The sequence below is a fragment of the Achromobacter sp. GbtcB20 genome (assembly GCF_019091095.1).
GTDB lineage: Bacteria > Pseudomonadota > Gammaproteobacteria > Burkholderiales > Burkholderiaceae_B > Achromobacter > Achromobacter mucicolens.
The window spans coordinates 1-112,808 of the sequence record NZ_JAGXJZ010000010.1 but is presented as its reverse complement, the minus strand read 5'-3'; the positions used below and the strand labels follow the sequence as shown (position 1 = coordinate 112,808).

The window sequence follows — 112,808 nt, the reverse complement described above, 5'->3', positions numbered from 1 at the left end:
GGCGGCGTCTGGTTCAGCCCCAGCGCCGCTTCCCAACTGCGCAGCGGCACGCAGGTCTGCAGGCGCACGATGGCGCGCTGGATCAGGGCGGGATGCAGTTCGTGGCCGACGTGGGTGGCGATGTCGATGGTGGAATCGCCGTGCAGTTCGGCCAGGCGGGCCTGGGCTGCCTGGGCCTGCGACACGCTCATGACCGGATCGTCGGCGCCGTGCAGCAGATGGATGGTGGTGTACTGCGGGGCGCTTTTGGGCAGTTGCGCGTAGCGGCCCGAAAACGCGATCACGCGTCCGGCCATGCCGTCGTGGGCCTGCACCAGCTCCAGCGCCATGATGGCGCCCTGCGAAAAGCCGGCCAGCGCGGTGTCGGACTGCAGCAGGCCGAAACGGGCCTGCGCATCGTGCACGTAGGCTTCCAGGCGCGGCAGGGCCTGGGCCACGCGGTCGACGCGGTTGTCGTCGGTAACGCCGCGCACCGAGAACCACTGCCGGCCGGCGCCGCCGCCATCGAAGGGCTCGAAGCCTTCGGGGATCAGCACCGCCGCGCTCGGAAAGGCCGCGCGTACCGCCTGGGCCAGGGGCTCCAGGTTGGCGGGCGATCCGCCCACGCCGTGCAGCAGGATGAAGAGCTGGCGCACGTCGACGCCCGGATCGGGAAGGAATTCGATAGAACTGGAAGACGCCATGAAACTGCTCCGTGCTGGGCTGGGACCGTGGAATGCGCCCCGATTGCGGGATTGTAAAATGCGCCGCGCCTGGCCGTCCCGGGCCACTTTTCGATACGTCCTGCTGGCGCAAAGCCCGGTACAATACTGTATATTTATCCAGGTATTGAACACCGGGCGCTTTTGCCATGCAGTCCCCCGAACGTATCCATCCCGCGTTGTGGCGCGCCACGCAGTTGGCCAAAGGCGCCGCACGCACCCTGCCAACCGGGCATGCGGCGCTATCGGCCGAACTGCCGGATAACGGCTGGCCGCTGGGATCGCTCGTCGAACTGCTGACGCCCCATCCCGGCATCGGAGAAATCCGCCTGCTGCGTCCCGCGCTGGCCCAACTGGAAACCCGTCGGCCCATTGCCCTGGTGCAGCCTCCCCATGTTCCGCACATCGCCAGCTGGATGAGCTGGCGGCTGGATCCCCGGCAACTGCTGTGGGTGGCGCCGGAAAAACCGGTGGATGCGCTGTGGGCCAGCGAACAGATCCTGAAGAACGCCAGTTGCGGCGCGCTGATCTGCTGGCTGCCCCACGTGCGCCCGGAATCCCTGCGCCGCCTGCACCTGGCGGCCCAGGCCAGCGACCTGCTGTTCATCGCCGTGCGCCCGTCCCGCGCCGCCCAAAGCGCCACGCCCGCCGCCTTGCGGCTAGCGCTGGCGCCCGCGCCGGGCGGCCTGTCCGTACACATACTGAAGCGCCGGGGGCCTGTCTGCGACACCCCGCTGTACGTGGGCCTGGAGCCCGGCGCCCTTACCCCCTCTTCTCCCCGCCATGCGCCTCTGGATCGCCGCATACCTGCGCTGCCTGCCGCTGGACGCCATACGCCCGCACTGGCCGCATGAACAGCAGGCGTTCGCCGTTCTGGACCAGGAACGTGTGGCCGCCCTGACGCCCGCCGCCCGCCAGGCCGGCGTGACGCCCGGCATGCGCCGCGCGGGCGCGGCGGCCATCGCGCCTGGCGTGGAACTGCTGCCCCGCCAGCCGCAGGCTGAAGCCGACGCCTTGCAGGGCGCGGCGCTGGCCCTCTTGCAGTACACCCCCGAAATCGCGCTGGCCGACGGCGACACCGTGCTGCTGAATGTGGGCGCCAGCCTGATGTTCTTTCGCGGACCGCGGGCGCTGAGCCGGCGGGTGGCCGCCACGCTGCGCGCGCTGGATCTGCGGGTGTCGCTGGGCATGGCGCCCACGGCCACGGGCGCCTGGCTGCTGGCGCGGCGCGCCGGCCGGGGCGTGCCCCGCCGCACGCTCAAGCTGCCCACCCTGGCGCGGCGGCTCGATGCCCTGCCCCTGTCGCTGCTGCCCCAGGCGCAAGGCCGCCGCAACTGGCTGGACGACATCGGCTGCCACACGCTGGCGCACCTGCGCGCCCTGCCCCGCGCGGGCCTGCAGCGGCGCAGCGCGCCCGATCTGCTGCAAGCGCTGGACGCCGCCTACGGCCAGACGCCCGAACTCTACCGCTGGCTCGAACCGCCCAACCAGTTTTCGCGGCGGATCGAGCTCATGGACTATGTGGAACACACCGACGCCGTGCTGGCGGTGGCGGGACGCCTGGCCGAGCAGCTGGGCGGCTGGCTGACCGCCCGGCAACTGGCCGTGCGGCGCGTGGTGCTCAGCATGGATCACGAACGCGGCCGCCACGCCCGCCCGCCGACCGAACTGGAGGTCGCGCTGGCCCAGCCCATCTGGCAGGCCTCGCAGCTTCTGCATCTGCTGCGCGAAAAACTGAACCACTTCACGCTGGAAGCCCCCGTCATCGCGGTGGCGCTGCACGCGCCCGACACCGTCGAGCAACCCGCCGCCAGCACCACCCTGTTCCCCGAGCCGGGCGGCACCGCCGCCGACCACGCGCGGCTCCTGGACCTGCTGGTGGCGCGGCTGGGCCGCGACCGGGTGCGTCATGCCCGGCCCACCCCCGACCACCGTCCCGAGGCCGCCAACGCATGGACCGACGCGCTGGCCGCGCCAGAACGTCCCGCCCCCCTGCCGCCGCTGCTCGACCGGCCGTTCTGGCTGCTGGAAACCCCGCAGCCCCTGAAGCTGTCCGGCCATCGCCCCCACTACGGCGGCCAGGCGCTGCGGCTGATGCGCGGCCCCGAGCGCATCGAAAGCGGGTGGTGGGACCCGGCCCTGACCGTGCGCGATTACTTCGTCGCCGAAGACGCGGCCGGCGCGCGCTACTGGATCTACCGCGAACGCGACGCCGAGGACGCGCGCTGGTTCCTGCACGGACTGTACGCCTGACATGCGCATGGACGACGACGCCCCCGATCCGCTGGGCCCGGCTGAGACCCTGGCCCAGTTGCCCGGCTATGCCGAGCTGCAATGCCAGTCCAATTTTTCCTTCCTGCAAGGCGCCTCGCACCCCGAGGAACTGACCGCCCGCGCGGCCGAACTGGGCTACGCCGCGCTCGCCCTGACCGACGAATGCTCGCTGGCCGGCGTGGTGCGCGCCCATACCGAGGCCAAGACCCTCAAGCTGCCGCTCATCATCGGCGCCACGTTCCAGCTGCGCGCCGCGCCCGACGCCGCGCCGCTGGGCCTGACCCTGCTGGCGCAGACCCGCGAGGGCTACGGCAACCTGTCCGAATTCATCACGCTGGGCCGCACCCGGGCGCCCAAGGGCGAATACCGGCTGGCGCCGCAAGACATTGCCGATCCGCCCGCCGGGTACGCGCACCTGCGCAACCTGCCGGAATGCCTGGCCATCCTGACGCCCGCCTACGGCACCGACGCCGACCGCATGGCCGACCAGGCGCGCTGGCTGGCGCGCGTCTTTCCGGGGCGGGCGTGGGTGGGGCTGACCTTGCTGCACCAGTCGCGCGACGACCTGCACCGCGCCGCCGTCGAGCACGCGGCCCAGGCCTCGCAACTGCCGATCGTGGCGGTCGGCCAGGTGCAGATGCATGTCCGTTCGCGCAAGCCGCTGCACGACACGCTGACCGGCATCCGCACCCGCCAGCAGGTGTCGCAATGCGGCTACGCGCTGTCCGGCAATGCCGAACAACACCTGCGCAGCCGCATGCGCCTGGCCAGTCTGTACCCGCCCGACGCGCTGGCGCAGACCCTGGCCGTGGCCCGCCGCTGCACGTTTTCACTGGACGAACTGCATTACGAATACCCCGACGAGATCGTGCCGCCCGGCCACACGCCGGCCAGCTACCTGCGCCAGGAAGCGCTGGCCGGCGCCGCCCGGCGTTTTCCGCGGGGCGTTCCCGACGGCATCATGGCGCAGATCGACAAGGAACTGGAACTCATCTCGGACCTCAACTACGAGGCCTATTTCCTGACCGTCTACGACATCGTGCAGTTCGCCCGCAACGCCGGCATCCTGTGCCAGGGCCGGGGCTCGGCTGCCAACTCCGCCGTGTGCTATTGCCTGGGCATCACCGCCGTGGACCCGCAGCGCGGCAACAACCTGTTCGAACGCTTCATCAGCAAGGAACGCAACGAACCGCCCGACATCGACGTCGACTTCGAACACCAGCGCCGCGAAGAAGTCATCCAGTACATCTACGACAAATACGGCCGCGAACGGGCGGCCCTGACCGCGGTGGTCATCTCGTACCGGCCGCGCAGCGTGCTGCGCGACACGGGGCGTGCGCTGGGCGTGGACCCGGGCGTCATCGACGCCGTGGCCCGCGCCCACCAGTGGTGGGACGGCAAGAAGGAAATGCTGCGCACGCTGGGCGCGTGCGGCCTGGACCCCGAATCCCAGGTGGCCCGCCAGTGGGCGTCGCTGGCGCAGACCATGATGGGCTTTCCGCGCCATCTGTCGCAGCATCCGGGCGGTTTTGTCATTTCACGCGGCAAGCTCTCGCGCCTGGTGCCCATTGAAAACGCCGCCATGCAAGACCGCAGCGTCGTGCAATGGGACAAGGACGACCTGGATGCCCTGAAGCTGCTGAAGGTGGACGTGCTGGCGCTGGGCATGCTGTCGGCATTGCGCCGCACACTCGAACTGGCCAGCCAGCGCCGCGGCCAGCCGCTGGCCTTGCAGGACATCCCGGAAGGCGACGTGCCCACCTACGACATGATCTGCGATGCCGACACCATCGGCGTCTTCCAGATCGAATCGCGCGCGCAGATGACCATGCTGCCGCGCCTGCGGCCGCGCGAATACTACGACCTGGTGGTGCAGGTGGCCATCGTGCGCCCGGGCCCGATCCAGGGCGGCATGGTCCATCCCTACCTGCGGCGCCGCCAGGGCAAGGAAGACGAAACCTACCCCAGCGAAAAAGTGCGCGGCGTGCTCAGCCGCACCATGGGCGTGCCCATCTTCCAGGAACAGGTCATGCAGATCGCCGTGGTGGCCGCCGGTTTCTCGCCGGGCGAAGCCGACCAGCTGCGCCGGTCGATGGCGGCCTGGCGGCGCAAGGGCGGCGTGGACAAGTTCCGCGTCAAGCTGGTGGGCGGGCTGCTGGCGCACGGCTACACGCTGGACTTCGCCGAAGCCTTGTTCCGTCAGGTGGAAGGGTTTGGCGAATATGGTTTCCCGGAAAGCCATGCGGCCAGTTTCGCGCTGCTGGCATATGCCAGTTCCTGGCTCAAGCGCCACGAACCCGAGGCCTTCCTGGCCGCCCTGCTCAATTCCCAGCCCATGGGGTTCTATGCACCCGCGCAGCTGGTGCAGGACGCGCGCCGCCACGGCGTGTGCGTGCTGCCCGCAGATGTCACCGTGAGCGGCTGGGATTCCGTGCTGGAAACACTGCCCGGCGGCCATCCCGGCGCCCGGCGGCGCGCGCATCACCACGCGCCGCCCGCCGCCGAGCCCCGTCCCGCCGTGCGGCTGGGCCTCAGCCTGCTGCAGGGCATGCGCGAGGACACTGCCCGCCGCATCGAAGCGGCGCGGGCCGAGGCCCCCTTTGCCAACACCGCCGACTTGGCCCGCCGCGCCGGGCTCAACCGCCACGACCTGAATGCGCTGGCCGCGGGCGACGCGCTGCGCACCCTGGCCGGCCACCGGCGCCAGGCCAGCTGGGAGGCCGCCGCCAGCGTGCAAAGCCGCGACCTGCTGCGCGACGCCGAGATCGTGGACGCCCAGGCCCCGCAACTGTCCGCCCCATCCGAAAGCCAGACCGTGGCCGCCGACTACCGCAGCGTGGGCCTGACGCTGCACAGCCATCCCGTGTCGCTGCTGCGCCCGCAACTGGCCGCCCGCAATTTCCAGCCCGCCTCGGTGCTGAACGGCTATCCCAACAAACGCGTCGCCCGGGCCTGCGGCATCGTCACCGTGCGCCAGCGCCCCCAGACCTCCAAGGGCGTCATCTTCGTGACCCTCGAAGACGAGACCGGCCCGGTCAACGTGGTGGTCCGCCCCGACCTCATCGAACGCCAGCGCCGCGAACTGCTGGGCGCCACCCTGCTGGGGGTCTTTGGCGCCTGGCAAAGCGTGGACGGCGTGCGCCACCTGATCGCGCAGCGGCTGGTGGATATGTCCGACCTGCTTGGCGGACTGGCGGCGCAAAGCCGCGATTTCCACTAAAGCTGCGCGGCCAGCCGCCTGCCGCTGTTGCCCGGTTGCACAGGGGCCGCCGCGCCTTGACCACAGCACATCGCCGCTGGTCTATCATGGGTTTTTGTCCGCTCGTTGTAAGGAGTCCTACATGATCCGCAAGCTGATCCCCTTCCTGCTGGTTGCCAGCCTGGCTGCGTGCGCCAATACTGGCGGTTCGCGCACATCCAGCGCGCCGGCATCCAGCTCCTCGAGCGCGTCCTCTTCCTCGAGCACCGGCGCTGGCGCTTCCTACGGTTCATCCTCGTCCATGCCCGGCAGCACCAGCGGCAAGAGCTGCGACGCGGGCGCGCTGCAATCGCTGATCGGCCAGAAAGCCACGCCCTCCGTCATGGAAGACATGCGCACGCGCAGCGGCAGCGCCACCGCGCGCATGCTGCGCCCGGGCCAGGTGGTCACCATGGAATACAACAACACCCGCCTGAACCTCATCGTGGACGACAAGGACGTGATGACGGCAATCCGCTGCGGTTGACGGCGCCAGCCGGCCCGCGTCCGGCCGCCTCAGCGGCAGGACCGGGCGCCGCACCAAGACAAGCGCAAGGCCAGCGGCCGCACCGGTCGCTGGCCTTGCCAATCAATCCCCGGCCAGGTCCCGATCGGCCAACCCGCCCTTTCCACTCGCGCTTTTCACTCGCCCTTTTCACCCACCCCGAGCGGCCGCGCCGCCGGCGGCACATGCGGCAGGAACGCCCCCGCCACCTCGAAGGCGCATTCCTCGCGCGCAATGTCGATCACCCGGGACACGACCGGGTTGACGATGTTCTTTTTGTGCACCGCGTAGTAGTTGATGGTCGGCAGGTCCGGCTGCACATTCAGCTGGCACAGCGCCCCGCGCGCCACCAGCGGCGCAAAGTAGGCGCCCGGCAGATAGCTGATCCCCAATCCCAGCATCGTCAGCTGGGCCATCATGCCCAGACTGTTGCACGTCAGCACCCGCTTGACGGGCATTCCCTGCTCGGCGAACCACGCGTCATACAGATGCGATAACGCCGAATTGGTGGGCTGCGAAATGACGGGGTACGGCGCCAGGTCCTGCGGCGTCAGCGCGGCGGCGACATCGATGTCCAGCGCCGGGCTGGCCATCCACACATTGGTGACCGCGCCCAGATGCGTGCAATCGTACTGGTAACCCCAGAACGGACCCGGCATGATCGCCAGGTCCAGTTCGTCCTGCTCCAGCCGCTCATACAGGGTGATGCCGCCGTCGATCTCGGGCATCAGCTGCACGCGCGGGTAGCGCTGGCTGATCTGCTTGATCAGCCCGGCCAGCCAGGTCATGCCGACCAGTTCCGTCACGCCCAGCCGCACCACGCCTTCAAAGCTGGCCGGATCGGCCATGTTCTGGACGATCCGGCTGTTCAGCTCCAGCATCTGGCTTGCCAGCTCAAAGAGCTTGCGGCCCTGCGGGGTCATCAGGAGTTTCTTGGCCCGCCGCTCGAACAGGGGCGCGCCCGCAAAGGCCTCGAGTTCGCCCACCCGCTTGGCCACGGCCGATTGGGTGGTGTGCAGCTTGCGCGACGACGCGCTGAAGCTGCCCAGTTCGGAACTCCAATAAAAGGCCTCCAGCTGTTTGAGGGTGTACATCGCCGCGGTCGAAGAAAAGCGCATGGAAACCCCCAACATTACCACCGAGGCCGCTCGGCCCGGATCATCCCCGCGGATGCAGGATGTCCGCCAGGAAGCGCTGCGCGCGCGGATGCGCAGGCGCGCTGAAAAAGCGCTCGGGCGTGTCCATCTCCAGGATCTCGCCCGCGTCCATGAACACCACGCGGTCGCAGACGTCGCGCGCAAAGCCCATTTCGTGCGTCACGCACACCATCGTCATGCCGTCCTTGGCCAGCCCCTTCATCACCTGCAGCACCTCGCCCACCATCTCCGGGTCGAGCGCGCTGGTCGGCTCATCGAACAGCATGACCGGCGGCTGCAGGGCCAGCGCGCGCGCAATCGCCACCCGCTGCTGCTGACCACCCGACAGCGATCCGGGATAGGCGTCGATCTTGTGCGCCAGCCCCACGCGATCGAGCAGGCTGCGCGCCAGCTCCACGGCCTGCTTGCGAGGCTGCTTGCGGATGTTCACCGGCGCGAAGATCACGTTCTCCAGCACGCTCATGTGCGGAAACAGGTTGAACTGCTGAAACACGAAGCCGATCTTCTGGCGCAGGGCGTTCAGGTTCGCGCCCTTCTGGTAGATGTCCTGGCCATCGATCAGGATGCGGCCCTTCTCGATGGGCTCCAGCCGGTTGATCGTGCGGATCATGGTCGACTTGCCCGACCCCGACGGGCCGCAGACCACCAGCACTTCGCCGCGCGCCACCGACAGGTCCACGTCCTTGAGCACATGATGCTCGCCGTACCACTTGTTCACTTTTTCGAGATTGATCATGTTTTGTTCCTTTAAGCCATGGCCCGCGAACGGCGGATGCGCAGGTCCAGCCAGCTCAAGCCGCGGCTCAGGCTGAAGCACACCAAGAAGTAGATGATGGCCAGAATGCCGAACACCTGCAGCGGCTGCGTCAGCACGAGGTTGTTGACCTGGTTGGCGGCAAAAGTCAGTTCATTGACGCTGATGACATAGCCCAGCGACGTTTCCTTGATGGTGGACACGAACTGGCTGGTCATGCTGGGCAGCACGTTGAACAGCGCCTGCGGCAGCACCACCTTGCGCATCGTCGTCCAGTAGCCCACGCCCAGCGAGCGCGAGGCTTCGATCTGCCCGCGCGGCACCGCCTCGATGCCGGACCGGATCACCTCGGACAGGTAGGCGCTTTCATAGACCACCAGCGCAAAGATCAGCGTCCAGAAGCCGCTGACCACCTGCCCGGTGATCTTGGGCACGACGAAGTAAGCCCAGAAGATCAGCATGAGCAGCGGCATGCCGCGCACCACATTGACCAGGGCCTTGCTGGCCGTGCGCAGCCAGCCATAGGGACTGACACGCGCCAGCGCGATCAACAGCGCCAGCGGCAAGGACATCGCCAGGCCGAGCGCGGCCAGGATCAGGGTGAGCGCCAGTCCGCCCAGCGGACCGTTGGGGTATTGGCCCACGAGCAGCGTGGGCCAGTATTGCATCAGCAGATCAAGCACCGTGGCCTCCGCGGTTCAGACGATAACGGGCGTAGATGCGCGATCCGAAAGCCATGATCAGGAACGATCCCAGCAGGTACATGATCGTCGCCGCGCCGAAGGTGGCGAAGGTGCGGTAGGTCTCGTTTTCGATTTCCCGCGCCTGGTAGGTCAGCTCCATCACGCCGATCGCCATGGCCACGCTGGTGTTCTTGAACAGCAGCAGCGCGCGCCCGACCAGCGGCGGAATGGAGATGCGCAGCGCCTGCGGCACGATCACGAAGCGCATGCATTGCAGATAGCTGGCGCCCAGCGCGCGGGCGGCCTCGAACTGCGTGCCCGGAATGGCGCGCAGGCCGCTGCGGATGTCTTCGGCGATATAGGCGGCCGACCCCAGCGCCAGCGCGATCGCCGCCAGCGACATTTCGGCGTTGTGCGCGTACAGCCACATGCGGAACCCTTCGGGCAGCAATTCGGGCATGCCGAAATACCAGAACAGCACCTGCACCAGCAGGGGCACGTTGCGGTGGTATTCCACATAGGCGTCGACCAGCCAGCGGCACGGCGCCAGATTGGTGGCGCGCACCACCACCAGCGTCACCGCGATGGTGAACGCCATGACCCATGCAACCAGAAACAGCTGCACGGTGACCGCCATGCCGCTGAGCAGCAGCTGGTATTGGGAAGCGTCTAGAAAGCTCATAAACCTGTCAATCTCCTGCGATCGGGCGCGCGGCGCCAAGCATCACGGCTTCGCGCGCGCCGCCTTGCGGGACGCGCCGAAGCCGTGACGGGAGTGGCGAAGGAAACGCCCGGGTCCGTGCCTCAGCCGGCAATCGGGCCGATCTTGAAGCTGCGTTCCAGCTTGTACGGCGTCTCGGGGCCAAACCACTTGTCGAACAGCTTGGCCGCCGCGCCGGAGGCTTCGGCCTCGTCCAGCGCCTGGTTCACCGTTTCCAGGAAACGCGGTTCGGACTTGCGCACGCCCAGGCCCCAGGGCTCATCGAACACCGCCTTCGGGATGACGCTGACCGGCGCGGTCGGCGGGCTTTGCAGCACCAGGCGCACCAGCACCAGCTCGGAGGCAAACTGCGCGTCGACCTTCTTCTGTTGCAGGGCGAGGTACGTGGCCGAGCTGTCGCCGTAGCCAATCACCTGCGACTTGTCCAGAATGCGCTTGATTTCGCGCTCGGAGCTGGACCCCTTGGTCGCGCCGATGCGGCGGCCGTTCAGGGCCTCGATCGAATCCAGGCCCGAATCCTTGCGCACCATCAGCTTTTGCGGGCTGACGTAGTACGAGTGGCTGAAGGCGATCTGCTGGGCGCGGTCGGGCGAATAGCCCAGGTTGGCCGCCAGGATGTCCACGCGCCCTTCGTTCAGCTCGGGCACGCGCGCCGCCACCGACAGCAGCTTGTAGTTGACCTTGACGCCCAGCTTGTCGGCGACCAGCTTGCAAACGTCCACGTCATAGCCCACCAGTTGGCGTGTCGCGGCGTCCTGGAAGCTGAAGGGTTGCGACGTGCCCAACGTGCCGCAGACCAGCTCGCCGCGCGCCTTGATGTCGTCAAGCTGGTCGGCGTGGGCGATTCCGCCCGCGGCCAGCGTAGCCAGGCCCAGGCAGGCGGCAAAGAAAGTGTGACGCTTCATGGTTCATTCCCCTTGATTGGTTGTTTGGTGAACAGACTGAATAGGACGTTGAATCGATGGCGTGGAGTCGATGGCGTTGAATCGATCACGCCGGACCGCCGAGGTCCGGCGGGTATCGGGCATCAGGCCAGCTTGGCGCACGCCTCGCGGATCGCCGAGCAACCCTGCCGGATATCGTCCAGCGAGGCCGCGAACGACAGCCGGAACGTGCCCGGCGCGCCGTAGGCGTGACCGTCGATGACCGCCACGCCCGCTTCGCGCAGCAGGTAATGTGTCAGGTCGGTATCGCTGGCGATCACGTCGCCGGCCGGCGTCTTCTTGCCCAAGAGGCCCGAGCAGTCCGGAAAGACATAGAACGCGCCCTGCGGCACCACGATGTCCAGGCCCGGCGTGCCCGACAATTCGGCGATCGCCAGGTCGCGGCGTTCGCGAAACACCTTGGCAAACTCCACGACGCAGTCCTGCGGGCCCGTCAACGCTTGCAGCGCGGCCGCCTGGCTGACCGACGAGGCGCCCGACGTGCTTTGCGATTGCAGGATCGCCATTGCCTTGATGAGCTCATCGGGACCGGCGCCGTAGCCGATGCGCCAGCCCGTCATGGCGTAGGCCTTGGACACGCCGTTGACCACGAGGGTGCGTTCGGCCAGTTCCGGCGCCACCTGCAGCGGATGCACGGTGGGCTCGCCGGTGAAGTTCAGGCGCGCGTAGATGTCGTCGGTCATCAGCCAGACGTGCGGATGACGCGCAAGGACCTCGGTCAGGCCGCGCAGTTCTTCCGCGGTGTAGACCGATCCGGTCGGGTTGCTGGGCGCGTTCATCATCAGCCACTTGGTGCGCGGCGTGATGGCGCGTTCCAGGGCGTCGGGCGTGACCTTGTAGTCGCTGGCGGGCGACGTTTCCACCGTCACCGGCACGCCGCCGTTGACCAGGACCATGTCCGGATAGGACACCCAGAACGGCGCGGGAATCAGCACTTCGTCGCCATCGTTCAGCGTGGCGGCCAGGCCGTTGAAGATCACCTGCTTGGCGCCGGTGCTGACAATGACGCGCGAAGCCGGGTACGTCACGCCGGTCGCTTCCAGCAGGTGCGCGGCCGCGGCCTTGCGCAGGGCGAGCGTGCCCTGCGCCGGCGGATACTTGGTTTCGCCGCGGTTCATGGCGGCCGTCGCGGCCTGCCGGATGTGCTCGGGCGTCGAGAAATCGGGTTCGCCGATGGTCAGGTCGATGATGCGGCGGCCCTGTTCGCGCAGTTCGGCGATGATGGCGCGCGCGGCGACGCTGGGCGACAGCTTGATGCGCTTGATGCGGTCGGCGACGATGCTCATTTGGCCGCTCCCATCTTTTCGGCCAGGGTCTTTTCCAGCCACGGCTTGGTGTACGTGCCGGCGCGCAGCTTTTCCTTGGCCACGGCTTCGTCGTCTTCCTTCTTGAGCGCCAGCGCCAGCACGGCGCTGGCGTGTTCGGCCGGAATCACCACCACGCCATCGGCGTCGCCCACGACCACGTCGCCGGGGTTGACCACCTGGCCGCCCACCGACACGGGCACGTTGATCTCGCCCGGACCGTCCTTGTACGGCCCCTTGTGCGACACGTCGCGGGCAAAGCAACCGAATTCGCTCTGCGCGAACACGTCCGCGTCGCGCACGGCGCCGTCGATCACGAATCCTTCGATCCCGCGCGACTGCGCGTCCATCATCATCAGTTCGCCCACCAGCGCGTTGCTGGTGTCGCCCGCGCCGTCCACGACGATCACGTCGCCCGCCCCGCCCAGCGAAATCGCCTTGTGGATCATCAGGTTGTCGCCCGGACGGGTCTTGACGGTCAGCGCCACGCCGACCGTGCGGCGTGCGCCATTATGCAGCGGACGCAGGCCCGACACGCCGTACAGACGATTCATGCAGTCGCTGATCTGGGCCGAGCCGATGGTGGCAAAGCCGGCCAGCACGTCGGCGGCGACGGCCGGCGCGGTACGGGAAAGAATGCGATATCCGATGGGATTCATAAGGAAAGTCAGTGTGAATGCAAGGAGCGTTGAAGCGAACCTGCATTACAAAGCCGCGCAAGCCTTTCCTCAAAACGATATAAATTCCCAGCGATCCACGAATATTTTTCGTGGATTAAGCGGTTTAAGGGTTATCCCTTATTCCTGCATCCGCGCTCAGTCATCGCCGGCGCCCGACGCGCTGCGCGCCTCGGACAACGCCACCGTCAGGTGCATGACCTTCTTCTTGAGCTGGTCACGCTCGTCCGTCAGCTTGGCCAGCAACTGGCGCAGGCGAGCGATCTCGGCCGGCATGTCGGCGATGTTCTCGATGGGCTCCTCGGGCGGCGCCTCGCGGGGTGGCGGGGCCTTGGCCTGGCGCACTTCCCGGGCGGCCTGCTGCAATTCCTTGCGGCCGCCGGCAACCGCGGCAGCCTGCCGTTCCGCCGGCAGCGACGCCACGGCCGCCGCGGCGTTGATGGAGATGGCGCCTTCCTTGACCGCGCGCACCAATTCCGGCGCCGCGGACTTCTGGATCTTTTCGATCTGGCCCAGGGTGTTGCTGCTGATGCGGGCGGCGCGCGCCAGCGCCTGCCGGCTGGGCACGGCCGGCTTCCAGTCGGGATTGGCGTGGCCGCGCATCGGCGCGGCGCCGGCCCCGGGCGCGTCCTCGTCCCAAGGTGGGGAGTCGTCGGACGGCGATCCGTCGGACGGCGCGCCTTCCGAAGCTGCGCCTTCTGTCGCCCCCTCGCCAGTCGCCGCCCCGGCCTCCGGCCCGGTGCGCGCCAGCAGGATCTCCTTCTTGCGCAGCGCCAGCACCCCCCGCTGAAAGTCCGACACGCTGCGCCGGCCCAGGTGGTTCTCGATCATCCACAGATGCACGTCCTCGATGGACTTGAAGTGCGGATGCTGGATGGTCTTGAAGGGAATGTCGTGCTTGACGCAGATGGCGTAGCGGTTGTGGCCGTCGACCAGCAGATCGCCCCACAGCACAAGGGCGTCGCGGCACCCTTCGGCCAGCAGGCTGCGCTCCAGCGCGGCGTGTTCGTCCTCGGTCAGCGGGTCTATATAGGCGCGCAGGCCTTCGTCTACTCTGATTTCCATGGTGTCCAAATAAAGTCGGGCCGCGCGCTACGCCAGTCCCTGTCCGCGCAGCACGTCCTGAATCGCCGCCAGCCGCGAGACCGGATCGGTCAGCGCCAGCAGGGTCGCCTTGTCGTCCGGCGGCAGCGGCAAGAGTTCGCACCAGCGGTTCGCCACCCAGCCGCAGTCGTCCAGCCGGAACGGCGGCGCAAGCGGCATGCGTTCGGCGGGCACGCCGTCCCGCTGCCACTGCGCCACCAGCCGGCCCAGCGCATCGGCGCTGGCCTGCATGGTTGCCGGCACGGGCGTGGGCGGATCGTCGGGGATGGGCTCGGCCTCGCCCATCCAAAGGCCGTATTTTGCCACCTCGCTGGACCGCAGCCGAAAGCGCCCGGCGCCGCGGCACCGGATTTCCAGCAAGGCCGGCATGGGCGCCTCCCAGCGTTCAACCCGGGCCATCGTGCCGACCGGCGACAGCGTCTCCTCGCCTTCCGGGGAACGGACCTCGCTACCGGCCAGCAGGCCCACGATGCCGAATTCGGTGTTCTCGGCGATGCTGCGGCGGATCATGTCCAGGTAGCGCACCTCGAAGATGCGCAGTTGCACCACGCCGTCGGGAAACAGCGCGTTGGACAATGGAAACAAGGGAATCAGCGACATGGCCGCCTCCTGTTCATGTCACGTGGAACGCTTCGTCCACCGGCACCTGCAGCGCCGTCGCCAGCGCGTTGGTCTGCGACGCCATCGCGATCACCGCCAGCAGTTCCGCATGCTGGCCGTCGGTCATGCCCTTGGCGCGGGCCGAGGCCGTGTGGGAATGAACGCAATACGCGCACCCATTGGCCGTGGACACCGCGATGTAGATCAGCTCGCGCACCAGCGGCGAGAGCTCGCCTTCGGCCATCATTACCGTCTTGAGCTGCTCCCAGACGCTGCGCATCCGCGGCGGATCGTTGGCCAGCGCCCGCCAGAAATTGTTGACGAAGTCCGATTTGCGCGTGGCGCGGATGTCTTCCAACACCGCCCAGGCCTCGGGACTTCTACGGATCTCGTCATCGCTCAGCAGCCTTACCGTGCTCATTGCACCGCTCCATCGTGAAAAAATCGTGACGCCGCCGCCCTTTCGCGGCGGCCCTGTTCCGATCCGTCGGGGGCCGGGGCCGCCAATCAGGTATTGCGGCCATCGTAGGGAATGCGGGTCAGCGCATTCAAGTCCACATTTTCCAGGCAGCGCACGTTGACGGCCGCGGTCTCCTTGCCTTCGGCGCCCACGCCGAAACCGAACGGCGCGCAGCCGCAATTGGCGCAGAAATGGTGCGAAATCACGTGCTTGTTGAAGGTGTACGTGGACAGCGTCTGCGTCGAGGACGTGATGCGCAGCGCGGCGCGCGGCACGAACCACAGCAGATAGCCCTTGCGGCTGCAGTGCGAGCAATTGCATTCCAGCACCTGGGACACATCGCCATCGACTTCATAGGCGATCTGTCCGCAGTGGCAGCTTCCTTGTTGCATGGATTGTCTCCCGGCCGTTATCGGATCAGACTCCCATCATAGGCCTGTGCCGCCCGCCTTGCCCATGCGGACCCGCCGCACTTCACCCCGCCCGGAGCCATCATGCCCCAGTTATCCGCCTACCTCAGTTTCGACGGCAATTGCGCCGAAGCCATGCGCTTTTACGAACGCGTGCTGGGAGGCCGCCTTGACGCGCTGGTCCGTTATGCCGATGCGCCCGCCGATGCCGTCATGCCCATCCTGTCCGAGGAGGACGCCGGGCGCGTCATGTACGCCCGCCTTACGCTGGATGAGCAAACCTTGCTGGGCAGCGACGCCACCGCCGGACACCCCTACCCCGGCAACCGGGGGGTGGCGCTGGCACTGGTGTATCCCACCGTGTCGGACGCGCACCGGGTGTTCGACCTTCTGGCCGAAGGCGGCAGCGTCACGATGCCGCTTCAAAAGACGTTCTGGGCAGAAGCCTACGGCGCGCTGGTCGACCGGTATGGCACGCGCTGGATGGTGAGCGGGGGCCGCATGACCCCCTGATGGCCCGGACGGCTGTGCCCGTCGCCGGGTTCAACCGCCCGGCCGGTGCGCCGCCAGCACCTCGTGCAGCGACTGCGCCGCGCGCTGCAGCACCGGCACGGCGCGCAGCAGATCGTCCAGCATCACACGCGCCGTGGGCGCATGGCAAGCCACCGCCGCGACCACGCGGTCTTCGCCGTCGCGCACCGGGACCGCCACCGCGCTCATGCCGCGCACGAATTCCTCGTTGTCGATGCCGATGCCGCGCACGGCCAGCCGCTCCAGCTCGGCCTCAAGCCGCGCCGGGTCGGTCAGCGTGCGCGGCGTGTTGCGCGTGAGCGGCAGGCGGGCCAGCACGCGGCTGCGCTCCAGGCGGTTCATCGAGGCCAGGAACAGCTTGCCGCTTGCCGTGCAGTGCATGGGCACGTGGCTGCCCACCGCAAAAAAGAGCCGCAACGGCTCATTGGTCTCGACGCGCTCCATGTAGACGACGCGGTCGCCATCGGGCGCCGTCAGGTTGCAGGTTTCGCCCAGCGTGCCCACCAGTTGGGTCAGCACGGCGCGGCACGCGCGGGTGAAGGCGCAGGCGCGCAGCGTGGCGAGCGCCAGCGAGGTGGCCTGCGGCCCCGGGACGAATCCGTTTTCGGTGGGCGTAGCGGCCACGAAGCCGGCGCGCTGCATGGCCGCCAAGAGGCGCATCAACGTGGTCTTGGGCATGTCGAGCCGCTGCGCAAGCTGCGCCAGCGTGGGCGGATGCTGCGCCCGCGCCAGATGATCCAGCACCAGCAACGCCCGCAACGAACGGGCGGCCTCCTGCTGTCCGCCCGCGTCGTCGGACCGGCCATCTGCCGGCTCCTGCGATGCTGCACTGCGATTTTGAAACCGAAGCCGCATGTTCTGTTCCATTTCTCCGCCCCAGCGCGTGTTGTGCTTTGTTCTGTGCGCGCGCTTCCTAGAATCGCCTCAGATGCCGGCCTGGTCCGCATTGCGGAGTCTGCACCGGCCGGTCATGCCGAACAAATATAAGGGAGACCGCGCGGAAATGTCCGATACCGTCGATTACATCGTGGTGGGCGCCGGCTCGGCCGGATGCGTGATGGCCAACCGGTTGAGCGCGGACGGCGCGCATTCGGTCTGCCTGCTGGAGGCCGGTCCGAAGGACACCTATCCCTGGATCCATATTCCCATCGGCTACGGCAAGACGATGTTCCACAAGGTGGTGAACTGGGGCTACTACACCGACCCGGATCCCAACATGCTGGACCGGCGCATCTACTGGCCGCGCGGCCGCACGCTGGGCGGCTCCAGTTCCATCAATGGCCTGATCTACATCCGCGGCCAGCGCGACGACTACGACGCCTGGGCCGAAGCCGGCAACCCGGGCTGGGGCTGGGACGACTGCCTGCCCTGGTTCCGCAAGCTGGAAAACAACGATCTGGGCCCAGGCCCTACCCGCGGCACCGAGGGCCCGCTGAACGCCACCTCCATCAAGACGCCGCATCCGCTGGTGGAAGCGCTGATCGACGCCGCCGGCAAGCTGGGCATGCCGCGCGTCCGTGACTTCAATTCGGGCGACCAGGAAGGCGTGGGCTATTACCAGCTCACCACCCGCAACGGGCGGCGCTGCTCCACGGCCGTGGCCTACCTGCGGCCCGCGCAGGACCGCCCCAACCTGCGCATCGAAACCGATGCGCACGCGATGGCCGTGCTGTTCGAAGGCAGCCGCGCCTGCGGCGTGCGCTACCGCCGCGATGGCCAGGTCCGAACGCTGCGCGCCCGGCGCGAGGTGGTGCTTTGCGCAGGCGCCCTGCAATCGCCGCAACTGCTTCAGCTGTCCGGCATCGGCCCGGCCAGCCTGCTGCGCGAGTTCGGCATCGGCATCGTGCGCGACCTGCCCGGCGTGGGCGAAAACCTGCAGGACCATCTGCAGATCCGCCTGATCTACGAGACCACGCGCCCGATCACCACCAACGACCAGTTGCGCACGCTGCACGGCCGCCTGCGCATGGGGCTGCAATGGCTGCTGCTGCGCAGCGGTCCGCTGGCCGTGGGCATCAACCAGGGGGGCCTGTTCTGCCGGGTTGACCCGGCCAGCCGCACGCCCGACACCCAATTCCATTTCGCCACGCTGTCGGCCGACATGGCGGGCGGCAAGGTGCATCCCTTCTCGGGTTGCACCTATTCGGTGTGCCAGCTGCGGCCCAGCTCGCGCGGCCGCGTACAGCTGCGCAGCACGGACCCGTTCGAGGCGCCGTCCATGCTGCCGAATTACCTGTCGACGGAGCTGGACCGCCGCATGGCCGTGGCCGCCGTCCGGTACGCGCGCCGGGTCGCCGTGACCGAGCCGCTGGCCGGCCTGATGAAACGCGAATTCCGCCCCGGCCCGGACGTGCAGACGGACGACGAGATCCTGCACTTCTGCCGCGAGTACGGCGCCACCATCTTCCACCCTTCGGGCACCGCGAAGATGGGCCCGCGCAGCGACCCCATGGCGGTGGTCGACGAGCGCCTGCGCGTGCACGGCGTGTCGGCGCTGCGCGTGGTGGATTGCTCGATCATGCCCACGCTGGTCTCGGGCAACACCAACGCGCCGGTCGTGATGCTGGCCGAGCGCGCGGCGGATTTCATGCTGCAGGACGTGCGGCAGGCGCGCGCGCAGACCGTGCGCACGCCCGCGCGGATGGAGATGACGGACCCCGGTTAGGAAACGCATATCGCAGACAGACCCGGCCGCGGCAGCGCAGATTGTCCGGCCGACCCACCAAAGGAGACTGGACATGGCCAAGCAAAACGAAGCGGCGGTGCGCAAAGTCGTCACCGCCTCGCTGATCGGCGCCACCATCGAGTGGTACGACTTTTTCCTGTATGGCGTCGTCGCCGGCATCGTATTCAACAAGCTGTACTTTCCCACCGGCGATCCGCTGGTCTCGACCATGCTCGCCTACACGACGTTCGCCGTCGGCTTCGTGACCCGGCCGCTGGGCGGACTGATCTTCGGCCACTTCGGCGACCGCATCGGCCGAAAAAGCATGCTGGTGATGACGCTGATGATCATGGGCATCGCCACCTTCCTGATCGGCCTGGTGCCCACGTACGAGATGATCGGCATCTGGGCGCCCATCCTGCTGCTGCTCTTGCGTGTGTTCCAGGGCATCGGGCTGGGCGGCGAATGGGGCGGCGCGGTGCTCATGGCCTATGAATATGCCCCGCCCGACAAGAAAGGCTTCTACGCGTCGCTGCCGCAGATCGGGCTGGCGATCGGGCTGTGCCTGGCCTCGGGCACGGTGGCGCTGCTGTCCGTGCTGCTGACCGACGAGCAGTTCATGGCGTGGGGCTGGCGCGTCGCCTTCCTGGCGTCCGCCGCGATGGTGGCCGTGGGCATGTACATCCGGCTCAACATCAAGGAGACGCCGGAGTTCACGGCGGTCAAGGCGCAGAACGCCGAAAGCCGCATCCCGTTCATGGACATGATGCGCCGCTATCCGGGCAACGTCGTCAAGGGGATGGGCGCGCGCTATATCGACGGTGTGTTCTTCAACGTCTTCGGGGTGTTCTCGATCTCGTTCCTGACGCAATCGGTGCAGATCACCCGGACCGAGGCGCTGATCGGGGTGATGGCGGCGGCGCTGGTGATGTGCTTCTTCATCCCCTTCTTCGGCCGGCTGTCCGACCGCATCGGCCGTACCCGCGTGTACTTCTGGGGTTCGCTCATCACCGCCGCAGCGACCTTCCCCGGCTTCTGGATGATGATCAACAGCGGCGGCAACGTGATGCTGATCTGGCTGGCCATCATCATTCCGTTCGGGATCCTGTACGCCGCCGTGTACGGTCCGGAGGCCGCGCTGTTCTGCGAACTTTTCGATGCCAAGGTGCGTTACACCGGCATCTCATTCGTCTACCAGTTCTCGGGCATCTTCGCGTCCGGCATCACGCCGATCATCGCCACCGCACTGCTCAAGACGGGCGGCGGGCAGCCGTGGCTGATCTGCCTGTATGTGATGTTTGCGGGGGTCGTGTCGGCCTTCTGCGCGTGGCTGATCGGGCGCGGCAGGCAGCCGGTGGAAGTGGACGACGCAAGCCAGCCGTCCGTGCCGCGGGCTGGGCTGCGCAAGGCGTAGGCGGCGGGCGGCCCGTGCGCAGCGGATCCGCACGGGTCACAACCGGGGGTCCGTCCGGCGCCCCCCTTTCGCCGCTCAGTCCAGTGCCGCCCGCGGCGGCTGCTGGGCCGGCCACCCGCCGCCCAGCGCCTTGAACAAGGTCGCCAGCGCCGCCTGGCGCTGCGCGCTGACGTCGATGTAGGCGATCTGGTCGGTGTAGGCGCTGCGCTGCGCATCCAGATAGCGCAGATGGCTGTCCACGCCGCCGCGGTAACGCGCCTCGGACAGCTGCAGGGCCACCTGGCTGGACTGCGCCAGCGCAAGCCGGGACGCCTCTTCACGCCGCAGCGTCTCGGTGGCCACCAACGCGTCAGACACCTCGCGGAACGCCGTCTGGATCGTGCGTTCGTACTGGGCCACGGCAATGTCCTTGCGCACGGTGGCCAGATCCAGGTTGGCCACGTTGCGCCCGCCGGCAAAGATCGGCAGCGTGATCTGCGGGGTGAACGACCAGGCGCGCTGGCCGGCTTCGAACAGGCCCGACAGGTCCGCGCTGGAACTGCCGAACAGGCCGGTCAGCGAAATGCTGGGAAAGAACGCGGCCCGCGCCGCGCCGATGCTGGCGTTGCGCGCCTGCAGCGCATGTTCGGCGGCCAGGATGTCCGGCCGGTTTTCCAGCAGCGCGGATGGCGCGCCCGCCGCGATCTCCTGCACCAGCATCGGGGCATCGGCCGTGCGCGCCGGCAGATACGGCGACAGGTCGCTGATGCCCACCAGCAGACCGAGCGCGTTGCCGGCCTGGCGGACCTCGCGATCCGTGCGCTCGAGCTCGGCGCGTGACTGCTCGGTCAGGCCCAGCGCTTCCTGATAGTCAAGCGCGGTGGCCGCGCCCGCCTGCCGGCGCTTGGCGGTCAGCGCCAGCGACGCCTCGCGGCTGGCCAACGTCTGGCGCGTCACATCCAGGCGCCGCTGCGCGCTATCGCGCGCCACATACGCCTGGATCACCTCGGCCACCAGGCTGATCTGCGCGCTGCGCGCGGTGGCCTCGGTCGCCAGATACTCCTGCAAGGCGGCATCCGACAGGCTGCGCACACGGCCGAACAGATCCAGTTCGAAGGCGGTCAGGCCCAGGCCGGCCTGATAGCTGCTTTGGACCGACGAGGCGCCCGTGCTGCTCAGGTCTGCCGGCACACGCTGGCGCGTGCCCGTGCCCTGCGCGTCGATGCCGGGCAGCCGGTCCGCGCGGGTGATCTGGTACTGCGCCCGGGCCGCCTCGATGTCGAGCAGCGTCTGGCGCAGGTCGCGGTTGTTGGCCAGCGCCAGTTCCACCAGCTTGCGCAAGGCGTCGTCGGTGATGAAGGACTGCCAGTCCAGCGTCGCCGCCGCCGACTCGCCGGGGCCGGACGCCGCCAGGCTCCAGTGGTCGCCCACGGGAGACGCCGGACGTTCATAGACAGGCGCGAGCGAGCAACCCGCCAGCGCCGCCGTCAGCAGCAAGGCGGACAGCCGCAAGGGAAACAAGGTCTGCATCATGGCGTTACTCCTGCACGGTGCGCGGCGCGGCGTTGGCAGCGGGCGCGGCCTTGCCCCGCTTGCGCTGCACCAGCGACAGCACCCACACGAAGAAGATGGGAACGAAGATCACGCCCAGCAGCGTGGCGGTCAGCATGCCGCCGATCACACCCACGCCCAGCGCGCGCTGGCTGGCCGCGCCCGCGCCGGAGGCCAACGCCAGCGGCACCACGCCCAGGATGAAGGCCAGCGACGTCATCACGATGGGACGGAAGCGCAGCTTGGCGGCCTGGATGGCGGCGTCGGCTAGGCTGTGGCCCTGTTCGCGCAGGCTCTTGGCAAACTCCACGATCAGGATGGCGTTCTTGGCCGCCAGGCCGATGATGGTGATGAGACCGACCTTGAAGTACACGTCGTTCGGCATGCCCAGCACCGTCACCGCCAGCACCGACCCCAGCGCGCCAATCGGCACGATCAGCATCACGGATGCCGGAATCGACCAGCTTTCATACAGGGCGACCATCAGCAGGAACACCACCAGGAAGGCCAGCGCGAACAGCATCGGCGCCTGCGACCCCGCGAACTTCTCCTGGTACGACAGGCCGGTCCATTCGTAACCAATGCCCTCCGGCAAGCCGGCCACGATGCGCTCGATCTCGGCCATGGCCTGGCCTGTGCTGCTGCCGGGCATGGCGTCGCCCGCAATCTTGAACGCCGGATAGCCGTTGTAGCGGGAGATCTGCACGGGGCCGTTCTCCCAGTCCGTCTTCACGAACGCGCTGAGCGGCACCATGCCGCCGGTCTTGTTCGGCACGTTCAGCTTCAGGATGCTCTCGGGCGTCATGCGGTCGCGCACGTCGGCCTGCACCACCACGCGCTGCAGGCGGCCGGCGTTGGCAAAGTCGTTGACGGTGGCCGACCCATACGCCGACGAAATCGCCGTGCTGATTACGTCAAAACCCACGCCCAGCGCCTCGGCCTTTTCGCGGTCGATGTCCAGCCGCAGCTGCGGCGCGTCGGCCAGGCCTTCCATCATGGCGTAGGCGATCACGGGCGAACTGTTGGCCTGCGCCAGCAGCTGGTCTCGCGCTTCGGTCAGCGCCGCGCGGCCCACGCCGCCGCGGTCCTGCAGCCGCAGCGCGAAGCCGCCCGAATTGCCCAATCCGTCGATGGGCGGCGGGTTGACGGCCATAACCGCGCCGTCGTCGATCACCGCGAAACGCGCGTTCACGCTGTCGGCCACGTCGGCGGCCGATTGGCCCTTGCCCCGCTCGGACCAGTCCTTGAGCGTCGGAAACGCGATGCCCGCGTTCTGACCCGTGCCCGAGAAGCTGAAACCCATGACGGTGAAGGCATCGCCCATGGCGTCCAGCGACAGCAGGTGCTGCTCGACGTCGGCCACCACCTTGTCGGTGCGCACGTGCGTCGCGCCCGGCGGCAGTTGCACGTCGACGATGACGTAGCCCTGGTCTTCCGGCGGCACGAAGGATTCCGGCACGCGCATGTACAGCACGGCCAGCACGGCCACGATGGCCAAGTAAATCACCATGTAGCGGCCGGTGCGGCGCACCAGGCGGGAATTGAGCGCCTCGAAGCGGCCCGTCAGGCGGTTGAATGCGCGGTTGAACCCGCCGAAGAAGCCCTTCTTTTCGTCGTGGTGGCCCTTCGGAATGGGCTTGAGGAACGTGGCGCACAGGGCCGGCGTGAAGGTCAGCGCCAAAAAGCCCGAGAACAGGATCGACACCGCCAGCGACAGCGAAAACTGCTGGTAGATGACGCCCACCGAACCGCTCATGAACGCCAGCGGCAAAAACACCGCCGACAGCACCAGCGTGATGCCGACGATGGCGCCGGACACCTGTTCCATCGCCTTGACCGTGGCTTCGCGCGGCGATAGGCCTTCCTCGGCCATGATGCGCTCGACGTTTTCAACCACCACGATAGCGTCGTCGACCAGGATGCCGATGGCCAGCACCATGCCGAACATGGTCATCATGTTCACCGAGAAGCCCAGCACCGACATCACCGCGAACGTGCCCAGCAGGCACACCGGCACGACGATGGTCGGAATCAGCGTGTAGCGGAAGTTCTGCAGGAACAGGTACATCACCAGGAAGACCAGCACCATGGCTTCCAGCAGCGTGTGCACCACCTTTGTGATGGCCACGCTGACGAACTTGGAGGTGTCGAACGGCACCGAGTACGCAATGTCTTCGGGGAACGAAGCCGACAGTTCCTTCAGGCGGGCATTCACGGCCTTGACGGTGTCGATGGCGTTGGCGCCCGGCGCAAGCTGCACCGCCGCGCCGACCGCCTTCTTGCCGTTCAGGCGCGTTTCGAAGTCATAGCTCTGGCGGCCGACTTCCAGGCGCGCCACGTCGGCCAGGCGCACGGACGAGCCATCCGGATTGGCGCGCAGGACGATGCGCCCGAATTCCTCGGGGTTGTCCAGCGTGCCCTTGACGGCCAGCGTCGCGGTCAGCTCCTGCTCGGGCGCGCCGGGACGGCTGCCGAAGCTGCCGGCCGGCACCTGCACGTTCTGCGCGGCAATGGCCGCGTTGACGTCCGCCACGGACAGGCCAAGACCCAGCAGCTTCTGCGGATCGATCCAGACACGCATCGCGGCTTCGGCGCCGAAGAACTGCACCTTGCCCACGCCGTTGACGCGGCGGATCTCGTTGTTGATGTGGCGCGCGGCATAGTCGGACAGCCCGACCACATCCTTGTGCGCATCGTCGCCCTTGTAGGTCAGGGCGTAGATCATCAGGAAGTTCGAACTGGCCTGCTCAACCTGCAGACCTTGCTGCGTCACGGCCGTGGGCAGGCGCGCTTCGGCCTTCTTGATCCGGTTCTGCACGTCGACCTGCGCCAGGTCGGGATCGGTGCCCGGCTGGAACGTGACGGTGATTTCCGCGCTGCCGCTGGAACTGCTGGACGACTCGTAGTACAGCATGTTCTTCGCGCCGTTCAGCTCTTCCTCGATGACGCTGGTCACCGAATCGACCAGCACGGTGGCAGAGGCGCCCGGATAGGTGGCGGCAATGGTCACCTGCGGCGGCGCGACCACCGGAAACTGCGACACCGGCAGCGACGGAATCGCCAGCAGCCCCGCGAGCGAGATGAAGATGGCCACCACCCAGGCGAAATTGGGGCGGCCAATGAAAAACTTGGACATGGTCTAACCTCGGATTTGCGCGCGATGCATGGGGGCCGCTTATTGCTTGGCGGCAGCGGCGGCATCGCCGGCGGCGGCCACCTTGGGCTCGTTCACGGGCGTCACGCTGACTTTCTGGCCGGGCACGGCGGCGCTGACGCCGCCCACGATCACCCGGTCGCCAGCGGCCAGGCCCTCGGTGATGTGCCAATCGCCGCCGCGCATGGTGCCGGTCTGCACGGCGCGGGTCTCGACAACGTCATCCGCCCCCACCACCAGCACCTGCGGCTTGCCATCGGTGCTGCGGGTGACGGCGCGCTGCGGGACCAGGATCGCATCCGGATCCACGCCCTGATGCGTGCGCACCCGCACGTACATGCCGGGCAACAGCAGCACGTCCGGATTGGAGAATTCGCCACGCAGGGCCACCTGGCCGGTGCTGCGGTCCACGGCGATGTCCGAGAACAAGAGGCGCCCTTCGCGCTGCTTGTCGGTGCCATCGATCGTGATGGAGATGCGCGCGCCCTCGCCTTCGCCCAGGCTGCCATCCTGCATGGCCGCGCGCATGCGCAGCATGTCGGCGACCGGCTGATTGAAGTCCACATAGACCGGATCGAGCTGCTGGATCGTCGCCATCACGGTGGCTTCGTTCTGGCCCACGAGCGCGCCTTCGGTCACCTGCGCACGCCCGATGCGGCCCGAGATGGGCGCCTTGACCGTGGCGTAGTCCAGGTTCAGCTGCGCGGTCTCGACATCGGCCTGGGCCGACCGGCGGGCGGCCAGCGCGCTCTTGAGCGTGGTGTTGGCCGTGTCGAAATCCTGCTGGCTGACGGCTTCGATCTTGACCAGCGGCGTGTAGCGCTTGACGACGGCCTGGGCATCGGCCACGGCGGCCTGGGCCTTGGCCAGCTCGCCCTGTGCGCGCGACAAGGCGGCCTTGAACGGCGCGGGGTCGATGCGGAACAGCACGTCGCCCGCCTTGACGTCGGCGCCTTCGACGAAATCGCGGCTCAGCACGATGCCGGCCACGCGGGCGCGGACTTCGGCCACGCGCATGGGCTCGACGCGTCCGGGCAGTTCGCTCGTCAACGTGTAGCGCTGCGGCTCAACGGCCAGCGCCTGCACGGGACGCGGCCCAGCCGCCTGGGGCTCACCGCCGTCAGAGCCGCCGCAACCGGCCAAGAGGATTGCCGTCGACAACACCGCCAGGGGCAACTGCCATGCTTTATTCCACTTCATTCACTACCCCCGAGCCGTGCGTCTTGAATTCAAAGAGATGCCGATGCTACCTTAACGACCGATTTGAATCAATCTTGATTCATTTGTCGCTTTTCGGCTTTATTTTGCGGACCAACAAGTCTTTACTTGAAAAATTCGCCAAAGTTTGTACAAAGTGAATCGGCCATGATCCAATACCGGCCCAGGGATATCCAAAATGGGGAGGAGGCAATGTCTGAAGAGGCAGGCCACGAGCGGCTGCTTGTCGCATTGGCGCTTGCGATGGTGGACCAGCCGCGCGCCACGCTGCAGGAACTGGCCAAGGCGGTGGGCGTCAGCAAGGCGACCTTGTACCGGTTCTGTAAGACGCGAGACCAGCTGGTGCTGCGCCTGATGACGCATTGCGCGCAGGTCATGAAGCAGGCGCTGGCGGACTCGCACCTGGACACCGCCCCGCCCCGCGCGGCGCTGCGCAACCTGATCGAACAACACCTGGCGCACAAGGAACTGACGGCGTTCCTGATCTACAACTGGAAGCCCGACACCGAGCTTGAGCCCGACATCATGAACAGCTGGTCGGGCTACCAGGAAACGCTGGACGCCTTCTTTCTGCGGGGACAGCGCGAAGGCGCCTTCCGCGTGGACATGACCGCCGCCGCGCTGAGCGAACTATTGATCGCGATCATCACCAGCATGGTGGATGCCGAGCGCCGCGGCCGGATTGCCCGCATGGGCATCGCGCAGGTGGCCGAGCAGATGATGCTGCACGGCATCTCGGCCGAGCCGGCCCCTGGCCGCTGAACGGCGGGTCCGGATCGAAGCACCCGTGCGCACACGGGTGCAGCGGGCACTAGCCCGCCTTCCGCGCCCGCTCAGGCCGCCGCCACCGGACGGCCGTAGAACGGATAGTTCGGATCGTTGTAGCCATGCGCGGAGGCGTGACCGGGCACCACCCACTCGTTCACGACCGTTTCGTCTTCAGGCGTGATCGTCACGTCCAGCGCCGCGTAGTAATCGTCCATTTGCGCCAGCGTGCGCGGACCGGCGATGACGGCGGTGATGACAGGATTGGCCAGCACCCAAGCGGTCGCGAAGTGGCCCGGCTGAACCCCGCGCGCGGCGCTATGCTGCACAAGCTTCTGCGCGATCTGCAGGGATTCTTCGCGGAATTCCGTGGCCAGGATGCGGCGGTCGCCACGTCCGGCGCGCGTATCCGGCGCCGGCGCCTGGCCCGGCAGGTACTTGCCCGTCAGCACGCCGCGCGCGATCGGGCTGTACGGCACGACGCCCAGGCCGTAATGCTTGCACGCCGGCAGGATCTCGACCTCTGGGCCGCGGTTCAGCATGTTGTAGTACGGCTGACACACCACCGGTTGCGGCACACCCAGCTTTTCGCACAGGCGCATCACCTCGGCAATGCGCCATCCGCGGAAATTCGACAGGCCGAAGCTGCGCAGCTTGCCCGCGCGGATCAGGTCGCCCAGCGCCCACAACGCCTCTTCCAGGTTTTCTTCGTGGTAGTCGCGGTGCAGGTACAGGATGTCCATGAAATCCGTATCCATGCGCGACAGGCTCTGCTCCACTCCGCGGATCAGCCACTGGCGCGAGTAATGCGCCAGGTTCGGTCCCTTGCCGACCGGATTGCCGATCTTGCTGGCCAGCACCCAGTCGTGGCGTTGCCCCTTGAGCAGCTTGCCCACCACTTCTTCCGACCGGCCCTCGTTGTAGACGTCTGCGGTGTCGATGAAATTGACGCCATGATCGCGCGCCGACGCAACGATGCGCGCGGCCTCGTCATCGGGCGTCTGCTCTCCGAACATCATGGTGCCCAGGCAGAGCGGCGATACCCGGAGATTGCTGGTTCCCAGTCGGCGGTAGTTCATGGCGTGGTTCCTTGATCGGATGAAAAGATGCGGCGTGGCCACGCGGCAACGCGCGGCTGAACGCGATATCTTGCCCGAAAAAACCTGACATGCCGCAAAACCCCGGCTGGGATGAGGGTGTCAGGCGCCGGCCTCGTTGCGCAGGTGTCAGTCGCCCGCATCCACCGCCGCCAGGATCTTGCCGAACAGCGCGTCGGCATGGGCCGAATTCAGCCAGCGCACGATCACGACCATCTTGCGCTCTGGCTCCACCCACGTGAACGAGCTGCCCGCCCCTACCCCGAAGAAGCTGGAGGACGGCACGCTGGGAAAGACCTTGCCTTCGTGGTTCAGCCAGATCAAATAGCCGTAGTACGGCGCGATGTCGCAGGGGGTTCGCATGGCCTGCAACCATTCGCGCGACAGGATCTGGCGGCCGTTCGCCTGGCCGTCGTTCAACAGCATCTGGCCGATCAGCGCCTGGTCGTTGGCGCTGATGGACATGCCGCCGCCCCAGTGGGAACCGCCGGGCACCGACGGCATGCGCTGGCCGTCGATCTCGACCCAGGCGTTGTCGTAGCCGACCCACTGCCAGTTCTCGCTGCAGCCGATGGGCCGCGTGACGGCCTCGCGGAAGACTTCCGGCAGTGGTTTGCGGAACAGATGCAGCAGCGCATAAGACAGCTGATTGATGCGGACGTCGTTGTATTCCCAATACGTGCCGGGTTCCTGCAACGGACGCGCATCGCCCTTCTTGCCATCCGGCGGCACGCCAAAGGTGACGGCGCGATAGCGGTCCGCCTGATCCGACACGCCAAAGCGTTCGCCTTCCCATTCGCTGGTCTGCTGCAAAAGATGGCGCCACGTGATGGATGCGTTGCGGCCTTCGTCAAAGCCGATGCCCGGCACGCGCTTGCCCACGGGCTCGTCCACATCCGGCAGCAGGCCGCGGTCATGCGCAACGCCCGCCAAAATGGCCAGGTACAGCTTGGCGACGCTGAACGTCAGGTCGGCCCGGTCAGGCTCGCCCCACGAGGCCACTGTCTTGCCGTCCACCACTACCACGCCGGAAACCGGCCCGCGATCGTGGATGGGACCCAGCAGACGGTTCCACGGCGGCGGGTCGTTCAGGTGCACGCCAAAATTGCCTTTGACGCTGCGATCCCAGGTCGATTCGTGATCGTTGGCGAACTGGATCGCCTGCTGCATGAGCGTATTCATCGGTTTCCTCGTTGTTGTGTGTTCATCCCGCCACGCGTTCGGGCGCGCGGGTCAGGTATTTCATGGCGGCTTGCAATCCGCCCGAGCGGTGCGGGACGCCAGCCGCGGCCAGCCCCATCTCCACGCCAGCCAGCGTGCCGCATAGCGTCAGGTCGTTGAAGTGGCCCAGATGGCCGATGCGGAAGATACGGTCGGAAAGTTTGCCCAGCCCCTGCCCCAACGACATATCGAAGCGGTCCAGAATGACCTTGCGCAGCGCGTCGGCGCTGTGGCCGTCGGGCATCAGCACCGCGGTCAACGCCGGGCTGTGCGCGGCCGCGTCCAGGCTCAGCAGCTCCAACCCCCACCCGGCCACCGCCAGCCGGGTGGCGCGGGCGTGGCGCTCGTGGCGCGCAAACACCTGCGGCAGGCCTTCGGCCGCCAGCATGGCCAGCGCTTCATGAAGGCCATACAGCAGGTTGGTCGACGGGGTGTACGGGAAATAGCCCTTTGCGTTGGGGCCCAGCATTTCGCGCCAATCCCAATAGGAGCGCGGCAGGCGCGCGGTCTCGGCCGCGGCCAGCGCGCGCGGCCCCACCGCGTTGAACGACAGGCCCGGCGGCAGCATCAGGCCCTTCTGCGATCCGGACACCGTGACGTCCACGCCCCATTCGTCGTGGCGGTAGTCGATGGAGCCCAGCGAGGAAATCGTGTCGACCATCAGCAGCGCCGGGTGCCCGGCCTGATCGATGGCGGCGCGCACCGCGGCGATGTCGCTGGTGACGCCGGTTGAGGTCTCGTTGTGCACCACGCACACCGCCTTGATGCGGTGCTGGGCATCGTCGGCCAGCCGCGCGCCGATGACGCCGGCATCGACGGGGCGACGCCAGTCGCCTTCGATGCAATCAACATCCAGTCCCAGCCGCCCGGCAAGCTTGCGCCACAGGCTGGCGAAGTGGCCGGTCTCGACCATCAGCACGCGGTCGCCCGGCGACAGCGTGTTGACCAGCGCCGCCTCCCACGCCCCGGTGCCCGAGGCCGGAAAGATCACGACAGGCGATTCGGTCTGGAAAACCTGCTTGATGCCCGTCAGCACCGCTTTGCCAAGCTCGCCGAATTCCGGTCCCCGATGATCGATGGTGGCCTGGTCGATGGCGCGCAGGACGCGGTCGGGGACGTTGGTCGGTCCGGGAATCTGCAGGAAATGCCGGCCGGACGGGTGGGAGTTCAGCGTGAGCATGCGGGGCCCCAATGTTGACGGTTTGTATACCAGCACAGCCTGCGCGCATCGTGATGCGACGCGCGCCAGCCTGGCGGACTTGCGGCTTGCGCCACTCTATCCCATTGTTTTTACGTCGATAACCTAGGGTATACACCCATCAAAACCACAGCAAAGACAGGTTTATAGTCTGCGAAAACAAGGGGAATTTTTGTATACCAATGAGCAGCGATCCTAGCTTCTTGCCGGATCACGCCGGGGCCGTGGCCTCGCCCGATCTTGCGCCCGCCCCAGTCCCAGCGGCCGTTCGCGCCGCCGGCGACGGGCGCACGCTGGCGGGATCGGCGGCCGGATCGCTGCGCGAACGCATCATCCAGGGCGAATTCCCGCCCGGCACCCGCTTGAACGAACGCGCGCTGTGCGACCTGCTGGGCGTGTCGCGCACCCCGCTGCGCGAGGCGTTCCGCCTGCTGGCCGCCGAAGGCCTGGTGCAGATCGAACCGAACCGCGGCGCCCAGGTGGTGGCGCTGTCCGAAGCGAACATCCGCGAAGCCTTCGAAGTGATCGGCGGGCTGGAAGCGATGTCGTGCCGGTTTGCCTGCGAGCGCGCGACCGACGTCGAGATCGCGGAGATCCGCGCGCTGACCTACGAAATGATGGCCAGCCATGCGCGGCATGACCTGCCGACGTACTTTCGCGTCAACCGCGAGATCCACGAACGCATCAGCCTGGCCGCGCACAACAGCCTGCTCAAGCAGCTTTACGACGCGCAGAACGCGCGGATCCAGAACCTGCGCTTCGTCTCGAACGAGAATCGGCAGAAATGGGATCTGGCGATGCGTGAACACATAGAAATGGCGGAGGCCCTTGCCGCGCGCGACGCGGACCGGCTGGCAGCCATCATGCGGCAGCACCTGCAGCGCAAATGCGAGGCGGCGCTCAAGAGCCGGAGCGAGACGATAGATACGCAACACATGTAGTGTCATCAAGAGGAGCCTTCACCATGGCTGATAGTCGCTTCACACCTTGCTGCATCCCGCTTTCTCGCTTCACCCCCGCCGCGTCCGCGCTGTCCTTGCGCCGCGTCACGCCATTGAAGGCACTGGCCGCCGCGCTGGTGGCCTGCGCCGCACTGGCATCCCAGCCCGCGCTTGCCGGCAAGAAGGACGACACCTTGCGCATGGCCTACGACCAGGCCCCGGAAAGTGTCGACCCGTACTTCAACAACGTGCGCATCGGCGTCATCATCGCGGCCAACGTGTGGGACACCCTGCTCTACCGCGACCCGGTCACCAACGAGTACAAGGGCCAGCTCGCCAAGAGCTGGAAGCAGATCGATGACAAGACCATGGAATTCGAGCTGCGCGAGGGCGTCAAATTCCACAACGGCGAAGAGTTCGACGCCGACTCGGTGGTCTACACGCTGAACTTCGTGGCCGACCCGAAGAACAAGGCGGTCACGCAGCAGAACGTGTCCTGGATCGACAAGGTCGAGAAGATCGACAAGTACAAGGTCCGCCTGACCACCAAGGAGCCCTTCCCCGGCGCCAAGGAATACCTGTCCACCACGGCCGCCATCCACCCCGCCAAGTACTACCAGGAAGTCGGCCCCAAGGGCATGAACGCCAAGCCCGTGGGCTCCGGTCCGTACAAGGTCGTGGACTATCAGCCCGGCAAGTCCATCACGCTGGAACGCAACGCCGACTACTTCAAGGATTCACCCAAGGCGCAGCCCAAGATCGGCAAGGTGGTCATCCGCTTCATCCCCGACCGCCAGACGCAGATGGCCGAGGTGATCTCCGGCGGCGAAGACCTGATCATGAGCGTGCCCAAGGACCAGGCCGAGCAGCTGGGCGGCATGCCGAACCTGCAGATGGTGACCGGCAACACCATGCGCATCGTGTTCATGCAGATGAACATCCTGGAAGGCACGCCCGCGCCGCAACTGAAGGACGAGCGCGTGCGCCGCGCCATCATCCACGCAATCGACCGCGAGTCGATGCTCAAGAACATCGTGGGCGAAGGCGGCGGGCTCATCAACACCATCTGCACCCCGTCGCAGGTGGGCTGCACGCAGGAAGGCGCCCCGACCTACAAGTACGACCCCGCGCAGGCCAAGAAGCTGCTGGCCGAGGCGGGCTATCCCAACGGCTTTGACATCGACATCGTTGCGTACCGCGAACGCAACCAGACCGAAGCCATCATCAACTACCTGCAGGCCGTCGGCATCCGCGCCAAGCTGAATTTCCTGCAATACGCCGCGATGCGCGACATGATCCGCGCCAACAAGGCCTCGCTCACGCACCAGACCTGGGGCTCGAACCTGGTGAACGACGTGTCGGCCTCCACGCCGGTTTACTTCGCCTTCGGCAGCGACGACATCACGCGCGACCCGAAGGTGCGCGACCTCTTGAAAAAGGGCGATACCACCATCGACAGCGAGCAGCGCAAGGCGGCCTACAAGGAGGCGCTGGACATCATCGCGGAAAAGGCCTACGCGGTGCCGCTCTGGACACTGCCCGCCTACTACGTCGCCACCAAGGACGTGAACTTCAAGCCCTACTCGGATGAGCTGGTGCGCTTCTGGGACATGAGCTGGAAGTAAGGCGCGCCCCGCGCCGGGCCGGCCCCGCGGCCCGCCCGGCGCTGCTGAACAGAGAGGAAGTCCTATGCTTTATTTCACGCTGAGGCGCCTGGGCCTGGCGGCGCTGGTGGCGCTGACCGTGTCCATTCTGGCGTTCCTGCTGCTGCACCTGTCGGGCGACCCGGCGCTGGCGCTGGCCGGCGAAGGCGCGCGCCAGGCCGACATCGACATGATCCGCAAGACCTACGGGCTGGACCGCCCGATCATCGTCCAGTACGCCGACTGGCTCTGGCACATCCTGCAGGGCGACTTCGGCACCTCGGTGTACTTCAAGACCGAAGCCGGGCCGCTCATCCTGTCCAAGCTGGCGACGACTCTCAAGCTGGGCATGGCCGCGCTGGCCTTCGCGCTGTTCATCTCGATTCCGCTGGGCGTGCTGGCCGCCCTGTACAAGGGCAGCCTGATCGACCGCGTCTGCCTGGCGATTGCCGTGCTGGGACAGGCGCTGCCGAACTTCTTCTTCGCGCTGATCCTGATCATGCTGTTCTCGATCTCCCTGCGCATCCTGCCGGTGTCGGGCAGTGGCACGTGGCAGCACTTCGTCATGCCCGCGATCGCACTGGGGTATTACGTGGCGCCTGCGTTCATGCGGCTGATCCGCGCCGGCATGATCGAGGTGCTGGGCGCCGATTACATCCGCACCGCGCGCGCCAAGGGGCTGCCGGCCGGCAAGGTGATCTTCAAGCACGCGCTGCGCAACGCGATCGTGCCGGTGGTGGCCCTGGCCGCCGTGCAGCTGGGCTACCTGCTGGGCGGCTCGGTGGTCATCGAGACCATCTTCGCGCTGGACGGGCTGGGTTACCTGGCCTACCAGAGCATCACATACAAGGACTATCCGGTCATGCAGCTGATCGTGCTGCTGCTGTCGGTGCTGTATGTGCTGCTGACGCTTGCCGCCGACGTGGCCAACGCGTGGCTCGATCCGCGCATCCGGGTGTCCTGACATGAATACGCCTACGATCACCCCCGCCACGTCCGCGGCGCCGCCGCTGGAACTGTCCGCGGCCACGCTGCGCTGGCGCCGCCTGCGGCGCAACAAGGCGCTTTTGGCCGGCGGCGGCATTCTGCTCGTCATCGTGCTGATCGCCCTGCTGGCCCCGTGGATCTCGCCGCACGATCCCTATTTCCATGATCTGGCCTACCGTACCGCGCCGCCCGTCTGGTACGAGAAAGGCACCTGGCTGCACCCGCTGGGCACCGACCAGCTGGGACGCGACTACATGTCGCGCCTGTTCTACGGGGCGCGCATTTCGCTCCTGATCGGCATCAGCGTCGCGCTCATCTCCGGCCTCATCGGCACGGCGATGGGCATGGCGGCCGGCTACTTCGGCGGCAAGGTCGACATGGCCGTGTCGTTTCTCATCACCACGCGGCTGTCCATGCCGGTCATCCTGGTGGCGCTGGCCACCGTGGCCATCGTCGGCGGTTCGCTGTGGGTGGTGATCCTGGTGCTGGGTTTGCTCAAGTGGGACCGCTACGCGGTGGTGATGCGCAGCGCCACGCAGCAGGTGCGCTCACTGGAATACGTGGCCGCGGCGCAGGCGGCCGGCGCCAGCACCTGGCGCATCGTCTGGGGCGAGGTCCTGCCCAACGTCGTGCCGCAACTGATCGTGATCGCCACGCTGGAAGCCGCCAGCGCGATCCTGCTGGAAGCCTCGCTGTCGTTCCTGGGCCTGGGCGTTCAACCGCCGCTGCCGTCCTGGGGATTGATGATCTCCGAGGCCAAGGCCTACATGTTCTTCTCGTTCTGGCTGATCGCCATTCCCGGATCGGCGCTGGCGCTGCTGATCTTCGCGATCAACCTGGCCGGCGACGGACTGCATCAACTCCTGACGCCTGAAGAGAGGGCCTGAGCATGAATGGCACCGATATCGTCCTGGACGTGCAGGGCCTGACCGTCGACATCGCCACGCCACGCGGCCCGCTGCACGCGGTGCGCGACGTGTCCTTCCAGGTCCGGCGCGGCGAAACGCTGTGCCTGGTCGGGGAATCAGGCTGCGGCAAGTCGATGACCTCGCTGGCCATCATGGGCCTGTTGCCCAAGGCCGCCCGGCGCAGCACGCGCCGGCTGGCCGTGCTGGGCGAGGACCTGTCCAAGGCACGCGGCCGGCGCGTCAATGCGCTGCGCGGCAGCAAGATGGCGATGATCTTCCAAGAGCCCATGACGGCGCTCAATCCCGCCTACGCCATCGGCGAACAGCTCACCGAACACTACATCCACCACTGCAAGGCGAGCAGCCAGCAGGCGCGCGACCGCGCCGTGGAACTGCTGGAGAAGGTCGGCATCGCGTCGGCCGGCCAGCGTCTGGGCCAGTATCCGCACCAGTTGTCCGGCGGGCTGCGCCAGCGGGTGATGATCGCGATGGCGCTCATGTGCGGTCCCGAGCTGCTGATTGCCGACGAACCCAGCACCGCGCTGGACGTCACGATTCAAGCGCAGATCCTGCGGCTGCTGGCGGACTTGCAGGCCGAACTGGGCATTGCCATGGTGCTGATCACGCACGACCTGGGCGTGGTGGCGCGCATCGCCCGCCAAGTGGCGGTGATGTACGCCGGCCAGATCGTGGAAGAAGGCCCCGTGGCCGACATTTTCGCCACCCCGCACCATCCCTACACGCAAGGGTTGCTTGGCTGTATCCCCGTGCCCGGCCGCACGGCCCCGGGCGAGGCGCTGGGCACCATCCCGGGCGTCGTGCCGTCGCTGGTGGGCGAGCTGCGCGGCTGCGCCTTCGCCGATCGCTGCCGTCATGCGCAACCGCAGTGCCGGCAGGCCGTTCCCATCCATGGCCAGGCCGCTGGCCAGCAATGGCGCTGCATTCTCAGCGCCGAAGGAGTCCCCGCATGAGCGCGCTGCTGCAAGCCGATGCCGTCAGCCGCCAATTCACGGTGCGCGCCGGCATGTTCCGCCCGCGGGCCACGCTGCACGCGGTCAATGGCGTGGACCTGGCCGTCGACCGGGGCGCGGTGCTGGGCATCGTCGGCGAGTCGGGCTGCGGCAAGTCCACGCTGGCACGCATGCTGCTGGGTCTGACGCCGCCAACCGAGGGCAGCATCCGCCTTGAAGGCCAGGACATCCGAAAGATGGACCGGCGCGCCCTCGCCCGCCGCGTGCAACCCATCTTCCAGGACCCGTATTCGTCCTTGAACCCGCGCCGCTCCATCGCGTCCATCGTGTCGCTGCCGCTGGAGGTGCACGGCATCCCCAACCCGAAGATGCACAAGGCCATCGACATGCTGGAACGCGTGGGCCTGCCGCCGCGGCTGGCCCACAACACGCCCGGGCAGCTGTCGGGCGGCCAGCGCCAGCGCGTGGCCATTGCGCGCGCGCTGGTGATGCAGCCCGAGATCGTGATCTGCGACGAGCCGACCTCCGCGCTGGACGTGTCGGTGCAGGCGCAGATCATGAACCTGCTGATGGACCTGCGGCGCGACTTCAACCTGACCTACGTCTTCATCAGCCACAACCTGGCGGTGGTCGAACACATCGCCACCCACGTGGCCGTGATGTACCTGGGCCGCGTTGTCGAATCCGCGCCCACCGCCCGCCTCTTTCACGACCCGCGCCATCCCTATACGCAGGCGCTGCTGGCGTCGGTGCTCACCCCCGAACCGGGGCTGGGCATCCCCGACATGGGCCTGGGCCTGTCGTTTCCCGACCCGCTGCACCCGCCGTCCGGCTGCCCCTTCCATCCGCGTTGCCAGCACGCCATGCCGCAATGCAAGACCGAACGGCCCGCGCTGACGCTGCGCGATGGGGCGCTCGTTGCCTGCCACCTCTATCCGACCCATCCTTCGACTTCCACCGGAGCTTCCCAGCCATGACCCGCGCACAAGCCATCGCCCAGGCCAAGCAGTGCTTTGATTCCGGCGCTTTCCGCACGCTTCTGGCGCGCCGGCTGGCGCTGCCCACGGAAAGCCAGAACCCCGAGCGCGCCGCCGTGCTGTCGGACTATCTGGAATCGGAAATCCGGCCGGCGTTCGAAGCGTTGGGCTTTACCTGCCGCACCCTCACGCATCCGAAGGCGCTGGCCCCTTTCCTGTACGCCGAGCGCATCGAGGACCCGGCCCTGCCCACGGTGCTGGGCTACGGCCACGGCGACGTGATCCGCGGATTGGAACGGGAATGGAAGGAAGGCCTGTCGCCCTGGGCGCTGACCGAGGCCGAAGGCCGCTGGTATGGCCGCGGCATCGCCGACAACAAGGGTCAGCACAGCATCAACATGGAGGCGCTGCGGCTGGTCCTGGAAACGCGCGGCAAGCTGGGCTTCAACGCCAAATACCTGATCGAGATGGGCGAGGAAACGGGTTCGATGGGCCTGCGCGAACTGTGCACCGAGCATCGCGACCTCATGGCGGCCGACCTGCTGATCGCCTCCGACGGCCCGCGCCTGAGCGCCAACCGCCCCACCATCTTCCTCGGCGCGCGCGGCAGCCTGAACTTCGACCTCACCATCGAGGCGCGCGCCGGCGGCCATCATTCCGGCAACTGGGGCGGACTGATCTCCAACCCCGGCCTGCAACTGGCGCATGCGATCGCCAGCATCGCCACGCCCAACGGCCAGATCCGCATCCCGGAATGGGTGCCCAAGGAACTGCCGCCGGCCGTGCGCCGCGCGCTGGCCGACTGCGAAGTCGATGGCGGCGCGGACGGGCCTGAGATCGAACCCGATTGGGGCGAGCCCGGCCTGTCGCCCGCCGAACGCGTCTTCGGCTGGTGTTCGTTCGAGGTGCTGGCCTACAAGACCGGCAACCCGGACACGCCCGTCAACGCCATCCCGCCGCGCGCGTGGGCGCGCTGCCAGCTGCGCTTCGTGGTGGGTGTGGACCCGGACGACCTCATTCCGGCCCTGCGCCGTCATCTGGACAGCCACGGCTTTCCGATGGTGCAGATATCCCTGACGCGCGAAACCATGTTCCGCGCGACCCGCATCGACCCGGATGACGCCTGGGTGCGCTGGGCGGTTGCGTCGCTGGAACGCACTTCCGGCCAGAAGACCGCACTGCTGCCCAACCTGGGCGGCTCGCTGCCCAACGACATCTTCACCGACGTGCTGGGCCTCAAGACGATCTGGGTGCCCCACTCGTACCCCGGCTGCTCGCAGCACGCGCCCAATGAACACCTGCCGCCCGAACTGCTGCGGCAGGGGCTCAGCCTGATGACGGGGCTGTACTGGGACCTGGGCGCGGGCGACACGCCCGAGATCAGAAATCCCAGATAACCGGCACCCAGCGGAACGCATCGCCTTCCTTGGCCACCCGGCCCACCGACGGGAACGGCAGATGCGCCGCCACGAGCAGCCCCTTGTTCTGGGCCAATTCGTTGAACAGGGCAAGGCGAACCCGGGCCGACTCCACCGGATCGTGCTCGAAGCCGTTGTGCCATTCGGGATGATCGAACGCCACCGGGAATACGGCGTCGCCCGCAAACGTCAGGCGGTCGCCGTCCGAGATCAGATCGACGACACAGTGGCCGGGCGTGTGGCCGCCGGTCAAGCGCACGATCACGCCCGGCGCCACTTCCTTGCGATCCTCGAAGACCTGGATCTGGTCGCGATAGGTTTCATAGAAGCTGGTCGCGGTCGAGCGCAACACGGCGGGCACCGGCTTGGGCATGACCGTCTGCGTAAAGTCCGGTGATGTCCAGAACGCCACTTCGGTTGCGTTGACATGGATGCGCACATCCTTGCGCAGGCGCTCCTTCACGCCGGGGACCAGCAGTCCGCCCACATGGTCCATGTGCATGTGCGTGATGATCACGTCCGTCACGGATTCGAGCGCAATGCCCGCCGATTGCAGGCGTTGCGGAAACTGCCCCGCGCGTGGAAAGCCCGGGAACTGCCCGCCCAGCCCCGCATCGATCAGAATGGTCTGCTCGCCGCTGCGCGCCACCATCACGTTCAGCGGCCAGTCGAATGCGTCCGGCGGCATGAACATGTGGTCGAGCCAGTCGGCCAGATCGGCCGGATCGGCATTGGTGGCCATCGTCGAGGTGGGAAGTGGCAGCACCCCGTCGCTGACAACCAGCGCATCGATGTCGCCGATCTGCACGGCATAGCGGGAAGGAACCAGATCGATGGCGGTCTGGGTGATGGGGTCCAAAGTGTCTGCGGAAAACATGGCGTCATCTCCTGGATGGCAGTCAGGCAGCGGCGCAGCGGGCAAGCGGCGCGCGCCAGGCGGGGTGGTACGAGTCGATCGACAGTGAAGGCATCGTAGGACGACCACCGCAGCCGCGGTAGACACGGCGCGGGAAGCACGATGTTGTGCGATGCGCACCAATGCGGATGGCGCATTGGCCCGCCGCGCAAACCTGCTCAATTCAACTCGGCGCCAATCTCCGAGTCCCGATACGCCACGGCGGTCATCGCCGTCAGCACAAAGATCACGCCAACGCACCCCACCGCAGCCAGCACACCCTGCAGGGCCTGAACACCCACGTAGTCGTACAGCATCGGACGCAAGTCGTTGCTGGCGTGCGCGCCCAGGACCAGTAACGTGAGGAATGCCAGCATCAGGGGCCACCGCGGATAGCGCATCGCGCCACGCACCGCGCCAAACCCATACGTGCCCGTGACCGCAGCGCGGGGCAGGCTCAGGCCGTACACGGCCAATCCGTACAGCACGGGCAGCCACACCAATGCCAGCAATGCCATCAGCATGCCGTAGAACAATTCATCGTTGCCGCCGCCGATCAGCATGTAGAGGACATACGGAAGATCGCCCGTGGCGCGCGCGATCGCCATGCCGCCAACCGCCAGTACACCCAGCAACACGAAGTGCCGGGCCTCCGGGCTGCCGCCCCGCGCGGCGGCCGTGTGCGCGGTCTCGCCCAGCAATACCACCCGATGCCACGCGTACGTCGTGCGCGCGAAGGCGATCAGGCAGACGAGCGCCAGCGCAAGGATCAGCCAATCTTGAAGCCGATACAAGGGAGACACGACCAGCGCGAACGGCAGCGTCAGCACGAACACCGCCAACGACCAGGGGGCCGCGGCCAGCATCGTGCGGCCCTGTTGCCGGATGACGCTGGCGGTCGCCGCGACGAGGCGGCCTGCTCCGAGTTTGCTGGACACGAGACTCCCTTGCTCTGACATGGTGTGACCTTCCCCCGTAAATTGGACAGTTCAAAACTGGAGGGTGGCTGTCTCTGTTGGTTGCTCTGACCACTTTTGGACGTACTCACACGGGGTCAGATGGCCGAGTGAGCCGTGGGGACGGTGATGGTTGTAGTCGTCCTGCCAAGCCTGAAGTTTTTGCCGCAGGTCGTGCAGCGTGATGAATTCGTGCAGGTTAAGGAATTCGTCACGCAGTCGACCGTTGAACGATTCGATCAGCCCATTATCGGTCGGCTTGCCGGGGCGCGTGTAATCGAGCTTGATGCCGCGTCGGTATGCCCAGTCGTCCAACGCCCGAGACGTGAATTCCGTTCCGTTATCCACGGTGATTGCCTTGGGCCAGCCGCGCAGAACCGCAGACCGGTCCAGCGCCTGGCCAACGCACCGGCCAGTCTGCCGAAAGTTGGCCTCTAGGCACACACTCTCGCGACTCCATTGATCAATGACGGTCAGGATGCGAACGCTGCGTCCGTCTAGCATCTGATCATGGACGAAATCCATGCTCCAGTGCTGGTTCGGCCCGGTCGGCACCGGCGGCTTGCCTCGAAGTAGCGCAATGCGTTTGCGGCGCTTGACCTTCATTCGCAGCTGCAAGCCCTCCAGGCTATAGAGACGATAGACACGCTTCTTGCCTACGTTCCAGCCTTCGCGTTGCAGCATCACCAACACACGTCGGTAGCCGAACCTCGGACGACTCAGGGCGATGTCGCGAATGCGCTGGCGCAGCGCACTTTGGTCTCGCGCATGACTCTTCGCGTACCAGGTCGACCGTTGCAGCAACGCGAGTGCGCACGCGCGCTGCACGCTGATCTGGAAGCGCTCGTGCATCCAAGCCGCCAGCTCGCGCCGCTTGGCGGCCTTCAGACTTTTTTTCGCACTACCTCTTGCAGGATCTGCTTGTCCAGCGTCAGGTCCGCGACGATGCGCCGCAGGCGTGCGTTCTCGTCCTCAAGCTGCTTGAGCTTACGCAGTTCACTCACGCCGAAATCGGCGAATTTCTTCTTCCAAGTGTAGAAAGTCGCCTCGGACACACCGAGTTGCCGACATACATCGACCACTGGTGTGCCGCTGTCTGCCAGTCGCAGCGCGTAGGCGATCTGCTCTTCGGTAAATCTTGACCGTTTCATGGCTTCTCCTCGCCCCGCTCGGGGCGCTGAGAAGCAACCTTACCTCTAGTTTTGACCTGTACGGATATTCCGGGGGCACGTCAGGTGGGTCTCGTTTATACCGCACGCGGCGTGGTCAAACCGGGACAGGCGGCGCCCATCTCGGTTACCCTCGCGGACCATTCCTTTACGCCCTATCTCCATGAAGAAGATTCCCCTTGCATTCGCCGCCGCTGCGGCCGCCCTGCTGCCTGCACTGGCCAGCGCCGCCTACACGCCCACCGAGATTGAGCGCGCCGTTCTGGAATATGGCATCCGCGAAGAGCATGATGCGCTGCTTGCCGCCGATTGGCGCCTGCTGGGCCGGGTGATGGATTACTCGCGTGTGGACGCCCAGAAGATCTCGGACATCTACGCCAAAGGTCCGAACGACAAAGTGCCGGCCGTGATCGACGATTCCTTCGTGATCAAGACAACCATCGACGCTGCCGCCGCGAAAGCCGGCGTCGTCACCTTCGCCGGCACGCGCGGGGCAACCGTCCGCGCCATGCTGCCGGCCGGCGCCAAGCCCGCCGACGCCCTGCTGCTCAATTGCACCAAGCTGGCGTGGGCCGATGGCGTTGCCACGTTCTCGCAATGCCAGGACTGGGCGCCGATCGCCGAGAAGACCGTCGCCACGTTTCGCGCCGACATCGCCGCATTCCTTCAAGGCAAGCCGGTCAAGAAATACGTGGCAAAGTTCGTCGTCGACTACTTCGTCGTCGCGGGCGACATGCCGGACAAATCCGGCTGCCCTGACGACCGCAAGGCCTGCGACCAGGCGATCCGCAAGACCGACATGACGAGCGCCGGCTACCAGGCCGTCAACGAGCGCTTGCAGGCCGCAGGCGTGCAGACCGGACGGTAGGCCCCCAAACCCGGAACGATTGCAAAGCCAGGCTGGCGCGAATTCACGCTTCCAACGGAACGGGAACCTGATCCGGTTCCAACGCGCGCATCAGCCTGGTCCATTCCTGCGGCGTCAGGTGCGGCTGGATGGCCTGCAGCACGGCCTCGAAGACCGGCGCCGGAACGGCCATCTGCAGGCCGCCCAGCAACGCGGCCCGCTCGTCGGGCGTCATGGCCGGAATCATCCACGGCAGCACGCACAGATTCTCGGCCGGCGGCAGCGAGGCCACGATGGCGCCCTCCAGCGCACGCAGTTCGTCGTCGCTGTAGCAGGACCACAGCGCCTGATTATGCTGGGACTCCTCCACGTGCATGTGTACGAAATTTTCCCCCACGAACAACGCCAGCCCGCGGTACAGCCGCAGCGCGGCGTCCGTTCGAGCGGCGGCATGCCGTGCGGCGCCCAGGCACGCCACCGCCTCGCGCAACGCCGTGATCGCGGCCAGGTGCTCGGCATGCTCGCCAGCGACGCGTGCGCTGGAACCCGGACGCCGTGCTTCCATGGCGGGATGAACGAAGTCGTTCTCGTGACCCAGATGGCTGGCGCACAAGTCCGCCAGCGCAAGCACGCGTTCACAGACCGCCCGCGTGGCGGCGGCGTCATGCACGTCGATCCGGCCAACGGCCAAGAGCGTATCCATCATCATGGCGCGCAGCGCCTTGTGGATGCCAACATAGATGTCCACGCGCGGCGCATCGGCGCCGGACGGCGGAAAGGACGGGGAAGCAATCAGGCAGTTCATGGAGTAGACCTTTTGTGCGGTGAAAAAGCGGGATTCGCGCGTTGAGCAGTGGTGCGAATGCCGGCCGCGGCGCCGGTCCAATCCCGAGTGCCAGCCAGCGAAGACAGTCTAGGAAAAGCCCGGGCCGCGCGTTGCTAAAAGTCTGTTAAGCAGCCTATGATTTCCGGCACGCCGACGTCCAACCGTCTTGAGGCCTCGCGCCGTGCCCAGACTGCCCGCCGAATGGAGCCTTAGCCTGTCCGCCCTGCCTTCGCTGCGGCTGGGCAGTTGCGATCTGGACGGCAATCCGCATGTCGGCCGCGCCCTGGCCGTTGACGCGCTGCCCGACGGCCGTCTGCTGGTGCTGATTGCCGAATGCGCCGCGCCCCGGGTGGTGGCCGCGGTGCGAGAAACCGCCCAGGTCGCCCTGCTGGCCACCTCTCCGCGCAGCAACCGCACCCTGCACGTCAAAGGGCATGACGCGCGCGTCGCGCCTGCGCAGCGATCCCACGCCGCCCTGCTGATGCTGCGGCGCGACACGCTGGCCCGCGAACTGGCCGACGTCGACGGCTTTGCCGGCGCGCCCTTCCTGGACCACTGGTACGGCATTGCGGCACACGCGATGATGGCCATCACCTTCAGCGTGGCGGGTGCGTGGAACCAGACGCCCGGGCCCGACGCCGGCCAGGCCATCGCGCTGGAGCCTGACGCATGAGCGCCCTGACACTGCTTGGGGTGCGCCGCATTCTGGACGGCGGCATTCCGCCCACGCTTTGCAGCGTGTCTGCCGACGGCATTCCCCACGTCAATCTGCTGTCGCACGTCGAGTACGTGGACACGAACCACGTCGCGCTGACGTTCCAGTTTTTCAACCAAAGCCGCAAGAACATTCTTGCCACGCGGCGAGCCAGCCTGATGGTCGAGGATCCCCGCTCCGGCGGCGGCTTGGGCCTGCAATTGCGCTATGTGCGCACCGAAACCGAAGGGCCGGTCTTCGAGCGGCTGCGGGCCAAACTGGCGGGCATCGCCGCGCACTCGGGCATGGAGGACGTATTCCGGCTGCGCGGCGCGGATATCTATGCGGTGCTGGACATCGCGCCCCTGCACCCGGGCGCGCCGCTAGCCACGCTGCAGCCGCGCTGCGATCTGGCGGCGGGTGCGCGCGCCGTTTCGGCCCGCCTGGCCGAATGCGGCGAGCTTGCCCAACTGCCGCAGGTCGCTTTGGACGGACTGCGCCAGGATCTGGCTGTCCGGCACGCCATCCTGTGGCTGCTGGATGGGGATCGCCAGACGCTGTATGCGCTTGCCAGCATGGGCTACCCGCAGCAGGGAACCGGCGCCGAACTGCCGCTGGCCGAAGCGGGCCTGGTTGGCGTGGCCGTGCGCGAAGGCGTGGCGCTACGGATCGGCCATATGGCGCGCATGTACCGCTATGGCCGCACGCTGCACCAGATCGCCGTGGACAAGCACTGGACGGGCGGCCAGCCGATCGCCCTGCCGGGCCTGGCCACGCCATGCAGCCAACTGGCCGTTCCGCTGCGCGCGCGCGGGCGGACCGTGGGCGCGCTGCTGGTCGAAAGCGAAAGCGATCAGTTCTTTGGCTATGACGACGAGGACGCGCTGGCGGTGCTGGGCGCGCAGCTTGCGCAGACGCTGGTGGCGTTGCAACGCGCGGAACTGGACGCGGCGCCGCCCATGCCGACGCAGCACCGCGCCGTTCCGCCCGGGCACGCATTCGCGAAGGGAGACCCGGGCGCAGGCAGGAATACGGCGCCTGCCCTGCATCTGCGCTACTTTCCCCGCGATGGCACGATCTTCATCGACGACCAGTACCTCATCAAGGGCGTGGCAGGCGCCATCCTCTGGAAGATCGCCAACGACGCCCAGCGCACGGGGCGCTGGGACTTTTCGACGCGGCAATTGCGGCTGGCGGGCAGCTCGCTCGGCCTGCCCGACATCCAGGACAACCTGGGCGTGCGCCTGCTGCTGTTGCAACGCCGCCTGGCCGACTGGGGCGGCCCCCTGCAGATCGGCAAGGTGCGGCGCGGCTGCTATACGCTGACGGCGGCACGCGCGCTGCGGCTGGAATCCGCCGACGACGCGGCGGCGTGATACACGGGCAACGGCACCCGCCAGAGGTGTCGTTGCCCGTGCCGCGATCGCCGTTCGGTGGCCTCAGCTGCGCGCCGGCTCCGTGCGCGCGGGATCGGCTTCGGCCTCTTCGCGGGCCTCCAGTTCGTTGCCCAGCACCTCTGCCGAATCGGCGTTGGCCGCTTCCGGCTTCAAGCGGCGGCGCGTATGGCCCGCGGCGCGCGCGTCCCCGCCCTCGTCGGGCCGTTCGGCCTGCAGGTGCACGTTGGCGGGCGGCGCAAAGCCGCGCTTGTCCTGCCCGAAATACACCACCGTGTGCGGGTACGGCAGCTCGATGCCGGCGGCGTCGAAGTGCTTCTTGAGCAGCCGGTTGTAGCCGCGCTGCACCGCCCACTGCATGCCGGGGGTGGTCTTGATGAGGATGCGGATGGTCACGCCCTTGTCGTTGACCGCCGTGACGCCCGCCACGGTCATTTCTTCCAGGATCTCCGGTCCCAGCACCGAATCCGTCATCAGTTCGGCGAAGGCCGCGCGCAGATGCTCGATCGCGTCGTCCACGCTTTCGCGGTGCGCAATGGTGTATTCGCCCAGGTGATACGAGAAGTCACGCATGTGGTTGGCCACCACGTCCACCGACGAGAACGGCACCAGATGGTAGCCGCCGTCCAGCGTGCGGATGCCGACCGAGCGGATGGTCATCTTCTCGACCGTGCCGAAAACGCCTGCCACCTGCACCACGTCGTTCTCGTTCATCCCGTTCTCAAGCTGGATGAAAACCCCGGTGATGATGTCCTGTACCAGCTTCTGCGCGCCAAAACCGATGGCCAGGCCCACCACGCCGGCGCCCGCGATCAGCGGACCGACGTCGATGCCGATCTGCGAGAGCAGCACCATCAGCGTCATCGTCACGATGACGATCAGCGCGGCGTTGCGGAACAGCGCCAGCAGCGTGCGCTCGCGCGCGCTGGGCATGCCCCGCTCTTCGCTCTGGCTCAGGCGGTGCTCGATGATGCTGGCGATCACCGTCCACGCCAGCATGGCAATCAGGAGGACGATGACGATGTTCAGCACCACCTTGATCGCGGCGGCGCCGGCGTCCGACGCCAGCCAGCGCGACAGGTCAAAGGCCCGCCACGCGTCCAGGATCAGCAGCACGATGATGATGCGGATGATCCAGCCCACCACCTTCAGCGCGGCCGGCACGTAGGCGTTGACGCGCGCTTCCAGCAGCGGCAGCCGCCGGCGCAGGTCGTCCGACAGGCGGATCGGCTTGGACAGCATGGCATTGAGCAGCAGGATCAGCAGGCTGCCCACGCCGATGACCAGCAGCGTCTGCGCCGTGGCGCGGGCCATGAAGGGCAACGCGTCCGTCGGGTCGACCTGGCTGACTACCAGCAGGATGGTGAAGTAGACGATGCCCAGCACGTGCCAGATGCGCGACAGCAGGCGCAGGCGCGATCCCATGAAGGTGGCGGCGCCAGCCGCGCGGCGGTCCAGGCGTTCACGAACGGCGTGCCGGTTCTGCCAGATGACGCGCACGGCGTAGATGTACACCGCCAGCATGATCAGCATGGTCGTCAGCCGTCCCAATGCGGGCGACAGCGCCGCCGCCATCACGGGACCGACCACCAGCGTGCCGTAACCGGCCGCCGCCACGATGCGCACGAGCCACGCGTTCCAGTACTTGGCCAGTTCGTCAGACATCGGCAACAGGCGCAGATGCGGATGGCGCACGGCGAACACCGTGCGGATCAGCACCTTGACGATCTCCACCGCCACAAATGCCTGCAGAAACAGCGAGGCCAGCCCGTCCAGCGTGCCGCGCCCCGGCGTGGTCCAAAGCGCCGCCGCGCCGCCCGCCATGGCGGCCAGCAGGACGACGGCCACGTCGATGGCCAGCGCGCCGATGATCGCGCCCGCGCGGCGCGCCAGCACCTTCATGGACGCCGGCTTGCCGCGCGCGGGGGGCGTGCCGGTTTCGCAACCCTGCTCGGCAACCCAATGGTCGATCCGCGTATAGATGCGCATGGCGATCATGCGCAGCAGGATGAAGGCGATGATGGTGGCGATGGCGGCCATCGCCAGCGGCAGCAAGGCGCTACGCGCCTGGCCGCTGTCCATGCGCAGGTTCTGGCCCGACGCCAGCGCGCGCAGGTCGTCGGCACCCTGCCCCATGTCGGCCGCAATGCTGGTCAGGAAACGCTGGACGCCGTCGGCCATGCGCTCTTGCAGGCTGGGTTCGGCCGGCGTGGCGGCAACGGGCTTGGCGGGCGCCGCGCGCGATGGCGCGTTGCCGGCCGGCGCCTGTTTGTCTCCTGCCGCCTGCGACCGAAGCTGGTCGATCAGGGCCTGGCGGGCTTCGGGGTTGTCCAGCAGATCCGCCAACGCGGCGGGGGTCAGGGTCGAAGGCGTGGCTGCCGGCTCCTGCGCCGACGCAGCCGGCAGCAGCGGGAACGCGGCCACCGCCGGGGCCTGCCACAGGAACGACAAGCAACTGAGCATCGCCGCAAGCAGCCAGGCCGCCAGCCATGGCCTTTCCCGTCTGCGCCGCCAGGAGACGGCGGCATGATGGCGGGTCGGAAGGGAGTGCGATGCTGTCGTTGCGGATCGAACCACTAATAAATCTCCTCTGCGATCAGGGCATGGATGCCAGGGCAAAAAAAAAGCGCCGGCGACCGGAGTCGCGGCTTGGTCACTGGCACATGATAAAGCCCATGGTCTGTCCCCTTTGGCGGCGGCTTTATCGCCGCAAGCAATAAACAAGCGGCGATTAATTCGTTGGTGCGGGCGGAGCCATTGATTAGAGTCCAACGCCGTCCTACCCGCGCCGCAATCCGAGCGGTGCGCCCAACCAAGAGTCCGCTTCATGACCTCACGATTCCAAGCCGCACGCCGCAACACCCTGCTCGCTCTTGCCCTGACCGCCGCCGGCATGGGCGCCGCGTTCGCCGATCAACGCGTTATCCGCATCGTCGTGCCCTACGGCACCGGCGCGGTCCAGGACACCATCGCTCGCGCCATCGGCGATGAACTGGGCAAGGCCCTGGACGCCTCGATCGTGATTGAAAACCGCGCCGGCGCCGGCGGCACCGTGGGCACCGCCCAGGTCGCCCGCGCCAAGCCCGACGGCAACACCCTGGTCCTGGCCGCCGCCAGCCACAACATCGCCGGATATCTGTACAAGAACCTCAGCTACGACCCCGGCAAGGACTTCACCGGCGTCGCCTACATCGGCAACACCGGCTACATCATCCTTGCGTCCGCGTCGCTGAACGCCAGGAACACGGCCGAATTCATCCAGGCCGTCAAGGCCAAGCCCGGCGCCTACGACTACGCGTCCGCAGGCAACGGCAGTGCCTCGCACCTGGGCATGGCGTCGTTCCTGACCGCCGCCGGCGCGCAGATGCAGCACATCCCCATGAAGTCCACGGGCGACGCCGTGACCGAACTGCTGGCCGGCCGCGTCCAGGCGGTCACCGCCGCCACCATCGGCGTCACCGCCTACCGCAACGACCCGCGCGTCACGTTCCTGGCCTACACCGGCAAAACCCGCTCACGCTTTGCCCCCGACCTGCCCACCGTGGCCGAAAGCGGCCTGCCCGGCTACGCCTTCGACTCCTGGCTCGGCCTGCTGGCCCCGGCCGGCATCTCCACCGCCGACCGCGACCAGATCAACACCGCCGTGAACAAGGTGCTGGCCGACCCCAAGGTGCAGGCCCGCCTGGCCTCGCTGGGCGTCGAAGCCGAAGCGAAGTCGGCGGCGCAGTTTCAGGAATTGCTGAACGCGGATTTTGAAGCGGCCGGGAAGGTGGTGGCGGCGTCGGGGGCTCGGGTGGAGTAAACCCCGCGAGACTCACCTTCTGCGCATCCCGTCCAGCAGCAGATCCGTCATGAACTCGGCCAGCGCTTTCTGCGTGGCGGCGTCGGGGAGCTGGCGGGTGAAGCGTTCGATGATGCCCATGAGGGACTGGCCGAACCACTCGGGCGAGATTTCCGGGCGGAACAGGCCTGCCTGCTGCTCCGAGCGGACGTTGTCGGCGATCAGGGCCACCAGTTCGTCCTTGAGCGCTTCGGCGGCGTCGGCCTGGAAAAAGCCGATTCGCGTGAGGTTGGGGTCTTCCTGCAAGATGGCAAGCAATGTGCCGATGCCTTGCCGGATGCGCGCGGCGAGTGCCGCGCCTTCGAGGTCGCCGGGCAGGCGGGCCTGGCTGATGGCCTGGCGGAGCCGTTGGGCAAACAGGCCCACCAGCTCGTCATAGGCGGCCTGCTTGCTGGTGAAGTATTGATAAAACACGGGCTGGGTCACCCCGGCGCGGGCGACGATATCGCTGACGCGGGTGTGCTGGAATCCCCGCTCGGCGAATTCCGCTGCGGCCACGGTCAACAGTTGCCGCCGCGTGCGTTCACCCTTGGTGAGACGCTTGTCCTGCGGTGCCGAATCGGGTAGTGCCGTGATCATCGCGGAAAAGTACTACCGATCCCTGCTTTCCGCTACCGAAGGCGACGCAGACTGGCCGCACGCTGGCCATTTCGGCTTGCAGCCGTGCCGCCGTCACAGGCCTGAAATCAGTTGAAATTCCCGTAGCGATTCGGGACATACCGCCGAGGCGCCGGCGCAGTACAGTACGCCTATCGTCCGGCCTGATGGCAATCTGCCCATGCCGGACGGCCTTGGAGCAAGATCATGAAGCGGTTTGTGGGCCGGGCGGTTGTTGTGGGATTGGCGCTGGCGGTTGCCAGCGCCCCAGCAATGGCTGGCGGGCGTGGCGGGAATTGGGGCGGTTATGGTGGTGGCTACGGCGGCGGTCATGGTGGCGGCTACCACCATCACGGCGGCGGTGGCAGCAGTTCCAGCGGCTGGTGGATTGGCGGCGCGGTTGCGCTGGCGTCGATCGGGCTGCTGCTGGCAGCCAATTCAGGGCCTTCCTACGTGCAGACCGGGGTTTATTCCTCTGGGGTCGGCTATACCAGCCCGCCGCTGTATGCCGCGCCCGTATATGGCACGACGGTCTATGAAGCCGCGCCGGTCTACACCGCCCCGGTTTACGAAGCGCCGCCGGTTGCGTATTCCACGCCGGTCCCGCAGTACGCGCCGGTGCAATACGAGTCCGCGCCCCCGGTCAATGCCGCCCAGGCGAACGCCACCACGGACTGCCAGCGTTGGGCCATGAACCAGAGCGGTTACGATCCCGCCACCATCACCCAATGGACCACCCAGATCATGGTGGACACCTACAACCGCGCACTGGACTCTTGCATGACCAGCCGCGGATATCGCGCAAACTGACAGGCGCGGTGTCGGGGTTATCGGCCGGCGCGCTCGAAGGGCACGCTTTATCGGCGCCAACCGCGCCAGGCAAATATCAAGCCGACGGCCAGGAGCACACCCGCCGGCAGCACCCAGACGAATCCCGAGTCCGTATAGACGACCTGTTCGATCGGATCGTAGTAGCGGCCCAGTTCGTTGAACTCCCAGCGCAAGTACTGCGCGTACCACGCGTAAAAGAAGACGGCGGACAGGATCAGGCTTGCCATCGCGGCCACGCGGGCAAACGCGACGCCGCGATGGGTGCGAACGATGCCCTTCCAGGCCAGGTAGCCGCATCCGGCTACCCCAGCCAGCACCAGCCAGTCGCCTACCTCAGCAAGCATCGCCTGCCTCCAGTTCGGCCAGGAACGCCGCCGCTTCAGCCCATTGGTGTTCGCTGAAGACGTACAAGCCTGCACCGCGCAGCAATTGCGCTGTGACGCCCACGCCGGGCTGCCGGCGGCCTGCAAAGTGGCCGTCGTAGACGTAGCCGCTTCCACAGGACGGACTGCCCTCTTTCAGCACGGCGATGCGGATGCCCTCGGCCTGCGCGGCTGCCAACGCCTCGCGCGCCCCGTGCACGAACGGCGCCGTCACGTCGTCGCCCGTCACGGCGACAACGCGCGCGTGGCCCGCCAGCACCGAGGCCGCGTCCCTGCCCGGCTCGATTTCCGCCGGGGGCCGGGGGATCGGCATGCCGCCGGCCACTTCGGGACAGACCGCCACGACACGCCCTTCTGCCAGCCAGCGGGTCAGGACTGCACCGCCTTGCGGCACCCCGCGACCGTCGTAGCGCACGGGGTTTCCAAGAAGGCAGGAGCTGACCAGAACGGGTTGCATTTGGAATAGGAGCCAAGCGTGGCGGGCGGCGGTCCGGGATGTCCCTGCGGTCAGGCCGAATCGGCCTTCTTTGCGGCCTTGCGCGGCGCGGTCTTGCGAGCCGTTTTGCGCGCCGGCTTGGCAGGGGCAGCAGTGTCGGCGCCGATGTCGGCGGCAGGTGCCGATGACGGCGCCGGCTGGGCGGACTGCGCCGGGGCCGAGGTGTTCGGGCGCTCGGGCGTTCCCTGCGTCTCGGCCGCCGCCTCCGTCTTGGACGCCGTCTTGCGGGCGCCCCGGGCGGGTTTGGCAGTGGACTTGGCCGCGGATTTCGTGGCGGGCTTGGCGGGCGCGGCGTCCGAAGCGGCATCCGAAGTGGCGTCCGAAGCAGCTTCGGAAGCGGACCCGGCGGTTCCTCGGCGCGCTCCGGCGAAGGGATCCGAGGCCTCGCCCCGGCGTTCGCGTTCCGTTTTGGCGGGCGGCGCAACGAACATCCATTCGGAAACGTTCACGACGGGCGGCGGGCCAGAGACAAGCGCCGATTGCGGCAGGGGGGGCATCGGCCGCATCAAGGGAGGGGCCGTGTCGGCAGCTGGCCTCCCTTTGGGAGCCTGTCCTTCCACCGCAGCCTGCCCTTCCGAGGCCGCTTGGTTTTCAGGCGCAGCCTGCCCGCCGGACGATTCCGTCACCGCGGATGCCCCACGCGCTTCAGCCGAACCTTGCAGCGCGGAGCCCGCTTCGGCGTGCCCGGGCTGAGCCGATTGCCGCGCGTCGTCGCTGCCTCTTGCGCCGCGACCCCGGCGGCCCGAACGTCCTTGCCGCGCGTTGTCCTTCTGTCCGGCATGGCGCGCCTGCGGGGATTCTTCCCCAGGCGCTGCGCCCGCCCCCTGACCTGGCGCCTGCGACACGTCCACCTCCGTGCCGCCTTCGGTCTGCTGCGGCGCGTCGGGCTGCTTCCAGGCATCCGCGCCTTCGGCAAGCGCCTCGGGCGCTGCCCCGGTCTCGTCCCGATCGGCGCTTTCGCCCTGCGAGCCGGCCGCGCGGCCGCCCTCGGCCTTGCGGCCGCCGCGCGACTTGCGGGCATTGCGTCCGCCCGCGGCCGGCGTTTCCCCGTTATCGGTCACAACGTCGGCCGGCCCGGCGCCGTGCGCCTGACCGCCCCGGATCGAAGGCGCGTCGCCCGTGCTGTCGCGATACACGTACGTGCCGGACTTCTCTTCGCGGCCGACCTCCAGAAAGCCGCGCGACTGCGCTTCTTCCAGCAGGTTGCCGAACGCGCGAAAGCCATAGTAGGACTCGTTGAAATCCGGCTTGCGGCGTTTCAAGGCGTCTTTCAGGGCCGACGCCCAGATCTTGCCGCTGTCGCCGCGTTCGGCCATCAGCGCCTCGAAGGTCTCGACCACCATCTCGACGGCGCGCGTCTTGCGCGCGTCCTGCTCTTCCTTGCGGCGGCGCTCCTCGTCGGGCGAGCGGCGCTGGGCGCTGGCGCCCCGGGTGTCGCGCCGTGCCTCGGCGGTACGCTGGCCTTCACGGGCCAGATCGTCATAGAAGATGAATTCGTCGCAGTTGGCGATGAGCAGGTCCGACGTGGACTGCTTGACGCCCACGCCGATGACCTTCTTGTTGTTCTCGCGCAGCTTGGACACCAGCGGCGAAAAATCGGAGTCGCCGCTGATGATGACGAAGGTGTTGACGTGGGACTTGGTGTAGCAGAAGTCCAGCGCGTCCACGACCAGGCGGATGTCGGCCGAGTTCTTGCCCGACTGCCGCACGTGCGGGATTTCGATCAGTTCGAAATTGGCCTCGTGCATGGGCGCCTTGAATTCCTTGTAGCGCTCCCAGTCGCAATAGGCCTTCTTGACGACGATGCTGCCCTTGAGCAGCAAGCGCTCGAGCACCGGCCGGATGTCGAACTTCTGGAATTTGGTGTCGCGCACACCCAGCGCCACGTTCTCGAAGTCGCAGAAAAGCGCCATGCTGACGTTTTCGTTGGGGTTGTTCATGTTCTCTCCAATGCCACGGTCGACAAGGCCAAGCCAGGCCTTCGACCGCCAGAATCCGCCCATGATATACATATCCGCTTGATCTTCTCGTCCGCCCCCCTCTGCCCGCCATGCCAGACGCCCTGCCGCCCGCCGAACTCCTGACCGACCGCCTGGTGCTGCGCCCCCTGTCCCTGGACGACGCCCACGCCATCCAGCGCACATTTGCCCATTGGGAGGTCGTGCGCTTTCTGGCCGACAAGGTGCCCTGGCCTTACCCGGCCGACGGGGCACGCCAGTTTCTGTTGAACGCCGCGCTGCCGGCCATGCGCCGCGGATCGCAGTGGCATTGGTCGATCCGCACGCGCGCGCTGCCGGACGAGCTGATCGGCGTCGTCAGCCTGATGGAGGATGACCCTGACAACAACCGCGGCTTCTGGCTGGACCCTGCCCACCAGGGGCGCGGTTACATGACCGAAGCCAGCGCCGCCGTCACCGCCTACTGGTTCGGCGTGCTGGGCAAAACCGTTCTGCGCGCGCCCAAGGCCATCGCCAACACGGCCTCGCGGCGGATCTCGGCGCGCAGCGGCATGCGGCTGGTGGGCACGGAAGAGCGCGGCTTCGTCAGCGGCCGCCATCTGGCCGAGATCTGGGAGATCACCCGCGAGGAATGGCTGGCACAGCAGGACGCCGTGGCCAAGCCGTAGACCGTCCCCGTTTTGCGCCCGGCGGCTGCGTTCGGCTAGTCGGACGGCCGCCAGAGCGCCGCAAGCAAATCGCCCGCCTGACTGGCGGATTAAGCCGGCGCTTACCGCCTATTTCGCCCCGCTTTCCGGCCAATTGATCGGGGCGTTCGCTGGCTAGAATTCCCGACAATCCGGCTTTCCGCGCGTGGAATGCCATGTTCTCGGGCAAGATCCATGAATCCGTCTACCGTCATCGGCGCCGTTGTCGGCCTGCTCACGCTCATCATCGTCGTGGCGCTGTCCGCCAACGACGCCAGCATGTATTTCAACCTGCCCGGCCTGGCGATCGTGCTGGGCGGCACCTGCGCCGCGCTGTTCATCGCCTACCCGCTGCAGGAAGTCGTGCGCGTCTTCAAGCTGGTGCGCACGGTGTTCCGCAACGACCAGCACGACCAGCAGCGCGACATCGAGGAGCTGGTGTCGATGGCGCAGCTCTGGATGAACGCCGACGTGCATAAGGTCGAGCACGAGCTCAAGAAGGTGTCGAACCCCTTCCTGCGCACGGGCGTGCAGCTGATCATCGACAACACGCCCGAAGACCAGATCATCGAACTCCTGAAGTGGCGCGTGGCCCGCCTGCGCGCCCGCGAACAGGCCGAAGCCCAGATGTTCCGCGTGATGGCCACCTTTGCCCCGGCCTTCGGGATGCTGGGCACGCTGGTCGGCCTGATCAACCTGATGGGCGTCCTGGGCGACGGCAGCATGCAGACCATCGGCCAGCAACTGGCCATCGGCCTGATGACCACGTTCTACGGCATCCTGCTGGCCAACCTGGTCTGCAAGCCGATCGCGCTGAAGCTGGAACGCCGCACGGCGCGCCGCGTCGAGTCCATGAACATGGTGCTGCAAGGCATCTCGATGATGTGCGAGAAGCGCGGTCCGGCCATGGTGCGCGAGACCCTGAATTCCTTCGTCATGCACGTCGAGGACGAAATCTATGACGGCGGTGCCGACGCCAAGCCCAAGACCAAGGCCAAGACCGAAGGCCAGGTCAAGCCGGCTGCAACCGCCCCCCGCGCCACGTCCGCCGCCCCCGTGTCCATCGCCCGTCCCGCTGCCGCGCGTCAATGAGCCTGATTTCCCCTTCCCTTGCGCAGCGGATCGAGCAGGCCCGCCAGGCGCAGCTGCGCGCGCAAAAGGCGGCCGCCGCCAGCGGCTGGCGGCCCAGCGACAGCGATCGCCAGGACCGCTATGCGCGCTGGCACGTCGAGGATGCCGTCGAGCAGGATTCCGAGAACTGGCTGCTGAGCTACCTTGACCTCATCACGCTGCTGCTGGCGATGCTGGTTGTGATGCTGGCGGTTGCACTGAACGGCGGCGGCTACGCCAAGTCCGAAGCGCCCGTGGAGCTGGTGGGCACGCTGGCCGCAAGCGGCTTGCCCAAGTACGACGGCGAGTATGCCGAGTTCGAGACCGTGCAGATCCCGGCCAGCTGGACCGAAGCGCCCGCAGCCGCCACGGCCACCGCGGCAGCCGCGCCCGCCCCGGCCGATGACGAGGTCGTGGTGGCCGAGGCCGCCAAGCCGCTGACCGCCCCGTCCAAGGAATCGCTCGGCCTGGCGGACCTGGGCAATTCGGTGGATGTGATCGTCAATGAACAGTCGGTCAGCTTTCGCATCAGCAACGAGCTGCTGTTCGCCTCGGGCCAGGCCACCCTCAGCAACGAGGGCCTGAACGTGATCAAGCGCCTGGCCGGCATCCTCAACAAGAACGACTACCAGGTGTCGGTCGAAGGCCACAGCGACCCGGTGCCCATCCTGACCAAGCAGTTCGCCTCGAACTGGGAACTGTCCAGCAGCCGCGCGACCAGCGTGTTGCGCGAACTGGTGCGCGACGGCGTGGCGCCGCAACGGCTGCGCGCGGTGGGCTACGCAGAGACGCGCCCGATCGAGTCCAACGACACGGCCGCCGGCCGTGCCGCCAACCGCCGGGTCGAGCTGATCATGGACATCGCGCCGCCCCAGGCCAAGACCGCCGCCGCCCCTCAGGCGCCTGTCGCAGGCAAACCGGCCGAAACGCCCCAGGCCGCCGCGCCCGCGGTGAACGCAGCAACGCCGGTCGCCAAGACGGCGGGCGGCAAGACGTCGGCCCCGAACGCAAAGCCCGCCGGGAATGCCGCGAAGGCGCCGGCGTCCGCCGCGCCGGCCCAGTCTTGATCGCGTCAGCGATCCCTTTTTTAGAAACCGGCGCAAGCCGGTTTTTTTATTGGCCCGCCGCCGTTCTCGGACGACGTGAAGGACGAGCGATGTAAGGGACGCTTGATGTAAAGGACACTTGACACCCCACCCGCGCCCCGCCAGAATGTCAAGCACGCTTTACATCCACAAGGGATTTTCATGAATCAACACCAGGCCAAGCGCCGTTATTTCAAGGAGCTGGGCATCGCGCTGGCGCTCTATGTCGTGCTGCTGGCGGCCGCGCTTTGGCTCAGTCTGGACATGCCGTCCGGCATGCTGCGCACCGTCGTGCTGCTGACCCCCATGCTGGCGTTCCTGCTGGCGCTGCGCGCCGTGGTCCGCGCCGTTCGCCGGTCCGACGAATTCATCCGCAAGACCACGCTGGAACACCTGGCAATCGCCGCTGCCGTCACGGCGGGGGTCACATTCACGTATGGCTTTCTGGAGATCGCGGGCTTTCCCAAACTGAGCATGTTTGTGGTCTGGCCGCTGATGGGCGGGGTCTGGGCGTTTACCACCATCGTCGACACGCTGCGCCATCGATGAAAAACCGCATCCGCGAATTGCGCGCCGAACGCGGCTGGAGTCAGTCGGCCCTGGCCGAGCGGCTGGACGTCTCGCGCCAGACCGTCAACGCTATCGAGACGGGGCGATACGATCCGAGCCTGCCGCTCGCCTTCGCCATCGCGCGGGTTTTTCAGGCCTCGATCGAATCGATCTTCCAGGAAGACTGAGCCCCCCGCCGCCATGGCGCGCGCGCGGGGCCGGCGGTAACCTAGCAGCCCCGCCGTTCGCGGCGTCTGCCGTTTGCTCTGGGAGTCCCCATGCCTTTCCTGCTGCTGATCGTAGAACCGGTGGGCCAACGCGCCCAGCGCACGCCCGACGAAGGCCGTGAGGCCTACGCGCAAATGGTGCAATACGCCGAATCCCTGCAATCGCGCGGCCTGCTGACACGCGCCGAGTCCCTGAAGTCCGATGCCGAAGGCGTTCGGCTGAGCATCCGCGACGGCGAACGCCAGCTGATGGACGGTCCCTACGCCGAAGCCAAGGAAATGATCGGCGGATTCTTCCTTCTGACCTGCGAGACCCGCGAAGAAGCGCTGACGCTGGCGGCCGAGTGTCCGGCCGCCCAGTGGGCCACGGTCGAGGTCAGGGAACTGGGGCCCTGCTTCATGTAACGCAGGGCCGGCCCGAACGCCTTGCGCGGGCCGGCGCCGGCATCAGCAATTGCCCTTCTTGGCCTGTCCGGGCGGACAGAAGCCGCCCCGGCCGCCGCCATCGTGCGGATCGACGACCACGGAACCTTGCGGCGTGTACACGGCACAGCCGGTCAGCAGGGTGGCGACAAGGGCAAGACTGAACAGGACTTTCATCGTTGTGCTTCAAAGGGTTGGGGACGGAAGCGAGTGTATGAGAGGCGCGTGCAACAAGGGCTGGACCTTCGTAACGAGGTGCTAGGACGGCAGCGACGACCCGCCGGCTAGGGGTTATCCCTGAATTTACAAAGTTGATGTCGATCCGGGACATCCACGTTCGTCGTACCTGTACAAGCGCCCCCTCGGGCCTTGCCTACCCAGGAGATTCAGATGCGATTCATGATCATCGTCCGGGCCACGCCCGATAGCGAAGCCGGCATGATGCCGGACGACAGCCTGCTCGCCTCGATGGCGACCTATCACGAAGCCTTGGTCAAGGCGGGCGTGTTGCTGGATGCCAACGGATTGCAGCCGACCTCCAAGGGCTGGCGCGTGCGCTATGACGGAAGCGGCGAACGCAAACTGATCGACGGCCCGTTCGCCGAAACCAAGGAACTGATCGCCGGCTACACGATGATCCAGGTGCGCTCGCGCGAAGAGGCGATGCAGTGGGCGATGCGTTTTCCGTCGCCCTTCCCCGGCCAACCCTGCGAAATCGAGGTGCGCCAGGTGTTCGAACTGGATGATTTCGAGCCCAGCCAGGAAGTCGAGCGCTTCCGCCAGATGCCCGCCCCCAGCCTCTGAGTCCCCCGAACCCACCCCGACCACTGCAGCGAGACACGCCATGCACAAGCAGATCTTCGTCAACCTTCCCATCAGCGACATGCAGAAGTCCCAGGCATTCTTCAAGAAACTGGGCTACCGCTTCAATCCCGATTTCACCAACGACCAGGGCGCGTGCATGGTCGTTGGCGACAACCTGTACGTCATGCTGCTGGTGAAGGACTTCTTCAAGGGCTTTACCGGCAAGCCGGTGGCCGATGCCACCCAGACGACGGAAGTGCTGGTCTGCCTGTCGTGCGAGAGCCGGGCCGAGGTCGACGACCTGGTGGCGCGCGCCGTGGCGGCGGGCGGCTCGGCGCCGCGGGCGCCGCAGGATCACGGTTTCATGTACGCGCACGGGTTCGAGGACCTGGACGGGCATATCTGGGAACTCGTCTACATGGTTCCCGGCGACGCGGCCGGCGCATGACGATCGCGGCCACGCATCGCGCCATCGAAGCGGTCTGGCGGATCGAATCCGCCAGCGTCATCGCGGGCGTGGCGCGCCTGGTGCGCGACGTGGGACTGGCCGAAGAACTGGCGCAGGATGCGCTGGTCGCCGCGCTGGAACGCTGGCCCCAGACGGGCGTGCCGGACAATCCCGGAGCATGGCTGATGACCACCGCGAAGAACCGTGCGCGCGACCGGCTGCGGCTCGATGCGCTGCATACCCGCAAGCACGAGCAGATCGGCCATGAACTCGAGGCGTTGCAGGCCGACGTGGAGCCAAACTTCGTCGACGCGCTGGACGCGGCGCGCCAGGACGACATCGGCGACGACCTGCTGCGCCTGGTCTTCACGGCCTGCCATCCGCTCTTGTCCACCGAGGCGCGCGTGGCGCTGACACTGCGCCTGCTGGGCGGGCTGACCACGGCGGAAATTGCGCGCGCCTTCCTGGCATCGGAATCGGCGATTGCGCAGCGCATCGTGCGCGCCAAACGCACCCTGTCGGCCGCCAACGTGCCGTTCGAGGTGCCGTCGGCGGCCGACCGCGCGCCGCGCCTGGCGTCCGTGCTGGAGGTCATCTACCTGATCTTCAACGAGGGGTATTCCGCGACCTCGGGCGACGACTGGATGCGGCCGGGCCTGTGTGACGAAGCGCTGCGCCTGGCGCGTATCCTGGCCGAACTGACGCCGACCGAAGGCGAAGTGCACGGCCTGGTCGCGCTGATGGAATTGCAGGCATCTCGCCTGCACGCGCGCACCGATGGCCAGGGCCGGCCCGTGCTGTTGATGGACCAGGACCGGCGGCGCTGGGATCTGCTGCTGATCCGCCGCGGACTGGCGGCGCTGGCGCGCGCCGATGCGCTGGGCGGCGCGCGCGGTCCCTATGCGCTGCAGGCCGCGCTGGCCGCCTGCCACGCCCAGGCCCGCACGCCCGCGGAAACCGACTGGCCGCGCATCGTGGCCCTGTACGACGCGCTCGCCCAGGCTGCACCGTCGCCGGTGGTGGAACTGAACCGCGCGGTCGCCATCGGCATGGCGTTCGGCCCGCAGGCCGCGCTGGACCTGGTCGATCAACTGGCTTCGGAGCCGTCGCTGGCGAACTACCACTGGCTGCCCAGCGTGCGCGCCGATCTGCTGGCCAGACTGGGCCGCGGCGCCGAAGCCCGGGCCGAATTCGAACGCGCGGCGGCAATGACGCGCAACGCGCGCGAACGCGAGTTGCTGATGGCGCGCGCGCAGGAGATGCCGCAGGAGTCGGACGGCGGCCCTGTGAATTGAGGCCTGGGGTCTGAGGCGCGGGGTCTAAGGCGTGGGGCTCTAAGACTCAGGGTGGAGGCCCGCCGTGACGGCGTGCTTAAATCCCACGCATGCAACCCCTCGACGCCGCTCCTCCCGATATGGCCGCGCCCCCGATGACGGGCGTGCCGGCGGCGTTCGACCATCCCAATGACCGCGCGCAATTTCGCCGGCCGGCCCACCAGCCCGGCGTCGAGCTCTACCGCGCGCACATCATCCGTCACGCGTTCGAACCGCATACGCACGAGGCCTTCGGACTGGGCGCCATCGAATCCGGCGTCGAACGATTCCGTTATCGCGGCGCCGACCATCTGGCGCCGTCCGGCTCGCTGGTGCTGATGAACCCGGACGAGCTGCACACCGGGCGCGCCGAAACGGAAGGCGGCTGGCGCTACCGCATGGTCTACATCGACCCGGACGTTGCCGCGCGGGTCACGGGGGAATCGGGCTGGTGGTTCGGCGCGGCGGTGGGACATGATGCCCCCGCAGCGCAACGCGTGACAGCCTTGCTGGATACGCTGTGGCACGCGTCCGAGCCGCTGGCGTTCGACAGCGCGCTGCACGCGCTGCTGGTCCAGTTCCGGCCGCATGCCCGCGTGCCTCGCCCGGCCGCCGCCCAGGGCGCGCCGCGATTCGCCCACGTCATCGAGTTCCTGCGCGCGAACCTGTCGCGGCGTCTGACGCTGGACGAACTGGCGGCGCAAGCCGGATTGAGCCCCTTCCATTTCCTGCGCAGCTTTCAGGCGCACCATCACGCCACCCCGCAGCAGATGCTGATGGCGCTGCGGCTGTACGAAGCCAAGCGCCTGCTGGCCGCCGGCATGCCGCCTGCCCAGGTCGCCCTCGCGGCCGGGCTGACCGACCAGGCCCATCTGACCCGCGCGTTCTCGCGGCGCTACGGCGTCACCCCCGCGCGCTATCAAAGGCAGGCGCACGCCTAGTGACGCACGGTTAGTTCCCCCACCGCAATCTCGTACAAGACCTGCCCCGCGCCGCTGGCTAGACTGCCCGCATTCACGACCTGGAGCAATGTATGTGGGCTGGAACCCTTTACGCCCTGGCCGCGGGCCTGATGTGGGGGCTGGTCTTCATCGGGCCGCTGCTGCTGCCGGAATACCCCGCCGCCCTGCAATCCGTGGCCCGCTATCTTGCCTTTGGCCTGATCGCCCTTCCGCTCGCCTGGCTGGACCGCCGCAACCTGCGCCGCCTGACCCGCAGTGACTGGATCGAGGCGGTCAAGCTCGCCGCCATCGGCAACCTGCTGTATTACCTATGCCTGGCCAGCGCCATCCAGCGGGCCGGCGGCCCGGTCCCGACCATGATCATCGGCACGCTGCCCGTGGTCATCGCCATCAGCGCCAACCTGCGCAACGCCCGGCGCGATGGGCGGCTGCCGTGGAAGCGGCTGGCGCCGTCGCTGGCCCTGATCGCGATCGGCATCGGCTGCGTCAATCAGGTGGAGCTGCAGGCGCTGCGCCAGGCGCCGGACGCCGACCTGTCGCGCTACGCGATCGGCGCCGTGCTGGCGCTTGGCGCGGTCGCCTGCTGGACGTGGTATCCGCTGCGCAACGCCGACTGGCTGCGCGACCATCCCGGCCGAAGTCCTCGCACGTGGGCCACCGCGCAGGGCGTGGCCACGCTGCCGCTGGCGCTGGCGGGCTACGCGCTACTGTGGATCGGCATGTCGGCCGCCGGCAGCCGTTTCGACATGCCGCTGGGTCCGCGGCCCGACGTGTTTCTGGGGCTCATGATCGCCATCGGGCTGTTCGCGTCCTGGCTGGGCACGCTGTGCTGGAACGAAGCGAGCCAACGCCTGCCCACGGCGCTGGCCGGTCAGCTCATCGTGTTTGAAACGCTGGCCGCGCTGGCGTACGCCTTTATCCTCCGCGGCGCCATGCCAGCGCCATTGACGCTTATCGGCATCGGCTGCCTGATGGTCGGCGTTCTGCGAGCGGTACGCGTGAAACCCGAGCCCGCCGCGGCGGCAGCCTGACCCCTCGCAACGACGGCCTGCATAAATAATTAGACGACGTATAATTTTCAACGTCGTCTAATTATTGAACCCGCCATGCCCTTCTCTTCTTTTCTTTCGCCCGCCGCCGACGCGGCCGACGCCGGCCGCCGCGAACGCAAGCGCCAGCAGACGCTGGATCATCTGACGCAGACGGCATGGCGGCTCTTCGAGGCCCTGGGGTACGACGCGATCACGATGGAGCAGATCGCCGCGCAGGCGGACGTGTCCAAAGGCACGCTCTACAACCACTTTCCCGTCAAGGAAGCGCTGCTGGCGCACCGCTTTCACGCCGAGCTGGCGGCGTCCCTGGCCGAATTGTGGCCGGCGCTGAAGGCGTTGCCCACGCTTGCCGCGCGGCTGACGCGCCTGCTGCATGCCTCGGCACACTGGTCCGAATCGCACCGCGCCTATCTCGGCCCTTACCTGCGCTACCGCTTCGCCAGCATGCAGACCACCGGACGCGACGACGAACGCCATCCGCGCAGCGGCCTGCAGCGTGTGTTCGCGACGTTGATCCAGGACGCGCAAGCGGCCAACCAGGCCCGGTCCGACCTGGACGCGGACCTCTTGGCGCACCACCTTCAGTTTCTTTACCTGGGCGCGTTGCTGCGGTGGCTGGACCAGCCCGGCGCATCGCTCAAGCAGGAATTTGACGCCGCCATCACCCTTTTCGTGGACGGCGTCGGCGGGAGCGCGGCATGAGCCCCCTGGTGCTGGACTGGGCGGCGGCGGCCGAATCCGGTCCGCAAGCCGCGGGCGGCAAGGGTTGGCAACTGGGCCGCTTGGCGCAGTTCGGCGTGCCGGTACCGGACGGCTTTGTGCTGGCCGCCCAGGCCAGCCACGCCCATCAGCCGGGCCGGGACGTGCCCGACGCTGTGTTGGACGTGCTGCATGAGGCCTTGCGCGAACGCGGCTGGCTGGATCGTCCCCTGGCGCTGCGCTCGTCCGCGCCGCAGGAGGACTCCGCGCGCGCCTCGTTTGCCGGCATCCACTTGTCGTGCCTGAACGTGCGGGGGCCCGAGGCGGTTCATCAGGCACTGCGGCGCATCTGGGATTCGCTGTTTACGCCCCAGGCGCAGGCTTACCGTCAGCGTCTTGGCCTGCCGGCGGTCGGCGCGGACGGCATGGCGGTGGTGGTGATGCCGATGATCGACGCGCAGGCCTCGGGCATCGCCTTCACCATCGATCCCGCGACGGGCCGCCACGACGAGATGGTCATCCACGCGAACTGGGGGTTGGGAGAGTCGCTGGTGAACGGCGAGGCGGACGGCGACGCCTACCACCTGCGCGAGGATTACCTGCGCCAGGCATGGCCCGTCGCGCGGCGGCGCATCGGCGCCAAGCGCCTCGCCACGACGCCGGCCGCAAACGGAGGAACGCAGCGCAGCGACACGTCCAACGCGCGCGCCGCGCAGGCCGTGCTGACGGATACCCAGGCCGAAACGCTGGGCGACATGGCACGCGACGCTGCCCGCGCGCTGGACTACAGCGGCGCCGGCTACGACATCGAGTGGGCGTGGGACGGCGAGAGATTCTGGATCGTGCAGGCCCGGCCCATCACCGCGTCGGCGCGCCACACCTATCCCGCATTGCAAGGCCAGCCCGACTATTGGTCGCGCGGCAACACGCGCGAAGTGTTGCCGAAGGTGATGTCGGCAATGGAATGGGATGCGGGGCGCGTCATGGCCCAGCGCATGCTGACCTGCGGATTCGAACTGAGCGGCTACGAATCCCTGCCCGGCGTGCGGCTGGCCGCGTTGCTGCGTGGCCGCGCCTATCTCAATGCCTCGGTCATCCAGTGGGTCGGCTACGACGCGCTGGGGGTCAAGCCCCGCGACATGAACGCGCTGCTGGGCGGCGCACAGCCCGAGATCCACGTGACGCCGCTGTCCCTGGGCCAGCGCGTGCGGCACGGCCTGCGCATCGTGCGCTATCTTCGCCGTGCCGCGCCCCTGCGCCGTCACGCCGCCGCCAACCTGCCCCGGCTGCTGGCCCGCGCGCAGCAATGGCTCAGGGCGCCCTTGCCGGCGTCAAACTCCGAGCTGGGCGCCAGCTTGCGCCAGCAGTTCGAAACCGTGCTGGCCGCGGATGAACTGTTCTTTTTGCAGGGCTCGGGGGGCGGCGCGCTTTCCAAGCTGCTGGAACTGGTCGAGAAAGCCGTGCCCGGCGAAGGCCATGCGCTGACCGCCGCCCTGATGGCAGGCGGCGACCCCAGCGTCACCGCGCAGCAGGGCTACGCGCTGATGACGCTGGCCCAACTGGCGGCCGAGGACGCGCAGGCGCTTGCCTGGCTTCGCGCGCCGGACCGCGACGACGCCGCGTGGGCCGAGGCGTTGCCAGGCGTCAGCCCCTTCAAGACGGCCTTTGCCGAATTCCTGGAGCGCTACGGCCATCGCGCCGTGTACGAAACCTACCTGCGCAACCCGCGTTGGCGCGAGGCGCCGGGCTATTTGCTGAATAGTGTGCTGAACCTGATCGGCGCCGATCCGGCCGCCCTGCGCGCGCGGCAACGCGAGGCCGCGCAAGCGGCATGGCGCCGCGTGCGCCGTGCCTTGCCCTTCTGGCAGCGGCCGCTGGCGGCCAAGCTGCTGGCCGTCTCCCGCCTGGAAGGCAACCAGCGCGAGGCGGCGCGCAGCGTGCTCGTGGCATATCTGGCCGTGGCCCGCCGAAGCGCGCTGGAACTGGGTCGCCGCACCGCCGGTCCGCACGGGCTGGCCGCGCCCGAAGACGTCTTCCACCTGAATGCGGCCGAGATCTTCGCGCTGGCGGACGGCCGGATCGGCGCGGCGGCGCTGGGCCGGCGCGCCACGGCCCGGCGGGCGCAATTGCAGGCCTGGTCGGCCCTGCCGGACCTGGATGTCATCATCGAACACGCCGGCGCCACCCCGCAAGCCCGCGAACAGGAAGCGCGCGCGCCTGCGGCCGGCGCAATGAACGCCTGGCGCGGCACGCCGGTGGCCGGGGGCCGCGTGCGTGGGCGCGCGTTCGTGGCGCGCACGCCTGACGAGGGCCTAGCGATGCCGGCCGGCGGCATCCTGGTCGCGGCGTCTTCCGACCCGGCGTGGACGCCCCTCTTTTTGCGCGCGGGCGCGGTGGTGATGGAAGTCGGCGGTTATCTGTCGCACGCGGCCATCGTGGCGCGCGAATTTGGCATCCCCGCCGTGGTCAGCGTCCACGGCATCCTGCAAGACGTCACCACCGGCGATGTGCTGGAGGTGGACGCGGTGCGCGGCATCATCCACCGCGTGACGGGCGAAGCGCCCGGCTGATATGTCGTTCAGGCGGGCGTTGCCGCCGCCAGTTCGAACTGAAACACCGCCCCGCCCTCGGCGTCGTCGACCAGCCGGATTTCGCTCTGGTGCAGTTGCAGGATGCGCTGCACGATGACCAGCCCCAACCCGCCGCCCTCGCTAGGCCCCCGGTTCAGCGCCGAGGCGCGCGTGAATAGTCCGGCGCGCAATTCGTCCGGAATGCCTGCGCCGGAATCGCTGACCTGCACGCGCACGCGGTTGCGCGCCAGCCCCAGCTGCAATTCGATCCGGCCGCCCGGCGGGCTATGGCGGATCGCGTTGTCCAACAGGTTCGTCAGCACACGCTCGATCAGGCCCAGGTCCGCACGCACCGGCGGCAGCGCTTGCGCGATGTCCGTGGACAGCCGCTGCTGGCGCGCCTCGGCGGCCAGTTCAAATTTCTGCATCACGTCCTGCACCAGTTCAGGCAGCGAAAACGTCTCGGGCTCAAGGCGCACCAGTCCGGACTCCAGCCGCGCCAGTTCGAATAGCTCCTGCGCCAGCCGCCCCACCTTGCGGCTTTGCGCCAGCGCGATGTCCAGATAGCGGCGGCGCTCGGCCGGCGCAAGCGTCTCGTCCTTGAATCGCAGCGTTTCCAGATACCCGTGCAGCGATGTCAGCGGCGTGCGCAGATCGTGCGAAATATTGGCGACCAGGTCCCGGCGCTGCTGGTCCTGGCGCGTCAGTTCCCGCCACTGTTCCGAGATGCGCCGCCCCATCTGCGCAAACGTGCGCCGCAGCACCGCGATCTCGTCGCCATTGCGGGCGGCCGCGTCGCCCGGCTGCTCCAGCGCGGCCAGCGCCTGGCCGTCGTCGCCCTCGAACGCGCGCACCGCGCGTGTCAGCCCCCGCAGCGGCCGCGTGATGAGCGCAAACGCGGCCAGCCCCGCCACCAATCCCAGCAAGGCCACCAGCGCGATCGACCAGAGCGTGGTGCGCAGCACCGAACTGCGCGACACATCCATCGCCAGCGCATCATGCGCCTGCCCCTGCAGCACCACGTACACATAGCCCTGTTCGCGCCCATCCACGCGCACGGGCGCGGCGCTGAACACCTTTTGCGCATCGGCGCTGCGCGGATCGTCGCCCGTGATGGGCAGCATCCCCCCGGCCAGCAGACGCTTGACCGGACCGAGGTCCACGCGTTCGCGCTTGATCTGCCCGGGCGGCGCGGCGTCGCCCACGATCCGGCCATCGCTCGACAGCAGGTAGACCTCAACTGCCGGATTCACGGTCATCAACATGTCGAACATTGAGCGGACCGCGCCCGGCTTCCAGCCGCTGGCGTCCATCAGTTCGGTGGAACCGGCGATGTGCTGCGCCAGTCCGCTGGACAGCCGCTGCACGACCTCCTGTTCATACCGCGAGTTGGCCGCGATCTGCAGCCAGGCGGACGCGCCGCAGCAGGCAAGCAAGAGCAGCGCAAACACGCCCGACAGGCGTTGGGTCAAGGTGAAGCGTTTCATGGCTGTCCCCCCGGCGCGGCCGCGAACTTGTAGCCCCGGCCCCAGACCGTCAGGATGCGCTGCGGGTCGGACGGGTCGGCTTCTATCTTGGTGCGCAGCCGGTTGATGTGGGTGTTGACCGTGTGCTCGTACCCTTCGTGCTGGTAGCCCCACACCTGGTTCAGCAGGTCCATGCGCGAGAACACCTTGTCCGGATGCCGCGCAAAAAAGTGCAGCAGGTCGAACTCGCGCGGCGTGAGATCCAGCCGGCGCGCATCCACGTCCACCGTCCTGGCGATGGGGTCGATCGACACGCCGTGAACGGACAGGCTACCGGCCTCCTGGCGCGCGTTGCGTTCGATGGCATCGCTGCGGCGCAACAGCGCACGCACCCGCGCCACCAGTTCCAGCATCGAGAACGGCTTGGCCAGGTAGTCGTCCGCGCCCAGCTCCAGTCCCAGGATGCGGTGCACCTCGCTGGAGCGCGCGCTGGTGATGATGATGGGGGTGTAGCGCGCCATCGCGCGTGCCCGCTTGCAGATTTCCAGGCCGTCGATGCCCGGCAGCATCAGATCCAGCACCAGCGCATCCCAGCCGCCTTCTTCAAGCAGGCGCATGCCCTCGTTGCCGTCGGCCGCATGCTCGACCGCGTAGCCCTCGTCGCGCAGATGCAGCCGCAGCAGTTCGGCAATGTGGGCGTCGTCTTCAACTATCAGTACGCGGCGGGGCGTATCCATGGGGCAACCTGGGACATGAGCGATGCGCCTATTGTCGCCAATCGGCGGGGGCCAAAGTTCACATTTAATTTAACTTTGCGTGAGGACTTCGGTATTGGCGCCGGGGAAGAATGCGTCCAACGACATTCACCGGAGACCGCCATGATGGCTCCACCTGCAATCGAACAAGCGCCGGGCGCCCCTCAGCCGGCCATACACCCCCGCTGGTTGCGGGTGACGCATTGGCTGAACGCGCTTGCCGTGGTCATCATGGCCATGAGCGGCTGGCGCATCTACAACGCCGCGCCCTTTTTCGATTTCACCTTTCCCAACGGCATCACGTTGGGCGGCTGGCTGGGCGGGGCCTTGCAGTGGCACTTTGCCGGCATGTGGCTGCTGGTTGCCAATGGCCTCATCTATCTGGCGTTGAACGCCGCCAGCGGCCGTCTGTGGCGCAAATTCCTGCCCGTCAGCCCGGGCGGCGTCGTCCGCGACCTGCTGGCCGCGCTGCGGGGCCGGCTGTCGCACGCCGACCCGCGCCGCTACAACCAGGTGCAGCGTCTGGCGTACCTCTTTGTGATGGTGGACATCGCCGTGCTGGTGTTGTCCGGCCTGGTGCTGTGGAAGTCCGTGCAGTTCGGCCTGTTGCGCGACCTGATGGGCGGCTACGAGGCCGCGCGGCGCGTGCACTTTTTCGCAATGGCGCTTTTGGGCGGGTTTGTCGCCGTGCACCTGGCAATGGTGGCGCTGGTGCCCCGCAGCCTGCTCACCATGATCCGCGGCAAATAGGGAGAGCCTGCCATGACCGATAAACGACGCCTTCTGCCGGGCCTGGACGCCCCGGCCATCCTGCGCGAAGCCGGAAAACTGCTGGACAGGCGCGTCGAGCAGCCGTCCCGCCGCGCCTTCCTGCGCCGTGGCCTGACACTGGGCGGCCTGGCCATGCTGTCGGGCTGCTCGTTGTCCGACGACGAGAGCGTCGAACAGGCGCTGTCGGCCGTCTCCCGCTTCAACGACCGCGTGCAGGGCTGGATCTTCGATCCCGCCAAACTGGCGCCGACCTATCCGGAATCCATGATCACCCGGCCGTTTCCCTTCAATGCCTTTTACGGCATCGACGAGGTGCCGCAGGTGGACGAGGCGTCGTTCCGGCTGGAAGTCACCGGCCTGGTGGCCGACAAACGCCGCTGGCGGCTGGACGAGCTGCGCGCGATGGCACAGGTGGACCAGGTCACGCGGCACATCTGCGTCGAAGGGTGGAGCGCCATCGGCAAATGGGGCGGCGTGCCGTTCGCGGATTTCTTGAAGCGCGTCGGCGCCGACCTGTCGGCCAAGTATGTCGGCTTCAAGTGCGCCGACGACTACTACACCAGCATCGACATGCCCACCGCGCTGCATCCGCAGACGATCTTGGCCCTGACCTACGACGGCCGGACGCTGCCCCCCGAGTACGGCTTCCCCATGAAGCTGCGCATGCCTACGAAGCTTGGCTACAAGAACCCCAAGCACATCCAGGCGATTTTCGTCACCAACACCTACCCGGGCGGTTACTGGGAGGACCAGGGCTACAACTGGTTCGGCGGAAGCTAGGTGAATTCCCTTCTTTTTTCCCCTGAACAAAGGAACGCATCATGAGCAAACTGACCACCGCCGCCCTGTCCCTGTGCCTGGCCCTTGGCGCCACGGCCGCCCACGCCGCCGACACCATGGACAAGGAAGGCATGAGCAAGAGCGGCATGTCCAAGGAGGCGCCGTCCCAGGACGGCATGAAGAAGGATTCGATGTCTCGCGATGGCATGTCGAAAGGCTCGATGTCCAAGGATTCGATGTCAAAGGACTCCATATCGAAGGATTCGATGTCCAAGAATTCGATGTCCAAGGATTCCATGTCCCGGAATTCAATGTCCAGGGACGCGATGGGCAAGGATGGCATGTCCAAGGACGGCATGCAGAAGTAAACCCGCGCGGGGACCGCGTGAACCGGTCCCCGCCTGAACGAACCCGCACGGAATTCGCCATGAACCTCAAACGCAGACACTTCCTGGGGCTGGGCGGCGCGGCAGCCGCCGCCGCGGGCCTTGCCCCCTTGCTGGCCACGCGCGGCGGCAGCGCGCAGGCCGCCTCGGCCACGGCATCGTTTCCCTACACGCTGACGGACGCGCAATGGCGCGAACGCCTGACGCGCGAGCAGTATCAGGTGCTGCGCCGCGACGGCACCGAGCGCCCCTACTCCAGCCCGCTCAACGACGAACACCGCAAGGGCACCTTCGCCTGCGCCGGCTGCGAACACCCCCTGTTCTCCTCCTCGACCAAGTTCGACAGCGGCACGGGCTGGCCCAGCTTCTGGCAGCCCCTGCCCGGCGCCGTCGGCGAAACGCGCGACCGCAGCTTCGGCATGGTCCGCACGGCCGTCCACTGCGCCAACTGCGGCGGCCATCTGGGCCACGTGTTCGACGACGGCCCGCGCCCCACCGGCCTGCGCTACTGCATGAACGGCGTGGCGATGATCTTCGCCCCGCAAGCCTGATCGCGATCTGCATTCCTGAAAGGACCCGACATCATGTCCAAGCATCCCACCCTGCGCCGGCTCTGCGCCGCGCTCGCCACCGCCGGCGGCCTCCTCATTTCAAGCGCCACGCCAGCCGCCGAACGGGCCTTCATCATCCCGCCGCCTGCCGCGGACCAGGCAGCCAGTGCGGCGGCAACCGCCACGCAGGAAAAAGCCGTCATCGCAGGCGGCTGCTTCTGGGGCGGGCAGGCCGGCACGGCCAACTACAACGCCGTCGGCAGCGGCCGCACCGGCCACGCGGAAGCCGTGGAAATCACCTACGATCCGCGGCAGATCAGCTATGGCCAGCTGTTGCAGATCTACTTTTCGGTCGCGCATGACCCCACCCAGCTCAACCGCCAGGGCCCCGACCACGGCACGCAGTACCGGTCCGCCGTCTTTCCCGCCAATGACAGCCAGCGCAAGGTGGCCGAGGCGTACATCGCGCAGCTCAACAAGACAGGGGTGTATCCCAAAGCGCTGGCCACCACCATCGAACCGCTGCAGGCGTTCTATCCCGCCGAGGACTATCACCAGGATTATCTGGTGCGCAATCCGAACAGCCTGTACATCGTGATCAATGACGTGCCCAAGGTCGAGAACCTGGCAAAGACGTTTCCGGATTGGTGGCGCGACAAGCCGGTGCTGGTGGGTGCAAAGCATTAAATTGGGGACGCCGGAGCGCCTGACAGCGAGCAACGTAAAATGTCAGGCTTCCAGCCTCAATATGCTTCTCATATGAACCTTGATCGCCTGCGTCGCGAGTTCCCCGACTTCGACATCACCACCTTGCCGCCCCTTCTCGAAGGGTATTCAGACTCGTCGAGCTATATCGATGCAGCGCCTTCATTCACGAACGAGGCGCGTGGACTGAAGGTGTACGTCGACTACGCCAACTATGCCGATCGCGAATCCGGCCGGAGCCAGCGCTTCTGTGTGTCGCGCTACGACGAGGAAGCTGACGACTACGAGGACCTCGCCCTGTCGACCAACGACTGGGACGAGGTCACGCGCTTCCTGGCCACCTGAGCGTCCTGGCCGCGCCGCCACGTCACCCGAGGACCCGATGGCAGGTTCGCAAGTCCGAGTAACGCTGTCGCTGATCGCACCCGCGCTGCTATTGATCTTCGGCGTTACCTTCCTCGCCATCTGGTTCTTCTTCCATCGCAAACGTTTCCTGCTGCACCTCGCCGCAGGCTGCGCGACGTTTGCGTTCGGAGCGATTTCACAAGTCCTGTACCTGCCCCGCGACACGGGGCTCAACGCGCTGGTTTCGGGTTTTCTGTACACGGCGGCGGCTTGCCTGGTCGTGCAGGGCGTGCTTGAACGCGCACGCGTTCGCCTGCCCTGGACCGCGTATGGCCTCTATGGCGCGGCGATCATGGCCGCGCTTTGGTACTTCTTCTACGTCGATCGCAACCTGCTCGTGCGCGTTTACGTGCTGAATGCAGGCTTCGGATTGCTGTTCTGCTATGCCGCGTGGCGCCTGCGGCGCGCTTCGCGTCAGCGCCCGATCGACAAGGCGCTTTTCCTTGTGGTGCTGCTTTTCGGCCTGCACTTTGTTCCGCGCACATTGCTGAGCATGGGCAGGCTGGCGCCACAGGGCGCGCTTGCGTTTGCCGACTCCGCATTCTGGCAAACGTTGCAGCTTTCTCTAGCGGTATTCAGCGTTGCGCTGGCGCTCACGCTGCTGGTTGCAATTGCAGCCGACGCCATTGACGAGGTCCGCAAGGAAGGCGACAAGGATTGGCTGACGGGCGTCTACAACCGGCGCGGCTTCGAAACACGCGTGCGCGCGCTCCAATCGAACGGACACGCCCCGGTGGCGCTCATCGTCTGCGATGTGGACAATTTCAAGCGCATCAATGATCTGCATGGGCACCAGAGCGGGGACCAGGTGCTCACGCAAGTGGCCAAGGTTCTTGAGCAAGCGGTGCGTAAGCACGACGTGCTCGGGCGCATCGGCGGCGAGGAATTCGGCATCTTCCTGCCGGACACCGATCTGCCCGAGGCCGTGCGCTGCGCGGAACGCCTGCGCGCCGCGGTGGAGCAAGCCGTGCGGGATCCGGGCGGCCAAGCGCCGGTCACGATCAGCGCGGGCGTGGCGCACACGGATCGCTTCGAATCCTGGGAAGCGATGTATCACGAGGCTGACGCCAAGCTCTATCAAGCCAAGCGGGCCGGCCGGAACCGGATCATGGGCTGACAGGGTTTGCCTGCCCCTTCAGCCACCCCGCCACCGCCTGAACCGCCCCCGACGCCTCCCGCCCGGCGAACATCGCCAGGTGATACGTGTGCCCGTCGATCTCGGGCCCGAACGGTTGCACCAGGTGCCCCGCCCGCAACTCATCATCCACCAGCGCCAAGCTGACCAACGCGATCCCGTGCCCGGCCACCGCGGCCTGTATCGCATGGCCTTCATCCGAGAACCGCAACTGCCCGGCTTCCGGCGGCAGCGGACGCCCGGCGATCGCGAACCAGCGCTCCCACGTCGGGTTGTCGGGTTGCGCGCGCTTCCAGTCAAAGCGGATCAGCGGCACCCGCGCCAGATCGTCGGGCGCGACGACGCCCAGGCGGGGATTGGCCACCGGTGCGAACCGGTCGGTGAACAAGGGCTGCACCGCCAGCCCGGGGTACGGCCCCCGGCCATAGCGGATGGCGATGTCGACGGCGGACGAGCGCAGGTCGACGAGGTCGTCGCTGGCCTGCAGCTGCAGATCGATATCCGGATGCCGGCGCCGGAAATCGGCCATGCGCGGCACCAGCCACTTCACGGTGAACGCATTGGTCGCGGAAATGCTGACCTGCGCGCGCGTGCGCTGCTGCGTCAGGCGCGCCAGTGTCGCCTCGAATTTGTCGAAGCCGTCGCGCAGCACCGGGTACAGCTGCGCCCCGGTGTCGGTCAGCGTCACCTTGCGCACCTGGCGATCGAACAGCGCCAGGCCCGTTCCCGCTTCCAGCGCGCGGATCTGATGGCTGACGGCCGTGGGGGTGACGGCAAGTTCCTCGGCGGCGGCCTTGAAGCTGCCCAGGCGCGCGGCGGCCTCGAAGGCGCGCAGCGCGGAAAGCGGGAGGGACCGGCGTTGCATGGACGGGGCTCACATAGATGAATTTTTCTCGTCTTATAGCTGACAAACGAACCTTTGTCACGGCCAGGCCGGAATTCTAAAGTTCAGTCACCGGGCGGCGCACCAACCGACAACCCCCGTCCGGATATAGATGAAGGAATTCGCATCATGCTCAAACAGGTCATCACCCAGCCCGACAACTACGCGCCCTTCCTGCTGTCGCAGGGCATCCAGTTCGGCAATCTGCTTTTCATCTCGGGCCAGGCCGGCGCCGCCGACGATGGGAAGATCGTCGAAGGCGGATTTCTGGCGCAGGGCGAACAGGCGTTCAGTAATCTGCGCCGCGCGCTGGAAGCCGGCGGCTCGCGCCTGGAGGACGTCATCAAGGTCACCATCTTCGTGACCGACATGGGACATTTCAACGACGTGGTTGCCCTGCGCCGCAAGTTCTTTTCGGCGCCCTACCCGGCCGACACGATTGCCGAGATCAAGGCGCTGTACGATCCGGCCGCGATGATCGAGATCGAGGCCATCGCCGCGGTCCGCCCCACGGAGGGCCGCTGACATGACCGCCGCTACCGATCGACGGCAGGACGCGCAGAACGCGCCCGCCGGCCTGTTCACGTCGCTGCGGGTGGGCAGCGTGGACCTGCCCAACCGGCTGGCTGTCGCGCCCATGACTCGGGTCAGCGCCACCGCCGATGGCCTTGCCACGGCGCAGATGGAGGGCTACTACGAAGCGTTTGCGCGCGGCGGGTTCGGGCTGGTCATCACCGAAGGTATCTACACCGATAAGGCGCATGCCCAGGGTTACCTGTTCCAGCCCGGCCTGGCCGACGACGCGCAGCGCGATGCGTGGCGGCCCGTAGTGGACCGCGTGCATGCGCAAGGCGGGCGGATCTTTGCCCAGCTCATGCACGCCGGTGCGCTGTCGCAAGGCAATCCGCATCGGCCCGGGACAAAAGGCCCATCGGCCGTGTTGCCGTCCGGGCAGCAGATGACCTTCTATCGCGGCCAGGGTCCGTACCGGATGCCGCACGCGATGAACCTGGACGACATCGGCGAGGTGGTCGAAGGCTTTGCGCAGGCGGCCCGCCGCGCGCAGGAAGCGGGGTTTGACGGCGTCGAGACACACGGCGCCAACGGATACCTGCTGGACCAGTTCCTTACGCGCCACACGAATCGGCGCGAGGACGGCTACGGCGGCAGTCTGGAGAACCGGCTGCGGCTGACGGTGGACGTGATTCAGGCGGCGCGCCAATCGACATCGGGAACCTTCGTGGTCGGCGTGCGCACCTCGCAGGGCAAGGTGAATGACTTCACGCACAAGTGGGAAGGCGGCCAGGACGACGCGGCGCGGATCTTCGGCGCGCTGGGCGCGGCGCCCATCGATTACGTGCACACCACTGAGTTCGAGGCCTGGCGACCCGCCTTTGGCGACAGCGGCGCGAGCCTTGCGGCATTGGCGCGCCGCCATGTCCGGGTACCCGTGCTGGCAAACGGATCCCTGCACGATCCGCGCCAGGCCGAGGCCCTGCTGGCGCGCCAGGACGCGGATTTCGTGTCGCTGGGCCGCGGGGCGCTCACGCACGCCGACTGGCCTGCCCGGCTGCGCGCGGGCGCGCCGCACGAGGGCTTTGACCGGGGACTGCTGGCGCCGATTGCAGACCTGGACAACGCGGCGCGTCACCGGGCTGCGACAGCGCCTGACGCGGGCCGAGTTGAAAGCGCGGCCGCCGGGCACGCCTGAACGCCCCAGCGCGCCGGGTCAGCCGGGATGCCGCAACGCCTGGAAAATCCAGGTGCCGATGCCGGTGATCGCGGCGTCGCCATGCGGCAATCCCATCACCTGCAGTCCCAGCGGCAGGCCATCGACGGCCATCAACGGCACATTGATCGCGGGTGCACCCAACAGTGACGACGCGCAGGCAAACGAGACGTCGCCCGTCGGATACCGGGTGTCGCGGATGTCCGCCGCAATGGGCGCCGCGCCGCATGCATTCAGGCTGACCAGCGCGTCGCATTGCGTGGCCAGGGCCGCCAGGCATTGGCGCGCATGTTCGCGCAGCAGCAGGCATTCGCGGTAGTCCGCCAGCGTCATGGCGCGCCCGCTTTCCAGTTGCCGCACCAGACTTGGGCCGAGGGTGTCGGGGTGATTGGCGACCAGGTTGGCCAGCGACCAGCGCTGTTCCCAAGAGATGAGCCGCAACGACAGGGGCGCGGCTTGCGAGATGGCGCGCTCCAGCGCATCGACCAGCGCCGAATCGCCGCGCCGGATGATCGACACGCCTTGCCGCGAGAGCGCGTCCAGGGTGGCCTCGAAGGCCTCGCGGGCCTGCGGTTCGGCGCGTGTCCACCCCTCGGTTTCCAGCGCAACGAGCCGCGCCGGCTTGCGTGCGGCGGGCGCCTGCAGCGGACCATAGAGGCCGGGGTGGCCAGGATCGCCGCCCGCCCGCAGGGCAATTTCCGCCGCCGCCGTCCACATGTCTTCGACGGAATTGGCATGGATGCCGATATGCGCCTGGCTCAGCCCCAATCGCTCGCCGCGATTGAGCGCACCGAACGTCGGCTTCAAGGCCCAGTTGGCGTTGTAGCTGGCCGGCCGCAATACCGACCCCACCAGTTGCGAACCAATGGCCATTGGCACCATGTTGGCGCCCACCACGGCGGCCGACCCGCTGGACGATCCGCCCGGCGTGCGCCGCGGATCGAACGGATTGGTCGTCGGGCCGGGGTCCAGAAACCCCAGCGCCGTGGTGACCGTCTTGCCCAGGATGATCGCGCCGGCATCGCGCAGCGCACGGACCACGGCGCTGTCGTTCTTGGGAAAGTTGCCGTCAAAAGCGGCGCAGCCCATCTGCGTGGGCATGTCGCGCGTTTCGATCAAGTCCTTGATGCCGACGGGCATGCCGTCGATGGCGGACAGCGGCCGGCCGTCACGATAGCGCTGGGCGCTGGCGTCGGCGGCGGCCCGGGCGCCCGCCTCGTTCAGGACGACCCAGCCCTTGAGCTGGCCCTCCCGCGCGGCAATCACTTCCAGGCAGCGTTCCAGATAGTCGCGGGGCGTGTCGCGGCGGTCGTCAAACGCGGCGCGGGCGTCATGAAAAGTCAGGGCAGCGTGGGTGCTGGGATCGTAGGTCAAGGCATGGCTCCGGTGGTCTTATTCACTGCTTTTGATGCCGAGGGTGCGAATCAGCGCGCTCCAGCGGGCGTATTCGGCGCGAAAGAACGTATCGAAATCCGCGGGCGAACCCGGCTGCACCTGCAGATTGATGCCCTTCAGGCGCTCCAGGATCGCGGGCTCGGCCAGGACCTCATTCAGGTCACGGTTGATCTTCTGCTTGATGTCGTCCGGCAGCCCGGCGGGCGCGAACAGGCCATACCAGGCTTCCAGGCGCAGCCCGGGCAGGCCGGCCTCGGCGGCGGTCGGCACGTCGGGCAGGGCCTCCAGGCGCTGCGGCGACGCCAGGGCATAGGCCTTGAGCTTTCCGCCCTTCACATGATTGATGACGTTGCCCGACGCAAACTGCACCAGCAGGTCGACCTCGCCGCCGATGGCCGCCATCGAGGCCTCCAGCGCGCCCCGATACGGCACGTGCATCACGTCCACCTGGGCCTCGCGCTTGAAGATTTCGGTAAACAGCTGAAGAGACGATCCCGAGCCGTTCGAGGCGTAGGTGTACTTGCCCGGCTCGGCGCGGAAACGCTTGATCAGCGCGGACAGGTCGGCATCGTCGATGCCCGGCCGGGTCAGGACCAGCACGGGCAAGCTGCCGATCTTGCCGATGCGCGCGAGGCCGTTCTCGACATCGATCTTGGCATTGGGGTTCAGGGCAGGCAGCGTGGCCAGCTCATTGAAGGTCAGCATCAGCGTGTAGCCATCGGGCTTGGCCCGGGCCACGTAGTCGGCGCCGATGAGCGTGCCCGCCCCCGGCTTGTTCTCCACCACGACGGCCTGCCCCCAGCGCTGCGCGAGCCGGGGGCCGATCAACCGGGCAAGAATATCGGCGGTGCCGCCCGGCGTGGTCGGCACCACGATGCTGACGGGACGCTGCGGATAGCCGGCCGCCGAAGCGGTCCCGGCCAGCACCGCGGCGCCGCAGAAGGCGGCAATTCCGATCCGTCGAACCAACGTTCTGAACATGGATTTCCCCTTATGGCTGTTCTTGGCCGCAAAGTCGGGCGGCCGTGCCATCTTGGGCGTTCGCGCGGCGGGGTTCAAACGACTTTATCTATGGCACACTTAACTTTTTGTTAACTGAACCGCCGCGATGACCGCCCTGCCTCCGCTCAACGCGCTGCGCTGTTTCGAGGTCGCCGGCCGCCTGGGCAGCATCACCAGCGCGGCCGAGGAACTCAGCGTGACGCCCGCCGCCATCAGCCGCCAGATTCGTCTGCTGGAGGAACACCTGGGGCTCAAGCTGTTCCTGCGCCAGCACCGCCGCATCGTGCTCACCTCCATGGGTGCGGCGTATCACGCCGACATCTCGCGCTGCTTTGGCGGGATGCAGCGCGCCACGTCCGAACTGGGCGAACGCTCTCGCCGCCGCCAATTCGTCATCAAGGCGCCGCACAGCGTCGCCATGCGCTGGCTGCTGCCCCGGCTGTCGGGGTTTCACCGGCAATATCCCGACATCGACGTCAAGCTGCACACGGCCGTGGACGCGCCGGACTTCGAACGCGAGGAAGTCGACGCCGGCATCTGCATGGGCGATGGCCGCTGGCGCGGCCTGGTGAGCTACAAGCTGATGGTCAATGAACTGCTGCCGGTCTGCGTGCCCGGCAAATGCGCGCGGCTGCGCACGCCCGCCGATCTGAAGGGAGAGATCCTGCTGCATACGCTGGCGCGCCCCGACTATTGGGAAATATGGCTGCAAGCCGCCGGCCTGACCGGCATCGACGTCACGCGCGGCCTGCGCTATGAATCGTCCGCGCTGGCCTACGAGGCCGCGCTGGAGGGCTACGGCGTGGCCATCGCACAAAAGCCCCTGGTGCAAAAGGAACTGGACGAAGGCCGGCTGGTGGCCCCCTTCGACCTGACCGTGGACCTGGGCGCGCAAAGCTATTATTTTGTCCTGCCCCCCGAAGACTACCGGCGGCCGTCGCCCGAACTGACGCAGTTCCGCGCGTGGGCTGCCTCCTGCGCGATCTAGCGCTGGCGGACTTTCGGCGAACGCGGATCCCGATGTCCCGGTCCGCCTGCCGCGTTAGGCTACATTGCAGGGTCGCCAACCAGGCCCGCAGCCCCCTACACGCTGCGCATCACCCCTTGCAGGAGCCGTACCGCAGTGAATGACACCTCCACGCCGGACACCGACCTTTCCGACGCGCCCAAAGAACAGCAAGCCACGCTTTGGCGCGACGACGGCTGGACCGCGCGCATCATCAAGAACGAAGACGACGACGGCTGGGCCGTCGAAATGACGCTGGACGGCCAGGCCGAGCCCGCGTTGGTCGGGCCCTGGACCATGGGCCGCGACAAGAAGAACCCCAAGCCGCTCGACGCCCCGGCCTTCCACACGTTGGTCAAGACGGCCAACGAAGTCCTGCGCCGCCACGAACAGCAATTGCACGCCACGCTGCACAAGAGCGTGAAGATCGACGCCGCCGAGGGCCGCCTGACCGTCAAGCTGGACATCGTTCCCGACGAGGACGAGCCCTACGCCACGCTCAGCGCCTACGACGAATTGGGCGAGCAGCTCGCCCGGATCCGCGTGCCGCCGACGTACAAGCTGAACGTGCAGCGGGCGTCGGATTGGGCAACGGGCGGGTTTGGCCGCGAGGGCTGAGCCCCGGCCCTTGCGTGCGCGGCGGCGCTAGCCCTGCTCCGCTTCCGCGTCCCACTCGTCATCGCCGGCGTGCACGGCGCGCAGCAGCCGTCCCAGATGCCCGCTGCTGGAAAATCCCAGGTCGGCGCTGACGCTTGCGACGGATTCGCCAAGCGCAAGCCGCCGGCGCGCCGTCTGCGCCAGCACGAAGCGGCGCAGCGTGATGGGAGAGCGCCCATAGGTCTCGATGCAGGCGCGCTGCAAGCTGCGCGTGGTCGCGCCGAGCATGCTGGCGGACTCCGCAATCGCAGGCAGCGGCAGCCCCGCGTCCAGACGATCGCGCAGCAGCGCCAGCCATTGCCGGGCGAGCGGCAGCGGCAACTGCGGTGCGCGCGTGCGGGCCTGCAGGCGGGAGCCGGCGTCAAGCTGCGCAATAAGCGCCTGAACCAGCATCGGCAGCGCTGCCGCCGACATCGCCGGCATCCATAGCGCATCAAGCATGGCTTGCGCCGCGCCATCCAGTTGCAGCACACCGTCCGCCCCGCAACTTCGCAGCAATTCGGGCGCCAGATAGAGCTCGCCATGCTGCTGCGTCACGCTTTCTGCGCGCGTGCTGTGCTGGACGTGGGAGGGCAGCAGCAAGGCCTGTCCGCGCACCAGCCGGCAACGCCGGCGCGCCCCCTCCTCGTCGCGCCAGGCGCTATCCAGGGCGCCGGCGCGCGGCCACAGCAACATGGCTCAATCGTGTTCATGCCATTGAAACGCGTAGCGCGGCTGCCGGCTGGCCGCGAGCGCGAAGCCGGTCTGGGCAATCAGGCCTTGTTTGGAAGATAGCGGGACGGAACGCATCATGACGGCGGGCAAGACAAGTGCCGAGTCAGGCCACGCTGGCAACGGCGGAATGGGGCGTTCGGCCAGTATCGGCGCGTGGCGGCTTTCCCGCAAGCGCGTCGGGGCGCCAACACCCGCCCCTGTCGCGTACGGGATCATTCCATGTCGCACCGCGGTTCGCTGCCGTCCGGACGTCTTGCTTACGATCTGGCTCATTCAAACCAGCACAAGGGGAAGTAGATGATCCGCGCACTGCCCGCCGCACTCAGCGCCAGCCTGTACAAGAAGCTGCCCTACAACCCGGAAAAGGATTTCGACTACATCGGCTTCATCGGCACCTCGCCCTATGTGCTGGCGGTGCAACCGGCCTTGAAGGCGGCCACGGTCGACACGCTGACCGATGCCTTGAAGGCGCGCCGCACCGGCACGTTCGCCTCGGTGGGCGCGGGCACCGTGTCGCATCTGCTCGGCGAAATGTTCGCAAAGGACAAGAAGCTGGACCTCACGCACGTGCCCTATCGCGGCGCGGCCCCCGCGTATACCGACCTGATCGGCGGGCAGGTGGACATCATGTTCGACAACCCGGTGGGGCTGGCGCCGTTCGTGCAGAACGGCAAGCTGGTGGCCGTGGCCACCACAAGTCCCACGCCGATCCTGCCGGGCGTGCCGACCTTCGCCTCCCAAGGCATGCCGGCCTATACGCAGGTGCTGTGGTATGGCCTGGCCTTTCCCAAGCAGACGCCCGATGCGATCGTGCAAAAGATGAATGCCGCGCTCAACGCGGCACTGCGCGATCCGGCCGTGGCATCGGACCTGGCCGCCAAGGGCGTGGACGGGCGTCCGGGCACGTCCGAAGCCCTGACGCAAGCCGTCTCAGACGACCTTGCCTTCTGGGGCGACCTCATCACCAAGACCGGAGTTCAGTTTGACTAAGCCCGCCTTCCCTACCTCGCCCGCCGAGCCGCCGCCCGGCCAGGCGATCCTGCTGCGCGTATTCGTCGATACGTCCCAGCCCCGCGAAGGCGGCAACCCGGTGCCGCTGGTGCTTGACGCGCAGGGCATGACGGCCAGCGACATGCAGGCCCTGGCCGCGCACCACGGGCACGAGTCGTCCTTCGTTGTGCCGGCCGATGGCGATGATCATCTGTGTCAATTGCGATTCTTCGTGCCCGGCCACGAAATGGAGATGTGTGGACACGCAACCGTGGGCACGCTCTGGGCCCTGCGGCAGTGGGGACGCTGGACGACGCCGCGCGCACGTGTTCAGACCCTGAGCGGCAGCGTGGATATCGAATGGGACGACGCTGGCAATCGCGCCTGGGTGTCGCAGCCTGCCGCCGCCACCTCGGCGCCCACACCGGCGCAATGCCGCGCGATCGCTGAGGTGCTGCGCATCGATCCGGACTTGCCCGGCCTGCACATGATCAATGCCAGCACCAGCCGCGTGAAGACGCTGGTACGGCTGCCGGGCGTAGCCGAGCTGAACGCCTTGACGCCCGACTTCGAAGCGATGCGGGACGTCTGCGAGGCCATCGGCTCGACCGGTCTCTACCCCTATGCGCTGATGACCGATGGCGCCAGCGCGCGGCAATTTCCCAAGGCGTCTGGTTACCCCGAGGATGCGGCCACCGGCATTGCGGCCGCCGCCTTGTGGGGCTACCTGAACGAGACGGGCAGCGTGCCGGCGGACGGGGTGTACACGGTCCGCCAGGGCGTGGCCATGGGATCGCCCTCGGCAATCCAGTTGCGCCGGCGCGGCGACGCCCCCGGATGTTGGCTGAGCGGCGAAACGCAATGGATGCGCTGACCCGCCTCTGTACGGCCGAGTCGCGGCTGATCCTGCATCGCCGACCCGCCCGCTTTCTGGCGGGCGGCAGTGACGCGGCGATACCGGTGCGACTGAACCACCGCCCCGCCGGGCGGCTGGGTCAGTGCCCGGTCGAATCGCCCTGACGGCTGGCTTCGAACAGGAACCACGTGCGCCGCTCGGTCTCGTCGATCCAGTTTTCTATCAGGCTGGAACTGGCGATGTCGCGATGCTCGTCGGTGACGTTGTGCGCCTCGCGCAGCGTGGCCGCCAGCACCTTGTTGTCTTCCCGCAGCTCGGCCAGCATGTCCAGCGGCTGCACGAAGTCGGCGTCATTGTCCGAGATGCGCTGCGAGCGCGAGATGTGGCCAATGGACCGCAGCGTCGTGCCGCCAATCTTGCGGATGCGCTCGGCGATGGGGTCCGTCATGGCGAACAGCTGGTCGCCCTGCTCGTCCAGCAACAGGTGGTAGTCCCGGAAGTGGGGCCCACTGACGTGCCAATGAAAGTTCTTGGTCTTCAGGTACAGGGCGAACACGTCGGCCAGCACCTGATTCAGCACGGCGGAGATGTCGCGGGTGGCGTCGGCCGCCAGGTCGGTGGGCGTTGCCAGCGGCGCCTTGCGGCGGACCTTCAGCGCCTTGGTGGTCTTCTCATTCAGTTTCTTGGCCATGGATCGCACCTTTGTGAAATGAATCGGACAACACGATTGCGGCGCGGCATGAACCGCCCGCGAGGCACAGCGTAAATCTCTGGACGCGCTTTGCCAATGCCCGGCGCCGCGAAGGAGTATGCTACGCCGCTTTGCATCCCCCCTGATCCCTTCCCACCATGCGCGGCAATCCCGACGCCAGGCAAGGCGCCATCGCGTTGCACGGGTTCTATTTCCTGTATTACGGCCTGCAGGGCGTAAGCATTCCCTTCCTGCCCTTGTGGTTCGCCAGCCGGGGATTGGACCCGGCCTTGATCGGGCTGATCGTCGCCACGTCGTTCCTGCCCAAGATCGTGTCGACGCCGATCGTGGCGCACATCGCCGACCAGACGGGCCGCGCCCACGCGCTGATCGCATCGGCGCTCGCGGCGTCCCTGGTTCTTTTTGTGTGCTATCCGTTCAGCCAGACTTCAGCCTGGCTGCTGGCCATCACGCTGTTGCTGAACGCGGTGTTCCCGGCCGTGCTGCCGTTGATGGACCGCATGGCCATCGCCAGCGGGCGCGGACAGGGCAATTCCTACACGGTGATGCGCGCCTGCGGCTCGCTGGGCTTTGCCACGGTGACGGTGGCGGGCGGCTATCTGATCAAGACGTTCGACGCGGATTGGGTGATGTGGCTGTCGATCCTGCTGATTGTCGCGTGCCTGGCCTGCGTGCGTCTGCTGCCGCGGGCGGCGCGGCCGGCGCCTCAGGAATCCCAGGCGGACCGCGTCCGGGTGCCGATGCGCGAAGTGCTGCGCGACCGCCCGTTGCTGCTGTGCATCGCCGCGGCCTCGCTGGTGCAGGCAAGCAACGGCTTCCTGTATTCCTATTCGACGCTGTACTGGACCGCGAGCGGCCTGTCGACGGCGATGATTTCGCTGTTGTGGGTGGTGGGCGTCGCTAGCGAGGTCCTGTTCTTCTTTCTGGCGCCGCGCATCCTGGCGCGCACGGGTGCGCAGTGGCTGATCCTGGCCTCGGCCGTCATGACGGCGATCCGTTGGGCGGGCCTGTCCGCCACCACCGACCCCACGCTGATCGCGGGCTTGCAGTTGCTGCAGTGCTTCACCTTGGCCGGCAACAATGCCGCCATCATGTGGTACATCACCCGCCGCGCGCCCGCCGCCTGCAAGACCTCGGCAATCGCCCTGTACGCCATGCTGTCGGGCGGCGTGTTCATGTTCGCCAGCATTCAGCTCGGCGGCGCGCTGTACCGCAGCTTCGCCCCGGGCGGCTTTCTGGTGATGGCGCTGTGCGCCGCCGCGGCCGCACCATTGGTGATGGTCTCGGAGAAACTGCGGCGGCGCGAGGCGAACTGAACGTGGCGTTGGCGTTCAGCGCGTGCGCGGGACGGCGATGGTATCGCGCGAATCGCCGCTGACGCCTGAACCGCGCTTGAATGCTGCCGCGTTATGGCCAAACTTTTCGCGGTAGGCGGCCGGACTGGTCAGCACGATACGCCGGAAGTGCCGGCGCATGGACTCCTCGGAGCCAAACCCGGCCAGCTCGGCAATGCGGCTCACGGACAAACGCGCCTGCGATTCAAGCATTTCGCGGGCCGCGGCCACGCGTTCGCGGATCAGCCATTCATAGGGGGCCATGCCGGTGGCCTCTTGGAATTGCCGTTGCAGCGTGCGCGGACTCATCGCGGCGCGGTCCGCCAGCGACCGCAAGGTATGCGGCGACGTGCAATGCTGCCGCATCCAGTCCATCAACTTGGCCAGGCGCCCGCTTTCGTCGGAAGGCATGGGCCGCGGCACGAACTGCGCCTGCCCTCCTTCGCGGTGCGGCGCCACCACAAGCCGCTGCGCGACTCGATTAGCCACCGCCCCACCATAGTCGCGGCGCACCAGGTGAAGCAGCATGTCCAGCCCGGCCGCGGACCCGGCCGACGTGATGATCTGTCCGTCATCCACATACAACGCATCGGGTTGAACCCGCACCTGCGGGTAACGCTGCTGCAGTTTTGCGGCATATCGCCAGTGGGTGGTCACGGTCTTCCCGTCGAGCACGCCGGCGGCGGCCAAAACAAAAACGCCGGAACAGATCGAACAGAGCCTTGCCCCGCGCTGATACGCCGCGCGAAGCTTCTTCTGCAATGGCGCGGGCGGCAATTCGTCGGCATCACGCCAACCGGGCACGACGATGGTGTCGGCACGATCCAGCAACTTGAGGGTATAAGGCGCGGCCACGGTAATGCCGCCTGCGGCGCGCAGCGGGCCAGGCTCGCTGGCGCACACGTCGAAGCGATACCAATCGACGTCAAGCTCTGGACGCTCGAGCGCGAACAGCTCGGTCACGCAGCCGAATTCGAAGGTGCAGAGCCGGTCGTAAGCCAGCGCGACAACTAGGTGGTTGCTCATGGCGCAATGTTACCGGTAAATGTCATTTACGCCACTTATCGGCAATGCGGCGCGACGCCAGAATGGGGCTTCTGGATCTTGCTTCCAGATGCCTCTAATCCTCCTTCTAAGAGTTCCGCCATGCCCACGACCAACGCCGTCACCGCCATCCCCGCCGCCGACAGCGCAACCGCCCTCGCCCACTTTCACGCATCGCTGCAATTCGAGACCGATTGCGCCGACGTGGCAGGCGCCCTCGCCTCGGGCACCCCGGGCTTCGTGCTGCTGGACGTGCGCAGCCCGGCGCTATTCGCCCAGAGCCATGTCCCGGGCGCGCTGAACCTGCCGCACGGCAAGATCGTCGAATCGAAACTGGTCAACTATCCGGCCGACACGCTGTTTGTCACGTACTGCGCGGGTCCACACTGCAACGGGGCCACACGAGGCGCACTGCGGTTGGCGCAGTTGGGCCGTCCCGTGAAGGTGATGACTGGCGGCATCACCGGCTGGGTCGACGAAGGGTTGCCGCTTGAGGGCTGCGTGGCAGGCTGGATTGAGGGTGAGCGCGGAAGTGCCTGAGATGGGCGTTGGATTGTGGGTTGGCTGATGCTGGTGGCTGACGGGTGCTGGTGGCTGGTGGCTGGTGGCGGGTGGCTAATGCTGGTGCTGGTGCTGGTGGTGGTGCTGGTGCTGGTGGTCGGGCGGGGTTCTTGAGACGCCCGGTGCGGCGTGGGCCTGGGGCGGGCGGGGCTCCGATTGCGGTCCGGAGCCTTCGCTCCGGACTCCCCCATCCTCATCCTCGTTGCCGCCTCCGGCGGCTGCCTTCGGATTCCGTCGGGCGCATCTAAACGCCCCGCCCGCCCCAGGCCCACGCCACACCGGGCTTTGCAGTTGAATCTTCTCGGGCGGCGGGGGGATTCGGGTTCTTGAGGTTCTTGCACACAGTTGGGTGGGAGAGAAAAATCTTGCGGTGCCCGCCCCCGGGCGGCCGCGCGGGCGGCCTTCGTGGGCTTACGCGGCGTCTTGCGTCGAGGTGATGACGCTTCGCGTGTGGCGGCTTTTGGTTCAGATATCAAGCGCCCACACGCCCCGCTCGCCACTAATCGTCAGGTCAACTCCAGTGCCCGATGGGCGGCGCGCGTACAGGTCGGCAAGCTGCCATTGTCCGTAGACGCGCGCCACCCATCACCGCCCCCCCCCCGCGTTGGAGCGCCCATCAGAAAACCACCTTCCGCCAGCGCGCAAGCGCACACCGCACCGACGACCCACGGCTCCGATGCCGATTGCCGCCGCCCGGGCGGCAGCAATTCGGCGGCCCCGCAAATTCCCTTCCCTGCATACAGGTCTTACAGCGCGACATACCAAAGACCCTGGCAGCACGGCGTCGCGGGCACCGTGGGTGCGAGCGCCGTCGATGCGCCCGAGGGAATCTGAAGGGAGCCGAAGGCGGACGAAGATGACGAGGGGGAAGTCCGGAGCGAAGGCTCCGGACCGCAATCGTGGGCGATCGTGCCCACGGTGACCGCGGCGTCGGGCGACCTACGAAGATCGTACCCCCCGCGAAGATCCTGTCGCCTATGAAGTACCGACCACCTAAGAAAATCCCACCCCAGCCAAAGACTGCAAAGACACAAAAAAAAGGCCCTGCATCAGCAAGGCCTTCCATCCACCCAATCAGCAGCACCCAATCCGCTTCTTCCCCCCGTATCGCGCCTCCTGGCGCTCCCGGAAGAAATCCTCGTAGCTCATCGGCTCCTGCTCAGGATGCGTGCGCCGCATATGCTCGACATACGTCTCGTAATCCGGCACGCCGACCATCAGCCGGAGCGTTTGCCCCAGGTAGCGGCCGGCGGCGCCGGCTGCGGAAGTCATGTTGCTGAACAGCATGCGGCTTCTCCTGGGTTGCCTTTAGTCGGCGCCGGCGGCTGCGGGCAGCGCTTCGTACGGCGTTTCGCGGGACGTCGGCTTGTTTTCATTGCGGGCGCGCTGCACCGACTTCAAGCCGAACACCACGATGCTCACCACCACGAAGATGAAGATCGCGCACAGGCCTGCGTTGATGTAGTCGTTCATCACCACGCGCGACATCTCGCCCAGCGACTTCGCCGGCGCCAGCACCTTGCCTTCGGCGATCGCGGCGTTGTACTTGTCGGCGTGGGCCAGGAAGCTTACGCGCGGGTCCGAGTGGAACAGCTTTTGCAGACCGGCGGTCAGCGTGCATGCCAGCAGCCAGAGCGTGGGCAGCACCGTGACCCAGGCGTAGCGATCGCGCTTCATCTTGAACAGGACGACCGTGCCCAGCGTCAGCGCAATCGCGGCCAGCATCTGGTTGGCGATGCCGAAGAGCGGCCACAGGGTGTTGATGCCGCCCAGCGGATCGACCACGCCCTGATACAGGAAGTAGCCCCACGCCGCCACGCACAGGCCGGTGGCGATCAGGTTGGCGGGCAGCGAATCCGTGCGCTTGAGCGACGGGGCGAACGTACCCAACAGATCCTGCAGCATGAAGCGGCCCGCGCGGGTGCCCGCGTCCACGGCGGTCAGGATGAAGAGCGCCTCGAACAGGATGGCGAAGTGGTACCAGAACGCCATCATGCCCGGGCCGCCCAGCGCCTGATGCAGGATGTGGGCCATGCCCACCGCCAGCGTCGGCGCGCCGCCGGCGCGCGAGATGATCGTGCTCTCGCCCACGTCCTTGGCCGTCTGCACCAGCTCGGCCGGCGTGATCACGAAGCCCCAGCTCGACACCACCTGGGCGACCTGGTCCGGCGTCGTGCCGATGACGGCTGCCGGGCTGTTCATGGCGTAGTAGATGCCGGGCTCGATGACGCAAGCCGCCACCAGCGCCATGATGGCCACGAAGGATTCCATCAGCATGCCGCCGTAACCGATGTAGCGAGCCTGGGTTTCGTTTTCGATCAGCTTGGGCGTGGTGCCCGAGGAGATCAAGGCGTGAAAACCGGACACCGCGCCGCAGGCGATGGTGATGAAAAGGAACGGGAACAGGTTGCCCGACCACACCGGACCGGTGCCATCGATGAACTGGGTCAGCGCGGGCATCTTCAGTTCGGGGGCCACGACCACGATGCCGATCGCCAGACCGACGATGGTGCCGATCTTCAGGAAGGTCGACAGGTAGTCGCGGGGCGCCAGCAGCAGCCACACGGGCAGCACCGAGGCGATGAAGCCGTAGACGATCAGGATCCAGGTCAGGCCCTTGCCGTCGAAGTCGAACATCGGGCCGATGACCGGATGCGCGGCCACGTCTTGACCGAACGTGATGGCCGCCATCAGGCCCAGGAAGCCGATGATGGACACCTCGCCGATCTTGCCCGGGCGGATGTAGCGCAGGTAGACACCCATGAAGAGCGCGATGGGGATCGTCGCGGCCACCGTGAAGGTGCCCCACGGCGAATGCGTCAGCGCCTTCACGACGATCAGCGCCAGCACGGCCAGGATGATGACCATGATCATGAACGCGCCGAACAGCGCGATCACGCCGGGGATCTTGCCCAGTTCCGACTTGACCAGGTCGCCCAGCGAGCGGCCGTCGCGGCGGGTGGAGATGAAGAGGATCGTGAAGTCCTGCACGGCGCCGGCGAACACGACGCCGGCCAGGATCCACAGCATGCCGGGCAGATAGCCCATTTGCGCGGCCAGCACCGGTCCGACCAGGGGACCCGCGCCGGCGATGGCGGCAAAGTGGTGGCCGAACAGCACATGCTTGTTGGTGGGCACGTAGTCCAGGCCGTCGTTGTACTTCCAGGCCGGGGTCATGCGCGTGGGGTCAAGCTGGAAGACCTTGCGTGCGATGAAGCGGCTGTAGTAACGGTAGGCGATGAGATAGACGCAGACGGCGGCGATCACCACCCATAGCGCGTTGATGGTCTCCCCTCTGGCCAGCGCCACGGTGCCCAGCGCAAACGCGCCCAGTACCGCAACCGCCAGCCAGACCAGGTGCTGACCCAGTCCCTTACTGCTGGTGTGCATAAGTGCTCCTCTTGCCTCCCGCCATGCTCTTGGCGTGAAACGCTTTTTTCGTCCCGCGGAAGGCAGACTCATTGTTGTGGGGTGGCGGACGCACGCGTCCACGCTTGCGTCGGGTCGACGCGGGCGCCAGTATTGCCGCCCGCCCACGGCGCCAACAAGCGCGGAACTACGCAAGCCGGCTACGTGTTACTACGCCATGCGCCGCAGCAAAATTCCGTGGAAATCGTAAAATCCCCCGAACTTTCCGCGTTCCTGCCTCGGCGCCCCGTCGGTTGATGCGTCGCAGCAAAGCCGTCCCGGGCTGATACAAATCCTTATGAAGCTGCGTCTCAAAATTTTGCTGCTTGCGGCAGTCCCGCTGCTGGTGGCCGTCGCCGCCATCACGGTCGCCGTGTACGTGCAGGGACTGCAACTGGCGCAGCGCGAAAAGCAGGTGGTTGAAACCGCCTGGCTTGCCAGCAAGGAAGGCGAACTGCGCCACTACGTGAACCTGGCCTACAGCGCCATCGCGCCCCTGCAGGCCGCGGGCGACGACGCCGCCACGCGCCAGCGCGCGCTTGAACTCCTGTCGCAGATGGAGTTCGGGCACGACGGCTACTTCTTCGTCTACGACCTGAACGGCAGGAACCTGATGCACCCGCGGCAGCCGGAACTGGTCGGACAAGACCTTTGGAACCTGCGCGACACGCAGGGTCAGCCGGTCATCCAGAACCTGCTGACGGCGGCGCGGCGCGGCGGGCAGCAGGGCGAGGTGGTGCATTACCTCTGGGAAAAGCCCTCCACCAACCAGACCGTCGAAAAGCTTGGCTATGTCGTGGTGCTGGAGCGCTGGGGCTGGATGCTGGGCACCGGCATCTATCTGGATGACGTGCAGCAGGCGCTCGTGCGGATCGACGCCGCGGCGCAGGCCAATATCCGGGACATGTTTGCGTGGGTGGCGGGCATCGCGGCCGTGTCGATCCTGGGGGTGGCGGCCTGCGGCCTGGCGCTCAATATCAGCGACCATCGCCAGTCCGACGCCAAGCTGCGCCTGATGGCCCGGCAGATCGTGCGTTCGCAGGAAGACGAGCGCGCGCGCCTGTCGCGCGAGCTGCACGACGGCATCAGCCAGGTGCTGGTGTCGGTCAAGCTGTCGCTGGAGGCCGCTCGCGAACGGCTGCGGCAGTCGCACCCGGACGATCCCCGCGTGCTTGCGCACATCGACACGCCGCTGGGCGGCGCGCTGGACCGGCTGAACACGGCCGTCGGCGAAGTCCGCCGCATCTCGCACAACCTGCGCCCCACCCTGCTCGACGACATGGGCCTGCCCGCGGCGCTGGAGCACCTGGGCCGGGAATTCGCCATCCGCGCCGAGGATGGCGCGCCGCCGCTGACCGTGGACCTGCATACCGTCGGGCAGCCGGTGAAACTGCCCGACGCCTACGCGACCGCGCTGTTTCGCGTGACCCAAGAGGCGCTGACCAACGTGATGCGCCACGCGGGCGCGACGCGCGCGGACCTGACGCTGGCGTACTCGGCGCGCGACCTGCGCCTGACCATCAGCGACGACGGCTGCGGCTTTGACGATGCCGCCGTCCAGCAAGACCCCCATCGCGGCATCGGCCTGCGCAACATGCGCGAACGCATGAGCGCGCTGTCCGGCACCCTGACCTTTCATTCCACCGCGCAAGGCACGACCTTGCAGGCCTGGCTTCCCCTGCCGCCCGCCGGCGCCCCGCTTTCGACCCCTCGCCAAGCATGATCGACAAATCCGACGCTATCCGCCTGCTGCTGATCGACGACCATCCCCTGGTGCGAGACGGCCTGCGCCTGCGCCTGGAAACCGTGCCGCAGTTGCGGGTGGTGGGCGAAGCCGGCAACGCCGCCGCCGCCCAGGCGTTCCTGGCCGCCTGCATGGCCGAAGACCCGCAGGGCGGCACCCTGCCCCATCTGGCGCTGATGGACCTGAACATGCCCGGGGTCGGCGGCCTGGAGCTGACGGCGTTCCTGCACGAGCGCTATCCGCAGATTGCGGTGCTGGTGCTGTCCATGCACGACAACCCCGAATACATGGTCCAGGCCGTGAAGGCCGGCGCCCGCGGCTACCTGCTCAAGGACGAACCGGCGCAGGAGATCATCGCCGCCATCGACGCCGTCATGGCCGGCCGCAGCTACTTCAGCGCCGCGGCGGCGGTGCGGCTGTCGCAGGCCAGCGCGCTGGCGACGCTGCTCACACAGCGCGAGCGCGACGTGCTGCGGCACATCGCGGACGGCCATGCCAACAAGCAGATCGCGCAGATGCTGGGATTGTCCGTGCGCACGGTCGAAACGCACCGCCTGAACATCAAGCGCAAGCTGGGCATCGACGGCCAGGCCGAACTCATCAAGTACGCGGTGGAAAACCGGGGCGTCTGAATGCCGCAAATACCCCCACGCGCCGCGGGCAAGCGCGCATTGCGACTTGGCCGCTGAGGTAGACTTGCGACACGAACGCATCCCCGATGCCGCCCTGCATCAACCCACGCATCACCGCGCGCCAGAGGGCGCGCCGCCAGGAGTCCCCATGTCATTGGAAAAGCACTACACCGCCATTCTCGAAGCACTAGGGGAAGATCCGTCCCGCGAGGGACTGGCCGACACGCCCGCCCGCGCGGCCAAGGCCATGCGTCACCTGTGCCGGGGCTACGACCAGAACCTGGAAGAGATCGTCAACGGCGCCTTGTTCACCTCGGACACGCGCGAGATCGTCCTGGTCAAGAACATCGAGCTGTACTCGCTGTGCGAACACCACATGCTGCCCTTCATCGGCAAGGCGCACGTCGCCTACCTGCCGGCCGGCAAGGTCCTGGGCCTGTCCAAGGTCGCGCGCATCGTCGAAATGTATGCGCGCCGCCTGCAGATTCAGGAAAACCTCAGCCGCCAGGTCGCTGAAGCCGTGCAAAGCGTCACCGGCGCGGCCGGCGTGGCCGTCGTCATCGAGGCCCAGCACATGTGCATGATGATGCGCGGCGTCGAAAAGCAGAATTCGTCCATGGTCACCTCGGTGATGCTGGGCGAGTTCCATGAAAACCCCTCTACCCGGGCTGAATTCCTGAGCCTGATTCGCTGAACCGGCGATCTCATCCTTTTGGCGCATATCGCGGGCCCGCCCGCTGCGACGACGATGCCCGTTCGGGCATTGCCGGCGCAGCCGGCGGGCCCGGCCGCTTTTGGCTCCTACTGATCCGGACATCTGGCCCTAGCGTTCTGGTCCCATCCGGGCAAACTGGCACCAGCAAGCCGGTCGCGCCGGGGCGCGGCCGTTCTCTCCCGGAGATCTCCATGAACGCGATATACCGCCTGATTCGCCGCTGCACCCTGGCCGGCCTGGCCGCCGCGCTACTGGCTGCGCCCGCCTACGCGCAGACCAAACTCGTGGTGGGCTATCAGCTCATCGTCGGGCCTTTCCTGTCCTCGATCGCGGACGGCAGTTTCGACAAGGCCCTCAAAGAGGCCGGCTACCAGGTGGACTGGCGCCAGTTCACCTCGGGCGGCGACATCTCGACCGCGCTGGCCTCCGGCAACGTGCCGGTGGGCGTGCTGGGTTCCACGGGCATCACCTCGGCCGCCACGCGCGGCGTGGACATGCAGCTCTTCTGGATCCTGGACAACATCGGCAAATCCGAAGCGCTGGTGGCGCGCAACGGTTCCGGCATCAACAGCACGGCCGACCTGAAAGGCAAGCGCGTCGCCACGCCGTTCGTGTCGACGTCGCACTTTCACCTGCTGGTCGGGCTTGAGCAGGTGTGGAAGGTGCCGCCCCGCGACGTGCGCATCCTGAACATGCAGCCGCCGCAGATCGTGGCCGCCTGGCAGCGCGGCGACATCGACGCCGCCTACGTGTGGCCGCCCGCCCTGACCGAGATCGCCAAGACCGGCAAGATCATCGCCGACTCCGAACAGATCGGCGCGGCCAGCGTGCCGACGTTCGACGGCATCGTGGTGGACAAGGCCTGGGCGCAGAAGCATCCGAAGTTCATGGCTGCCTTTACCGGCGTGCTGGCCAAGTCGTATGCCGACTACCGCGCCAACAGCGCCAAGTGGACGGCCGACTCGCCGCAGGTCAAGGGCATCGTCAAGCTCATCGGCGGCAAGCCGGAAGACATCGTCGAGGCGCTGGGCCTGCTGGTGTTCCCGACCGTGCAAGAGCAGGCGTCCAAGACCTGGCTCGGCGGCGGCAAGGACTCGGGCGCGGCGCGCGCCTTCGCGGCCAGCGCCAAGTTCCTGAAGGACCAGAAGCAGATCGACAAGGCGCTGGACGACTACAGCCCGTTCGTCACCGACCAGTACGCGAAGGCGGCGGCCAAGTAATCACCCCGCCCGGCACGGCGCCACCCCGGCGCCGGCCGCCGCGACAGGGCGGACCCGGCAGCCGCCGGCCCCGCCACAACGACCAGGGGGAGCAGCATGACCATGCAGCAGTCCACATCCGCCGCGCAGCGCCTGTGCGCCGAAGGCGTCAGCGTCACCTACCCCGGCCTGCACGACAGCGGCCCGGTGATCGCGCTGCACGACGTCAACCTGACCATCCAGCCGGGCGAATTCGTCGTAGCACTCGGCGCGTCGGGCTGTGGCAAGACCACCTTGCTCAGCCTCTTGGCCGGATTCCTGTCGCCGACCGAGGGCGAGATCACGCTGGGCGGCAAGCCCATCGTCGGCCCGGGCGCGGACCGCGGCGTGGTGTTCCAGAAGCACGCCCTGCTGCCCTGGCTGAACGTGCTGGAAAACACCGAATTCGGCCTGAAGCTGCAAGGCGTGGACAAGGAAACCCGCCGCGCCCGCGCCCGCCGCAACCTGGAACTGGTGGGCCTGCAGGATTTTCACCGCCACATGATCTACCAGCTGTCGGGCGGCATGCAGCAGCGCGTGGGCATTGCGCGCGCGCTGACCTGCGACCCCGCCATGCTGCTGATGGACGAGCCCATGGCCGCGCTGGACGCGCTGACCCGGGAAACCATCCAGGAACTGCTGCTGGACATCTGGCGGCAGACCAACAAGATGTTTTTCTTCATCACCCACAGCGTGGAAGAAGCGCTCTTTCTGGGATCGCGGCTGATCGTCATGTCGCCGCGCCCGGGCCGGATCACACACACGTTCGAGCCGGCGTTCAACCGGCGCTACCTGGAGACCCGCGATGGCCGTGGCATCAAATCCAGTCCCGACTTCATCGCCATGCGCGAACAAGTCCTCGGCATCATCTACGGGGACGAGCGCGCCGCCGCCCCGCACGCCCTCCATGCCTAAGCGGCGCACCGGCCACACGCCCACCGCGCCGGGCAAGGTCTACGGGGCGCCGGGCGCAGGCTACAGCGGGCACATCAGTCTCCTGACCAGCCTGGCGCTGCTCGCGCTGTGGTTTCTGGTGACCAGCGCCGGCTGGGTGCGGCCGCTGTTCCTGCCCTCGCCCATCGCCGTGTACGACAAGTTCGTCTTTGCCATGACCGAGGGCGTGGCCAACTCCACGCTGACCGAGCATGCGCTTGCCAGCCTGGGCCGCGTGTTCGGCGCGTTCTTCCTGGCCTGCGTGACCGCGATCCCGGTCGGCATCCTGATGGGCGTGAACCGGTACGCCCGCGGCGTCTTCGACCCGCCCATCGAGTTCTACCGGCCGCTGCCGCCGCTGGCCTACCTGCCGCTCATCATCATCTGGTTCGGCATCGGCGAGTTTCCGAAGATCCTCTTGATCTATCTGGCGATCTTCGCGCCCATGGCGATCGCCGCGCGCGCGGGCGTGCGCTCGGTGTCCATCGAACAGATCCACGCGGCCTACGCCATGGGCGGGACCAGCCGCCAGATCGTCTGGCACGTGATCCTGAAGGCGGCGATGCCCGAGATCTTCACGGGCATGCGCATCGGCATCGGCGTGGGCTGGACGACGCTGGTGGCCGCCGAGATGGTGGCGGCCGACCGGGGCCTGGGCTTCATGGTGCTGAACGCCGCGCAGTTCCTGGCCAGCGATACGGTCATCATGGGCATCATCGTGATCGGCCTTTTTGCCTTCGCGTTCGACCTGCTGGTGCGCTACCTTGAACGCTTCGCCATCCCGTGGAAGGGACGCATCTGACAGGGCAATCCCGCATTCCTTCCCCCATCCGGCTCCTTTATTCTGAGACTCGGACCCACCGGGCGCCGCAGCGCCGCGCCCGGCCGTGCCGAGAGTCAAAAGGAGCCAGCCATGTCCAGCCAGGCCTCGATGCTCAAGCCTGTGTTGTGGGAACGCCTGTTCGAAAAAGCCAGCGCGCCCAACCTCAGCCTGCAGGGGCGCGTGCGCCAGATGCTGGTGTCGGCGATCCTCAGCGGCCACCTGCCGCCCGGCATGCCCGTGCCGTCCAGCCGCTACCTGGCCGACCAGTTGCGCATCGCGCGCAACACCGTCGTGTTTGCGTACCAGCAGCTGGTGTGCGAAGGCTATCTGGTCTCGCGCGAACGCAGCGGCCATTTCGTCAGCGATACCGTCATGGAGGGCCACTCGGGCCCCGCCGCCGACGCCACGCCCGCGACACCCGCCCATGCCGGCGGCGTGCGCTGGGACGAGCGCCTGCGCTTTCTCCCCACGCGGCAACGCAACATCACCAAGCCTCGCGACTGGCAGAAGCAGCCCTACCCTTTTGTGTACGGCCAGTTCGACCAGGACCTTTTTCCCACCGCCGAATGGCGCGAGTGCTGCATCAAGGCCCTGTCGGTGCTGGACATCCGCAGTTGGGCGCCCGACCTCATCACGCACGACGACCCGGCGCTCATCGAACAGATCCGCACGCAGGTGCTGCCGCGCCGCGGCGTATGGGCGGACGCCGAAGAGATCGTCATCACCGTCGGCGCGCAGCATGCCCTTTACTTGCTGGCCGACCTGCTGGTGAACGAAGACACGGTGGTCGGCATGGAAGACCCGGGCTATCCGGACGCGCGCAATATCTTTGCCAGCCACACCCGCCACCTGTTGCCGCTGCCCGTGGACGAACAGGGCCTGCGCACCGGCACGCAGCTGCTGGGATGCGACTACCTGTTCGTCACACCGGGCCATCAGTGTCCCACCACCGTCACGCTGTCGATGGAGCGTCGCGCCGGCCTTCTGGCGCTGGCGCGGCAGGCCGACAGCCTGATCATCGAAGACGACTTCGAAAGCGAAAGCCGCTGGGGCGAAGGCGCGATCCCCGCATTAAAGAGCCTGGACCGCGACGGGCGCGTGATCTATGTGGGAAGCCTTGCCAAGTCGTTCGCGCCGGGGCTGCGCATCGGCTACATCGTCGCGCCGCGCGAGCTGGCGGCCGAACTGCGCGCGTTGCGCCGCCTGATGCTGCGTCACCCGTCGGCGTATATCCAGCGCGCGTTTTCGCTGTTCATCTCGCTGGGGCACCACCATTCGCTGCTGCGGCGCCAGTCGCAGGCCTATCAAAAGCGCGGCGCCGAACTGGCCCAGGCCCTGGCGCGGCACCTGCCGGACTTCACGGTCATCCCCATCACCGGATCGTCGTCGTGCTGGCTGCAAGGCCCGCCGTGGCTCAATGCCGTGGCGCTGTCCGAAGCCGCGCTGGCCGAAGGCGTGGTGGTCGAGCCGGGCGACGTGTTTTTCATGGACGGCGCGAACGCGCCCCGCAACTTCCTGCGCGTGGGGTTCACGTCGATCCGCCCCGAGCACATCGAGCCGGGCATCGCCCGGCTGGCCAAGGTGGTCGACGCACAGCGCCGCGCGGCGCAGGACCTCGTGCTTGATGGTGTGTGACACCTTCGCACAGTCAGAGCAGTTCGTCGCGCAGGTAGTACCACCGGTACAACAACCCCTGCCCGATCCGGCGGAATGGCGCGAACAGGTGGCCTGGCAATGGCGTGTCGTAGATCGGCAGGTTCCACGCAATGCCGTCCTTGCCCATCATGCGTTGCGCCAGCCGCCTGCCGGCGTGGGCCGAGAAGGCCACGCCGTTGCCGCCGTAGCCGAAGGCGTAATACACCTGCTGCGCGGGATCGGGCTGCGTCACGCGCGGCATCATGTCGTGGCTGACGTCGACCCAGCCCCACCATGAATAGGCCACGTCCACGCCGCGCAGCGCGGGGAACTTGCGCGCCAGGCCTTCGCGCAGCAGCGCCAGGTGCCGGGGGTTCTCGGCGTCCGCGCCGCGCAGCGCGCTGCGGCTGCCGATCTGCATGCGGCCGTCGGGCAGCAGGCGGTAGTAAAAGCGCAGCGTGCGCGTGTCGGTGATGAACACCGTGCTCTTCAATCCCGCCGCCTCGCGTTCGGCCGGCGAGAGCTCGCGCGTGACCATGGAGTTGGACAGCACCGGCATGATGCGATTGTCCAGCAGCCGGTTCACGCCCTGCGCGGTATAGCCGCCGGTGGCGAACGCCACGCGGCGGGCGCGCACCGTGCCGCCGGGGGTCTGCAGCCGGTACACGCCGTTTTCCACGTGCCAGCCCAGCACGGGGCTGGATGGATGAATGCGCACGCCCAGCGCCCGCGCCTGCCGCAGATAGCCGTACGCCAGCTTGAGCGGATGCACGCCGACGCCATCCGGCTCGTGCATGGCGCCCACGGCCTCGCGGTCGTCGACGTATCGTTCGCGCAGTTCTGCGCTGCTGAGCATCCTGGTGTCGTAGCCGAAGACGTCGCGCATCAGGCGCGCCTCGTTTTGCAGGAAGGCCATTTTCTTCTGGCGATGCGCCGTGTACAGGTGGCCGCCGGGTTGCGCATCGCAATCCACCTGCGCCACCAGGCTCTTCCAGTATTCGAATCCTTCGCGGATCTCGGCGTCCAGGCGCTTGGCCGTGTCCAGTCCCCAGCGTTCGATCCACTGCGAGCGGTACAGGCGTCCGGACGCGTTCTGGCCCTGTCCGCCATTGCGGCTGGTGCAGCCCCAGACCGCGCGGTTGGCTTCCAGCACGACCGCCTTCACGCCGAAGTCGCGCGCCAGCGCCAGCGCGGCCGACAACCCGGTAAAGCCCGAGCCGACGATCACCACGTCGGCGTCCACGTCGCCGTTGATCGGCCCATCGTCCTCGGGCGGCGCGCCAGCCGTCGCCACCCAGTAGGTCGGCGCGTAGTCCTGGCCCTGGCCGGGCGGAGACACCAGCGGATCGTAGGCCGGGTTGTAGGCGTTGAGGGCGGCGCCGGACGCGGGCGCCGGGCGCGGAATGCCGACCGACATTTGCGTATCCATGACGGAATCTAGGCCTTTGCCGGCAAGGCCGGACGCTGCTTGCGAAAGGCGTTCTTCACCTGGATCTTGCCGTCCTTGAAGGTGAACACGTCGACCATGTCGGCCTGCACCCGCGAGCCGTCCGCCGCCGTGCCGCAAAACGTGGACTCGGACACGCCGCGGTCGCCGGCCACCCAGTGCCGTCCGTTCTCCCATTGCGCGTCCGGAAAGTTCTTCCAGGCCGCGGCAAAGGCCGCGCGCACCGCCTCCGGACCCGCGTGACGGCTGCCGTATTGCTCCGGCCCGCCCACGGTCTCGAACACGCAGTCTTCGCTCATGAACGACATCAAGGCGTCGATGTCGTGCCGGTTCCAGGCGGCCGCAAACTCGGCCAGCATTTCCACGGTGACGGACTTTTGCATTGCCTACCCTCCTTCGCTGGCGCGGCGCGAGATGCGTCCACGCTGAACCCTCAAGGTACGTGCGGGCCATGCACGGGGGTAGGACCAGACCCGGGGAATCGCTTGCACCAGAACTAGCGCAGCGGCTCGGCCCACGACGGTTCCGGCGCGCCGTCGGCGCCAGGCAGCGCCGCCCCGTCCAACCGCGCCGCGATGGCCGGCATGTCCGTGACGCCGCGCATGCCGATCACCACCAGCGACGGCTCGCGCTGCCCTGCCGGCATACGCGCCTGCGTGTCAAAGCGCACGCGCCGTCCCGCAAACTGCACCAGCACCCAGCCATGCCGGCCGGTGCACACCCACCCCTTGGCCCGCAGCACGTGGCGCGGCAGCTGCTTCAGGCGCTCGGCCAGCATGTCGGCATCGACCAGCGCGGGTGCGCGCCACAGCCAGCTGTGGAACGGATGGTCGGGGTCGGGCGGCGCATCGCGCCGGCTGCTGTGTCCGGCGTCGACGGCGCCGCCGTGGCCGCAGTCAGCGGCGGCGGCCTGCACCCCGCCGTGTCCGCAGGCGTGGGCCTCGTCATCCGCGTGCCTGGCCTCCAACGCGCCATCCCCGCCGCCAAGCAGCCGCAGGTCCAACTTTCCCTCGCGCGTCTGCACCACAGGCGCCCCGCCGCTCGCCTCGCGCAGCCAGTCATGCACCGCCGCCAGCTCAGCCGGCGTGGCCAGGTCCGTCTTGTTCAGCACCAGCAGATCGGCCGCGCGCAGCTGCCGCAGCACCGTGTCGGCCAGCAGCGGATCGGCCGCCACGTCGCGGATCGCGCCCGCATCGGCCAGCACCACCACGGCTTCCAGCTGCAACAGCGGGTCGGCCATGCCGACCTGCGCAATGCGTCCCGGATCGGACACGCCGCTCGCCTCGATGACTATCCACTCGGGCAAGGGATCAAGCGCCAGCACGCGGGCCAGCGCATCGTCCAGTCCGCCTGCCATCGAGCAGCAGACACAGCCATTGGACAGCCGGATGACGTTGTCGGCGCGCCCTGCGATGAGGCTCGCGTCGATGTCCACGGGACCGAAGTCGTTGACCAGCACCGCCGCGCGGCGCGGGCTGGCCGTCAGCACATGATTGAGCAAGGTGGTCTTGCCCGCGCCCAGGAAGCCGCCGACCACCGTCAACGGAATGCGCGCCATGTCACGCCTCCAGCGGCAGCGGACGCCCGCCGATGACCGTGCCCAGCACCTTCAGGTCCTTCAGCGACTGCGGCGCGGCGGCGGACGGGTCGTCGGCAAGCACGCAGAAGTCCGCGTATTTGCCCACTTCGATGGAACCGACCAGATGATCCATGTGCAAGGTATACGCCGCGCCCAGCGTGATGGCATGCAGCGCCGCGTCGACGCCGATGCGCTCCGACTCGCCCAGCACGCGGCCCGAGGCCGTCTGCCGGTTCACGGCGCACCAGGCCGTAAAGAGCGGGCCGAGCGGCGTGATGGGCGCGTCGGAATGGATGGCGTAGGGCACGCCCGCCCGCGCCGCCGACGCGCAAGCGTCCATGCGGTTGGCGCGGTCCGGGCCCATCGTCAGCGCATAGTGGGCATCGCCCCAGTAGTAGATGTGGTTGGCAAAGAGGTTCACGCACATGCCCAGGCTGGCCATCTGCCGGAACTGGGCCGCGTCGGCCATCTGGCAGTGCTGCAGCGTGTGGCGGTGGTCGCGCCGCGGGGTGCGGCGAAGCGCGCGGTCCACGGCCTCGATCGCCAGCTGCGTGGCTTCGTCGCCGTTGGTGTGGATGTGCAGTTGCGCGCCGGCGTCGTGGTAGGTCTGCACCATCGCATCCAGTTCGGACGGCGCGATGACCCAGATGCCGTTGGGCGCGCCGTTGTAATAGCCGGGCCAGCGCACCCGCGCCGTGAAGCCCTGAATGGATCCGTCCACCACCAGCTTCACCATGCCCAGATGCAGCTTGGCGTGATTCAGGCGACGGGCCGCCGCCAGCTTCTCCAGGCAGCCGGCCGCGTTGCCCGCGTAGGTCAGCGCCGACGCGGCGGGCACGATGCGCACGGGATAGCCGGATTCCGCCGTCACCCGCGCCAGCGTCGCCAATCCTTCGTCGTTCAGCTCGTTGACCAGATCCGTCGCGGTGGTCACCCCCGCCCACTGCGCCACCTTGCCGAACATCCGCAGCCCTTCTTCGGTCAGCCCCACCGTGCGGAACGGGCTGCCGATCAGCCGCATGACGGGAAACATCGCCGCAAACTCGCAGAGTTCGCCGCTGGGCCGCCCGTCCGCCAGCCGGGTCACGCCTTCGATGCCGGTATCGCGGTCGATACCGGCGCGCGCCAACATGGGCGAATTGACGTTCATGAGGTGCATGCTGGCGTGCATCACGACCACGGGGCGCTCGGCCGATACCGCATCCAGGTCATGGATGCTCATGCGGTCGCCGCCAAAGAAGATGGGATCGAAACCCCAGCCGATCAGCGTCTCGCCCTGCGCGAGCGACCGCTCGGCATCGCGCAGTCGGGCCGCCACGTCCGCAAAGCTTTTCAGGCCCGGCCACAGCTTGCCGTCGGGGCCGCGCCGGTCATAAAAGCCCACATAGACGAACTTCCACATGCCGCCCTCGGGCAGATGGCAATGGCCTTCAACCAAGCCCGGCATCAGCACGCTGTCCGCGTACCGGTCGTCGACCTGCGCCGGCCCCCAACCGGCCAGTTCCTCCCGCGTTCCCACGCCCAGAATGCGGCCATCGCGCACGGCCACGTGGGTCGCGCGCGGCTGCGCGGGGTTCATGGTGAGGATGGTTCGCGCGACGTAGAGGGTCGTGGCGCCGGAAGGCTGGTTCATCGGGATTCCTTGTCAGTCGGGAAATATCGGCACGCGCGCATCAGCCCTGCAACGGCGACACCGTCACGCCGCCGCGCGTCTCGACGAAATGGCAGGCCACGTGATGCGCCGGGGCAACCTCGCGCAAGGCGGGTTCCCGGGTCGAGCACAGCGCCTGCGCGGCTGGACAGCGGCCCGCGAAGCGGCAGCCGGGCGGCGGGTTGACCGGGCTGGGCGGATCGCCGGACAGCTTGACCCGCCGCGCCGCCGTCTCGCGCCCGCCCTTCACGGTAGGCACGGCGGCCATCAGCGCCACGCTGTACGGATGCAGGGGCCGCGAGAAAAACGCGCGCCGCGAGGCCCGTTCGATGATCTTGCCCAGATACATGACGGCAATGTCGTCGCACACGTGCTCCACCACCGCCATGTCGTGCGAAATGAAGAGAAACGATTGCCCCTGCTCGCGCTGGATCCGGCGCAGCAGGTTCAGGATCTGCGCGCGGATGGCGATATCCAGCGCGGACACGGGCTCGTCGCAGACGATCAGGTCCGGCGCGCTGGCCAGCGCCCGCGCGATGTTCAGCCGCTGGCGCTGCCCGCCCGAGAACTGGTGCGGAAACAGCTGGCGCTGTTCGGGCCGCAGGCCCACCAGTTCGAACATCAACGCCACGCGCGCCTCGCGCCCGCCCGGCGGCTCGATGCCCATCAGGTCCAGCGGCGTGCGCACGATGTCCTCGGCGCGCTGACGCGGGTTGAGCGACGAGTACGGATCCTGGAACACCAGCTGCAACCGGCGCCGCATGCGCCGCAGCGCCGCGCCGCGCATCGCGGTCAGGTCATTGCCATCGAAATGGATGCTGCCGCCGGTGGGGTCCGCCAGGCGCAGCACCGACAGCGCCGTGGTGGTCTTGCCCGAACCGGACTCGCCCACGATGGCCAGCGTGCGGCCGCGCTCAAGCTCGAACGACACGCCGTCCACCGCCCGCACGACCACCGGCTTGCCATCGCGCCCGCGCCCGCCCACCGGGAAATGCACCGACAGGTCTCGCACGGACAGCAGGGACGACGCGTGCGACGGGCTCATTGCGATGCCTCCGGATAAAGCCAACAGGACACGCCCTGGCCGCCGTCCAGCAGCGTCATGGGCGGAAACTCGCGGCTGCACCGCGCCATCGCGTGCTTGCAGCGGTCAACGAAGGGGCAGCCGGCGCCGCGCTCCCAGACCGAGGGCACTACGCCGGAAATCTCAGGCAGATCGGGCCGGTCGTCGCTGGGCTCGCGATCCAGTTCCGGCAGGCAGGCGATCAGCCCCTGCGTGTAAGGATGGCGGGGCTGGGCCAGGATCTGGCCGACGCTGCCCTGCTCCACCACGCGCCCGCCATACATCACCACCACGCGGTCCGCCATCTCGGACACCGCGCCCATGTCATGCGTGATCAGCAGCACGGCGGTGCCGCGGCGCGCCTGCTGCTCGCGCAACAGGTCGAAGATCTGCGCCTGCACCGTCACGTCCAGCGCGGTCGTGGGCTCGTCGGCGATGAGCACGTCCGGGTCGCAGGCCAGCGCAATCGCGATCATGACCCGCTGCCGCATGCCGCCGGACAGCTGGTGCGGATAGTCGTCCACGCGGCGTTCGGGCAGCGGGATGCCCACCGACTTGAGCATTTCGATGGCGCGCTCGCGCGCCTGGCGCTTGGAAAGGCCCTGGTGCTGGCGCAGCGGCTCGCCGATCTGGTCGCCCACGGTGTAGACCGGATTGAGCGCGGTCATGGGCTCCTGGAAGATCATCGAGATGTTGTTGCCGCGCACCCGGCGCATGGCCTCGTCGTCGTGCATGGCAAGGTCCGCGCCGCGCAGGCGCACGTGGCCCGCGCCGATGCGGGCCAGCGGCGGGATGAGGCGCATGATCGCCAGCGCCGTCATGCTCTTGCCGCAGCCGGATTCGCCGACCAGGCACAGCGTTTCGCCGGGACGCAGGTCAAAGCTCACGTCGCTCAGGACTTCGGCCGCGCGGCCGCGCGTGCGGAATTCCAGGCTCAGGCCGTCCACTTGCAGCACGGGAGTCAGGTCGGCCGCGTTCATGCCCGGCCCCGCGACGTCGGATTGAGCGCATCGTTCAGGCCATCGCCGATCAGGCTGACGGCCAGCACGGTCAGGAAGATGGCCGCGCCCGGCAAGGTCACTGCCCACCACGCGGTCAGGATGTAGGGCCGGTTGCTGCCGATCATCAGGCCCCAGCTCATCACGTTGGGATCGCCCAGGCCCAGGAACGACAACCCTGCCTCGAACAGGATCGCCGTGCCGATGGCCAGCGTGGCCGACACGATCAGCGGCGCCAGCGCATTGGGCAGGATGACGCGCCAGATGATGCGCGCGTCCCCGGCGCCGATCACGCGCTCGGCCAGCACGTATTCGCGGCGCTTTAACCGCAGGAACTCGCCGCGGGCCAGCCGCGCGGTTCCCGTCCAGCTGACTACGCCGATCGCGACCGCGATGGTGGCCAGCGACGGGCTGAAGAGGGTCACCAGCACCATCGCAAAGAGCAAGGTGGGCAGCACCTGGAAGAATTCCGTGATGCGCATCAGGGTTTCGTCGACCCAGCCGCCGTAATAGCCCGCTAGCGCGCCGACGGTGATGCCGATCGCCATGGACAGCACCGCCGCCACCACGCCCACCAGCAGGGTTGCGCGGCCGCCGTAGATCATGCCGGTCAGCACGTCGCGGCCCAGGTAGTCGGACCCCAGCAGCAGTTCGCCACCGGGCGGTTCCATCGGCGCGGCGGCGATCTCGAAGGGATCGGCCTGCATCATCATCGGACCGAAGATCGTGACCGCCAGGATCGCCGCCAGCAGCAGCACGCCGGCCAGCGCGCTGGGGTTGCGCGCGAACACGCGCAGCGCCTCGTACGACGGCCGGGGCGGCGGTTTGGGACGGGCGTCGGCGCGGGCCTGCCCGGGCAGCGCGATGGGTGCGGGTCTCATGATGTCTTGATCCGGGGATCGATCAGGCGGTACGCCAGATCGGTAAGCTGGTTCATCACCACGACCAGCAACGAGGCAAAGAGCAGGATGCCCAGCAGCGTCGGATAATCACGGCGCAGCACGGAATCGAAGGCCAGGCGTCCCAGCCCCGGCCAATTGAAGACGGTCTCCACAAGAATCGCCCCGGCCAGCACGTTGCCGAACTGCAGCCCCAGCATGGTCACCACCGGCAGCACGCCGTTGCGCAGCGCGTGCTTGTACAGCACCGTGTTTTCCGGCAGGCCTTTGGCGCGCGCGGTGCGGATGTAGTCGGCCGACAGCGCGTCCATGACGCTGGCGCGCGCCAGCCGGCTGTATTGCGCCAGGTACACGAAAGCCAGCGTGAACGCCGGCAGCACCAGATGATGCAGCACGTCCAGCACACCCGCCCAGCCGTCCTGCGGTCCGCCCGCCGACCGCATGTCCGACACCGGAAAGATCGGCAGCACCGAGGCGAACAGGATGATGAGGATGATGCCGGTCCAGAACACCGGCGCCGAATAGCCCACGACCGACAGCAGCGTGATCCCCTGCGACAGCAGGCCGTTGGGCTTTCTGGCGGCCAGCGTGCCCAGCAGCGTGCCCGTCAGGAAGGCCACGGTCACCGACGTCACCACCAGCAGCAGCGTGGCCGGCACGCGGTCCCAGATCAATTGGGCGACCGGCACGTTGAAGAAGTAGGAATACCCCAGGTCGCCGCGCACGACCTGCCCCAGATAGATGCCAAGCTGCGCGAGGAACGGTTTGTCCAGCCCGTACTGCGCGCGCAGCTGGGCGCGCAGGTCTTCGCTGATGCCGCCCATGGACCCCGCGATGGTCTCCACGGGGTCGCCCGGCGAGATGTGGATGAGCAGGAAGTTCAGCGTCACCACGGCCAGCAACAGGATCGCGGCGTAGGCCAGGCGGCGCGAGAGATATCGCAGCATGACGGCTCCCGCTACTGCACGGACGTTTCATCCAGCGGCGACAGAAGTCCCCATATGCCGGACGGCAGGCCCTGCACCTTCTTGGACGAGAGCGTGTGGTACGGAATGACGGTCAGGAAGTCGATGGGCACGTCCTCGGTCACCAGGCGCTGGAACTCCGCATACAGCGCGCGGCGCTTGTCCGCGTCGGTCTCGGTGCCCGCCTGCTCCAGCAGCGCATCGACCTTCGGATTCTTGTAGGACTGCGTGTTGGTCCAGATGATGTCGCGGATGTTGGACGACATATACGTGCGGTGCACGCCGATGACCGGATCGCCCCAGTTGAAGACGATGTCGGTGGTCATGTCGAAGTCCTTGCCGGCGATGCGCTTGGCCCACGTCGGAAAGTCCGGCGACGCGCGCACCTGCACGTTGATGCCCACCTTCTTCAACTGGCTGCGCAGGTACTCGGCGACGTTCTTGCCCTGCACGTCGCTGCCCGGCATGTAGTCCACCGTGAGCGTCATGCGCTCGCCCTTGCCATCCTTCTTGAACCCGGCCTCGTCCAGCAGCTGTTCGGCGCGCTTGAGGTCCAGCGGATACTTCTTCACGTCGTCGCTGGCAAAGGGGCTGGTGCCCACGATCGGGCCATGCGCCGGCGCGGCAAAGCCCGCATTCAGCGCCTTCGTGATGAAGCCCTTGTCCGTCGCGTAGGCAATGGCCTGGCGCACCCGCACGTCGTCCAGCGGCTTGCGCGCCGTGTTGAACGCCAGCCAGCTGAGCGCGCCGATGCCTTCATAGCCCTTGCTTGTCATGACGATGGACGGATTGTCCTTGGCGCGCCGCAGGATGGTCGGCTCGGTCATGAACGGCAGCGCGCCGATATCGCCGCGCTCCAGCCCGATCAGCAGATTGGTGGCGTCGGGATTGATCTTGACCACCACGCGGTCCAGCAGCGGCTTGCCCTTCAAGAAGAACTTGTCGAACCGTTCCAGCACGATCTCCTGTCCCGGCTTGAACTCCTTGAAGACGAACGGGCCCGAGCCCACGACGTTCGCGGAGTTGCGCGGATGCGTTTTCAGGTCCTGGCCGTCGCCGTAGATGTGCTTGGGCAGCACCGGCATCAGCGCCGGCGACAGCGCCAGCAGGATTGCCGGATGCGGCTTGCTCATGCGCAGCACGGCGGTGCGCGCGTCGGGCGTGTCCACGCTTTCGACGGGCGCGAACATCGTCTGGAAGGGATGGTTCTGCTTGACCGCCATGATCGAGAACGCCACGTCCTCGGACGTCACGGGTTTGCCGTCATGAAAAACCGCATCGCCGCGCAGGTGCAGCGTCAGCGACTTGCCGTCCGGCGCCAGCTCCCACGACTCAGCCAGGTAAGGCTGCGGCTTCCAGTCGGCGTCGTAGCGCAGCGGGCTGGCAAAGAGCTGTGCGCTGGGCAGCGCGGTGGCCGTTCCCGACTGGACCGCGCCGTTCAGGTGCCGCGGCACCTGCGTGGATCCGATGACCAGCGTGCCCCCGGCCTTGGGCGCGTCCGCCGCTCCAGCGCCCCCCGCCATTGCAAACACCGACAGAATCGTGGCCAGGCCTAGTCTTGCGCTGCGCATGTGCTACCCCTTTGATGTTGTGGCGTGAACCATTCATGGATGGCTTGCGGTCTAGCGTAGTCATCCCCCGGATGCACGCTTAGTACCAAACCGCCAGACTTGGTGGTGCCAGGCTTGCCTGCGGTCACCGGCCGATGGCGTGCGCGTGCAGCGCCGCGACGGCGCAACTGTTCACCCGCGCTTCCATCGAATCGGACCGGCTCGTCAACAGCACCGGCACCCGCGTGCCCAGCACCAGGCCCGCCGCGCCGGCGCCCGCCAGCCACGTGAGCTCCTTGTAGAGCATGTTGCCGGCCTCGATGTCGGGCACCAGCAGGATGTCGGCGTCGCCCGCCACGCGCGACACGATGCCTTTCTGATCGGCAGCCTCGCGCGAGATGGCATTGTCGAAGGCCAGCGGCCCATCGATGTCCCCGCCCCGGATCTGCTGGCGGTCCGCCATCTTGGACAGCGCGGCCGCATCCAGCGTGGCCGGCATCGCCGGGTTGACCGATTCGGTGGCGCACAGCACCGCAACCTTGGGCCGTTCCACGCCGAGGGCGCGCGCCAGATCAATGGCGTTCTGCGCGATGTCCGCCTTTTCCTGCAAGGTGGGCGCGATGTTGACGGCCGCGTCGGTCAGGATCAGCAGCTTCGGGTAGGCCGCCACCGCCATCACGAAGGCGTGGCTGATGCGCCGGCCCGTGCGCAGGCCCGATTCGCGCGTCACCACCGCCGACATGAAGTGATCGGTGTGCAGGCTGCCCTTCATCAGCATGCGGACCGCGCCGTCACGCGCCAGCGCCGCGGCCGCGCGTGCGGCCGCAAGCTCATCGTCTGGCGTGTCGACGATCTCCATGGAACCCGCGCGTATGCCTTCCTGCGCCATCAGCGTGGCCATGCGGTCCGCGGGCCCGACCAGCACGGGCTCGATGTAGCCTGCCTCGCTCGCCTCTACGGCGGCGCGCAGGCTGACGGGGCACAGCGGATACGCCACCGCGGTGCGCAGCCGCCCCGCCGCCAGCGCGGCAACGCGCAGCGGCCCGAACAAACGGTCGAATGCCATGTCTTCGCTCCTGCCGCGGCCGCGCGTGCGGCGGCCGGGTGATTGACCGGCGCGGGGCCAGGGCGTGACGCCCTGCCCCTGCCCGCGCCGGGCGCGCCGGTCAGCGTCCCACCGGCTCGATCGACAGCGGCACCTCGCCGGCCTGGAACGGCTGGTTCACGTACTTGCGGTACTTGTCCAGGAACCGCACCGGCTGCTTGAGCGCATCCCGGCGGAACGGATCGCCCAGCTCCTGGCTGACCATCATCTCCAGCACGGTGGTCTTGCCTTCAAGCTGCGCCTGGCACGCGGCCTGCAGCGCGGCGCCGACCTGGTCGGCGTGTTCCACGCGGATGCCTTCGGCCCCCATGGCGCGCGCCAATTCCGAGAAGTTGGGATTGCGCAGGTTGCTGCCCACGAAGCGGCGGCCATAGAAGTCGACCTGGTTCTTTTTCTCGGCGCCCCACTGGCCGTTGTGGAACACGACCGCGGTCACCGGGATCTGCTCGCGTACGCAGGTCAGCAATTCCTGGAAGCTCATGCACCAGGCGCCATCGCCCACATACGCCACCGCCGGGCGGTCGGGCCGGCCAAGCTTGGCGCCGATCAACGCCGGCAGCGCGTAACCGCAGTTGCCGAAACTCATGGCTGCCAGCATGGAGTTGGGCTCGTCAAAACGCAGGTAGCTGTTGGACACCGAGCAGATGTTGCCGATATCGGTGGAGACCATCACGTGCTTGGGCATCGCGCGTTCAAGCTCGCGCAGCATGCGGCGCGGGTGCATGCGCCCGCCGCCCTGCTCGATGATGTCCAGGCTCCAGTCGTCGCGCTCGTGCGACCAGCTGTCCAGTTCCTGTTCCCACTCGGCCTTCTGGGCAGAGATCTCGCTGGCGCGCTGATCCTTGGTGCGCACGCAGGCCACGTCGCGACCCTGCAGCTTGGCCGTCAGCGCGGCGGCGGCCGGCTTGGCGTCGCCGCAGATGCCCACGGACACCGGTCGCACCAGGCCCAGCATGCGATGGTCGGCGTCGACCTGGATGATGCGGGCATTCTGCGGCCAGTATTCCAGCCCGTGTTGCGGCAGCGTGCCGAAGGGCCCCAGGCGGGTGCCCAGCGCCAGCACCACGTCCGCCTGCGACAGCAGCTTCATGCCGGCCTTGGCGCCCTGGTAGCCCAGCGGCCCGCACCACAGCGGATGGCTGGCCGGGAACGCATCGTTGTGCAGATAGCTGGTCACCACCGGCGCGCCCAAGAGCTCGGCCAGCGCCACGCATTCCCCCTGCCCGTCCGAGAACAACACGCCGCCGCCCGCCACGATGACCGGGAACTTGGCCTCGGCCAGCATGCGCGCCGCGGCTTCCAGGTCCTCTTCGGAGCCCGGCCCGCGCCGGATGCGGCGCGGCTCAGGGATGGCCACGTCGATTTCGCCGTAGAAATAGTCGCGCGGAATGTTCAGCTGCGCGGGGCCGCGTTCGGCCATCGCATTGTCGAACGCCTTGGCCGTGAACTCGGCCATGCGATCCGGGCGGTTCACGTGCGCCTGGTACTTCGTGATGCGCGAGAAGATCGGCAGCTGCTCGGTCTCCTGGAAGCCGCCCAGCCCCATGCCCGACGTGCCGGTCTCGGGCGTGATCGCCACCACCGGGCTGTGCGCCCAATACGCCGCCGCCACGCCCGTCACGAAGTTGGTGATGCCGGGACCGTTTTGTGCAATGCACACGCCGTGCCGGCCGGTCACGCGCGAATAGCCGTCGGCCATGTGCGCCGCGCCCTGTTCGTGCACCGTCGGCACGAAGCGGATGCCGGCCGCGGGAAACAGGTCCAGCGCATCCATGAAGGCCGAACCGACGATGCCGAAAACATCCTTGACGCCCTGCGCGACCAGCGTTTCCACAAACGCTTCGCTGGGGGTCATGTGTTGCTTGCTGCTCATGGTCTCTCTCCTGGCATGCCGGCGCTCGTCCGATTGCTAGTTGGCCGGTGTGATCCGATACTGCGCCAGAAATCCCTACCTTCCCACCCCCGGGCGTTCCATTTTCTGCATTTTCTGTGCGACGATGGGCAGCCGACCGCCAATTCTTCAATTATTGAAAGATGAAAGACGAATCCTCCGCCGCCCTGCGCGCGCTGACGCTGCTGGAACAGGTTGCCCGTTCGTCCCAGCCCGTCTCGCTGGCCGAACTGACCGAGGCCACCGGCCTGCCCAAACCGTCCGTCCTGCGCATCCTGTCGCGCCTGGTCGACGCCGGCATGCTGCTGCGCGAACCGGCCGGCAAAAGCTACGTCAGCGGCCCACGTCTTGGGGCGCTGGCGCGCGACACCTTGCTCAATTCACCGCTACGCGGCGAGCGCCACCGCATCCTGGACAGCCTGGTCGACGAAATCGGCGAGACCTGCAACTGCACCATGCTCGACGGCGACGAGGTCATCTACCTGGATCGGGTGGAAACCGCCTGGCCGCTGCGCGTCAATCTGCAATCGGGCTCGCGCGTGCCGCTGCATTGTTCGGCAAGCGGCAAGCTGTTCCTGGCGTACATGCGCCGCGAAACCCGCCAGCGCATGCTGGCGGCGGCCCAGTTGCCGCGCTATACGCCGAACACGCTCTGCGACGCGGCGGCGCTGGAAGAAGAACTGCGGACCATCAAGAAAGAAGGCGCCAGCTTCGACCGCGAGGAATTCCTGCTGGGCATCGTCTGCATGGCGGTGCCCATCCTGCATGGATCGCGCGCCATTGCGGCGGTGGCGCTGCATGCGCCGGTGGCAAGACTGTCGATCGACGGCGCGCGGGCGTGGCTGCCGCGCATGCAGGAAGCCGCCCGGGCGTTGGCGGGAACGTACGAGGCGTACGCCTAGTCCGGACGATTCACGCGTCCGGGTCCTTCCTGGCCGCGCCGGCCTGCGCCCGCTCCTGGCGGCGGTTTCTCGCGCCTTCGATCTTGGCCAGCAGCGGCTGCTTTTTCTGAATGACGATTTCCAGATACCGGTCGCGCGGCAGGACGAGCCGCACCACGGTCGGCAGCGCCTCGTAGGCGCGCTCCAGCACGTCCTTGACCATGGCGTCGTCCTTGAGCTTTTCGGCCGAGACGCTGAGCAAGCCGTCGACCGTCACGCGTTCGATGGTCTGCCAATGCTGGTCCACCAGCGCGCTGCCCTTTTCGGCGGTCGCGCCCGCCAGTTCGCGGCCCTTTTCCACAGTGGCCCCGGCCAGCTCGCGGCCTTTCACCGCTGTGGCGCCCGCCAGCGCCAGGCCCTTGGCCCGCGCATTCGCGGCGGCATCGCCCAGCTGGGCTTTTGAATTTTCCAGCGCCCCGGCCGTGCGGCTGGTCAGCGCGCGCGCCTTGACGGCCGCGCCTTCGGACAGCGCCTTGAACTTGTCGAACATGATCCACCCTGACGTCAATTGGCGTTGATGATCGGGACAGGCCCGCCCCGCAGCCGGCCACCCCGTCGGTAGATCATACCGACTCAGGCTTTACACTACGCCCAACTCAGCTTTTCTCCGATCCCTGACCGGATCCGCCCCCCCGTGACCGACACCGCCTTCTCCACCCTTCCCCTCCTTCCCCCGCTGCTCGAAAACCTGAAAACCCTGGGTTTCGAACAGATGACGCCGATCCAGGCGCAGGCGCTGCCGCTCATCCTGGACCGGCGCGACGTGATCGCCCAGGCCAAGACCGGCAGCGGCAAGACGGCGGCGTTCGGGCTGGGCGTGCTTCAGAACCTGGACGTGAATCGCCTGGTTCCGCAAGGTCTGGTGGTCTGCCCCACCCGCGAACTGGCCGACCAGGTCGCGCAAGAGCTGCGGCGGCTGGCGCGCCTGATTCCCAATGTGAAGATCCTGACGCTGTGCGGCGGCGCCGCGGCGCGGCCGCAGGCCGAGTCGCTGGCCCGCGGCACGCACCTTGTGGTCGGCACGCCCGGCCGCATCCAGGATCACCTAGCACGCGGCAGCCTGGACCTGTCGGGCCTGAACACGCTGGTCCTGGACGAAGCGGACCGGATGGTGGACATGGGCTTTTATGACGACATCGTCGCCATTGCCTCGCACTGCCCCGCCAAGCGCCAGACGCTGCTGTTTTCGGCCACCTATCCCGACAACATCCGCAAGCTCAGCGCGCGTTTCCTGCGCAATCCCGCCGAGGTCAAGGTCGAGGCGCAACACGACGCCAGCCGCATCGAGCAGATCTTCTACGAGATCGACGAAGGCGAACGCCTGGACGCGGTGGCCAAGCTGCTGGCGCATTTCCGTCCCGCCTCCACGCTGGCCTTCTGCAACACCAAGATCCGCAGCCATGATCTGGTGGAACGCCTGCAAGCCGAGGGCATCAGCGCCCAGGCGCTCAATGGCGACCTGGAGCAGCGCGAGCGCGACGAAATCCTGATCCAGTTTGCCAACCAGAGCTGCGCCGTGCTGGTGGCCACCGACGTGGCCGCGCGCGGGCTGGACATCCAGAACCTGGGCGCCGTCATCAACGTGGACGTCACCAAGGACACCGAGGTCCACGTTCACCGCATCGGCCGCAGCGGCCGGGGCGACCAGAAGGGGCTGGCGCTCAGCCTGTGCTCGCCCGAGGAGATGCGCTGGGCCACCCTGATCGAGCAATACCAGGGCTCGCCGCTGAAATGGGGCGACCTCAAATCGCTGCGCCCCAAGGCGGACCGCCCGTTGCGCGCGCCCATGATCACGCTGAGCATCCAGGGCGGCAAGAAGGACAAGCTGCGTCCTGGCGACCTGCTGGGCGCGCTGACCGGCGACGGCGGCCTGACGTTCGAGCAGGTCGGCAAGATCAATATCACCGAATTCACGTCGTATGTGGCGCTGGACCGCCAGATCGCCAAGCAGGCGTTCTCCCGGATCTCCAACAGCAACATCAAGGGCCGCCGGTTCCGGATGCGCTTCCTGGAAGAATTCTGATCCGGCATGGCGGGCAGCGGTCACGCGCGGCAAAAGCTTGTGGGTTTCACACGGGCTTTGCCATAATGGCGCCGCCCGCACGCCGGTATGCTGGTTTTTTCGAAAGGCGCGGCGGGCGCGGAACCAAAGGCAAGCAGTGAGCTCCAACCTGCCCACTGTCCCCCTTAACCATCACAAGAGAAACTCACCATGATCAAGTCCGATGACACCGGCAAGCTGATCCTGCGCCTGACCCTCGGTATCCTGATTCTGCTCCACGGCCTGTTCAAGCTGACCGGCGGCGGCGTCGGCGGCATCAGCGGCATGCTGTCCTCGCATGGCCTGCCCGGCTTCCTGGCCTACGGCGTGTACATTGGCGAAATCATCGCTCCCGTCCTGCTGATCATCGGCGTCTACACCCGTCTGGCCGGTCTGATCATCGCCATCAACATGGTCGTCGCCATCCTGCTCGCCCACAGCGGCAGTATTGCCAGCATGACCAACAACGGCGGCTGGGCACTGGAATTGCAAGGCATGTACCTGTTCACCGGCCTGGCGATCGCGTTCATGGGCGCCGGCCGTTTCAGCCTGGCTGGCACCGGCGGCCGCTGGAACTGACCGCCTGCCCTGTCCGCCGCGCCACGCGGCGGACATGCAAGGCAACATCCCAAGGGACCGCGCATTCGCGGTCCCTAATGAGATGGTCAGCCCGATCCCCACGAAGCGGTACGCTGAGTGGGGATTGTTCTTTCTGGGAGACCTCTCAT

Annotated in this window: 109 protein-coding genes (1 of these 109 running past the window's edge); 58 read left to right on the top strand and 51 right to left on the bottom strand. The window is 67.4% G+C overall.

The window, feature by feature from the left end:
* Positions 1-683, bottom strand: partial view of an esterase gene (gene ypfH / locus KVT32_RS15045; RefSeq protein WP_217618440.1) — the 5' portion only. 22 nt of this gene lie to the left of the window's left edge; 683 of the gene's 705 nt are visible here — the first part of the coding sequence; its start codon is at positions 681-683; its stop codon lies beyond the left edge, outside the window.
* Between the two features lie 167 nt (positions 684-850).
* Here ypfH and imuA point away from each other — a divergent pair, with 167 nt between their 5' ends.
* The 4 genes from imuA to KVT32_RS15025 all read left to right on the top strand — a co-directional run bounded on the left by imuA (position 851) and on the right by KVT32_RS15025 (position 6,700).
* Positions 851-1,555, top strand: coding sequence for a translesion DNA synthesis-associated protein ImuA (imuA, locus tag KVT32_RS15040; RefSeq protein ID WP_056317163.1), 705 nt, complete (start codon positions 851-853; stop codon positions 1,553-1,555).
* A complete protein-coding gene (locus KVT32_RS15035; protein WP_217618439.1) occupies positions 1,485-2,954 on the top strand; it encodes a DNA polymerase Y family protein in 1,470 nt (489 codons plus the stop codon). The genes imuA and KVT32_RS15035 overlap by 71 nt, the downstream gene beginning before the upstream one ends.
* Position 2,955: 1 nt before the next feature.
* Entirely contained in the window at positions 2,956-6,195 is a 3,240-nt protein-coding gene (locus tag KVT32_RS15030; protein WP_217618438.1) for an error-prone DNA polymerase, read from the top strand.
* A gap of 121 nt (positions 6,196-6,316) precedes the next feature.
* The gene (locus KVT32_RS15025; protein ID WP_056317153.1) at positions 6,317-6,700 is read left to right on the top strand and encodes an I78 family peptidase inhibitor; all 384 of its coding nucleotides are present in this window, start codon (positions 6,317-6,319) and stop codon (positions 6,698-6,700) included.
* Between the two features lie 155 nt (positions 6,701-6,855).
* Here the strand turns inward: KVT32_RS15025 and KVT32_RS15020 are convergent, their stop codons facing one another.
* The 11 genes from KVT32_RS15020 to KVT32_RS14970 all read right to left on the bottom strand — a co-directional run bounded on the left by KVT32_RS15020 (position 6,856) and on the right by KVT32_RS14970 (position 15,514).
* Entirely contained in the window at positions 6,856-7,851 is a 996-nt protein-coding gene (locus tag KVT32_RS15020; RefSeq protein ID WP_056317151.1) for a LysR family transcriptional regulator, read from the bottom strand.
* Between the two features lie 25 nt (positions 7,852-7,876).
* Positions 7,877-8,611 (bottom strand): amino acid ABC transporter ATP-binding protein, encoded by a 735-nt coding sequence (locus tag KVT32_RS15015; protein ID WP_062841528.1) that lies wholly within the window; start codon positions 8,609-8,611, stop codon positions 7,877-7,879.
* 11 nt (positions 8,612-8,622) lie between these two features.
* On the bottom strand, positions 8,623-9,312 hold the full coding sequence (locus KVT32_RS15010) for an amino acid ABC transporter permease (RefSeq protein WP_056317143.1): 690 nt from the start codon (positions 9,310-9,312) through the stop codon (positions 8,623-8,625).
* The gene (locus KVT32_RS15005; RefSeq protein ID WP_056317142.1) at positions 9,305-9,994 is read right to left on the bottom strand and encodes an amino acid ABC transporter permease; all 690 of its coding nucleotides are present in this window, start codon (positions 9,992-9,994) and stop codon (positions 9,305-9,307) included. The genes KVT32_RS15010 and KVT32_RS15005 overlap by 8 nt, the downstream gene beginning before the upstream one ends.
* 122 nt (positions 9,995-10,116) lie before the next feature.
* The gene (locus KVT32_RS15000; protein ID WP_175155374.1) at positions 10,117-10,938 is read right to left on the bottom strand and encodes an ABC transporter substrate-binding protein; all 822 of its coding nucleotides are present in this window, start codon (positions 10,936-10,938) and stop codon (positions 10,117-10,119) included.
* A gap of 122 nt (positions 10,939-11,060) precedes the next feature.
* A complete protein-coding gene (locus KVT32_RS14995) occupies positions 11,061-12,263 on the bottom strand; it encodes an aminotransferase class I/II-fold pyridoxal phosphate-dependent enzyme (protein ID WP_056317138.1) in 1,203 nt (400 codons plus the stop codon).
* Positions 12,260-12,940, bottom strand: a complete 681-nt coding sequence (locus KVT32_RS14990) for an RraA family protein (RefSeq protein WP_152384291.1) — start codon at positions 12,938-12,940, stop codon at positions 12,260-12,262. The genes KVT32_RS14995 and KVT32_RS14990 overlap by 4 nt, the downstream gene beginning before the upstream one ends.
* Positions 12,941-13,096: 156 nt before the next feature.
* A complete protein-coding gene (locus KVT32_RS14985; RefSeq protein ID WP_152384290.1) occupies positions 13,097-14,023 on the bottom strand; it encodes a hypothetical protein in 927 nt (308 codons plus the stop codon).
* Between the two features lie 27 nt (positions 14,024-14,050).
* Positions 14,051-14,662, bottom strand: a complete 612-nt coding sequence (locus KVT32_RS14980; RefSeq protein WP_056317130.1) for an LON peptidase substrate-binding domain-containing protein — start codon at positions 14,660-14,662, stop codon at positions 14,051-14,053.
* 13 nt (positions 14,663-14,675) lie between these two features.
* Positions 14,676-15,083 (bottom strand): carboxymuconolactone decarboxylase family protein, encoded by a 408-nt coding sequence (locus KVT32_RS14975; protein WP_056317127.1) that lies wholly within the window; start codon positions 15,081-15,083, stop codon positions 14,676-14,678.
* Between the two features lie 86 nt (positions 15,084-15,169).
* Positions 15,170-15,514, bottom strand: coding sequence for a GFA family protein (locus KVT32_RS14970; protein ID WP_056317126.1), 345 nt, complete (start codon positions 15,512-15,514; stop codon positions 15,170-15,172).
* A 102-nt stretch (positions 15,515-15,616) separates the two neighbouring features.
* Here KVT32_RS14970 and KVT32_RS14965 point away from each other — a divergent pair, with 102 nt between their 5' ends.
* Positions 15,617-16,045, top strand: a complete 429-nt coding sequence (locus tag KVT32_RS14965; RefSeq protein WP_152384287.1) for a VOC family protein — start codon at positions 15,617-15,619, stop codon at positions 16,043-16,045.
* A 30-nt stretch (positions 16,046-16,075) separates the two neighbouring features.
* Here the strand turns inward: KVT32_RS14965 and KVT32_RS14960 are convergent, their stop codons facing one another.
* Positions 16,076-16,930 carry an IclR family transcriptional regulator gene (locus tag KVT32_RS14960; protein WP_056317121.1) on the bottom strand — a complete coding sequence of 285 codons (855 nt, stop codon included), beginning with the start codon at positions 16,928-16,930 and terminating at the stop codon, positions 16,076-16,078.
* A gap of 136 nt (positions 16,931-17,066) precedes the next feature.
* Here KVT32_RS14960 and KVT32_RS14955 point away from each other — a divergent pair, with 136 nt between their 5' ends.
* Both KVT32_RS14955 and KVT32_RS14950 read left to right on the top strand, forming a co-directional pair.
* Positions 17,067-18,728 (top strand): GMC family oxidoreductase, encoded by a 1,662-nt coding sequence (locus KVT32_RS14955; protein WP_217618437.1) that lies wholly within the window; start codon positions 17,067-17,069, stop codon positions 18,726-18,728.
* A 73-nt stretch (positions 18,729-18,801) separates the two neighbouring features.
* Complete coding sequence (locus KVT32_RS14950) at positions 18,802-20,142, top strand: MFS transporter (protein WP_217618436.1); 1,341 nt, start codon at positions 18,802-18,804, stop codon at positions 20,140-20,142.
* A gap of 75 nt (positions 20,143-20,217) precedes the next feature.
* Here the strand turns inward: KVT32_RS14950 and KVT32_RS14945 are convergent, their stop codons facing one another.
* The 3 genes from KVT32_RS14945 to KVT32_RS14935 are packed head-to-tail and all read right to left on the bottom strand — an operon-like array spanning position 20,218 to position 26,026.
* Entirely contained in the window at positions 20,218-21,654 is a 1,437-nt protein-coding gene (locus KVT32_RS14945; protein WP_305863781.1) for an efflux transporter outer membrane subunit, read from the bottom strand.
* Between the two features lie 4 nt (positions 21,655-21,658).
* Complete coding sequence (locus KVT32_RS14940; protein WP_217618435.1) at positions 21,659-24,808, bottom strand: efflux RND transporter permease subunit; 3,150 nt, start codon at positions 24,806-24,808, stop codon at positions 21,659-21,661.
* A 39-nt stretch (positions 24,809-24,847) separates the two neighbouring features.
* Positions 24,848-26,026: an efflux RND transporter periplasmic adaptor subunit gene (locus KVT32_RS14935; RefSeq protein WP_217618434.1), complete on the bottom strand. Its 1,179-nt coding sequence runs from the start codon at positions 26,024-26,026 to the stop codon at positions 24,848-24,850.
* A gap of 210 nt (positions 26,027-26,236) precedes the next feature.
* Here KVT32_RS14935 and KVT32_RS14930 point away from each other — a divergent pair, with 210 nt between their 5' ends.
* The gene (locus KVT32_RS14930) at positions 26,237-26,806 is read left to right on the top strand and encodes a TetR/AcrR family transcriptional regulator (protein WP_056317107.1); all 570 of its coding nucleotides are present in this window, start codon (positions 26,237-26,239) and stop codon (positions 26,804-26,806) included.
* A gap of 71 nt (positions 26,807-26,877) precedes the next feature.
* Here the strand turns inward: KVT32_RS14930 and KVT32_RS14925 are convergent, their stop codons facing one another.
* From KVT32_RS14925 to KVT32_RS14915, 3 genes are all read right to left on the bottom strand, one after another.
* Entirely contained in the window at positions 26,878-27,888 is a 1,011-nt protein-coding gene (locus KVT32_RS14925) for an aldo/keto reductase (protein ID WP_152384282.1), read from the bottom strand.
* A gap of 147 nt (positions 27,889-28,035) precedes the next feature.
* Positions 28,036-29,088 (bottom strand): serine hydrolase, encoded by a 1,053-nt coding sequence (locus KVT32_RS14920; protein ID WP_062841539.1) that lies wholly within the window; start codon positions 29,086-29,088, stop codon positions 28,036-28,038.
* A gap of 22 nt (positions 29,089-29,110) precedes the next feature.
* Positions 29,111-30,307 (bottom strand): alanine--glyoxylate aminotransferase family protein, encoded by a 1,197-nt coding sequence (locus tag KVT32_RS14915; protein WP_217618433.1) that lies wholly within the window; start codon positions 30,305-30,307, stop codon positions 29,111-29,113.
* A gap of 200 nt (positions 30,308-30,507) precedes the next feature.
* Here KVT32_RS14915 and KVT32_RS14910 point away from each other — a divergent pair, with 200 nt between their 5' ends.
* The 7 genes from KVT32_RS14910 (at position 30,508) to KVT32_RS14880 (ending at position 38,149) form a co-directional block, all read left to right on the top strand.
* Entirely contained in the window at positions 30,508-31,266 is a 759-nt protein-coding gene (locus KVT32_RS14910) for a GntR family transcriptional regulator (protein WP_223575669.1), read from the top strand.
* Positions 31,267-31,289: 23 nt separating this feature from the next.
* The gene (locus tag KVT32_RS14905) at positions 31,290-32,891 is read left to right on the top strand and encodes an ABC transporter substrate-binding protein (protein WP_254636889.1); all 1,602 of its coding nucleotides are present in this window, start codon (positions 31,290-31,292) and stop codon (positions 32,889-32,891) included.
* A gap of 64 nt (positions 32,892-32,955) precedes the next feature.
* Entirely contained in the window at positions 32,956-33,873 is a 918-nt protein-coding gene (locus tag KVT32_RS14900) for an ABC transporter permease (protein WP_056317093.1), read from the top strand.
* Between the two features lies 1 nt (position 33,874).
* On the top strand, positions 33,875-34,783 hold the full coding sequence (locus KVT32_RS14895; RefSeq protein ID WP_217618432.1) for an ABC transporter permease: 909 nt from the start codon (positions 33,875-33,877) through the stop codon (positions 34,781-34,783).
* A gap of 2 nt (positions 34,784-34,785) precedes the next feature.
* Positions 34,786-35,775 (top strand): ABC transporter ATP-binding protein, encoded by a 990-nt coding sequence (locus KVT32_RS14890; RefSeq protein WP_217618431.1) that lies wholly within the window; start codon positions 34,786-34,788, stop codon positions 35,773-35,775.
* Entirely contained in the window at positions 35,772-36,752 is a 981-nt protein-coding gene (locus KVT32_RS14885) for an ABC transporter ATP-binding protein (protein ID WP_217618430.1), read from the top strand. Before KVT32_RS14890 ends, KVT32_RS14885 begins: the two co-directional genes overlap by 4 nt.
* The gene (locus KVT32_RS14880) at positions 36,749-38,149 is read left to right on the top strand and encodes a M20 family metallopeptidase (RefSeq protein WP_217618429.1); all 1,401 of its coding nucleotides are present in this window, start codon (positions 36,749-36,751) and stop codon (positions 38,147-38,149) included. The genes KVT32_RS14885 and KVT32_RS14880 overlap by 4 nt, the downstream gene beginning before the upstream one ends.
* Here the strand turns inward: KVT32_RS14880 and KVT32_RS14875 are convergent.
* The 3 genes from KVT32_RS14875 to KVT32_RS14865 form a co-directional block, all read right to left on the bottom strand.
* A complete protein-coding gene (locus tag KVT32_RS14875) occupies positions 38,133-39,047 on the bottom strand; it encodes an MBL fold metallo-hydrolase (protein WP_217618428.1) in 915 nt (304 codons plus the stop codon). The genes KVT32_RS14880 and KVT32_RS14875 overlap by 17 nt on opposite strands.
* Before the next feature lie 197 nt (positions 39,048-39,244).
* Entirely contained in the window at positions 39,245-40,003 is a 759-nt protein-coding gene (locus KVT32_RS14870; RefSeq protein ID WP_371825587.1) for a hypothetical protein, read from the bottom strand.
* Positions 40,004-40,054: 51 nt separating this feature from the next.
* Positions 40,055-41,172 (bottom strand): IS3 family transposase gene (locus KVT32_RS14865; RefSeq protein ID WP_217618427.1). Its coding sequence is split into 2 segments (ribosomal slippage): positions 40,055-40,911 and positions 40,911-41,172, totalling 1,119 coding nucleotides; the frame shifts between segments, so codons are not numbered across the junction.
* A 181-nt stretch (positions 41,173-41,353) separates the two neighbouring features.
* Here KVT32_RS14865 and KVT32_RS14860 point away from each other — a divergent pair.
* Positions 41,354-42,058, top strand: a complete 705-nt coding sequence (locus KVT32_RS14860; RefSeq protein ID WP_152384276.1) for a hypothetical protein — start codon at positions 41,354-41,356, stop codon at positions 42,056-42,058.
* Between the two features lie 43 nt (positions 42,059-42,101).
* On the opposite strand, the gene KVT32_RS14855 is transcribed toward KVT32_RS14860, so the two are convergent.
* Positions 42,102-42,842, bottom strand: coding sequence for a hemerythrin domain-containing protein (locus KVT32_RS14855; protein WP_217618426.1), 741 nt, complete (start codon positions 42,840-42,842; stop codon positions 42,102-42,104).
* 202 nt (positions 42,843-43,044) lie between these two features.
* Between KVT32_RS14855 and KVT32_RS14850 the strand changes: the two genes are divergently transcribed.
* Positions 43,045-43,536, top strand: coding sequence for a hypothetical protein (locus KVT32_RS14850; protein ID WP_217618425.1), 492 nt, complete (start codon positions 43,045-43,047; stop codon positions 43,534-43,536).
* A complete protein-coding gene (locus KVT32_RS14845; protein ID WP_175155365.1) occupies positions 43,533-44,933 on the top strand; it encodes a GAF domain-containing protein in 1,401 nt (466 codons plus the stop codon). Before KVT32_RS14850 ends, KVT32_RS14845 begins: the two co-directional genes overlap by 4 nt.
* Before the next feature lie 63 nt (positions 44,934-44,996).
* Here KVT32_RS14845 and KVT32_RS14840 read toward each other — a convergent pair whose 3' ends face one another.
* Positions 44,997-47,414, bottom strand: coding sequence for a mechanosensitive ion channel domain-containing protein (locus KVT32_RS14840; protein WP_217618424.1), 2,418 nt, complete (start codon positions 47,412-47,414; stop codon positions 44,997-44,999).
* A gap of 364 nt (positions 47,415-47,778) precedes the next feature.
* On the opposite strand from KVT32_RS14840, the gene KVT32_RS14835 reads away from it, so the two are divergent.
* Complete coding sequence (locus KVT32_RS14835) at positions 47,779-48,753, top strand: tripartite tricarboxylate transporter substrate-binding protein (protein WP_217618423.1); 975 nt, start codon at positions 47,779-47,781, stop codon at positions 48,751-48,753.
* A 12-nt stretch (positions 48,754-48,765) separates the two neighbouring features.
* Here the strand turns inward: KVT32_RS14835 and KVT32_RS14830 are convergent, their stop codons facing one another.
* Positions 48,766-49,371, bottom strand: coding sequence for a TetR/AcrR family transcriptional regulator (locus KVT32_RS14830; protein WP_152384270.1), 606 nt, complete (start codon positions 49,369-49,371; stop codon positions 48,766-48,768).
* Positions 49,372-49,596: 225 nt separating this feature from the next.
* On the opposite strand from KVT32_RS14830, the gene KVT32_RS14825 reads away from it, so the two are divergent.
* Entirely contained in the window at positions 49,597-50,199 is a 603-nt protein-coding gene (locus tag KVT32_RS14825; protein WP_217618422.1) for a hypothetical protein, read from the top strand.
* Between the two features lie 47 nt (positions 50,200-50,246).
* Here KVT32_RS14825 and KVT32_RS14820 read toward each other — a convergent pair whose 3' ends face one another.
* Genes KVT32_RS14820 through KVT32_RS14810 form a run of 3 tightly spaced genes read right to left on the bottom strand, consistent with a single transcriptional unit; the run spans position 50,247 to position 53,039 of the window.
* Positions 50,247-50,564, bottom strand: a complete 318-nt coding sequence (locus KVT32_RS14820; protein WP_152384268.1) for a hypothetical protein — start codon at positions 50,562-50,564, stop codon at positions 50,247-50,249.
* The gene (locus KVT32_RS14815; RefSeq protein WP_152384267.1) at positions 50,554-51,060 is read right to left on the bottom strand and encodes a DUF523 domain-containing protein; all 507 of its coding nucleotides are present in this window, start codon (positions 51,058-51,060) and stop codon (positions 50,554-50,556) included. The genes KVT32_RS14820 and KVT32_RS14815 overlap by 11 nt, the downstream gene beginning before the upstream one ends.
* 50 nt (positions 51,061-51,110) lie before the next feature.
* The gene (locus tag KVT32_RS14810; protein ID WP_175155362.1) at positions 51,111-53,039 is read right to left on the bottom strand and encodes an NYN domain-containing protein; all 1,929 of its coding nucleotides are present in this window, start codon (positions 53,037-53,039) and stop codon (positions 51,111-51,113) included.
* Positions 53,040-53,149: 110 nt separating this feature from the next.
* Between KVT32_RS14810 and KVT32_RS14805 the strand changes: the two genes are divergently transcribed.
* From KVT32_RS14805 to KVT32_RS14780, 6 genes are all read left to right on the top strand, one after another.
* On the top strand, positions 53,150-53,725 hold the full coding sequence (locus KVT32_RS14805; RefSeq protein ID WP_175155361.1) for a GNAT family N-acetyltransferase: 576 nt from the start codon (positions 53,150-53,152) through the stop codon (positions 53,723-53,725).
* A gap of 213 nt (positions 53,726-53,938) precedes the next feature.
* Positions 53,939-54,835 carry a motility protein A gene (locus KVT32_RS14800; RefSeq protein ID WP_217618421.1) on the top strand — a complete coding sequence of 299 codons (897 nt, stop codon included), beginning with the start codon at positions 53,939-53,941 and terminating at the stop codon, positions 54,833-54,835.
* Entirely contained in the window at positions 54,832-55,920 is a 1,089-nt protein-coding gene (locus tag KVT32_RS14795) for an OmpA family protein (protein WP_175155359.1), read from the top strand. Before KVT32_RS14800 ends, KVT32_RS14795 begins: the two co-directional genes overlap by 4 nt.
* Positions 55,921-56,100: 180 nt before the next feature.
* Positions 56,101-56,487, top strand: a complete 387-nt coding sequence (locus tag KVT32_RS14790; RefSeq protein WP_175155358.1) for a hypothetical protein — start codon at positions 56,101-56,103, stop codon at positions 56,485-56,487.
* Positions 56,484-56,675 (top strand): helix-turn-helix transcriptional regulator, encoded by a 192-nt coding sequence (locus KVT32_RS14785; RefSeq protein ID WP_175155357.1) that lies wholly within the window; start codon positions 56,484-56,486, stop codon positions 56,673-56,675. The genes KVT32_RS14790 and KVT32_RS14785 overlap by 4 nt, the downstream gene beginning before the upstream one ends.
* A gap of 90 nt (positions 56,676-56,765) precedes the next feature.
* On the top strand, positions 56,766-57,119 hold the full coding sequence (locus KVT32_RS14780; RefSeq protein ID WP_175155356.1) for a YciI family protein: 354 nt from the start codon (positions 56,766-56,768) through the stop codon (positions 57,117-57,119).
* 42 nt (positions 57,120-57,161) lie between these two features.
* Here the strand turns inward: KVT32_RS14780 and KVT32_RS14775 are convergent, their stop codons facing one another.
* Positions 57,162-57,314, bottom strand: coding sequence for a hypothetical protein (locus tag KVT32_RS14775; protein WP_172802141.1), 153 nt, complete (start codon positions 57,312-57,314; stop codon positions 57,162-57,164).
* A 213-nt stretch (positions 57,315-57,527) separates the two neighbouring features.
* On the opposite strand from KVT32_RS14775, the gene KVT32_RS14770 reads away from it, so the two are divergent.
* From KVT32_RS14770 to KVT32_RS14740, 7 genes are all read left to right on the top strand, one after another.
* Positions 57,528-57,941, top strand: coding sequence for a YciI family protein (locus KVT32_RS14770; RefSeq protein WP_056317037.1), 414 nt, complete (start codon positions 57,528-57,530; stop codon positions 57,939-57,941).
* A gap of 40 nt (positions 57,942-57,981) precedes the next feature.
* Positions 57,982-58,389 carry a VOC family protein gene (locus KVT32_RS14765; protein WP_217618420.1) on the top strand — a complete coding sequence of 136 codons (408 nt, stop codon included), beginning with the start codon at positions 57,982-57,984 and terminating at the stop codon, positions 58,387-58,389.
* The gene (locus KVT32_RS14760) at positions 58,386-59,684 is read left to right on the top strand and encodes an RNA polymerase sigma factor (protein ID WP_217618419.1); all 1,299 of its coding nucleotides are present in this window, start codon (positions 58,386-58,388) and stop codon (positions 59,682-59,684) included. The genes KVT32_RS14765 and KVT32_RS14760 overlap by 4 nt, the downstream gene beginning before the upstream one ends.
* A gap of 134 nt (positions 59,685-59,818) precedes the next feature.
* Positions 59,819-60,643, top strand: a complete 825-nt coding sequence (locus KVT32_RS14755; protein ID WP_175155655.1) for an AraC family transcriptional regulator — start codon at positions 59,819-59,821, stop codon at positions 60,641-60,643.
* Positions 60,644-60,735: 92 nt separating this feature from the next.
* Complete coding sequence (locus KVT32_RS14750; RefSeq protein WP_175155353.1) at positions 60,736-61,695, top strand: DMT family transporter; 960 nt, start codon at positions 60,736-60,738, stop codon at positions 61,693-61,695.
* 75 nt (positions 61,696-61,770) lie between these two features.
* Positions 61,771-62,418 (top strand): TetR/AcrR family transcriptional regulator, encoded by a 648-nt coding sequence (locus KVT32_RS14745; RefSeq protein WP_056317026.1) that lies wholly within the window; start codon positions 61,771-61,773, stop codon positions 62,416-62,418.
* Positions 62,415-64,985, top strand: coding sequence for a PEP/pyruvate-binding domain-containing protein (locus KVT32_RS14740; protein ID WP_175155351.1), 2,571 nt, complete (start codon positions 62,415-62,417; stop codon positions 64,983-64,985). The genes KVT32_RS14745 and KVT32_RS14740 overlap by 4 nt, the downstream gene beginning before the upstream one ends.
* A gap of 8 nt (positions 64,986-64,993) precedes the next feature.
* On the opposite strand, the gene KVT32_RS14735 is transcribed toward KVT32_RS14740, so the two are convergent.
* The gene (locus KVT32_RS14735) at positions 64,994-66,472 is read right to left on the bottom strand and encodes a HAMP domain-containing sensor histidine kinase (protein ID WP_152384254.1); all 1,479 of its coding nucleotides are present in this window, start codon (positions 66,470-66,472) and stop codon (positions 64,994-64,996) included.
* Positions 66,469-67,188: a response regulator transcription factor gene (locus KVT32_RS14730; protein ID WP_062841313.1), complete on the bottom strand. Its 720-nt coding sequence runs from the start codon at positions 67,186-67,188 to the stop codon at positions 66,469-66,471. The genes KVT32_RS14735 and KVT32_RS14730 overlap by 4 nt, the downstream gene beginning before the upstream one ends.
* Positions 67,189-67,329: 141 nt before the next feature.
* On the opposite strand from KVT32_RS14730, the gene KVT32_RS14725 reads away from it, so the two are divergent.
* From KVT32_RS14725 to KVT32_RS14695, 7 genes are all read left to right on the top strand, one after another.
* Positions 67,330-67,956 carry a cytochrome b/b6 domain-containing protein gene (locus tag KVT32_RS14725; protein WP_175155350.1) on the top strand — a complete coding sequence of 209 codons (627 nt, stop codon included), beginning with the start codon at positions 67,330-67,332 and terminating at the stop codon, positions 67,954-67,956.
* A 12-nt stretch (positions 67,957-67,968) separates the two neighbouring features.
* Positions 67,969-68,757, top strand: coding sequence for a molybdopterin-dependent oxidoreductase (locus KVT32_RS14720; protein ID WP_063953436.1), 789 nt, complete (start codon positions 67,969-67,971; stop codon positions 68,755-68,757).
* A gap of 41 nt (positions 68,758-68,798) precedes the next feature.
* Positions 68,799-69,125: a pentapeptide MXKDX repeat protein gene (locus tag KVT32_RS14715; RefSeq protein ID WP_175155349.1), complete on the top strand. Its 327-nt coding sequence runs from the start codon at positions 68,799-68,801 to the stop codon at positions 69,123-69,125.
* Between the two features lie 59 nt (positions 69,126-69,184).
* A complete protein-coding gene (gene msrB / locus KVT32_RS14710) occupies positions 69,185-69,694 on the top strand; it encodes a peptide-methionine (R)-S-oxide reductase MsrB (RefSeq protein ID WP_175155348.1) in 510 nt (169 codons plus the stop codon).
* Between the two features lie 33 nt (positions 69,695-69,727).
* On the top strand, positions 69,728-70,381 hold the full coding sequence (msrA, locus tag KVT32_RS14705) for a peptide-methionine (S)-S-oxide reductase MsrA (RefSeq protein WP_217618418.1): 654 nt from the start codon (positions 69,728-69,730) through the stop codon (positions 70,379-70,381).
* Positions 70,382-70,453: 72 nt separating this feature from the next.
* On the top strand, positions 70,454-70,744 hold the full coding sequence (locus KVT32_RS14700) for a hypothetical protein (RefSeq protein WP_175155347.1): 291 nt from the start codon (positions 70,454-70,456) through the stop codon (positions 70,742-70,744).
* 37 nt (positions 70,745-70,781) lie between these two features.
* On the top strand, positions 70,782-71,921 hold the full coding sequence (locus tag KVT32_RS14695; protein ID WP_175155346.1) for a diguanylate cyclase: 1,140 nt from the start codon (positions 70,782-70,784) through the stop codon (positions 71,919-71,921).
* Here the strand turns inward: KVT32_RS14695 and KVT32_RS14690 are convergent.
* Entirely contained in the window at positions 71,911-72,804 is an 894-nt protein-coding gene (locus KVT32_RS14690; RefSeq protein WP_175155345.1) for a LysR substrate-binding domain-containing protein, read from the bottom strand. The two genes, KVT32_RS14695 and KVT32_RS14690, sit on opposite strands and share 11 nt — an antisense overlap.
* Before the next feature lie 147 nt (positions 72,805-72,951).
* Here KVT32_RS14690 and KVT32_RS14685 point away from each other — a divergent pair, with 147 nt between their 5' ends.
* Entirely contained in the window at positions 72,952-73,347 is a 396-nt protein-coding gene (locus tag KVT32_RS14685) for a RidA family protein (protein ID WP_217618417.1), read from the top strand.
* 1 nt (position 73,348) lies between these two features.
* Complete coding sequence (locus tag KVT32_RS14680; RefSeq protein ID WP_217618416.1) at positions 73,349-74,533, top strand: NADH:flavin oxidoreductase; 1,185 nt, start codon at positions 73,349-73,351, stop codon at positions 74,531-74,533.
* An 18-nt stretch (positions 74,534-74,551) separates the two neighbouring features.
* Here the strand turns inward: KVT32_RS14680 and KVT32_RS14675 are convergent, their stop codons facing one another.
* Together KVT32_RS14675 and KVT32_RS14670 are read right to left on the bottom strand one after the other, a co-directional pair.
* Positions 74,552-75,925 carry an amidase gene (locus tag KVT32_RS14675; protein WP_217618415.1) on the bottom strand — a complete coding sequence of 458 codons (1,374 nt, stop codon included), beginning with the start codon at positions 75,923-75,925 and terminating at the stop codon, positions 74,552-74,554.
* 18 nt (positions 75,926-75,943) lie between these two features.
* Positions 75,944-76,927: a tripartite tricarboxylate transporter substrate binding protein gene (locus KVT32_RS14670; RefSeq protein ID WP_152384246.1), complete on the bottom strand. Its 984-nt coding sequence runs from the start codon at positions 76,925-76,927 to the stop codon at positions 75,944-75,946.
* A 127-nt stretch (positions 76,928-77,054) separates the two neighbouring features.
* On the opposite strand from KVT32_RS14670, the gene gcvA reads away from it, so the two are divergent.
* Both gcvA and KVT32_RS14660 read left to right on the top strand, forming a co-directional pair.
* Complete coding sequence (gene gcvA / locus KVT32_RS14665; protein WP_152384245.1) at positions 77,055-77,936, top strand: transcriptional regulator GcvA; 882 nt, start codon at positions 77,055-77,057, stop codon at positions 77,934-77,936.
* Positions 77,937-78,071: 135 nt separating this feature from the next.
* On the top strand, positions 78,072-78,572 hold the full coding sequence (locus KVT32_RS14660; protein ID WP_152384244.1) for a hypothetical protein: 501 nt from the start codon (positions 78,072-78,074) through the stop codon (positions 78,570-78,572).
* Positions 78,573-78,599: 27 nt separating this feature from the next.
* On the opposite strand, the gene KVT32_RS14655 is transcribed toward KVT32_RS14660, so the two are convergent.
* A complete protein-coding gene (locus KVT32_RS14655; RefSeq protein ID WP_152384243.1) occupies positions 78,600-79,286 on the bottom strand; it encodes a helix-turn-helix domain-containing protein in 687 nt (228 codons plus the stop codon).
* 336 nt (positions 79,287-79,622) lie between these two features.
* Between KVT32_RS14655 and KVT32_RS14650 the strand changes: the two genes are divergently transcribed.
* Positions 79,623-80,315: a tripartite tricarboxylate transporter substrate-binding protein gene (locus tag KVT32_RS14650; protein ID WP_227741217.1), complete on the top strand. Its 693-nt coding sequence runs from the start codon at positions 79,623-79,625 to the stop codon at positions 80,313-80,315.
* A complete protein-coding gene (locus KVT32_RS14645) occupies positions 80,308-81,189 on the top strand; it encodes a PhzF family phenazine biosynthesis protein (RefSeq protein ID WP_152384242.1) in 882 nt (293 codons plus the stop codon). Before KVT32_RS14650 ends, KVT32_RS14645 begins: the two co-directional genes overlap by 8 nt.
* A 121-nt stretch (positions 81,190-81,310) precedes the next feature.
* On the opposite strand, the gene KVT32_RS14640 is transcribed toward KVT32_RS14645, so the two are convergent.
* Positions 81,311-81,862, bottom strand: coding sequence for a Dps family protein (locus KVT32_RS14640; RefSeq protein WP_056316975.1), 552 nt, complete (start codon positions 81,860-81,862; stop codon positions 81,311-81,313).
* Between the two features lie 158 nt (positions 81,863-82,020).
* Here KVT32_RS14640 and KVT32_RS14635 point away from each other — a divergent pair, with 158 nt between their 5' ends.
* On the top strand, positions 82,021-83,199 hold the full coding sequence (locus KVT32_RS14635) for an MFS transporter (RefSeq protein WP_152384241.1): 1,179 nt from the start codon (positions 82,021-82,023) through the stop codon (positions 83,197-83,199).
* 15 nt (positions 83,200-83,214) lie between these two features.
* Here the strand turns inward: KVT32_RS14635 and ftrA are convergent, their stop codons facing one another.
* A complete protein-coding gene (gene ftrA / locus KVT32_RS14630; protein ID WP_152384240.1) occupies positions 83,215-84,243 on the bottom strand; it encodes a transcriptional regulator FtrA in 1,029 nt (342 codons plus the stop codon).
* Positions 84,244-84,363: 120 nt separating this feature from the next.
* On the opposite strand from ftrA, the gene KVT32_RS14625 reads away from it, so the two are divergent.
* A complete protein-coding gene (locus tag KVT32_RS14625) occupies positions 84,364-84,801 on the top strand; it encodes a rhodanese-like domain-containing protein (RefSeq protein ID WP_152384239.1) in 438 nt (145 codons plus the stop codon).
* 1,095 nt (positions 84,802-85,896) lie between these two features.
* On the opposite strand, the gene KVT32_RS14620 is transcribed toward KVT32_RS14625, so the two are convergent.
* Complete coding sequence (locus tag KVT32_RS14620; RefSeq protein ID WP_105238611.1) at positions 85,897-86,109, bottom strand: YbdD/YjiX family protein; 213 nt, start codon at positions 86,107-86,109, stop codon at positions 85,897-85,899.
* A 21-nt stretch (positions 86,110-86,130) separates the two neighbouring features.
* Positions 86,131-88,212 carry a carbon starvation CstA family protein gene (locus KVT32_RS14615; protein ID WP_062841328.1) on the bottom strand — a complete coding sequence of 694 codons (2,082 nt, stop codon included), beginning with the start codon at positions 88,210-88,212 and terminating at the stop codon, positions 86,131-86,133.
* Positions 88,213-88,528: 316 nt separating this feature from the next.
* On the opposite strand from KVT32_RS14615, the gene KVT32_RS14610 reads away from it, so the two are divergent.
* From KVT32_RS14610 to KVT32_RS14580, 7 genes are all read left to right on the top strand, one after another.
* On the top strand, positions 88,529-89,953 hold the full coding sequence (locus KVT32_RS14610) for a cache domain-containing protein (protein WP_152384238.1): 1,425 nt from the start codon (positions 88,529-88,531) through the stop codon (positions 89,951-89,953).
* On the top strand, positions 89,950-90,606 hold the full coding sequence (locus KVT32_RS14605) for a response regulator transcription factor (RefSeq protein ID WP_152384237.1): 657 nt from the start codon (positions 89,950-89,952) through the stop codon (positions 90,604-90,606). Before KVT32_RS14610 ends, KVT32_RS14605 begins: the two co-directional genes overlap by 4 nt.
* A 148-nt stretch (positions 90,607-90,754) precedes the next feature.
* On the top strand, positions 90,755-91,300 hold the full coding sequence (gene folE, locus KVT32_RS14600) for a GTP cyclohydrolase I FolE (RefSeq protein WP_056316955.1): 546 nt from the start codon (positions 90,755-90,757) through the stop codon (positions 91,298-91,300).
* 212 nt (positions 91,301-91,512) lie between these two features.
* Positions 91,513-92,541, top strand: coding sequence for a taurine ABC transporter substrate-binding protein (tauA, locus tag KVT32_RS14595; protein ID WP_152384236.1), 1,029 nt, complete (start codon positions 91,513-91,515; stop codon positions 92,539-92,541).
* 96 nt (positions 92,542-92,637) lie between these two features.
* Positions 92,638-93,474, top strand: a complete 837-nt coding sequence (locus KVT32_RS14590; protein ID WP_056316948.1) for a taurine ABC transporter ATP-binding protein — start codon at positions 92,638-92,640, stop codon at positions 93,472-93,474.
* Positions 93,467-94,294: an ABC transporter permease subunit gene (locus KVT32_RS14585; protein WP_152384234.1), complete on the top strand. Its 828-nt coding sequence runs from the start codon at positions 93,467-93,469 to the stop codon at positions 94,292-94,294. Before KVT32_RS14590 ends, KVT32_RS14585 begins: the two co-directional genes overlap by 8 nt.
* Before the next feature lie 111 nt (positions 94,295-94,405).
* Entirely contained in the window at positions 94,406-95,950 is a 1,545-nt protein-coding gene (locus KVT32_RS14580; protein ID WP_152384233.1) for a PLP-dependent aminotransferase family protein, read from the top strand.
* Between the two features lie 13 nt (positions 95,951-95,963).
* Here KVT32_RS14580 and KVT32_RS14575 read toward each other — a convergent pair whose 3' ends face one another.
* The 11 genes from KVT32_RS14575 to xsc form a co-directional block, all read right to left on the bottom strand.
* Positions 95,964-97,379, bottom strand: coding sequence for an FAD-binding oxidoreductase (locus tag KVT32_RS14575; RefSeq protein ID WP_152384232.1), 1,416 nt, complete (start codon positions 97,377-97,379; stop codon positions 95,964-95,966).
* Positions 97,380-97,387: 8 nt separating this feature from the next.
* Positions 97,388-97,780 carry a nuclear transport factor 2 family protein gene (locus KVT32_RS14570; RefSeq protein ID WP_142055635.1) on the bottom strand — a complete coding sequence of 131 codons (393 nt, stop codon included), beginning with the start codon at positions 97,778-97,780 and terminating at the stop codon, positions 97,388-97,390.
* A 113-nt stretch (positions 97,781-97,893) separates the two neighbouring features.
* Entirely contained in the window at positions 97,894-98,955 is a 1,062-nt protein-coding gene (locus KVT32_RS14565; protein WP_152384231.1) for a GTP-binding protein, read from the bottom strand.
* A gap of 1 nt (position 98,956) precedes the next feature.
* Entirely contained in the window at positions 98,957-100,609 is a 1,653-nt protein-coding gene (locus KVT32_RS14560; protein ID WP_217618414.1) for an amidohydrolase, read from the bottom strand.
* Positions 100,610-100,649: 40 nt separating this feature from the next.
* Complete coding sequence (locus KVT32_RS14555) at positions 100,650-101,672, bottom strand: ABC transporter ATP-binding protein (protein ID WP_217618413.1); 1,023 nt, start codon at positions 101,670-101,672, stop codon at positions 100,650-100,652.
* Complete coding sequence (locus tag KVT32_RS14550; protein WP_175157241.1) at positions 101,669-102,670, bottom strand: ABC transporter ATP-binding protein; 1,002 nt, start codon at positions 102,668-102,670, stop codon at positions 101,669-101,671. The genes KVT32_RS14555 and KVT32_RS14550 overlap by 4 nt, the downstream gene beginning before the upstream one ends.
* Positions 102,667-103,569, bottom strand: a complete 903-nt coding sequence (locus KVT32_RS14545; protein ID WP_062841338.1) for an ABC transporter permease — start codon at positions 103,567-103,569, stop codon at positions 102,667-102,669. Before KVT32_RS14545 ends, KVT32_RS14550 begins: the two co-directional genes overlap by 4 nt.
* Entirely contained in the window at positions 103,566-104,534 is a 969-nt protein-coding gene (locus KVT32_RS14540; protein WP_152384228.1) for an ABC transporter permease, read from the bottom strand. Before KVT32_RS14540 ends, KVT32_RS14545 begins: the two co-directional genes overlap by 4 nt.
* A gap of 11 nt (positions 104,535-104,545) precedes the next feature.
* Positions 104,546-106,123: an ABC transporter substrate-binding protein gene (locus tag KVT32_RS14535; protein WP_062841340.1), complete on the bottom strand. Its 1,578-nt coding sequence runs from the start codon at positions 106,121-106,123 to the stop codon at positions 104,546-104,548.
* Between the two features lie 124 nt (positions 106,124-106,247).
* Positions 106,248-107,168 carry a bifunctional enoyl-CoA hydratase/phosphate acetyltransferase gene (locus tag KVT32_RS14530; protein WP_152384227.1) on the bottom strand — a complete coding sequence of 307 codons (921 nt, stop codon included), beginning with the start codon at positions 107,166-107,168 and terminating at the stop codon, positions 106,248-106,250.
* Between the two features lie 100 nt (positions 107,169-107,268).
* Positions 107,269-109,080, bottom strand: coding sequence for a sulfoacetaldehyde acetyltransferase (gene xsc, locus KVT32_RS14525; protein WP_152384226.1), 1,812 nt, complete (start codon positions 109,078-109,080; stop codon positions 107,269-107,271).
* Between the two features lie 161 nt (positions 109,081-109,241).
* On the opposite strand from xsc, the gene KVT32_RS14520 reads away from it, so the two are divergent.
* Positions 109,242-110,000, top strand: coding sequence for an IclR family transcriptional regulator (locus tag KVT32_RS14520; protein WP_152384225.1), 759 nt, complete (start codon positions 109,242-109,244; stop codon positions 109,998-110,000).
* A gap of 10 nt (positions 110,001-110,010) precedes the next feature.
* Here the strand turns inward: KVT32_RS14520 and KVT32_RS14515 are convergent, their stop codons facing one another.
* Positions 110,011-110,529, bottom strand: a complete 519-nt coding sequence (locus KVT32_RS14515) for a hypothetical protein (RefSeq protein WP_152384224.1) — start codon at positions 110,527-110,529, stop codon at positions 110,011-110,013.
* 144 nt (positions 110,530-110,673) lie between these two features.
* Between KVT32_RS14515 and dbpA the strand changes: the two genes are divergently transcribed.
* Both dbpA and KVT32_RS14505 read left to right on the top strand, forming a co-directional pair.
* Complete coding sequence (gene dbpA / locus KVT32_RS14510) at positions 110,674-112,062, top strand: ATP-dependent RNA helicase DbpA (RefSeq protein ID WP_142055649.1); 1,389 nt, start codon at positions 110,674-110,676, stop codon at positions 112,060-112,062.
* Between the two features lie 189 nt (positions 112,063-112,251).
* Positions 112,252-112,659 carry a DoxX family protein gene (locus KVT32_RS14505; RefSeq protein ID WP_152384223.1) on the top strand — a complete coding sequence of 136 codons (408 nt, stop codon included), beginning with the start codon at positions 112,252-112,254 and terminating at the stop codon, positions 112,657-112,659.
* Positions 112,660-112,808 lie beyond the last annotated feature (149 nt).

Bases quoted from the DNA above. Each gene is read 5' to 3' on its own strand.
- KVT32_RS14990 (WP_152384291.1), bottom strand. From the start codon at position 12,940: ATGAATCCCATCGGATATCGCATTCTTTCCCGTACCGCGCCGGCCGTC.
- KVT32_RS14890 (WP_217618431.1), top strand. From the start codon at position 34,786: ATGAATGGCACCGATATCGTCCTGGACGTGCAGGGCCTGACCGTCGAC.
- KVT32_RS15000 (WP_175155374.1), bottom strand. From the start codon at position 10,938: ATGAAGCGTCACACTTTCTTTGCCGCCTGCCTGGGCCTGGCTACGCTG.
- KVT32_RS14545 (WP_062841338.1), bottom strand. From the start codon at position 103,569: ATGAGACCCGCACCCATCGCGCTGCCCGGGCAGGCCCGCGCCGACGCC.
- KVT32_RS14735 (WP_152384254.1), bottom strand. From the start codon at position 66,472: ATGAAACGCTTCACCTTGACCCAACGCCTGTCGGGCGTGTTTGCGCTG.
- KVT32_RS14565 (WP_152384231.1), bottom strand. From the start codon at position 98,955: ATGGCGCGCATTCCGTTGACGGTGGTCGGCGGCTTCCTGGGCGCGGGC.
- KVT32_RS14855 (WP_217618426.1), bottom strand. From the start codon at position 42,842: ATGAACTGCCTGATTGCTTCCCCGTCCTTTCCGCCGTCCGGCGCCGAT.
- KVT32_RS14745 (WP_056317026.1), top strand. From the start codon at position 61,771: ATGCCCTTCTCTTCTTTTCTTTCGCCCGCCGCCGACGCGGCCGACGCC.
- KVT32_RS14795 (WP_175155359.1), top strand. From the start codon at position 54,832: ATGAGCCTGATTTCCCCTTCCCTTGCGCAGCGGATCGAGCAGGCCCGC.
- KVT32_RS14530 (WP_152384227.1), bottom strand. From the start codon at position 107,168: ATGGCATTCGACCGTTTGTTCGGGCCGCTGCGCGTTGCCGCGCTGGCG.
- KVT32_RS15030 (WP_217618438.1), top strand. From the start codon at position 2,956: ATGCGCATGGACGACGACGCCCCCGATCCGCTGGGCCCGGCTGAGACC.
- KVT32_RS14945 (WP_305863781.1), bottom strand. From the start codon at position 21,654: ATGATGCAGACCTTGTTTCCCTTGCGGCTGTCCGCCTTGCTGCTGACG.
- KVT32_RS14875 (WP_217618428.1), bottom strand. From the start codon at position 39,047: ATGTTTTCCGCAGACACTTTGGACCCCATCACCCAGACCGCCATCGAT.
- KVT32_RS14940 (WP_217618435.1), bottom strand. From the start codon at position 24,808: ATGTCCAAGTTTTTCATTGGCCGCCCCAATTTCGCCTGGGTGGTGGCC.
- KVT32_RS14730 (WP_062841313.1), bottom strand. From the start codon at position 67,188: ATGGATACGCCCCGCCGCGTACTGATAGTTGAAGACGACGCCCACATT.
- KVT32_RS14960 (WP_056317121.1), bottom strand. From the start codon at position 16,930: ATGGAACAGAACATGCGGCTTCGGTTTCAAAATCGCAGTGCAGCATCG.
- KVT32_RS14740 (WP_175155351.1), top strand. From the start codon at position 62,415: ATGAGCCCCCTGGTGCTGGACTGGGCGGCGGCGGCCGAATCCGGTCCG.
- KVT32_RS14615 (WP_062841328.1), bottom strand. From the start codon at position 88,212: ATGCACACCAGCAGTAAGGGACTGGGTCAGCACCTGGTCTGGCTGGCG.
- KVT32_RS14750 (WP_175155353.1), top strand. From the start codon at position 60,736: ATGTGGGCTGGAACCCTTTACGCCCTGGCCGCGGGCCTGATGTGGGGG.
- KVT32_RS14670 (WP_152384246.1), bottom strand. From the start codon at position 76,927: ATGTTCAGAACGTTGGTTCGACGGATCGGAATTGCCGCCTTCTGCGGC.
- KVT32_RS14770 (WP_056317037.1), top strand. From the start codon at position 57,528: ATGCGATTCATGATCATCGTCCGGGCCACGCCCGATAGCGAAGCCGGC.
- KVT32_RS15015 (WP_062841528.1), bottom strand. From the start codon at position 8,611: ATGATCAATCTCGAAAAAGTGAACAAGTGGTACGGCGAGCATCATGTG.
- KVT32_RS14540 (WP_152384228.1), bottom strand. From the start codon at position 104,534: ATGCTGCGATATCTCTCGCGCCGCCTGGCCTACGCCGCGATCCTGTTG.
- KVT32_RS14560 (WP_217618414.1), bottom strand. From the start codon at position 100,609: ATGAACCAGCCTTCCGGCGCCACGACCCTCTACGTCGCGCGAACCATC.
- KVT32_RS14620 (WP_105238611.1), bottom strand. From the start codon at position 86,109: ATGCTGTTCAGCAACATGACTTCCGCAGCCGGCGCCGCCGGCCGCTAC.
- KVT32_RS14950 (WP_217618436.1), top strand. From the start codon at position 18,802: ATGGCCAAGCAAAACGAAGCGGCGGTGCGCAAAGTCGTCACCGCCTCG.
- gcvA (WP_152384245.1), top strand. From the start codon at position 77,055: ATGACCGCCCTGCCTCCGCTCAACGCGCTGCGCTGTTTCGAGGTCGCC.
- KVT32_RS14995 (WP_056317138.1), bottom strand. From the start codon at position 12,263: ATGAGCATCGTCGCCGACCGCATCAAGCGCATCAAGCTGTCGCCCAGC.
- xsc (WP_152384226.1), bottom strand. From the start codon at position 109,080: ATGAGCAGCAAGCAACACATGACCCCCAGCGAAGCGTTTGTGGAAACG.
- KVT32_RS14695 (WP_175155346.1), top strand. From the start codon at position 70,782: ATGGCAGGTTCGCAAGTCCGAGTAACGCTGTCGCTGATCGCACCCGCG.
- KVT32_RS14885 (WP_217618430.1), top strand. From the start codon at position 35,772: ATGAGCGCGCTGCTGCAAGCCGATGCCGTCAGCCGCCAATTCACGGTG.
- KVT32_RS14820 (WP_152384268.1), bottom strand. From the start codon at position 50,564: ATGCTTGCTGAGGTAGGCGACTGGCTGGTGCTGGCTGGGGTAGCCGGA.
- KVT32_RS15020 (WP_056317151.1), bottom strand. From the start codon at position 7,851: ATGTTGGGGGTTTCCATGCGCTTTTCTTCGACCGCGGCGATGTACACC.
- KVT32_RS14985 (WP_152384290.1), bottom strand. From the start codon at position 14,023: ATGGAAATCAGAGTAGACGAAGGCCTGCGCGCCTATATAGACCCGCTG.
- KVT32_RS14790 (WP_175155358.1), top strand. From the start codon at position 56,101: ATGAATCAACACCAGGCCAAGCGCCGTTATTTCAAGGAGCTGGGCATC.
- KVT32_RS14800 (WP_217618421.1), top strand. From the start codon at position 53,939: ATGAATCCGTCTACCGTCATCGGCGCCGTTGTCGGCCTGCTCACGCTC.
- KVT32_RS14895 (WP_217618432.1), top strand. From the start codon at position 33,875: ATGAATACGCCTACGATCACCCCCGCCACGTCCGCGGCGCCGCCGCTG.
- KVT32_RS14780 (WP_175155356.1), top strand. From the start codon at position 56,766: ATGCCTTTCCTGCTGCTGATCGTAGAACCGGTGGGCCAACGCGCCCAG.
- KVT32_RS14880 (WP_217618429.1), top strand. From the start codon at position 36,749: ATGACCCGCGCACAAGCCATCGCCCAGGCCAAGCAGTGCTTTGATTCC.
- KVT32_RS14550 (WP_175157241.1), bottom strand. From the start codon at position 102,670: ATGAACGCGGCCGACCTGACTCCCGTGCTGCAAGTGGACGGCCTGAGC.
- KVT32_RS14700 (WP_175155347.1), top strand. From the start codon at position 70,454: ATGAACCTTGATCGCCTGCGTCGCGAGTTCCCCGACTTCGACATCACC.
- KVT32_RS14650 (WP_227741217.1), top strand. From the start codon at position 79,623: ATGATCCGCGCACTGCCCGCCGCACTCAGCGCCAGCCTGTACAAGAAG.
- KVT32_RS14760 (WP_217618419.1), top strand. From the start codon at position 58,386: ATGACGATCGCGGCCACGCATCGCGCCATCGAAGCGGTCTGGCGGATC.
- KVT32_RS14775 (WP_172802141.1), bottom strand. From the start codon at position 57,314: ATGAAAGTCCTGTTCAGTCTTGCCCTTGTCGCCACCCTGCTGACCGGC.
- KVT32_RS14725 (WP_175155350.1), top strand. From the start codon at position 67,330: ATGATGGCTCCACCTGCAATCGAACAAGCGCCGGGCGCCCCTCAGCCG.
- KVT32_RS14640 (WP_056316975.1), bottom strand. From the start codon at position 81,862: ATGGCCAAGAAACTGAATGAGAAGACCACCAAGGCGCTGAAGGTCCGC.
- KVT32_RS14755 (WP_175155655.1), top strand. From the start codon at position 59,819: ATGACGGGCGTGCCGGCGGCGTTCGACCATCCCAATGACCGCGCGCAA.
- KVT32_RS14555 (WP_217618413.1), bottom strand. From the start codon at position 101,672: ATGAGCCCGTCGCACGCGTCGTCCCTGCTGTCCGTGCGAGACCTGTCG.
- KVT32_RS14810 (WP_175155362.1), bottom strand. From the start codon at position 53,039: ATGAACAACCCCAACGAAAACGTCAGCATGGCGCTTTTCTGCGACTTC.
- KVT32_RS14720 (WP_063953436.1), top strand. From the start codon at position 67,969: ATGACCGATAAACGACGCCTTCTGCCGGGCCTGGACGCCCCGGCCATC.
- KVT32_RS14715 (WP_175155349.1), top strand. From the start codon at position 68,799: ATGAGCAAACTGACCACCGCCGCCCTGTCCCTGTGCCTGGCCCTTGGC.
- KVT32_RS14765 (WP_217618420.1), top strand. From the start codon at position 57,982: ATGCACAAGCAGATCTTCGTCAACCTTCCCATCAGCGACATGCAGAAG.
- KVT32_RS14625 (WP_152384239.1), top strand. From the start codon at position 84,364: ATGCCCACGACCAACGCCGTCACCGCCATCCCCGCCGCCGACAGCGCA.
- KVT32_RS14825 (WP_217618422.1), top strand. From the start codon at position 49,597: ATGAAGCGGTTTGTGGGCCGGGCGGTTGTTGTGGGATTGGCGCTGGCG.
- KVT32_RS14690 (WP_175155345.1), bottom strand. From the start codon at position 72,804: ATGCAACGCCGGTCCCTCCCGCTTTCCGCGCTGCGCGCCTTCGAGGCC.
- KVT32_RS14845 (WP_175155365.1), top strand. From the start codon at position 43,533: ATGAGCGCCCTGACACTGCTTGGGGTGCGCCGCATTCTGGACGGCGGC.
- KVT32_RS14575 (WP_152384232.1), bottom strand. From the start codon at position 97,379: ATGGATACGCAAATGTCGGTCGGCATTCCGCGCCCGGCGCCCGCGTCC.
- KVT32_RS14910 (WP_223575669.1), top strand. From the start codon at position 30,508: ATGAGCAGCGATCCTAGCTTCTTGCCGGATCACGCCGGGGCCGTGGCC.
- KVT32_RS14610 (WP_152384238.1), top strand. From the start codon at position 88,529: ATGAAGCTGCGTCTCAAAATTTTGCTGCTTGCGGCAGTCCCGCTGCTG.
- imuA (WP_056317163.1), top strand. From the start codon at position 851: ATGCAGTCCCCCGAACGTATCCATCCCGCGTTGTGGCGCGCCACGCAG.
- KVT32_RS14965 (WP_152384287.1), top strand. From the start codon at position 15,617: ATGCCCCAGTTATCCGCCTACCTCAGTTTCGACGGCAATTGCGCCGAA.
- KVT32_RS14505 (WP_152384223.1), top strand. From the start codon at position 112,252: ATGATCAAGTCCGATGACACCGGCAAGCTGATCCTGCGCCTGACCCTC.
- KVT32_RS14680 (WP_217618416.1), top strand. From the start codon at position 73,349: ATGACCGCCGCTACCGATCGACGGCAGGACGCGCAGAACGCGCCCGCC.
- KVT32_RS15025 (WP_056317153.1), top strand. From the start codon at position 6,317: ATGATCCGCAAGCTGATCCCCTTCCTGCTGGTTGCCAGCCTGGCTGCG.
- KVT32_RS14970 (WP_056317126.1), bottom strand. From the start codon at position 15,514: ATGCAACAAGGAAGCTGCCACTGCGGACAGATCGCCTATGAAGTCGAT.
- KVT32_RS14935 (WP_217618434.1), bottom strand. From the start codon at position 26,026: ATGAAGTGGAATAAAGCATGGCAGTTGCCCCTGGCGGTGTTGTCGACG.
- KVT32_RS14655 (WP_152384243.1), bottom strand. From the start codon at position 79,286: ATGTTGCTGTGGCCGCGCGCCGGCGCCCTGGATAGCGCCTGGCGCGAC.
- KVT32_RS14835 (WP_217618423.1), top strand. From the start codon at position 47,779: ATGACCTCACGATTCCAAGCCGCACGCCGCAACACCCTGCTCGCTCTT.
- KVT32_RS14635 (WP_152384241.1), top strand. From the start codon at position 82,021: ATGCGCGGCAATCCCGACGCCAGGCAAGGCGCCATCGCGTTGCACGGG.
- KVT32_RS14830 (WP_152384270.1), bottom strand. From the start codon at position 49,371: ATGATCACGGCACTACCCGATTCGGCACCGCAGGACAAGCGTCTCACC.
- KVT32_RS14785 (WP_175155357.1), top strand. From the start codon at position 56,484: ATGAAAAACCGCATCCGCGAATTGCGCGCCGAACGCGGCTGGAGTCAG.
- KVT32_RS14535 (WP_062841340.1), bottom strand. From the start codon at position 106,123: ATGCGCAGCGCAAGACTAGGCCTGGCCACGATTCTGTCGGTGTTTGCA.
- KVT32_RS14590 (WP_056316948.1), top strand. From the start codon at position 92,638: ATGACCATGCAGCAGTCCACATCCGCCGCGCAGCGCCTGTGCGCCGAA.
- KVT32_RS14815 (WP_152384267.1), bottom strand. From the start codon at position 51,060: ATGCAACCCGTTCTGGTCAGCTCCTGCCTTCTTGGAAACCCCGTGCGC.
- tauA (WP_152384236.1), top strand. From the start codon at position 91,513: ATGAACGCGATATACCGCCTGATTCGCCGCTGCACCCTGGCCGGCCTG.
- KVT32_RS14605 (WP_152384237.1), top strand. From the start codon at position 89,950: ATGATCGACAAATCCGACGCTATCCGCCTGCTGCTGATCGACGACCAT.
- ftrA (WP_152384240.1), bottom strand. From the start codon at position 84,243: ATGAGCAACCACCTAGTTGTCGCGCTGGCTTACGACCGGCTCTGCACC.
- msrA (WP_217618418.1), top strand. From the start codon at position 69,728: ATGTCCAAGCATCCCACCCTGCGCCGGCTCTGCGCCGCGCTCGCCACC.
- KVT32_RS14925 (WP_152384282.1), bottom strand. From the start codon at position 27,888: ATGAACTACCGCCGACTGGGAACCAGCAATCTCCGGGTATCGCCGCTC.
- KVT32_RS14515 (WP_152384224.1), bottom strand. From the start codon at position 110,529: ATGTTCGACAAGTTCAAGGCGCTGTCCGAAGGCGCGGCCGTCAAGGCG.
- KVT32_RS14915 (WP_217618433.1), bottom strand. From the start codon at position 30,307: ATGCTCACGCTGAACTCCCACCCGTCCGGCCGGCATTTCCTGCAGATT.
- KVT32_RS14840 (WP_217618424.1), bottom strand. From the start codon at position 47,414: ATGCTCAGTTGCTTGTCGTTCCTGTGGCAGGCCCCGGCGGTGGCCGCG.
- KVT32_RS14955 (WP_217618437.1), top strand. From the start codon at position 17,067: ATGTCCGATACCGTCGATTACATCGTGGTGGGCGCCGGCTCGGCCGGA.
- KVT32_RS14570 (WP_142055635.1), bottom strand. From the start codon at position 97,780: ATGCAAAAGTCCGTCACCGTGGAAATGCTGGCCGAGTTTGCGGCCGCC.
- KVT32_RS14585 (WP_152384234.1), top strand. From the start codon at position 93,467: ATGCCTAAGCGGCGCACCGGCCACACGCCCACCGCGCCGGGCAAGGTC.
- KVT32_RS15035 (WP_217618439.1), top strand. From the start codon at position 1,485: ATGCGCCTCTGGATCGCCGCATACCTGCGCTGCCTGCCGCTGGACGCC.
- KVT32_RS14900 (WP_056317093.1), top strand. From the start codon at position 32,956: ATGCTTTATTTCACGCTGAGGCGCCTGGGCCTGGCGGCGCTGGTGGCG.
- KVT32_RS14980 (WP_056317130.1), bottom strand. From the start codon at position 14,662: ATGTCGCTGATTCCCTTGTTTCCATTGTCCAACGCGCTGTTTCCCGAC.
- KVT32_RS14930 (WP_056317107.1), top strand. From the start codon at position 26,237: ATGTCTGAAGAGGCAGGCCACGAGCGGCTGCTTGTCGCATTGGCGCTT.
- KVT32_RS14860 (WP_152384276.1), top strand. From the start codon at position 41,354: ATGAAGAAGATTCCCCTTGCATTCGCCGCCGCTGCGGCCGCCCTGCTG.
- KVT32_RS14920 (WP_062841539.1), bottom strand. From the start codon at position 29,088: ATGAATACGCTCATGCAGCAGGCGATCCAGTTCGCCAACGATCACGAA.
- msrB (WP_175155348.1), top strand. From the start codon at position 69,185: ATGAACCTCAAACGCAGACACTTCCTGGGGCTGGGCGGCGCGGCAGCC.
- KVT32_RS14580 (WP_152384233.1), top strand. From the start codon at position 94,406: ATGTCCAGCCAGGCCTCGATGCTCAAGCCTGTGTTGTGGGAACGCCTG.
- KVT32_RS14975 (WP_056317127.1), bottom strand. From the start codon at position 15,083: ATGAGCACGGTAAGGCTGCTGAGCGATGACGAGATCCGTAGAAGTCCC.
- KVT32_RS15005 (WP_056317142.1), bottom strand. From the start codon at position 9,994: ATGAGCTTTCTAGACGCTTCCCAATACCAGCTGCTGCTCAGCGGCATG.
- KVT32_RS14520 (WP_152384225.1), top strand. From the start codon at position 109,242: ATGAAAGACGAATCCTCCGCCGCCCTGCGCGCGCTGACGCTGCTGGAA.
- KVT32_RS14805 (WP_175155361.1), top strand. From the start codon at position 53,150: ATGCCAGACGCCCTGCCGCCCGCCGAACTCCTGACCGACCGCCTGGTG.
- KVT32_RS14905 (WP_254636889.1), top strand. From the start codon at position 31,290: ATGGCTGATAGTCGCTTCACACCTTGCTGCATCCCGCTTTCTCGCTTC.
- KVT32_RS14685 (WP_217618417.1), top strand. From the start codon at position 72,952: ATGCTCAAACAGGTCATCACCCAGCCCGACAACTACGCGCCCTTCCTG.
- folE (WP_056316955.1), top strand. From the start codon at position 90,755: ATGTCATTGGAAAAGCACTACACCGCCATTCTCGAAGCACTAGGGGAA.